Annotated in this window: 79 protein-coding genes and 1 pseudogene (1 of these 80 running past the window's edge); 54 read left to right on the top strand and 26 right to left on the bottom strand. The window is 51.9% G+C overall.

What is annotated here, in order from left to right; genetic code table 11:
• Nucleotides 1-20: the end of a DUF4432 family protein gene (locus tag GC101_RS10925; RefSeq protein ID WP_171717272.1), read on the top strand. It extends 1,207 nt beyond the left edge of the window; only the last 20 of its 1,227 coding nucleotides appear in the window; the start codon falls outside the window, past its left edge; the stop codon is at nt 18-20.
• Between the two features lie 708 nt (nt 21-728).
• On the opposite strand, the gene GC101_RS10920 is transcribed toward GC101_RS10925, so the two are convergent.
• Nucleotides 729-6,287: a CBM35 domain-containing protein gene (locus tag GC101_RS10920; RefSeq protein WP_171717271.1), complete on the bottom strand. Its 5,559-nt coding sequence runs from the start codon at nt 6,285-6,287 to the stop codon at nt 729-731.
• Nucleotides 6,288-6,665: 378 nt separating this feature from the next.
• Between GC101_RS10920 and GC101_RS10915 the strand changes: the two genes are divergently transcribed.
• Together GC101_RS10915 and GC101_RS10910 are read left to right on the top strand one after the other, a co-directional pair.
• The gene (locus GC101_RS10915) at nt 6,666-7,061 is read left to right on the top strand and encodes a stalk domain-containing protein (protein ID WP_171717270.1); all 396 of its coding nucleotides are present in this window, start codon (nt 6,666-6,668) and stop codon (nt 7,059-7,061) included.
• A gap of 440 nt (nt 7,062-7,501) precedes the next feature.
• Entirely contained in the window at nt 7,502-8,101 is a 600-nt protein-coding gene (locus tag GC101_RS10910) for a hypothetical protein (protein WP_171717269.1), read from the top strand.
• Nucleotides 8,102-8,182: 81 nt separating this feature from the next.
• Here the strand turns inward: GC101_RS10910 and GC101_RS10905 are convergent, their stop codons facing one another.
• The 3 genes from GC101_RS10905 to GC101_RS10895 all read right to left on the bottom strand — a co-directional run bounded on the left by GC101_RS10905 (nt 8,183) and on the right by GC101_RS10895 (nt 9,594).
• A complete protein-coding gene (locus tag GC101_RS10905; protein ID WP_171717268.1) occupies nt 8,183-8,785 on the bottom strand; it encodes a lysozyme in 603 nt (200 codons plus the stop codon).
• A 148-nt stretch (nt 8,786-8,933) separates the two neighbouring features.
• Nucleotides 8,934-9,131, bottom strand: coding sequence for a helix-turn-helix domain-containing protein (locus GC101_RS36900; protein ID WP_171717267.1), 198 nt, complete (start codon nt 9,129-9,131; stop codon nt 8,934-8,936).
• A 67-nt stretch (nt 9,132-9,198) separates the two neighbouring features.
• Nucleotides 9,199-9,594 carry a sigma-70 family RNA polymerase sigma factor gene (locus tag GC101_RS10895; protein ID WP_171717266.1) on the bottom strand — a complete coding sequence of 132 codons (396 nt, stop codon included), beginning with the start codon at nt 9,592-9,594 and terminating at the stop codon, nt 9,199-9,201.
• A gap of 659 nt (nt 9,595-10,253) precedes the next feature.
• Between GC101_RS10895 and GC101_RS10890 the strand changes: the two genes are divergently transcribed.
• Nucleotides 10,254-11,030 carry an NAD-dependent epimerase/dehydratase family protein gene (locus tag GC101_RS10890; RefSeq protein ID WP_171717265.1) on the top strand — a complete coding sequence of 259 codons (777 nt, stop codon included), beginning with the start codon at nt 10,254-10,256 and terminating at the stop codon, nt 11,028-11,030.
• A gap of 55 nt (nt 11,031-11,085) precedes the next feature.
• Here GC101_RS10890 and GC101_RS10885 read toward each other — a convergent pair whose 3' ends face one another.
• Entirely contained in the window at nt 11,086-11,676 is a 591-nt protein-coding gene (locus GC101_RS10885) for a hypothetical protein (RefSeq protein ID WP_246354281.1), read from the bottom strand.
• 419 nt (nt 11,677-12,095) lie between these two features.
• On the opposite strand from GC101_RS10885, the gene GC101_RS10880 reads away from it, so the two are divergent.
• The gene (locus tag GC101_RS10880) at nt 12,096-14,345 is read left to right on the top strand and encodes a glycoside hydrolase family 9 protein (RefSeq protein ID WP_171717264.1); all 2,250 of its coding nucleotides are present in this window, start codon (nt 12,096-12,098) and stop codon (nt 14,343-14,345) included.
• Nucleotides 14,346-14,464: 119 nt separating this feature from the next.
• Here GC101_RS10880 and GC101_RS10875 read toward each other — a convergent pair whose 3' ends face one another.
• Complete coding sequence (locus GC101_RS10875; RefSeq protein ID WP_171717263.1) at nt 14,465-16,744, bottom strand: helix-turn-helix domain-containing protein; 2,280 nt, start codon at nt 16,742-16,744, stop codon at nt 14,465-14,467.
• A gap of 313 nt (nt 16,745-17,057) precedes the next feature.
• Here GC101_RS10875 and GC101_RS10870 point away from each other — a divergent pair, with 313 nt between their 5' ends.
• The 9 genes from GC101_RS10870 to GC101_RS10830 all read left to right on the top strand — a co-directional run bounded on the left by GC101_RS10870 (nt 17,058) and on the right by GC101_RS10830 (nt 26,580).
• Entirely contained in the window at nt 17,058-17,951 is an 894-nt protein-coding gene (locus tag GC101_RS10870) for an ABC transporter permease (RefSeq protein WP_246354292.1), read from the top strand.
• 16 nt (nt 17,952-17,967) lie between these two features.
• A complete protein-coding gene (locus GC101_RS10865) occupies nt 17,968-18,834 on the top strand; it encodes a carbohydrate ABC transporter permease (protein WP_171717261.1) in 867 nt (288 codons plus the stop codon).
• Between the two features lie 39 nt (nt 18,835-18,873).
• Nucleotides 18,874-20,439: an extracellular solute-binding protein gene (locus GC101_RS10860; protein WP_246354280.1), complete on the top strand. Its 1,566-nt coding sequence runs from the start codon at nt 18,874-18,876 to the stop codon at nt 20,437-20,439.
• A gap of 48 nt (nt 20,440-20,487) precedes the next feature.
• Nucleotides 20,488-21,264, top strand: a complete 777-nt coding sequence (locus tag GC101_RS10855; protein ID WP_171717260.1) for a glucosamine-6-phosphate deaminase — start codon at nt 20,488-20,490, stop codon at nt 21,262-21,264.
• Nucleotides 21,261-22,511, top strand: a complete 1,251-nt coding sequence (locus GC101_RS10850) for an N-acetylglucosamine-6-phosphate deacetylase (protein WP_246354279.1) — start codon at nt 21,261-21,263, stop codon at nt 22,509-22,511. The genes GC101_RS10855 and GC101_RS10850 overlap by 4 nt, the downstream gene beginning before the upstream one ends.
• A 78-nt stretch (nt 22,512-22,589) precedes the next feature.
• Nucleotides 22,590-24,458 (top strand): glycoside hydrolase family 20 zincin-like fold domain-containing protein, encoded by a 1,869-nt coding sequence (locus GC101_RS10845; protein WP_171717259.1) that lies wholly within the window; start codon nt 22,590-22,592, stop codon nt 24,456-24,458.
• A gap of 259 nt (nt 24,459-24,717) precedes the next feature.
• Nucleotides 24,718-25,260, top strand: a complete 543-nt coding sequence (locus tag GC101_RS10840; protein ID WP_171717258.1) for a hypothetical protein — start codon at nt 24,718-24,720, stop codon at nt 25,258-25,260.
• 546 nt (nt 25,261-25,806) lie between these two features.
• Nucleotides 25,807-26,289, top strand: coding sequence for a fibronectin type III domain-containing protein (locus GC101_RS10835; protein WP_171717257.1), 483 nt, complete (start codon nt 25,807-25,809; stop codon nt 26,287-26,289).
• A 27-nt stretch (nt 26,290-26,316) separates the two neighbouring features.
• Nucleotides 26,317-26,580 carry a hypothetical protein gene (locus tag GC101_RS10830; RefSeq protein ID WP_425497141.1) on the top strand — a complete coding sequence of 88 codons (264 nt, stop codon included), beginning with the start codon at nt 26,317-26,319 and terminating at the stop codon, nt 26,578-26,580.
• Between the two features lie 54 nt (nt 26,581-26,634).
• Here GC101_RS10830 and GC101_RS10825 read toward each other — a convergent pair whose 3' ends face one another.
• From GC101_RS10825 to GC101_RS10815, 3 genes are all read right to left on the bottom strand, one after another.
• Complete coding sequence (locus GC101_RS10825; protein ID WP_171717256.1) at nt 26,635-26,985, bottom strand: hypothetical protein; 351 nt, start codon at nt 26,983-26,985, stop codon at nt 26,635-26,637.
• 232 nt (nt 26,986-27,217) lie between these two features.
• Complete coding sequence (locus GC101_RS10820; protein ID WP_171717255.1) at nt 27,218-27,889, bottom strand: SOS response-associated peptidase; 672 nt, start codon at nt 27,887-27,889, stop codon at nt 27,218-27,220.
• 102 nt (nt 27,890-27,991) lie between these two features.
• Nucleotides 27,992-28,633, bottom strand: a complete 642-nt coding sequence (locus tag GC101_RS10815) for a pectate lyase (protein ID WP_171717365.1) — start codon at nt 28,631-28,633, stop codon at nt 27,992-27,994.
• A 265-nt stretch (nt 28,634-28,898) separates the two neighbouring features.
• On the opposite strand from GC101_RS10815, the gene GC101_RS10810 reads away from it, so the two are divergent.
• Complete coding sequence (locus GC101_RS10810; protein ID WP_216626550.1) at nt 28,899-29,582, top strand: GDSL-type esterase/lipase family protein; 684 nt, start codon at nt 28,899-28,901, stop codon at nt 29,580-29,582.
• Between the two features lie 69 nt (nt 29,583-29,651).
• Here the strand turns inward: GC101_RS10810 and GC101_RS10805 are convergent, their stop codons facing one another.
• The 3 genes from GC101_RS10805 to GC101_RS10795 form a co-directional block, all read right to left on the bottom strand.
• Nucleotides 29,652-30,851 carry an MFS transporter gene (locus GC101_RS10805; protein WP_171717363.1) on the bottom strand — a complete coding sequence of 400 codons (1,200 nt, stop codon included), beginning with the start codon at nt 30,849-30,851 and terminating at the stop codon, nt 29,652-29,654.
• A gap of 94 nt (nt 30,852-30,945) precedes the next feature.
• Nucleotides 30,946-31,977, bottom strand: coding sequence for an ROK family protein (locus tag GC101_RS10800; RefSeq protein WP_171717254.1), 1,032 nt, complete (start codon nt 31,975-31,977; stop codon nt 30,946-30,948).
• 128 nt (nt 31,978-32,105) lie between these two features.
• Entirely contained in the window at nt 32,106-32,939 is an 834-nt protein-coding gene (locus GC101_RS10795; protein ID WP_171717253.1) for a helix-turn-helix transcriptional regulator, read from the bottom strand.
• A gap of 175 nt (nt 32,940-33,114) precedes the next feature.
• On the opposite strand from GC101_RS10795, the gene GC101_RS10790 reads away from it, so the two are divergent.
• From GC101_RS10790 to treR, 5 genes are all read left to right on the top strand, one after another.
• Complete coding sequence (locus GC101_RS10790; protein WP_171717252.1) at nt 33,115-33,774, top strand: ThuA domain-containing protein; 660 nt, start codon at nt 33,115-33,117, stop codon at nt 33,772-33,774.
• Nucleotides 33,775-33,797: 23 nt separating this feature from the next.
• Nucleotides 33,798-34,901, top strand: coding sequence for a Gfo/Idh/MocA family oxidoreductase (locus GC101_RS10785; RefSeq protein WP_171717251.1), 1,104 nt, complete (start codon nt 33,798-33,800; stop codon nt 34,899-34,901).
• 876 nt (nt 34,902-35,777) lie between these two features.
• On the top strand, nt 35,778-37,505 hold the full coding sequence (gene treC, locus GC101_RS10780; protein WP_171717250.1) for an alpha,alpha-phosphotrehalase: 1,728 nt from the start codon (nt 35,778-35,780) through the stop codon (nt 37,503-37,505).
• An 11-nt stretch (nt 37,506-37,516) separates the two neighbouring features.
• The gene (gene treP, locus GC101_RS10775; protein ID WP_171717249.1) at nt 37,517-39,511 is read left to right on the top strand and encodes a PTS system trehalose-specific EIIBC component; all 1,995 of its coding nucleotides are present in this window, start codon (nt 37,517-37,519) and stop codon (nt 39,509-39,511) included.
• Between the two features lie 72 nt (nt 39,512-39,583).
• Nucleotides 39,584-40,303 (top strand): trehalose operon repressor, encoded by a 720-nt coding sequence (gene treR / locus GC101_RS10770; protein WP_171717248.1) that lies wholly within the window; start codon nt 39,584-39,586, stop codon nt 40,301-40,303.
• A 2-nt stretch (nt 40,304-40,305) separates the two neighbouring features.
• Here the strand turns inward: treR and GC101_RS10765 are convergent, their stop codons facing one another.
• The 4 genes from GC101_RS10765 to GC101_RS10750 all read right to left on the bottom strand — a co-directional run bounded on the left by GC101_RS10765 (nt 40,306) and on the right by GC101_RS10750 (nt 44,183).
• Entirely contained in the window at nt 40,306-41,373 is a 1,068-nt protein-coding gene (locus tag GC101_RS10765; RefSeq protein WP_171717247.1) for a sensor histidine kinase, read from the bottom strand.
• Entirely contained in the window at nt 41,374-42,072 is a 699-nt protein-coding gene (locus GC101_RS10760; RefSeq protein ID WP_171717246.1) for a response regulator transcription factor, read from the bottom strand.
• A gap of 439 nt (nt 42,073-42,511) precedes the next feature.
• On the bottom strand, nt 42,512-43,267 hold the full coding sequence (locus GC101_RS10755) for an ABC transporter permease (protein ID WP_171717245.1): 756 nt from the start codon (nt 43,265-43,267) through the stop codon (nt 42,512-42,514).
• Nucleotides 43,245-44,183 carry an ATP-binding cassette domain-containing protein gene (locus GC101_RS10750; RefSeq protein WP_171717244.1) on the bottom strand — a complete coding sequence of 313 codons (939 nt, stop codon included), beginning with the start codon at nt 44,181-44,183 and terminating at the stop codon, nt 43,245-43,247. Before GC101_RS10750 ends, GC101_RS10755 begins: the two co-directional genes overlap by 23 nt.
• Before the next feature lie 331 nt (nt 44,184-44,514).
• Here GC101_RS10750 and GC101_RS10745 point away from each other — a divergent pair, with 331 nt between their 5' ends.
• From GC101_RS10745 to GC101_RS10680, 14 genes are all read left to right on the top strand, one after another.
• A complete protein-coding gene (locus GC101_RS10745) occupies nt 44,515-46,035 on the top strand; it encodes a glycoside hydrolase family 43 protein (RefSeq protein WP_171717243.1) in 1,521 nt (506 codons plus the stop codon).
• Complete coding sequence (locus GC101_RS10740) at nt 46,032-47,033, top strand: glycoside hydrolase family 43 protein (protein WP_171717242.1); 1,002 nt, start codon at nt 46,032-46,034, stop codon at nt 47,031-47,033. The genes GC101_RS10745 and GC101_RS10740 overlap by 4 nt, the downstream gene beginning before the upstream one ends.
• A 759-nt stretch (nt 47,034-47,792) precedes the next feature.
• A complete protein-coding gene (locus GC101_RS10735) occupies nt 47,793-52,826 on the top strand; it encodes an endo-beta-N-acetylglucosaminidase (RefSeq protein ID WP_171717241.1) in 5,034 nt (1,677 codons plus the stop codon).
• Nucleotides 52,827-53,028: 202 nt separating this feature from the next.
• Nucleotides 53,029-54,855, top strand: a complete 1,827-nt coding sequence (locus GC101_RS10730; protein WP_171717240.1) for a sensor histidine kinase — start codon at nt 53,029-53,031, stop codon at nt 54,853-54,855.
• Entirely contained in the window at nt 54,848-56,365 is a 1,518-nt protein-coding gene (locus GC101_RS10725) for a response regulator transcription factor (protein ID WP_171717239.1), read from the top strand. Before GC101_RS10730 ends, GC101_RS10725 begins: the two co-directional genes overlap by 8 nt.
• Before the next feature lie 195 nt (nt 56,366-56,560).
• The gene (locus tag GC101_RS10720; protein ID WP_042138937.1) at nt 56,561-58,066 is read left to right on the top strand and encodes an ABC transporter substrate-binding protein; all 1,506 of its coding nucleotides are present in this window, start codon (nt 56,561-56,563) and stop codon (nt 58,064-58,066) included.
• A 90-nt stretch (nt 58,067-58,156) separates the two neighbouring features.
• Nucleotides 58,157-59,083, top strand: coding sequence for an ABC transporter permease (locus tag GC101_RS10715; RefSeq protein WP_042138936.1), 927 nt, complete (start codon nt 58,157-58,159; stop codon nt 59,081-59,083).
• Nucleotides 59,084-59,112: 29 nt separating this feature from the next.
• Entirely contained in the window at nt 59,113-60,036 is a 924-nt protein-coding gene (locus GC101_RS10710; RefSeq protein WP_171717238.1) for a carbohydrate ABC transporter permease, read from the top strand.
• Between the two features lie 33 nt (nt 60,037-60,069).
• A complete protein-coding gene (locus GC101_RS10705) occupies nt 60,070-62,364 on the top strand; it encodes a glycoside hydrolase family 3 N-terminal domain-containing protein (RefSeq protein WP_171717362.1) in 2,295 nt (764 codons plus the stop codon).
• 17 nt (nt 62,365-62,381) lie between these two features.
• Nucleotides 62,382-65,588 carry an alpha-mannosidase gene (locus GC101_RS10700; protein WP_171717361.1) on the top strand — a complete coding sequence of 1,069 codons (3,207 nt, stop codon included), beginning with the start codon at nt 62,382-62,384 and terminating at the stop codon, nt 65,586-65,588.
• A 229-nt stretch (nt 65,589-65,817) separates the two neighbouring features.
• Complete coding sequence (locus GC101_RS10695) at nt 65,818-67,137, top strand: glycoside hydrolase family 125 protein (protein WP_171717237.1); 1,320 nt, start codon at nt 65,818-65,820, stop codon at nt 67,135-67,137.
• 83 nt (nt 67,138-67,220) lie between these two features.
• Nucleotides 67,221-68,219, top strand: a complete 999-nt coding sequence (locus GC101_RS10690; RefSeq protein WP_171717236.1) for a glycoside hydrolase family 130 protein — start codon at nt 67,221-67,223, stop codon at nt 68,217-68,219.
• Between the two features lie 5 nt (nt 68,220-68,224).
• Entirely contained in the window at nt 68,225-71,065 is a 2,841-nt protein-coding gene (locus GC101_RS10685; RefSeq protein WP_171717235.1) for an alpha-mannosidase, read from the top strand.
• 41 nt (nt 71,066-71,106) lie between these two features.
• Complete coding sequence (locus tag GC101_RS10680; protein WP_246354276.1) at nt 71,107-72,609, top strand: beta-N-acetylhexosaminidase; 1,503 nt, start codon at nt 71,107-71,109, stop codon at nt 72,607-72,609.
• Nucleotides 72,610-73,007: 398 nt separating this feature from the next.
• On the opposite strand, the gene GC101_RS10675 is transcribed toward GC101_RS10680, so the two are convergent.
• Nucleotides 73,008-73,589 carry an NAD(P)H oxidoreductase gene (locus GC101_RS10675; protein WP_171717359.1) on the bottom strand — a complete coding sequence of 194 codons (582 nt, stop codon included), beginning with the start codon at nt 73,587-73,589 and terminating at the stop codon, nt 73,008-73,010.
• Nucleotides 73,590-73,790: 201 nt separating this feature from the next.
• Between GC101_RS10675 and GC101_RS10670 the strand changes: the two genes are divergently transcribed.
• From GC101_RS10670 to GC101_RS10650, 5 genes are all read left to right on the top strand, one after another.
• A complete protein-coding gene (locus GC101_RS10670; protein ID WP_171717234.1) occupies nt 73,791-74,162 on the top strand; it encodes a winged helix-turn-helix transcriptional regulator in 372 nt (123 codons plus the stop codon).
• Between the two features lie 190 nt (nt 74,163-74,352).
• A complete protein-coding gene (locus GC101_RS10665; protein ID WP_171717233.1) occupies nt 74,353-75,057 on the top strand; it encodes a hypothetical protein in 705 nt (234 codons plus the stop codon).
• 23 nt (nt 75,058-75,080) lie between these two features.
• On the top strand, nt 75,081-75,797 hold the full coding sequence (locus tag GC101_RS35720; RefSeq protein WP_216626549.1) for a CD3324 family protein: 717 nt from the start codon (nt 75,081-75,083) through the stop codon (nt 75,795-75,797).
• 39 nt (nt 75,798-75,836) lie between these two features.
• Complete coding sequence (locus GC101_RS10655) at nt 75,837-76,763, top strand: phosphotransferase family protein (RefSeq protein WP_171717232.1); 927 nt, start codon at nt 75,837-75,839, stop codon at nt 76,761-76,763.
• 73 nt (nt 76,764-76,836) lie between these two features.
• Entirely contained in the window at nt 76,837-77,211 is a 375-nt protein-coding gene (locus GC101_RS10650; RefSeq protein ID WP_171717231.1) for a hypothetical protein, read from the top strand.
• A 4-nt stretch (nt 77,212-77,215) separates the two neighbouring features.
• On the opposite strand, the gene GC101_RS36495 is transcribed toward GC101_RS10650, so the two are convergent.
• Nucleotides 77,216-77,341 (bottom strand): hypothetical protein, encoded by a 126-nt coding sequence (locus GC101_RS36495; RefSeq protein ID WP_281365833.1) that lies wholly within the window; start codon nt 77,339-77,341, stop codon nt 77,216-77,218.
• 151 nt (nt 77,342-77,492) lie between these two features.
• Here GC101_RS36495 and GC101_RS10640 point away from each other — a divergent pair, with 151 nt between their 5' ends.
• The 9 genes from GC101_RS10640 (at nt 77,493) to GC101_RS10600 (ending at nt 88,161) form a co-directional block, all read left to right on the top strand.
• Nucleotides 77,493-78,092, top strand: coding sequence for a TetR family transcriptional regulator (locus tag GC101_RS10640; RefSeq protein WP_171717230.1), 600 nt, complete (start codon nt 77,493-77,495; stop codon nt 78,090-78,092).
• Nucleotides 78,074-79,528 (top strand): cardiolipin synthase, encoded by a 1,455-nt coding sequence (cls, locus tag GC101_RS10635; protein ID WP_076244590.1) that lies wholly within the window; start codon nt 78,074-78,076, stop codon nt 79,526-79,528. The genes GC101_RS10640 and cls overlap by 19 nt, the downstream gene beginning before the upstream one ends.
• A 373-nt stretch (nt 79,529-79,901) precedes the next feature.
• Nucleotides 79,902-80,351, top strand: a complete 450-nt coding sequence (locus GC101_RS10630; RefSeq protein WP_171717229.1) for a DUF1877 family protein — start codon at nt 79,902-79,904, stop codon at nt 80,349-80,351.
• A 315-nt stretch (nt 80,352-80,666) separates the two neighbouring features.
• The gene (locus GC101_RS36045) at nt 80,667-81,701 is read left to right on the top strand and encodes a helix-turn-helix domain-containing protein (protein ID WP_246354275.1); all 1,035 of its coding nucleotides are present in this window, start codon (nt 80,667-80,669) and stop codon (nt 81,699-81,701) included.
• A gap of 121 nt (nt 81,702-81,822) precedes the next feature.
• Nucleotides 81,823-82,425 (top strand): MptD family putative ECF transporter S component, encoded by a 603-nt coding sequence (locus GC101_RS10620; protein WP_171717228.1) that lies wholly within the window; start codon nt 81,823-81,825, stop codon nt 82,423-82,425.
• A complete protein-coding gene (locus GC101_RS10615) occupies nt 82,422-84,224 on the top strand; it encodes an ABC transporter ATP-binding protein (protein ID WP_171717227.1) in 1,803 nt (600 codons plus the stop codon). Before GC101_RS10620 ends, GC101_RS10615 begins: the two co-directional genes overlap by 4 nt.
• The gene (locus GC101_RS10610; protein WP_171717226.1) at nt 84,221-85,960 is read left to right on the top strand and encodes an ABC transporter ATP-binding protein; all 1,740 of its coding nucleotides are present in this window, start codon (nt 84,221-84,223) and stop codon (nt 85,958-85,960) included. The genes GC101_RS10615 and GC101_RS10610 overlap by 4 nt, the downstream gene beginning before the upstream one ends.
• 3 nt (nt 85,961-85,963) lie before the next feature.
• On the top strand, nt 85,964-86,635 hold the full coding sequence (locus tag GC101_RS10605) for an energy-coupling factor transporter transmembrane component T (protein ID WP_171717225.1): 672 nt from the start codon (nt 85,964-85,966) through the stop codon (nt 86,633-86,635).
• A gap of 14 nt (nt 86,636-86,649) precedes the next feature.
• Complete coding sequence (locus GC101_RS10600; RefSeq protein ID WP_171717224.1) at nt 86,650-88,161, top strand: ABC transporter ATP-binding protein; 1,512 nt, start codon at nt 86,650-86,652, stop codon at nt 88,159-88,161.
• 145 nt (nt 88,162-88,306) lie between these two features.
• Here GC101_RS10600 and GC101_RS10595 read toward each other — a convergent pair whose 3' ends face one another.
• The 7 genes and pseudogenes from GC101_RS10595 to GC101_RS10570 form a co-directional block, all read right to left on the bottom strand.
• The gene (locus tag GC101_RS10595; RefSeq protein ID WP_171717223.1) at nt 88,307-90,778 is read right to left on the bottom strand and encodes an MMPL family transporter; all 2,472 of its coding nucleotides are present in this window, start codon (nt 90,776-90,778) and stop codon (nt 88,307-88,309) included.
• A gap of 35 nt (nt 90,779-90,813) precedes the next feature.
• A complete protein-coding gene (locus tag GC101_RS10590) occupies nt 90,814-91,431 on the bottom strand; it encodes a TetR/AcrR family transcriptional regulator (RefSeq protein ID WP_171717222.1) in 618 nt (205 codons plus the stop codon).
• A gap of 709 nt (nt 91,432-92,140) precedes the next feature.
• On the bottom strand, nt 92,141-94,435 hold the full coding sequence (locus GC101_RS10585) for an alpha-galactosidase (RefSeq protein WP_171717221.1): 2,295 nt from the start codon (nt 94,433-94,435) through the stop codon (nt 92,141-92,143).
• A gap of 105 nt (nt 94,436-94,540) precedes the next feature.
• The gene (locus tag GC101_RS10580; RefSeq protein ID WP_171717220.1) at nt 94,541-95,527 is read right to left on the bottom strand and encodes a LacI family DNA-binding transcriptional regulator; all 987 of its coding nucleotides are present in this window, start codon (nt 95,525-95,527) and stop codon (nt 94,541-94,543) included.
• 511 nt (nt 95,528-96,038) lie between these two features.
• Nucleotides 96,039-96,270 (bottom strand): annotated as a pseudogene (locus tag GC101_RS36040) (hypothetical protein); the annotation flags it as partial.
• Nucleotides 96,264-97,895, bottom strand: coding sequence for a helix-turn-helix domain-containing protein (locus GC101_RS10575; protein WP_039310367.1), 1,632 nt, complete (start codon nt 97,893-97,895; stop codon nt 96,264-96,266). The gene GC101_RS10575 and the pseudogene GC101_RS36040, both read right to left, overlap by 7 nt.
• Before the next feature lie 545 nt (nt 97,896-98,440).
• Nucleotides 98,441-100,231, bottom strand: a complete 1,791-nt coding sequence (locus GC101_RS10570) for a sensor histidine kinase (RefSeq protein WP_171717219.1) — start codon at nt 100,229-100,231, stop codon at nt 98,441-98,443.
• A gap of 262 nt (nt 100,232-100,493) precedes the next feature.
• Here GC101_RS10570 and GC101_RS10565 point away from each other — a divergent pair, with 262 nt between their 5' ends.
• The 4 genes from GC101_RS10565 to GC101_RS10550 all read left to right on the top strand — a co-directional run bounded on the left by GC101_RS10565 (nt 100,494) and on the right by GC101_RS10550 (nt 110,638).
• Nucleotides 100,494-101,837, top strand: a complete 1,344-nt coding sequence (locus tag GC101_RS10565; protein WP_171717218.1) for an ABC transporter substrate-binding protein — start codon at nt 100,494-100,496, stop codon at nt 101,835-101,837.
• A gap of 200 nt (nt 101,838-102,037) precedes the next feature.
• Nucleotides 102,038-102,928 (top strand): carbohydrate ABC transporter permease, encoded by an 891-nt coding sequence (locus tag GC101_RS10560; RefSeq protein WP_231575186.1) that lies wholly within the window; start codon nt 102,038-102,040, stop codon nt 102,926-102,928.
• 15 nt (nt 102,929-102,943) lie between these two features.
• Nucleotides 102,944-103,783 (top strand): carbohydrate ABC transporter permease, encoded by an 840-nt coding sequence (locus GC101_RS10555; protein WP_081970085.1) that lies wholly within the window; start codon nt 102,944-102,946, stop codon nt 103,781-103,783.
• Nucleotides 103,784-103,933: 150 nt separating this feature from the next.
• Entirely contained in the window at nt 103,934-110,638 is a 6,705-nt protein-coding gene (locus GC101_RS10550; protein ID WP_171717217.1) for an immunoglobulin-like domain-containing protein, read from the top strand.
• A gap of 526 nt (nt 110,639-111,164) precedes the next feature.
• Here the strand turns inward: GC101_RS10550 and GC101_RS10545 are convergent.
• On the bottom strand, nt 111,165-112,001 hold the full coding sequence (locus tag GC101_RS10545) for a helix-turn-helix domain-containing protein (RefSeq protein WP_171717216.1): 837 nt from the start codon (nt 111,999-112,001) through the stop codon (nt 111,165-111,167).
• Between the two features lie 121 nt (nt 112,002-112,122).
• Here GC101_RS10545 and GC101_RS10540 point away from each other — a divergent pair, with 121 nt between their 5' ends.
• Both GC101_RS10540 and GC101_RS10535 read left to right on the top strand, forming a co-directional pair.
• Nucleotides 112,123-113,265: a DUF2264 domain-containing protein gene (locus GC101_RS10540; RefSeq protein WP_171717215.1), complete on the top strand. Its 1,143-nt coding sequence runs from the start codon at nt 112,123-112,125 to the stop codon at nt 113,263-113,265.
• Nucleotides 113,266-113,343: 78 nt separating this feature from the next.
• Entirely contained in the window at nt 113,344-115,158 is a 1,815-nt protein-coding gene (locus GC101_RS10535) for a heparinase II/III family protein (protein ID WP_171717214.1), read from the top strand.
• Nucleotides 115,159-115,343: the final 185 nt, after the last annotated feature.

The following is a 115,343-nucleotide window of genomic DNA, read 5'->3' as shown; positions in this document are numbered from 1 at the left end:
TCCGTAGCGCAGCAAAATAACTGATTTATACCCGGAGCATGGACTCCAGCTATATAAGGTAAACTTAAGAACGATGGCCAACTGATTGACACTTCCTGTGTAGATCAAGGATTCGGCCAGCACCGCAGGTTAGAATCTAAGTTCCTTCTACAATAGGTTTAAAAGGGATTACAAATAACCAGCCACCGGAAAGCTACCGGCGGCTGGTTATTTAACTTTCAGTATGTTCCTGGTTTTCGGTAGACAGCAAACTTTATTGCGGGCATCCCTCCAGCGTGCGTATACAACCTGAAATCTTGCACGAAATACAACATTTGTCTCCTTAAATCGGCGGTAATTAAAGATTGTTGTATGAAATACAACATTTCTCCTTCCTCGAGCGGCCTACCGGGGAAATTCTTGCATTTCGTACAACAATCCTCCCTAACAGCCCCGTATCCTGGCAGGCAAGTTGCAGAAAGTACAACATTTGTATCCTCGCCAGGTGGTCTTAAGCCATTGTTCGGTTGCGGTTGCTTCGGGAAAAGATTTCGTGCATACCGTTTGGGAAGTAGAAGTAGAAGTAGAAGTAGAAGTAGAAGTAGAAGTAGAAGTAGAAGTAGAAGTAGAAGTAGAAGTAGAAGTTTATAGTCATAGGATATATAAGAGGCGCTCCCCCAGGAACTGTATCCGGGGGGGCGCCTTATTTATGCCTTGCAGAACAGCTACACTCTGTTTCCGTGCTAGACTTATTTCAAATAATTCAGCAGGATCTGCGCAGCTTCTGCACGGGTGGCGGCAGCCTTCGGAGCGAAGGTACCGTCAGCCCGTCCGTTCACGAAGCCGAGTGAGGCCGCAGCGGCTACATGTTCTGCTGCCCAGCCGGAGATGTCCGCAGCATCCTTCATAGAAGTGATGTCTGCAGCGGCCGGGATTGCACCATGCTGGAGCTTATAAGCCCGCATCAGAATGACAGTCATCTCTTCGCGGCTGATCTCTGCATTCGGCTGGAAGGATACCGGACTCCGTCCGGTAATCAGCCCTGCCTGCACCATGCCGGAAAGAGCATCCCTGTACCAGGCATCTTGCGGAACATCAGCGAATGCGATGCTGCCAATGCTGGCGTCGTTCCCGCTGTTGCCACTGCCGTTATCGCTGTCGTTCCCGCTGGTGCCGCTGTCGCCGTTCCCGCTGTCTTTCCCGCTGGTGCCACTGCCGGCACCGTTCCCGATGCCGTTGCCACTATTGCTACCGCCGCTGCCCAGCTGCAGCGCACCGGCCATCAGCTGCACGAATTCAGCCCGGGTAATATTCCGGCCCGGCTGATAAGCCTGCTCCGAGATTCCCTTGATCAGATGTTTCGCAGACAGCTCACGCAAGGCTTCGAACGCCCAGTGTGTGACTGGAACATCGCTGAATTGCTTGGAATACTCCAGCAGCGCATACGTGCCGCTGCCCTCGAGAAGTCCCTTTAATCTGCCCGCTTCAGCTGCTCCGCCCAGATAAGTGAGTGTACCGTCACTGCTCACACGGTACAGGCCAAGCAGCCTCGAATCAAGCCCATCCGCTGGCCAGCTGACGCTCACCGGAACCGGATAATCCTCCAGATGGATCGCTGTCCCGTCAGCCTTTACCAGACTCAGGTCATAATCCATCAGCTTGCCTGCCAGCGCTACGCCAGCTTCTGTCTTCAGCTTCGCAGCTTCCAGTGTCTTATGCTGCGCCTTCAGCACAATCTTAGCGCCGCTGCTCCCGGCAGCAGGCACGGCTTCCGCCAGCTGCTTCAGCAGCTCCGGCGTCAGTACCAGCTCTATTCCGTCTCCCTGTACACGCAGGGAATGGGTTCCCAGCAGTGTCCCGGCATTCACCGGAAGCTCAACCGTAGCCGCTTGCCCTACCTGGACTGTAACTACCCCGTTCACCGCAGGACTGCTCAGCTGAGCAGCTGTTATGACTGCAGCCGAAGGTCCCGGCGTTGCGGTAGGCTGTGGTGTTGCCGCAGGCTTCGCCGTAGATGAAGGCGGACTTGTTGCTGTCACCGGCGGGTCCGTTGGTGTCGCCGGAGGATCTGTTGGTGTTACCGGCTGACGGTTGACAGTCAGCTCAATCGTCTCTGTATCGACCGCATCCATATAAGCATACTCCCCGATCATACGGGTGTTCATAACCTCAACCTTGTATGCCCCTGCATCAGATATAGCAGCCTTATCCAGTGTCAGACTGCTCCCGGCCGCACCATCCAGCACAAGATCGTTCTTCAGCCAGCGGTAGCTCAGCTCTCCATACACAGAATTGGCTACAACGTTAAAGGTAACTGAATCCCCTTCCTTTACCGGATTTACACTTGCCGTAAACGACTGGACCACCGGTATTTCATGTGCCGGATAGACCTTGAGCACCAGCTCCGTTCCGGTGATACGTTCCGGATTCATCTCGGCTTTGCCGGTCAGCACCACACGGTACTGCGTTCCGTCATCTTCCATTCCCGGCGTGAAGCGGTATACTGCACCGGTAACACTCGTTAGCGGCAGCCAATCCCCGCTGTCCGGACGTTTTACTTCCCAACCGATAGACGCTACGTCACCTGTTGCATCAACGAGCAGCGTCAAAGGTTCGCCCTCAACGGCGTCCATGGCAGAAGGTAAATCTACCGCAAAGGCAGGGGGAATCCACTCTACTGCAGCCGGGAGCACTTGCAATATATATTCCTGCTCGCCGGTTAAGCCGCTATCGTCTGCCACAACCGCCTTATACCGGTAGCCGCTCATCGCTTCTGTCAACGCCGCCAGCGTCAGGCTGTCGCCCGAACCGACCGGCTCACCATAATCATAGCCATCGCCCTTGTCGAGGTACCAGGTGAAGGACAGGGTTCCTTCTCCTTTACCGGCGGCGCGGAGTACTCCAGCTGAACCCGCCCGCATCAAGCCTTCACTGACAATCTGCACCTCCGGCGCCTTTTGATTCCATTTGGCCGTCAGCGTCATTACTCCCGGCACGGTCTGATTAGCAAAATCCCATTTCTCGGATTCGTTATACCAGCCCTCCAGCACATAACCTTTATTCATTACGGCCGGAGCCGTTAACTGCTCGCCGTATGCAGCCTGAACGACTGTCTGTCCCGGACTTCCGCCATTCGCGTCAAAAGTAATATCATAGCGCCCGTTCAGCTCGGTCAGAGCGCTGATTTCACTATTGCTGAGGTTACGGACTTCAATTTTCATCCGCTGATTATCCTTCGCCTGATCATCCGCAACTCTCACTGCTGCACCGTCACTCTTGGACGCTCCTTCTACAGTGATTACTTTATTATTGCTTTTGTTAATGATCTTGTAGTAATCTCCGTCTTTCTCCAGCTTCCACTGCTGCGTATCCGGTATCGTTCCGGAAGCTTTCGTATTCTGACACAGCTGCTGGATTGCTGAACCGGGAAGAATGTCGAGCACATGGCCGCTTTGGACCGACTGAATCTGGTAATAGCCTGTGCCGAGATCCAGGAATCTCCACAGCTGATTATTACCGTCACCGTTAGACCACTGGTTAATCACCGCCAGCGGATCACTGGAGACTCTGTCCACATCCAATGCTTTTCCGCTGTGCTTGGGCTGGATTTTGACCATTTTCTCCGGAATGATCTTGCCCGCAATCGAGCTCATAAATCCGCCGCTCGTCTTATCAATCGTGAGACTGTCGACATTGAATCTGCCGGTATCTCCTTGTTCGCGGATGAATTCAATTGTATTCTTGCCGGCTTTGAGATTCACGGACTCCGTACTGTTAGCCCAGATATCCCAATTCGCTGTCGGGGTTAAGGACACTTGCTTGATTCTCTGTCCGTTAACCGTCATCGACATGGTAATATTCGAGCTTTGTACCCCGGAATACCGCAAAGTCGACGTATAGTCAGCTGTATTAGGGACGTTTACTTCAAACTTCAGCGTGTCCCCGGTCTGCTCGAATCCGCCTACGAACCCGTTGCCTTCATACCATAAATGATCCCTGACAACCTTGAGGCTTCCTTGCCGGGTGGCATCCTCGGCCTGATATCTCCACGGAGTACGCTTGTTAAGGTGAATACTGTCCATACTTAGAATGCCGGAGTTTCCTGTTTCATTCTTATAAGTAATTGTGTTCTTACCCGCCTTCAGACTTAACGTGTCAAGCTGCTCCTTCCAGACGGTAAGTCCGCCGGTAGAGGGGAGGGTAATATTCTTAATCTTCGTGCCGTTCAAATACAGGCCATAGGTTGTGCCTGCAGCCTCTTTGGCATATCTCAGCTTCACATCATAAGAGGCTGCATTCTCCACATTTACCGCAAACTCCACGGACGAACCCGCTTTGGACAGCCCGGTGACATAACCTGTTCCCAGATTGCCGTCTTTGGCGTAAACCACTGCAGCATCGTTCCCGCCAGTCAGCTTGGCATCTTCTGCTCCATAATGCCAGGTAGTGGCTTCTGTTACGGTTATAAAGTCCAGATTGACGTTGCCGGTATCGCCTTCGTCATATTTATAAGTGATCGTATTTTCCCCTTCTTGAAGGAAAACATTATCATAGCGGTCGGCCCAGCTGTCCCAGCTTTTTAGGCTGAAGAAATCGACCTGCTTAAGCTTTTGCCCGTTCACATACATAGTCAGCGTCCGGTCATCGTTGAATCCCAGGCTGTAGCCCAGCTTAACCGAATAGCTGCCGGCAGCAGCGGCATTTACCTTGAAGGAAACTGCAGAGCTGGAAGTCCAGAGTCCTCCGGCAAATCCCGTTCCGCTGTAACCCGGATGATCTGCGTCGGCCTTTGCATTTCCGGACAGCACGGCATTTTCTGCTTCATACAAGGTGCTGCGCTTGATAATCATGGCATCCAGAGCCAAAGCACTCTTGCCGGACAGGCGGATTGTGTTGCTTCCGGCGTTAAGCGGAAGGTTATAAACCGATTTCAGATCGAAATTCGCCTCAAATCCGGCATTCGAAGGGAAGGAAAGATCGCGGTTTGCTCCCCCATTAACGCCTAATTTCATGGTAACCGGATTCGCCGTGTTATTGTTGTATCTGAAATCCAGCGAGTAGGTCCCGCCAGCAGTAGTGTTTACTGTAAACTCTATATAGTCATTAGTGCTGCTGTTATTGTATTTTTGGTATACGCCGCCCGAAGCATAAGCCGTTCCTCCGGGGATTCTCGCTACTCCCGACAGCTTTGCCTCCTCGGCTTCATAGATTTCGCTTCTCTCTTCTCCGGAAGGTCTGTTCAGGACTGTGCCGGGGTTGGAAGGAATGCCAAGATTGATGAAATCATTATCATCCCAGTGAATCCGCTGCGCTCTTATGCCTCTGTTCCCGCCGCCTTGCCCATGGGTCGGTATGCCGTGATACAGAATCCAATCCTCGCTGTCGTCTTCGGACTTCAGGAACAGGGGAGAGCCGGGGCCATACGAGCTGTTCTCATCCGATCTTTTCATCACAGGCTCAGGGTATTTGACCCATGAATCCGCATTCATCACATCTGAGGATGCATCCGCAACGGATACGCCAACCGCATAGTTATCATTCATGAAGCTGCTGGCCGAGTAGGCAAAATAGATTTTACCGTTTCTCTCGACTACCGCAGCGCCTTCGTTGATATTATCGTTTTTCTTTTCCCAATCATATTCCGGTTTGGCCACCGTGCCTTCCGGCCCCTCCAGGGTCCACGGGTTCTTCATTTTGACAATCGTCGGACTCTCATCGAATTTCGTATTCTCCGGATTCTGCGGGTCCGTGAAATAATAGTATTTGGTATAGGTGAAGTAGGGTTCCCCTTTAATCGTAACCACGCCGCAGGCCAAACCGTAGCCTTCCGTGTTCAGCAGTCCCTGCTTGACCGTAACCTGCCCGTCGCTGTCTTCATTGGCGGATTCGCCCTTCAGCTCCCAGGTTCCTTCGAAAGGATCGGGTGATGCGTTCTCCAGAACGTAGGAGCTTGGATGTCCATATCCGAAGCTGTCCTCCGGGCCGGAAGAGAAATACAGATACCACTTGCCGTCCAGCCGGTAGACATATGGACCCCACACATAGCCGAAGTTATCGGGCTTCTTCCAGACCACTTTGCTTTTGGCCGTAGATACGCCGAGAATGGTTTCATGCCTCTTCAAAGTGATGTTATTATCGCCTGAAGATGCAGAATAGTAATAACCGTCAGCAGCCCTGGCCACGGTAGGATCAGCACCGCCCATAAGCGGGTTAACGTAATTAGAGGTTACATCGGCGTAAGAGATGCCTGACAGCAGTAATGAAAGTATCAACACCAGGGGGAGCAGCTTTGAGCTTTTTTTCCTCATATGAATCTCCTTTTCTAAGCAATTTCTGATCATTTTGACAAAAGTTATGTTCACTTGCCCTCCTCCGCAAAGATATGACCCTGCTTTTCTTGAAACCGCTTACCATTAATTGCAGCGCTACGCTTCCATTATAAATTAAGAGCGGAACTGTTTTTCCGCATCATGTTTTGCGATATTTTGAGCGATTGGCCGAGCCGGAGAGGGGGCGGGGAGAGCAGCCCGGTGTTCTTGCTATATTTTTAGCTTTCTTATGTTATTTTTACGCTGTATAATTACGCAACAAATGTTTACATTCTTTGTATAATCATAGTGGGAAAAATTGAGAGAAAAACGAAGTAGACTGGAAGCCAGATTCGGATAAAAAAAGTGTTGGCTAAAGTGAAAAAAGCTCTTGCAGGAATGATGGTTGTAGTTGGGTTAGCGGTTTCTTCCGTTTCTTCTTCACCTGCCCATGCGGCAGCGGATAAGCTGCAAATTAAGATTGACGGTGTTGTAATTTCCTACGATACGGGCGCCGAGGTCAAAAACAATCATACGATGGTTCCTCTGCGTGTAATCAGCGAGAATCTGGGAGTCAAGGTCGCCGGGACTAACTCTGAAATTATTCTTACCAAGAACAAGACTCAGGTGAAATTGAAACCGGACAGCGGTACCGTGACGATTTTTCATTCAGAAGCCTTTGGCTGCCAGGTTGATTTCAAAAGTCCGACAATTACCGTCAATACTGCTGCCAAGAATGGTTTCCTGCAAATTATCAGTAATACAATTGTATAGGTAATCATCAGCATGGAGGTCCAGTCATGAGTGAGATTGCAGAAACGGACCTCTTTGGGCTACCGCATGATCACTCCGGGAACAACAGCCCATACAATTAGCGGTCTGTTGTTCGGGTTAGGCATGATTGTTAATTATATCGAGTCAATCTGTTCTTGTATTGAGGTTATGGGATTAACGCAATAATTGTTGTTTCTAATTTAGATAACATAAAGTTAACCTTTTGCATAAATAATGTTATTTTTATGTCATTCATTGCTTCAAATGCTCTGATATAATTTCTGCTAGGTAGGCAAAAAAGGGAATATAGTGTTCAAAAGTGAGCTTGTGTAGTAACAACTTAACCGAAAAAAATACCGTGAGTACATGGTGATATAAAAACGATGGAACTGGGAGACTTTAATCCATACGGGGGATTAATTCAGTTAGGGGGATGAGATATGAAAAAAACATTAATGGCTTGTATGATGATAATGTTGATGCTGGCATCGGCTTGCGGAAATGTTGAAACGACATCAAATCCAAATACTTCTAGTGAACCTAAAGCTGAAACGGAAGAGTCTATTATTCCAAAAAACACATCCGAATATTGTACTGATGACCGTATAAATTTGGATAGTGAAACTGAAAAATATTTCTATGGAACTTGGAAAGTTGAGAAGCATTTAGGATTTGCCAATTCATATAATGATGCTTCTGAATATCCAACAGGGCAAAAATTTATCGGGGATGAACTTGTAATCGAAAAAGACTTTTTTTCATCAAAAGGACTAAAAAAGTATAAGAAATATCAATATGAACTAAAAAATCCAGTATATCAGATTACAGAAGCATGCTATAACTCGGACTCTTTTTATAGATCGTACAAAATACTTATCCCAGACTTAAATATAAATGATGAAGTAAAAGTCATAGATATAAGTAACCCTTCTACAAAACTTAGAATACCTGTAAGTGTAACTTTTTTTATTGTTAATAACGATAGGGTTATCTTGTTATCAGAGGCAACTATTTTTGAGCTTAAAAAAATTACTGATTAAATGAATTAAGATTATATTTTCCAAACAAGAAAGGTCAGCCTTTAGGCTGACCTTTCTTGTTTATGCCCTAAAACAATTAAACTATAGTGTATATACTGGATACTTGTGAGTATACTTCATGCCTGTACAAAATAAAGTTGCTTCATCATTTCTTCGTCTTTGTAAATTTCTATCGTATGAAAATGCTTTGCTGACCAATCTTGAACAAGTATCAATTTCATTTGTTGAAAGTGGGCCATTAAAAGATGGATATATTTGCTGATATGCAAGCATAGCTTGAACATCACCGGTTGCTAGCACCCCGGAACCTCCATTAAAAGTGAATGAAACAAGTGCATCAAACTGAGATTGTGAAAATGTATGACCATTAGGGGGTACTAAATTATTTACAGCCTTTATAGCTTTTGCAGTATCCTCAGTAAAAAAAGTATTTGCCTTAGACTGAGAAATTGGTGATGTATAACCGAGGCTCAAAGAGCTTGATAGAGCATCAGCTTGTGCTTGGGTAAGAAGGGAATCATTTGCATTACCTGTTGTATTTTTAGTATATGTTTTAGTATTTGTTATCAAATGACCCCATCCAACAGTTGGAAACCCATAAAGATCTCCATAAAATTTCAAGGAAAATCCCTCATACGATTTGATAATGTTTGTTCCACTGGTGCCTAAAGAAAAATTCGACATATTAATCACTCCTGAAATTAAGATTAGGAGAAGAGCAATAGGAGGAATCATAGACAGAGCGCCATTCCCAAGTTTTCTGCAATGCCGTATTGTCTTCACAGTATATAAAGAGAAATGAGTTTCTTTTTTTACAACCACTCTCCATATTTTATTTCAATTCACTAATATTAAAAGTTTGTATAACCTCTATCATTTTGACATAGAGTTCCTGTTTTAAATCATCCCGATAATCGGCGGGTACTTGTCGCAAGGAGGCTTTGATCTTTGGTGTGAAAGATTCTAAGACCTGTAATGTTGCCTCCTGATCGTGGTATTCCTGAGCTTGAACTAAAAGTTGGGCCAACATAAAATCACCGCTTTACGTTTTTTTGTATTTCATTCTTCAAGCCGTCAATGTTACTCTCCCTCATAATTCATTCCCCTTCCGTTATCAAGCTGCGCAGTTTAGATAGAGCTTTTAAGCGGTGTTTCGAGACATTTTGTTGGGATACTCCCATTAATCCGGCTATTTCCTTGTCATTTAGTGCTTGTACGTAAGCAAAAGATAAAATCTGTTGTTGTTGTGCTGAGAGAGATTCATAAGCTTGATAAAGTGAGTGATCCGTAATGTGATCTTTTAAATTTGGTGGCACAGATTCTGAATCATGAACAGTAAGTAAGACAGATTCCAGGTTTTCATCGTTGTCCAAAGTCAGCGGGAATCGGCTGTCCTTCATTCGTCTCTTTCTGTCATAATTGATAGAGTTATAAAGAATAAGATTGGCCATATACTTGATAAAACGACGATTTACCTCATCTTCCTTATTCAATATAAGCCCCCCCTTCTTTATGGAGAGATTGCTGCTATGCTGCGCTCCCATCAAGCAGCCATACATATAGGCAGCACCATAAAAAAAGAATCGGCATACGGATACGCCAGTTCTTGAAATAGTCTGCACTTGGTGACAGCGGCGCTGGTACTCCGCCAACAAAGAAAAAATAAGCGAAATTGATAAGATATTTTCTTAATTTTAGTTCTCATAAAAAAAGTACAGTTAAATCAGATCGATTCAACAGTACAAGGTTTTTGAACTATGCCATCTAGATTACGCTCTCTACGCCAACGGAAATCCCTGCAACTGTTAAAATAGTAGTAAACGGATCTAACGGCATTTTTGTCTGCGAACCATAGCTTATTATTGTTGCCATCTATCATCACTCCATTTCAAAGGTATTCGATATTATATTGTGAACGGCAATGATAGAGTGGACTAAGCTCCTGATGATTATATACATTTAATCGCTATTGCTGTTCTTGCAGGCGGCCGGCGAATTCATTTTTGTATATTCATTAAGAAACGACTGTTATCATAACTTTGTAAGGGGATAAGCAGGATGACTTCCGGAAAATTCAAGCCGTTTGTAATCTTTTCCACTCCAGCGGTTAATAATGCTTAGGACTAGCAGGCTGGAAAGGGGCTTGGGATGAATGAAACGCAAACTTTTACTGACCGGAGCGGCTGGAAGGATCGGCAACGCACTCTTCACAGGGCTGAAGGAAGACAGCAAATATGAAGTAACCGGCGCAGATATACAGGCAGACGAAGAGCAGGGGATCGCCCAACTGGACATTAATGATGAAGCACGGCTGGCTGAGCTTACTAAGGATGTCGATACGGTGCTCCACTTTGCCTGGATTAAGGATGAAGACGATTTCCTAGGTAAGGTGCTTCAGGGGAATGTAGCGGGTGCGTATAAATTGTTTGAGGCGGCGGTGCAGAATGGGGTGAGGCGCATTATATTCGCCAGCTCCAATCATGCGACCGGTTATTATAAGTCGGATGAGACAACGGGACCGTCAGACCCTTACCGGCCGGACAGCTTCTATGGATTAAGCAAATGTTATATCGAGCTGCTCGGCCGCCTCTATTCGGATCAGGGCAAGATTTCTTCACTGAATATCCGGATTGGCAACTTCCCCGGGGATGACCGTCCCCATTCGGAGCGGGCAGGGCATATCTGGATCTCGGAGCGTGATTTGCTGCAGCTGGTCAACTGCTGTATTCAGGCGGATGAGGAACTGCAATATTTGAATCTGTACGGGACCTCGGCGAATAGTGACAACTATTATACCATTGGTTATCTGGAGGAGCTGATCGGATACAAGCCCCAGGATGATGCGGCGGAGCTGCTCGAACAGGCGAAGGCGGAGGGCCGGGAAATACGCAAGGATGAAACCGAATATCAGGGCGGGCAGCAGGAGTAAGAAGCAGCGCAATCCGCGATTTCTGTTACCTGTATATAAAGAAGGCATGCGAAGATTATTTTTCGCGTGCTTTTTTTGTGCAAGCCATATACATACCTATACATACAAAGAAAAGGCTGAAACCCATCCCGAGCAAAGCACTGCTGTCCAGGGCTCTGGGGGAGTGCTGCATAGTCAGCAGAGTGTATTGAGTGACTACGATGGAGACTAAGGCATCGGTGAAGCTGAATATTTTGAGTGTGGATACAATGGGACCCTTCAAATTCCGGTTGGCCGTCATACCGTAAACCGCCATCCCAAGCTTGGTGAATGAAACGGCAGCGACGAGATAGACAAGGTTTCCGCTGAAAATAAGGGCATCCCCGAGGACATACATCCGCAGGGAAACAAGCAGATAACTGATGCCGAGCAGGCAAAGGAACAGGCCGCTGCGCCTGTATATGTTGTGCTCCAGCTGGAGCCTCTCGCCGGGTTGTTCGATTTGTTTGACGGCTGCGAACTTGTGGAGCGCCTGACCTCTTGCCGCACTGAGAATCAAATAATAAATGGCGTTGGTGATCAACCAGCCGGAAAGGAGGTACACGCCAAGAATCAGCTTGCCTGCGCCAATTACTGCATTAACAGCAAGCGATACAGTATTGACCATGGCGGTGCGCTCCTGATAATCCCCCCGGTAACGGTCAAGTAGCTCCCTGATGTGAATCCCTCCTTTCATCCCGCTTCATACGGTCTATAGCATTCTACAATCCGGATGTTAATAAATTGTTAAAGCTCTGGGCGAAGGGGGCAGCCGCATTTCCTTGGAAGCATCGGACACTGACCATATACACTTTGCCATTTATGTATTCATTTTCTTCGCTATCCGTAAAAATGACGATATAAAATAACATATGAGGATTTAATTCCCATGATATGACTGGTTATAATGCAGGTACACCGCTCCAAGGCACAGCGGTTTACAGCCTGACATTTAAATGATTTCATGGAGGTGATTGGGTGAGGCGGGCGGCTTCATATAAGTTACAGCACCTTGCACTTGAAAAATGAAAGGGCGTGTACAAAGATATGAATTCACCGATTTCGGTTCAAGCTAGTGTAAGCGGCATATTTATAAGGGTTAACCAGGTTGGATACAGTCCGGCTGCGGGTAAAATAGCCATCGTATTATCAAGCACGGGCTTGAGTGGAGTCAGATATGATGTGTTTAATTCAAACAACACCTCGGTATTGAACGGAACCATTACCACAGCCAGTAAAGGGAGCTGGGGTGACGCGGGTGGTGCAAATTGTGCTTACTCCTATGCTATAGATTTCAGTGCACTAACTACTGCCGGAAGCGGATATTATATAAAAATCAACGCCTATACGTCCCCAGTCTTCGCTATAAGCAATTCGGTTTACAGCAGTCTGGCCGATCTGTCCATGCAGTTCTTCAAAGTGCAGCGGTGTGGAAATACCAGTCCGCAGGATCATGGCGTATGCCATATGACGGGAACGAACTCATCCATTGACGGAAAGCCGGATGGTGCTTCCGGCACCAAGGACTTTACCGGGGGCTGGCATGATGCCTCGGATTATATCAAATTTCTGAGCACCATCGGACATGTTACGGATGTGATGCTAACGACTTATATCCACCATCCGGAAGCTTTTCCTGCTCCCGGAGGCGCGGCCGGAGCATTGACGGAAGCGAAGGTAGGTCTTGATTTCATTCTCAAGCTATGGGATAACACCAACCAGATTCTGTATATGGAAGTAGCCGACGGCCTGGACCATGATGTCGAGAATGATGATCTGGATTCCCGCAGCAAAACCTGGCCGCAAAATGACAATACGATCTATGGCGCGGCGCGTCCGGTGCATCCATGCCCTGCCGGTACAGGCGCAAACTTGGCCGGAAAAGCTGCAGCTGCCTTAGCGCTAGGAGCTAAAATATGGGGGGATTCTGCCGGACCGGTCTATAATACTGCATTAGCTGCCGGCTATTTGACTGCAGCCCAGCAGATCTACACCTGGGGTAAGACAAGGACGGGAATTGCTGGGGATGCGGACGAATTCTACGTGGATACGGACTATAAAGACGATATGGCCTGGGCGGCTGCCGAACTCTACCGGGCCACAGGTACCGCCGCCTATTTAACAGAAGCGAAATCGTTCTGTGACAGTGCGGGAGAATGGTACAACAAAAGTAACACAAGCCTCAACTGGTCCAGAGCCTATCACTGGGCAAACTATGAGGTTGCCTCCCTTGATCCGGCTTATAAGAATACTGCCGCAGGCCGGATGAATAATCATCTGAACCTGAAAAAGAATTATGCTGACGGGCAATTCTGGAATACCAGCAGTGAACCCAAATGGGGTACGTATGAAGCCATGAGCAATAATGCGGTAGAAGCCTTGATGTATCAGGAATTAACCGGAAATACCACATATGCGGTTCTGGCCCAGCAGCAGATTGATTTCATGCTGGGAAGGAATCCGTGGGGCGTTAGTAAGTTAAATGGTGCGGGTACAACCTGGTTTAAAAATCCCCGCCACCGTGTAACCACATTGAACCGTGTGAATAACCCGAATTATCAGCTCCGCGGAGCCTGGAGCGAGGGGTTTGAGACCAGCAGCCAGTACGCTGTAGACCAGCAGGACCCGCTGCTTACCGGGCAGGAAGATCCGGGTATCGTGCAGTTCAATGACAACCGGATGATCTGGCATGATAACCGCAGAGATTATGCTACCAATGAGGTTACCATATCAGGCAATGCAGCGGGTATGGCGATGGTCGCCTTCATGGGAGGAGGCGCATCCTCAGGTGCACCAACCGACTATATTACAAATGGAGATGCCTATGTAAGAGACGGCACCTATGCGGCAACCAACTATGGAACAGCAGCAACAGTCGATGTAAAGGGAGATGCGGATGAGGGCTATAACCGGAAAGGGTTTGTAAGATTCGATCTTACCGGTCGTACTGGATCACCCGTTGCTTCTGCTCTCTTGAAGATGTACTGTAATGCCGTATCTGCGTCAACGCCTGTGAAGGTATACGGACTTACCGGCAGTGATGAATGGATAGAGTCGGGAACAGGAGGCATCACCTGGAACAATCAGCCGGGCAGTACAGGTGCAGTGCTGGTTGGAACAATTAATGTATCTACAGCCGGCTGGTACACTATCGATGCAGCGGGTTATGTGAATAGCCAGCTCGGCGGCGATAAGAAAATGACCTTCAAGCTGCAGGTTGAGAACAATAACGGCGCAACGATAAGCTTCAACAGCAAAGAAAACACAGCCAATAAACCGGTTCTGACTGTGAGTTAGGCAGGTGATTAAATAGGAACCAAAGGGAATCCAGACTGGAACGGAAGGCTGCTGAGCTTCAATCAGCAGCCTTTTCTTTGCGTGCGTATGGAACATCGAGGCAGAGGAAGCGGACCGCCTCAAGGCCCGTCGCCCGCAGCGGGCAGTCCTCCGCTGGCATAGCTTTTGCGGTATTCGCCGGGAGTAAGGCCGGAGGCGCGTTTGAACATACGGATGAAGGAATTGACATTCAGGTAGCCGACCTGGAGTGCGATCTCCTGAATGCGCAGGTCGAGGTTCATCAGCAGCTCCTTTGCATGCCCGATCCGCAGGTTGTTCAGATAGTCGCTGAAATTGATGCCTTGCTTCTCCTTGAAGAAGGTAGACAGATAACCCGGACTCAGATTCAGCTTGTCTGCAACAAGATTCAGATTGATATTCTCTCCGTAATGCTTATCCAGATAGTCCAGCACATAGGCAAGGACGGGGTCCCTGGTCTCGGATTTCGCCCGCATGGCGGCAAGAATCGGCCGGACCAGGGCGTGAAGCCATTCCTTATAATGCCGGGTGGAATAGAAGCTCTCGAAGTTCTCCTTAAGAGCTGGCTGAATCAGTACAGCCTCCTGCAACCCCAGCTTCATTACCGTCTTGCCCGCCTGCTCCACCGCTCCCGCGGCAAAGGCCCGGAAATCTTCGGCCGCAGCGTCCTTCTGGTTCAGCTGCTCCAGCTGTCTGGCCAGCCATCCCAGCACCGCTTCCTCATTGCCTGACAGCAGAAGGCCCGACAGCTCCTCCCCGTGGGTTACCTTGACATGAAAGGAACGGGCCGATGAAGCGCGCGGCTCCACGATAATCTGGGTTTCTTCGTTCAGCCTGCGTTCTTTAAGCAGTGAGGAAAGAATCCCGTAAGCACCGGTAATCGGAGTTTCTCCGGAGTAGACAGGACTTACCGCGATGGTCAAATAAAAGGCCGGCTCCACCTCCAGCAGCTCCTTCAGAGTCTGGAGCGTCTGAAGAACAGCGCTCTGCGGTCCGCATTGGAACAGCAGCAGCAGGAGCTGGTTCTGCTCCGGCTGCACAGCCACTATATCCCCTTCGCTGCCCAGGAACAGGTGCTGGATCAGCTGCCACAGCATCAGGGTATCCTTCTCCGGGCTCTGGGACGGCTGCTTGAAGCTGAGCTTGAACAGCACGGCTGCATACGGCCGGTCTTCCGCTTGGGCATCCTCCAGATCCAGCAGATTGGGATTCAGGGGGATGTTCTTAATTTTATGGGAGTAGGCGTACTGGCGCACCAGCGAATTTTTATGCTCCAGATCGGTCTGAATGAATTGGTTGGTCTCCAGAATACGGCTCATGCGGTCCCCGATGATGGCGAATTCCTTCACGCTGCTCAAAGTACCAGCGCCTGTACCCGATTTACGCTCCAGCGCTGCAATCAGCCGCTGCAGCGGCCGGTTAAGACGGTAACTGAAGAACAGCGAAGACAGAATACTGGTGAGCACGGCGGCAGTCAGCAGGGCGGCCAGCAGCAGCTGCATCTGGCGCATTCCGGAAGCGACTGCAGCGGCTGGTGTAACCTGGACATAAGTGAATCCGGTCTGCCCGCCTTTTTGATAGAAATAATATTGGTCTCCGACCTGCTCATGGTAGCTGATGCTCCCGGAGATGTCGCCTAATACCGGCCGGTCTGCCGAGGTGGAGAACAGCATGACGCCGTCTGCATCCAGAATATAGAACGGACTTGCGCTCCCATCCCCGTAAGCCGTTTGCAGTTCGCGTGCATTCAGCATGACAATGCCATAGACCTCCTTGTAGGGCAGAACCTGGGTGACCAGCGGCAGCAGCGACCCGAGCGGACGCGAGGAATTCATCGTACTCTCTATAAAATTAGCTGCAGGCAGGACCTTCATGTACTGATTGCCCATCGTCTGCAGGCTCCAATAATCCGGCGGATATTCCTTGCTGGCATAATATTTGGAGAACATATCGTTCATACTGCTGGTGCCATCCTTTTCAAGAACATAATCCGCTTCTTTGAAATAGAGAATGAAGTTCTCAATATGCAGGAACGGGTTGGAGTAGACGGTCGCCAGATCCGATTTGACCTCACTGACCACATCATAACGCCTGTTCTCGCGGACCTGGCTCAAGAGGCCCAGGTTAGCCGTCCATGAATTCGATTGGTTAAGGGTTAGAATGATGTTCTGTGTCAGCCGGAAATGATTCTCGTAGCTCAGGGCGGTCTGCTTGAGACCCAGCTCATTCTGGCGGACCATCTCCTGATAGACCTTCTTGCTCAGATATAGATGAGAGAAAAGATTGAAAGAAGCCAGCAGCAGGATAACGCTGAGAAAGCTCAGCATTAGCTTCACGAACAAGGCGTTGAAAGCAAATTTAAAGTCCGTTCTTCTGCGCATGATGTTCCCCCTTGCCATGGACATTCTTTTTATACCATCATAGCTCCCGAAAGCTCACACGGACAATATGCACTTTCTTCTTTTTATACGCCGATTCCAAGAAAACCGCTAATCGGGCGATATGTAATATAACATGCTGATAGCGCTATCACCGATTTTATCCCTATAATTCAACCATAACTCCCGGCTTGAAAGGGGAAATAAGCTAACATCACTACAGTATTTAGGGGGAATGCGTATGGGGCAAGCAAATGCACTGCCGAAGACAACCGCCGGGAGAAATCGGAACCGGCCGCAGCTGAGGGAACGGGTGATGAAGACCTGGAGAAGAAACAAATTATTATGGCTGCTGTTTCTTCCCTGTCTGCTGTATTATTTGATTTTCAAGTATCTGCCGATGTTCGGGCTGGTGATCACGTTTAAGGATTACAATCTGTTCAAGGGAATCTGGGCCAGCAACTGGGTGGGCTTCAAATACTACCGGATGTTTCTGGAAAACCCGGATTTCCTGCTGCTGATGAAGAATACCTTTCTACTTGGATTATACCGGCTGGTATTCGGCTTTCCTGCCCCGATCCTGCTCGCGATTCTGCTGAATGAGGTAAGGAAAGCATCCTTCAAACGCCTCGTGCAGACGGTAAGCTATCTTCCGCATTTCATCTCCAATGTCATTGTTGCCAGTATGGTGATTATGTTTCTCTCGCCAACGGGAGGGCTGATCAATAATCTGCTCGGCGGCCTTGGCATCGGGCCTGTTAACTTCATGAACGAGCCGGGATTCTTCCGTATCATTTATGTACTCTCGGAAATCTGGCAGCATATCGGCTGGGAGACCATCATCTATCTGGCTGCGCTAACCGCCATTGATCCCCAGCTGTACGAAGCGGCAGAAATGGACGGAGCAGGCAGACTGCGGCGGATCTGGCATATTACGCTGCCGGGTATCTCTCCCGCGATTGTCATTACACTCATTCTGAATATCGGGCAGGTGCTGGAGATAGGCTTCGAGAAGGTCTTCTTGATGCAGAATCCGGCGATTTACGAAACTGCGGATATTATCAGCACTTATGTATACAGAGTCGGTATGCAGCAAGGTAATTTCAGCTATGGTGCTTCCATAGACCTGTTCATGGGGATTATCAGTCTGGTCTTCATCTATAGTGCCAACTGGATCAGCCGCCGCATAAGTGAAACCAGTCTATGGTAGAAAAGAGGTGCTTATTATGAAATTCCGGATTAACCTGTTCAGTATAATCAATGGGATTGCGCTGCTGATGGTTGTGGTCGCTACGCTGTATCCGTTTGTACACATGCTGGCGGTGTCGCTCAGCAGTGATTCTAATGTCATCCAGAATAAAGTGTCCATCTGGCCCAAGGGCTTTAACCTTGACATGTATAAAGTGGTACTGGAGGACTCCAAGATCTGGGTAGCTTACAAGAACACGATCGTCTACACCTTTACGGGTACACTGATCTCCCTGCTCATTACCTCCACGGGAGCTTACGCCTTGTCGCGGAGCGATATGGCGCTGCGCAAAAGCCTGACCATGCTGATTGTGGTCACTATGTTCTTCGGCGGCGGGATGATTCCCACCTTCCTTGTGGTCCGCTCTCTGAATCTGGTCGACACCGTGTGGGGGATGGTGCTGCCGGGTGCGGTGAGCACCTGGAATCTGATTCTGATGCGCACATTCTTCGCGGGCATTCCGAAGGAGCTGGAGGAGTCGGGGCGCATGGACGGATTGAATGACATCGGTATCTTTGCCCGTATCATCGTGCCCTTGTCCAAAGCTTCATTTGCGACGATTGCGCTCTTCTATGCGGTGAGCATGTGGAATAATTTCCTCGGCCCGCTCTTGTATCTGCGCTCCTCGGAGCTGTTCCCGCTGCAGGTGCTGCTGCGCAATATGGTCCTTGCCGGCACCTCCAGCTCAGGAGATGTAACCGGTATTGGGGGGGATAATCAGATTGTTGAAGAATCGCTGAAATATGCGACGATTATGGTATCAACGCTTCCGATTCTAGCCGTGTATCCGTTTATCCAGAAGTATTTCGTCCAAGGCGCAATGATTGGAGCCGTCAAAGGCTGACAATGAACTGTACAATTCATGGGAATGGGAGTGGCTTATATGAGAAAATGGATGACTGCAAGTCTGCTTACCGTGATGGCATCGCTGCTTCTGTCCGGCTGCAGCGGCAACAATAATAATGCAGCCGCGCCGGAAGCTGCTGTGCAGGAGGGCAGTGAAGGTTCGGGAAGTCCGTCTGCATTGCCGGTCAAGACCTTCACGGCGTTGCTGGACAACAATGCTACGTTTCCTTATTCGGAGTCCTGGCCGGTCTGGAGCTGGCTTAAGGAGAAGACCGGTGTCACCCTGGAGGTGCAGACACCTTCCGGGGAGCTTGAAGAGAGCCTCAATCTGGCGATTGCCTCCAAAAACCTGCCGGACATCCTATATATGCCGAACCGTAAGGAATCGAACAAATTCGGCCAGCAAGGTGCTCTGGTGGATATCAAGGAGTATATGGACAAGATGCCGAACCTGAGCAAGTGGATCCAGCAGTATCCCGATGAAGCTAAGGCGGCGTTGTCTGCAGACGGGAAGATGTATATGTTCCCGAACCAGGGCTTCGGAGAGACGAACCGCTTAGTCTGGATGTACCGGAAGGATGTTTTTGACAAGGAAGGCTTGAAGGCGCCAACGACCTATGAAGAACTGCATGAAGCTCTTCAGGTGCTGAAGGCGAAATACCCGGATAGCTTTCCGCTCTCCATCCGTTACGGGCAGAACCCCGATGAGCTGAATGCCAGCATGACGATAAACTTCGGGACCAGTGAGGGCGCTTATTATAATTTTGATACCAGTGAGTGGCATTACGGGCCAACGGAGCCCGCTTATAAGGAAATGCTCGGCATGTGGAAAAGCTTCTATGATGAAGGGCTGATTCCTCCGGATTTCCTCTCGCTGCAGACAAAGCAGTGGCAGGATATGGTATCTACCAGCAAGTCTTTTGTCACCGTCGATTATATCAGCCGGATTGATTTCTTCAACAATGCGATGCAGAAAGACAACCCTGAATTCAACATGCAGTTCCTGGCTCCACCCGCAGGTCTGGCGGACGGCAAGCAGCTCAATCCTTATTTTCACTATCTGGAGAGCGGTCTGACTGTGGCTTCGACCTCGAAGCAGATTGACGACATCATGGCCTATATGGATTTCTTCTACACAGAGGAAGGACGTACACTTGCCAGCTGGGGCAAGGAGGGGGAGACCTATACCAAAGAAGGCGATACGATCAAGTTCAAGCCGGAATACAGCGATGTGACCGAAATGCGCAAGCAGACCGGGCTGCAGACCAGCGGCACGTATACCTGGATCGACTTCGACGCCCATCTGTCGCTGTTCTCCGATAACCTGAAGCATGCTTATGAAGAAGCGGCCAAGTATGACCCGTCCGCCATGCAGCCCCGCCCGGCCTTCACCGAGCAGGAGAATGAAGTGATCTCGCTTACCGGGGAAGCGATCAACAAGCACCGGGATGAGAGCTTCGCCAAATTCGTCACCGGCTCCAGAAATCTGTCCGAATGGGAGAAGTATGTGGAGGAAATGAACAATCTGGGCGTGGATAAGCTGGTAGGCGTGTATAAGGAAGCTTACGACCGTATGCAGAACGTGCAGCTGAGTGGGGAATGAGGAATGGGATATACGGGCGGGCTGGAGGGAAAGGAAGTGCAGTGCGGTATGGACGATAGAGAAGGGCTGCTTGCGGTAAAAGCAGCGGAGCGGATGTCCATCCATATCTACAGCAGCCGCAGCCTCATGGGCGCCGCTGCGGCGGTGCAGGCTGGAGAATATATGCGCAGGCTGCTGGAAGAGAAGGACAGGCGTGTACGGATGGTATTTGCTGCCGCGCCTTCGCAAAGCGAGCTGTACGAGGGGCTGGTACGGGAGCAGGGGATTGACTGGTCCCGGGTCGACGCCTTTCATATGGATGAATATATCGGACTGGACAGCGCGGCGCCGCAGAGCTTCGGAACGTATCTGACCGCCAGGCTGTTCAGCCGGGTGAAGCCCGGCAGGGTGGAGCTGCTGGACGGAATGGCAGATGTAGAGCTGGAATGCGCGAGGTATTCGGAGCTGCTGCGCGAAGCTCCTATCGACATCGTCTGCCTCGGGATTGGAGAGAACGGCCATATTGCCTTCAATGATCCGCCCGTGGCCGATTTCAATGATCCGGTTCTGGTCAAGGCTGTGCTGCTTGAGGAGGCTTGCCGCCGCCAGCAGGTGAACGACGGCTGCTTCTCCAGGCTGGAGGAGGTGCCGGCCCATGCCCTGACGCTGACCATTCCCGCACTGATGGCAGCCGGGCAACTGGTCGGCATTGTGCCCGGCGCGTCCAAGCGGAGAGCCCTTCAGGCAGCGCTCCAAGATCCGGTCAGTACCGCCTGCCCAGCCACGATATTGCGTTCCCATCCGGACATGGTCTTGTTCACTGACCGGGAGGCCCTCGGCTTATGACGGCTATGCCGGAAGGACTGGAGAGTATAGTTGGGAGGCATTACAGCACAGGTAAGCTGATTGAATTGACAGTTGCGGGAGGAAGAATTGCCGCGGTGAACGGGCTTGCGGAAGATATAGGGTCAGAGGTTAAGGGTGGTGCTGAATCAGGTACAGGGATAGGGATAGGTGTAGGGACATTGTCTGATGCTGGGGGTGGTATTCCCTGGCTCGCGCCGGGACTGGTTGATCTGCAGGTGAACGGCAGCTTCGGCATAGACTTCAATACACTGCCGCTGCGTATGGAGGATGTATCGGGGATTACGCGCCTGCTTCAGGCGGGGGGAGTGACCAGCTATTGTCCGACGCTGATTACCAACAGCAGCGCAGCCATAGGTGAGGCTGCCGCAGCCTTCGCGGCAGCGGTGCGGTCTGATCCGGCTGCCGCCGCAGGAATTGCGGGCATCCATCTGGAAGGCCCATTCCTCTCGCCGGAGGACGGGCCGCGCGGTGCGCATCCGGCGGAGCATATCTGCCCGCCGGACTGGGAGGCCTTCGTCCGCTGGCAGGATGCAGCGGAAGGGCTGATCCGGATCATCACAATTTCGCCGGAATGGCCGGAGGCGCCTTCGTTCATTACCAGGTGCAGCGATGCGGGTGTTATCGTCTCCATCGGCCACACTGCGGCTTCGCCTGCCCAGATTCGCGAGGCCATTGCCGCCGGAGCGCGCATGTCGACACATCTGGGCAATGGTACCCATCTGAGTCTGCCGCGCCATCCCAATTATCTGCTGGAGCAACTTGCGGCAGATGAGCTCTGGGGCTGCATGATCGCTGACGGCTTCCATCTGCCGCCTTCGCTGCTGAAGCTTATTCTGCGGATGAAGTGCGAACAGGCGATTCTGGTCAGCGATGCGGTCTCGCTCAGCGGCATGCCGCCGGGACATTACCGGCTCCATATCGGCGGTGAAGTTGTGCTGACGGAGGAAGGCCGCCTGCATTTGGCGGGGAATCCCGGGCTGCTTGCGGGCTCGGCCATGCAGCTGGCCGAGCAGGTGGCCGGGTTGGCATGTTCAGGCCTCGCCGGGCTGGATGAGGCCTGGAACTGCGCCTCGCTGCATCCGGCGGGGCTACTGGGCCTGCCCCAGGCGGCAGGCCTTGCTCCCGGAGCGCCTGCCGATATCGTGAGCTTCCGCCGGGACGGAGCACGGCTGAAGCTGTTGGACTGCTGGAAGAACGGAGTGAAGAGCAGGTGCAGCGTAGAATGAAGCTGCTGGAATGCTGGAAGAACGAAGTGAAGTACAGGTGCAAAGTAAGGATAAAGCTGCAAGATAAGGAGGGGAGCCATGTATAATTTACTGCCAGAACCGCACCAGTTGAAGCTTGAGGACGGAAGCACTTTTCAGATCAAAGACGGAGTATGGCTGAGTCTGATGATGGAGCAGGAGGAGCCAAGGCTGGAGCGGCATTGCCGCCGTGCTTTTCCCGGGGCGAAGCTGGCCTGCTCCACAGAGGGCAGCGGCTATACTCTGCTGCTGCACAGCGCGGCGGGAACGTCTGCTGGTGAGCGTCTGCAGAAAGGTGCGTTAAGAGGGGGCGGCGGTGAGAACGGCGTGGCGGGAGCTGGGCTAGTTGGAGTGCCGGAAGCGGAGCTTTCCCTGCTGGAAGGCCGGAAGGAGAGTTACCTGCTGGAGGTGTCTGAGCATCGCGTCCACATCCGGGCAACGGATGCCACCGGGCTGTATTACGGGCTCCAGACCTTGCTGCAGCTGCGGAATCCGCAGGGGGAGATCGCCGCAGTCACCATTATGGACTGGCCGGATACCCGTTTGCGTGCGATGAACTATGACCTCCGCCAGACCTTCTCGAAGCCGGAGCTGCTGATCCGTTATTTGGCTGATTTCTCCAGCTACAAGATCAATGCGGTCCTGATCGAATACGAAGACAAGTTTCCGTTCCGGAAGTATCCGGAGCTGACGCACCCGCAGCATGCGCTGAATCCGGTGCAGCTGGAGGCGCTGCACGACGCTGCGAAGGAGCATTTTATCGAGATTATTCCGCTTCAGCAGAGCTTCGGGCATCTGGAATATGTGCTTCGGCACGACCGTTGGCGGCATCTCCGGGAGACCGAGTCTTCCACCGGAGAAATCTGCCCTTCCCGTCCGGAATCCTATCAGCTCATTACGGATTTGCTGGAGGAGATGATTGAGGCTCATCCGGACTCCCCTTATATTCATCTAGGCTGCGATGAAGTGTATAGCTTGTGTGAGTGTGCGCAATGCCGGGAAGCCTTCGGCGGAATCCGGGAGCGGGCGTTCATCGCCTTTCTGAACCGGCTGATTGAATTCACTTCAAGCCGGGGCAGAACGCCGGTATTCTGGCATGACATGCTGGATAAATGCCCGCCTGAGGAACTGGCGAAGCTGGACCCGCGCAGTGTAGCGATGATCTGGATCTATAACGGCCGCAACATTGAAGCGGAGGTCTCAGGGCTTGCGGACAAATTCCGAGCTCTCGGCATTGAAGTGTTGGGTGCACCGGCGGTCCGCAGCTTCGACTCGGCAGAGCATCAGAATTATCCCGTGCTGGATAACCGGACGGATAATCTGCGGCAGTGGGCTGAAGCAGCAGGTCGTCTCCACCTTGATTGCGTGGTGGCTACGAACTGGACCGGCCCGTTCAGTCTGGGAGTCCCTTACGGAATCTTTGAAACGACCTGGTACCCCATGCTGCTTCATGCTGAGCTGGCCTGGAACCGGAAGGCGGATACGGAGACTTTTATCGACCGCTTCCTGGAGCGGTTCCACGGCATTCCTGCCGGGAAGGCGCGTGAGCTTCAGGGAAAGTACAGGCTGGAGGATTATTATAATCTGATCTGGAAGCTGGTTGATGAAGTCCGGCTCAACAAAGATGTTGCCGGACTGATTGCGGTGATGCATGATTTTGAAGATGCTACAGACCGTTCGCGGGCTATCCATAAATACGTCTACCGCTGGGAGATGTATCCGGGGGATGAGGCGGAATGGCAGTCCCTGCTGAACAGTTATCAGCATAACCGCCGTGGTCGAGAGGCGGTCCGCCCGCGCATGACAGCAGCGTTGGAACAGTATCAGTCTCCCGATATGGCCGCTCATTTTGTAAGCTCGCGTTTCTTCCTGCATGATTATCTGGAGCGGACCTTATACCATGAGATGGGGCTTCATTTGGATCATTGAGCAACCAGTTGATAGAACTCTTCAAGCAGAGTCAACAGGACAAGTCTCCTAGTTAACAGCGGGGGCTTGTTTTTTTTGCATGGAATGATGACTTTAGAAGGTGGAGGAGGCTCAGCTGAATGAACTCAAAGGTCACCCATTTGATATGACATTTAGTTTCAGCACCACGGATCTGCGGTATCCCTTCATCGGGTCGGATGGGCTTTTTTCGTATTTCTCTCTATGGTAAACTTTAGGTAAATTATCTAGGGGGCTGGACATGAGAAAGAGTATACTGGCATTATTATTTCTGTTCTGTTTGACTGCTTGTGGATCTTCAAATGGAGGACTCACCACGAAAGACTTAGCCATAAAAAAGGTGGATGATGATAAAGCAGTTGTTCAATATGGAATGAGTCGTGTGGATGCGGAAAAACTGCTTGGTGAAGGCGAAGATATAAAAATCGGCAATTCATTCGCTTACAGCTCCGGAGTAAGGATTATGTACCGTGAGGATAAAGTGGCGGGTATTAATTTGACTGAAGAATCGGAGGATATGTATGAGACGGTCGGCGGTTTGAAAATCGGAATGTCCAAAGAGGATGTTAAAAAAATTTATGGGGATCAATATCTGGCGGATCTTGAGAAAAATTTGGATTATGCTTACGATTCAGACAGCAAACAGTTTGTAAAAGAATCTGAGTGGGCTAAAAATATTGAAGATAACACAAAAATTCATCTCATTTCAGTTATGTTTGATGGTAACGGAAATGTACGTAGTATTCTGTTAACAGATAAGCAAATGGCCATGACGTATAGATGAATTGATGATGGTGTGTTCCCCTGCTGGCATTCAGCGGGGGATTCACTTGCGAATATATATAATATTCCAAGTGATTTATGGTTCTGGATGGTACCGAGGAGATCCGTACTCTATTCGCCAACTCATGGATTATGGCGGAGTAGTAAGGGGATACACGTCGCATTTATAATAGCCGCTGCCCGTTTTGTTCGGCAATTTGAATTTAGAGCATACATAAAGTAGCCCATCGACCTAAGCGGGGCGGAGGGCTTTTTTTCATAAATTACATCCACATATTTCCTCAATAACCCTTAAGTGTCATTAATTGTTTTGGTGTCGTTTTTTTCCTTTCAGTCAAGTACATACGCAGCATCGGTTGGACAAACGTCACCGAGTCCTGATACTTCATGGCAGCGGATCGAAGATACAAATTCTGCGTTCGTCTATGAAGGTCCTTCATGGGGAACCTATACTAACAATCCTTTATCATCTGGTTTAACACAAAAGTATACTCTGAGTCCTGCTTTACACACAGTTAAGTTTAGTTTTGTGGGAAAAAACATTCGAATGATCGGTTATAGAGGACTTGATAGACAATCATCTATCAACATTAAAATTGATGATGTTCAATATAGCTATTCAGCAAACGGATCAGCACAAGCGGTTACACTTCTTTTTGAAAAAATGGGTTTAGAAAATAAATTGCATTCAGTAGAGGTAAGTGTAGTGAATTCTGGTACCTATTCGATTTTTGATTTTGATGCCGTTGATATCGATAAGGATGGATATGTAATTGTTTCAACGATAGTTGCACCTAAAGATTTAAAAGCAGTAGGTAGTGAATCTAATGTAAATCTAAGTTGGATGGCGAGCTCTAATGCTACCAGTTATAATGTTAAACGAAGCATAACTGCCGGAGGACCGTATGAAACAATAGCCACTAATGTAACTGGCACAGTTTATACTGACACTTCTGTAATTAGTAATACTACTTATTATTATGTGGTTACGGCATTAAACGCAAATGGACAAAGTACATACTCAAATTAAGCATCTGCAAAACCTCAAGGTGTATTAGTGCCTGATCCAGAACCATCTGGTGATCGTGCCATTCTAACTGTCACGCTAACGAATAGGCTTGAGAAAGAATTTGATCTCTCTATCGAAGAAGTGAATGCTTTCTTGGATTGGTATGATGCCCGTGATGCCGGAGCAGGACCGGCGAAATTTGCAATTGATAAACACAACAATAACAAAGGTCCGTTCAGTAGCCGTAAAGAATATGTGATCTTCGATAAGATACTCACCTTCAGTATTGACGAATATTCTGCTAAAGAATAATTTGATAATTAAAAACAAACCCGCCGGGCTTATACCTGACGGGTTTGTTTTTAATTATTCAACTATGAAGGTATAGTACATTTCAACATCGTTAGGAAGATTACAGGTTACAACAGCGACGCCGGGTTGCACACCTACCCATTCATATACACCGTCCTGAATAACATAACCAAGACTGCCAGTATAGTTAAAAAGGACATTGAAATTCCATCCGGAAACCATGATCCTTTCCCCAACTTTTAACCTTATTACTGCTTCTCCATGAATTGACTGAGGGGATACTTGAGAAATACTTGGAGCAAAGGTAGTATTTACTGGAGTTGATGCAACTGCGGCAAAACTTGTCGATCCCAAGGTGAAACATGCAGAAATAGTGAAAAGTCCTACAAGTGATTTCTTTTTCATTATTAGACAATCCTCCCGAATTATAATTATATTACATGGATAATGTTAATATTAATGGTTATAAATGTATATGAGTATTAAGAATGAGTTTATATGAGAGGATATGTAGATAAATAGATATATTAGTCGAAAGTGGTTGAAAAGGATACTTATGGAATGTATTAATTAGGACTATTATTAAATTCTAAACGTAGACAAACCCGTCAGGTATGTGATCTGACGGGTTCGTTTGTCATCCTATATCCTCAAGCAACTCCTTAGAATTATTACGTACATTCCCCACAGCCGAAGGGACTTTATAAGCCCGCATTTTCGCTGCATCGTAAGGCTTCAGCAGTTTTAATAAGGACTCGACATCGTCATTGTCTCTCCCCAGCCAGTCGGCCTCATCTTCAGGACGCAAGATCACCGGCATGCGGTCATGAATATCCTCCATCAGACTGTTCGGAGTAGTGGTGATGATGGTGCAGGTACTCAGTTTCTTTCCCTCCGGATCTTCCCAAGTGTCATACAATCCGGCGAAGGAGAAGAGGCTGCCATCACTCATGAGGATCCGGTAGGGCTGCTTGCTGGTCCCGTCCTTTTTCCACTCATAAAATCCATCAGCCGGAATGATACAGCGCTTGGTTTTAAGCAGTCGTTTAAAGGCGGGCTTTTCGGCTACTGTCTCCGCGCGTGCATTGATCATCTTACTGCCGATCTTCTCATCCTTGGCCCAAAACGGCACCAGTCCCCAACGCAGTTCCCCCAAGCGTTTCCCCGCGTCACTGGCAATTACCGCCGGAACATTATGCATGGGAGCTACATTATAATTGGGTTTCAGTGTAGCTAATTTGCTGTCATCGATTAAGTAGTGCGTAATTAGTTCTTCCAGGGTGACCGTAATGGTAAAGCGTCCACACATATAATCAACCTCCTCATCCAATTATAGCGCTTGGCTTCTATGGATAGAGGACGTAAGTGTTGGATTGATTATCCGGTTGTAGCTATGCCAGCTTACTTCACCTTAATATTGCGTGTTGCCCGACTGGCTGGTTTTACCTGAGGCAAAGCCCTTAAACAGGGTGGGTACATTGTGATAGCGGGTGTTGGTGATTTTTGCGGCGCTGCTGCTGCTGTCTGTACGGAAGATGGAATCTTTGACATTCGAGATGTCAGAGCTGTCCAGTGTGAAGTTCACGGCGTAGGAGGTTCCGCCGTTCTGGCGGGCCAGCTTGCCGATGTCGTCGGCTCTGAAGTTCTTAATGTTGATTGTGCCCGAAGCGTTTGCCTGGAACACTTTATCGTAAGCTTTATATGCACCTCCACCAGTAATATTGACTGTACCGGAGGCTTTCAGCGTCAATGCATCCTCGCCCACATCCTGCCAGGTTACATTAGAGATTGTAGCGTTTCCATAACAGTGCACCCCGTCTGCGCCGGGAGCACCGATAATTACATTTTTGAGTGTAGCATTCTTCTCCAGCCGGAAGATTGGCTTCTGGTTCTCTGCCTGGCTGCCATCTCCAAGTGTACTCGCATTGGCGACATAAGTCTGGCCATTGCCGTTAAAGGTCTCTCCTGCTGGAACAACAATCGTTGTACTGACAACAATTGGCGTTGCAGCGGATACCTTGGCCGGACTGGCAACATAGAACGAAGACAACATGACAACCGACAGGAGTAAGCCCACAACCTTTTTCAATAATATTCCGCCCTTCAACTGTAGAGTATAGATCCGGCGAACCGGTATCTTGCAGGTGTCCTGACCAGATGTGCACCTCTGCCCGCACCCGATATATAGGATATTCGGAACACGTGTGCATAGAACAAATTAGTTCTTCTGAGATCAATTACCATATTTCCGACACAATTTGGAGGGAGCTGCAAGCTCAGTTATAGTGTATAACAATAGTAGAATGGAGGAGATTACATTGAGGCAGGAAGAACTTATCCACGAGATTATGAACAATAATATGACAAGAGAGAAAGAAGAGAAAGTAAGAAAGTATAAGATTCTGAATACATATGCCAAGAAAGGACAGACCGTAATGGCCGGCTCCTCACTGATGGAGTATTTTCCGGTTAATGAATTACAGCAGACGCTGGAGAAGCAGACGAATATTTACAACCGCGGAATTGCGGGCTATGTAACCAGTGAGCTGTTAAATTCCCTGGAGGAATGTATTGTTGAGTTGGAGCCTTCTAAGCTGTTCATTAATATTGGCACCAATGACATCAGCTCAGCAGACGGCGAATATCAAGTCGGGAATCTGCTTGCGAATTATAATGAGATTCTCACGCAGATCGGAGCTAGGCTGCCGGAATGCAAGGTGTATGTCATGGCGTACTATCCGGTGAATGCTAAGGCTGATTTCAGCGGAGTGGATCAAGAGATGAAGGCGGGAATGTTCAGCACCAGAACAAATGCCGCGTTACGCGAAGCCAATGCCGAAGTGGAGAAGCTAGCAGCGCAGCATGGGTATGCGTTCATTAATGTGAATGAAGGGTTGACGGATGAGGAAGGGAATCTGAACGAAGAGTACACGATGGACGGGATTCATATGTATGCGAATGGTTACGCGGTGGTCCTTAATAATCTAAAAGAATATCTATAAGCGCCTGACACAATGTAAAGCAGCGGTCCTCCGGAGCAGGAGAGCCGCTGTTCAGTTATACCACTGCCCTCAGATCAGTTCCCCTCTCCGCTTCAAATACACATACAGCACAATTCCCGACACGGAGCAGACCGCAGCACATAACCCGATGAAGCCATAGCCCGCCTGCAGGCCGCGCAGCAGACCAAGCTCGCTTGAACGGCCATAGACCGTCTTAACGATTTCAATCACCCAGCCGATAATATAGTTCCCGATAACACTGCCGAGACCCATCAGCGTGACTACAAAAGTAATCGCAGTATCACTCCCGTTAGGATAGCGGCGGGCAATAAAGGCCATGACGGTAGGGTAGATGATCGCGATCCCTGCCCCGGACAAGGCGAACAGGAAAGCCAGGCTTTCCCCGCCGGCCAGCGCTACAAAGGTACAACCTGCCGAGAGCATTGAGAAAATAATCAGCGAGAGCACGAAGCCGATCCGGTCTGTCAGCGGTCCGATAACGAGTCTTCCCAGCGAGAACAGGAGGAAGAAGGCGGACAGCATGCCGGAGGCCTTGACGGTATCCCAGGCGTAAGCTTTTTCCAGAAAATTAACCAGCCAGCCGCCAACGGCGAGCTCGGAGACAACCCCGAAGGACAGGATCATCACCATCATCCAGAGCGCAGGATCGCGCATCAAGGTCTTGAAGGAAGTGCGGTCCTCATGCGGCAGATCATCCCCGGGAAAAGTACTGCGCAGCGCCGACACAATCGGCAGCAGGCAGAGCGACAGCATCACCAGATACATTCCGCGCCAGTCCAGCATATGTCCAAACACACTCAGCGACATAACCCCGGTGGCCAGCAGCGGCGCTACAGTCGAACTCAGTCCATAGAAGAAGTGGGATAAATTCATCATCATCCCCGTGTTTTTTACAAAAATACGTGCTCCCAGAATCGCCAGGCCAATCTCCAGCATCCCGTTGCCGATGTACATCAGGAAGTAGGAGGAAGCGAATAGAGGGTAGGTATGCGACAGGAAAATCAGTACTCCGGAGAGAACCATTGAACCGAATGAAATAATGCTGACCGCCTTGATGCCCCATTTGCGGACGAGAATAGCAGTGAACGAGCAGGCGATCAGGTAGCCCAGCGCATTCAGCGAGAGCAGTGTACCCAACTGTCCTTCATCCAGATTGAAAGCGAGCTGAATCCGCGGGATTGCGGGTCCTTTAATATTTTCTGAGATTCCGAAGACGACAAAGCCCAGAAAAATGGTTACGAGCTGCATAATATAGATAGTGTTACGTTTGCCAGCAGAATTGCGTGCTTGAGCCTTCAAAGTGATGCCTCCTGAATGATGATAAAATAATATAATATTTGGCTTACTTCCGTTCCACCAGCTGGAACCGGTAGGTCAGGCTTTCCATGGTTGTTGTAATCAGTCCTGCCATGTATTCCCGGCGGGTATCATTCTGGATGATCAGCTCAGGCATATGCTCGGGCGGAATAATCTCCTGGCACCCGCTGCGCAGATCCTCCAGCATCTCAGGCGATATATTGTCACCGGTGACGACGATCGTAGCAGGGTTAATAATGCTGATAATGGATACCAGTGCATGTATAGCCAGCTTGCCGGAATCTCCGCCCTTCTGCAGAAGCTGCAGCTGCTGCTCCCTCGGAATGCCATAAGGCAGGTAAGACACTTCTCCGCTGAAAAAGCTGTTCCCGTTAAGCAATCGTCCATTCACCATAAAGCCGGCCCCCGGGAAATGGTTCTTGGGAAAGGTCAGCACGGCAAAATGGCTCTCCGCATCCGGAAACAGCCGCTGATACAAGCCGTAAACCGTCAGATTCATATCGTTCTCGATAATAATCTCAACCTCTTCATAGCGCTCCTTCAGCAGAAGGCCAAGGGGCTGATCTGCGAGCGCCGGAACATCACAGATCCCAATCCGGTCCTGCTGGACTACACCGGGAATGCCGATGCCGACCGCCTGAACATTCGGGTGAACCTCAATAATCTGATCCAGCCAGTCCGTTAAGGTGTCTACGGTAATTTGCTCATGCACCTTGTCCGTTTGCTCCATAATCTCACCATTCAGATTCGCCAGCGCATAGCTAATGGATTGAATCCCGCCCTCCGAACGCACGATCATACAGATCATGAGGGAATAATTGGCGTTGAACTGATATTTCCGCGCCGGTCTGCCTCCGCTGGATTCCTCCCACCCAAGCTCCAGAATCTCCCCGGTCTGAACCAGTTCATTGAGAATGGTGCCGCAGGTGGCTACACTCAGCCGGGTCTGTCCGGCGATGGAGGCTTTGGTGCCTGTGCCGGATGTGCGGAGTATATTTTTAACCAGTTCCACGTTTATTTTCTTCACCAGCTGTGTGTTATGAGACGGATTTACCATAGCGCAACCTTCCTCCCGGATGATTATAATCCTATTATTAAAAGAGTTGTAATAAGTGTATTGTAGTGACTTCCCGGCAAATAAGCAAGCGATGATTAGCAGAACCGCACCGCAGCATTAACACATGATCAACGCAGTTCACTCGGTGTCCGCTGCTTGACCTGTTTAAATACACGGTTGAAGGTACGGATGTTGGAGAAACCGCATTCCAGCGCGATATCGAGTATGCTTGTGTCTGTATTCAGCAGCAGCCGTTCGGCCTGATTGACTCGGATACTATTGAGGTACGAAATGTAACTCATGCCCGAGATGCTTTTGAAGAAGCGGGAGAAATAGAACAGGCTCATGTTGGCGTGATTGGCGGCGTCGGCAAGGGTGATGGGATGCATGTAATTGACGTCAAGGTATTCCAGAACCTCCTGCATGATCTTCATATTCGTAATGCGCCGTTTATCCTTATGAGGATTGACTAATCCCAGCGGCATATGCCGCAGAATCAATGCGCACAGCTCGTGCAAAAGGCCGGTCATCAGCTGCTCATGATGCGGAGGCTTCAGAAGATGCTCCTGCAGCAGCTCCTGCATAATCGCGGACAGACGGCGGTTAATGAGCTCATCCTCCGGTGTGGACGGCCGGTTCTCCCGGAAAGGAGAGGTGAGCCGCAGATTCAGGGGCCAGCCTGCAGGGAAGCCGATCAGCGCCGGGTTAAAGATAACAAGAATAAGCTTCGATGTGTTGTCCTTGCTGTCATAGTAGTGAATATCTCCGCTGCTGCATACGGCCAGATCGCCTGCCTGAAGCACCCGTGTTTCAGAGTTGATCCCCATCCGGATCGAGCCTTCCAGTACATAGATGATCTCCAGATCGTTATGCCAGTGGGCCAGGAAATCTATATTGTGACTCACAAATGCAGTGAAGGGAAAAGCTGTTCCATACGTTCTGTTCTCGTGAAAAGCTCTCATGATATCTCCTGTTCTGATCTTCGCTATTTAAATCTAAACATAGCAAAAAATGACCATCCATACAAGCAAAATGGCGAGCATCCGCCACCGGTTTGGATTACAATTTCTTCAGGGTATAGACGTGCTATTCAATCCAAAACCAAATTTGATTTCAGGATAAAAAGGAGAACTTGATATGGCGAAGAAGGCATTGATTGTAAAAGGCGGATGGGATGGTCATGAACCGAATGAGGTTGCGGCGATTTTTGCCGGTATTCTGGAGGCTGAAGGGTTCGAGGTAGAGGTGTCGGATACGCTGGACAGCTTCAACAACGCTGAGGCGCTTAAGGAATTGAGCCTGATTGTGCCGGTATGGACAATGGGTGAAATTGCGGGTGAACAGGTGGCGGCGGTGCTGGCGGCTGTGGCTTCCGGGGTAGGCATTGCCGGTTGTCACGGCGGGATGTGCGATTCCTTCCGTAACAATACAGAATGGCAATTTTTGACCGGGTCACAGTGGGTGGCGCATCCCTTCAACGACGGGGTGGATTATGATGTGAACATCGTAAGATCCGGCTCCAGCCCGATTGTGGAAGGCATCCCGGATTTCAAGGTGAAGTCCGAGCAGTATTATCTGCATGTAGATCCGGCGGTAGATGTACTGGCTACTACGACTTTTGTGCTGAGCGAAGGCGACCATTCAGCGAACGGTGTGATCACCATGCCGGTTGTTTATACGAAACGCTGGGGCCAGGGCAAGGTATTCTATAATTCGCTTGGACATCATGCGGATGTCTTCGATATTCCGGAAGCCAAGGAACTGATGCGTAAAGGCTTCATCTGGGCAGCAAAATAAACCGAGACAAGGTGGGACTCATTGTGCGTAAAGTGAAGGTAGGCATCGTCGGCTGCGGGAATATCAGCGGCATTTATTTTGAGAATTTGACCGGAACCTTTGTGAATACGGAGGTCTACGCCTGTGCCGATCTGGACCCTGAGCGGGCCGCGCAGGCAGCGGAGAAATATGGAGTTCCTCATGTATGGACGACAGAGGAATTGCTGGCTTCGGAAGAAATAGAGATTGTCGTGAATCTGACAACGCCTAACTTCCACTTCGATGTGTGTAAGCAGGCTCTGCTGGCCGGCAAGCATGTGTACGTGGAGAAGCCGCTGTCACTGACGCTAGAGAATGGAACCGAGCTTGTTAAGCTGGCAAAAGAAAAGAATCTGTTCGTCGGCTGCGCGCCGGACACCTTCCTCGGAGGCGGCCTGCAAACCTGCGCCAAGCTGATTGCGGACGGCTATATCGGAGAGCCGGTTGCCGCAACCGCCTTTATGCTCTGCCATGGTCACGAGAGCTGGCATCCGGACCCTGAGTTCTACTATCAGGCGGGCGGCGGCCCGATGTTTGATATGGGGCCGTATTATCTTACGGCGCTGGTATCCTTGCTCGGCCCGGCAAAGACGGTATGCGGGATCACCAAAACCTCATTCGCCACGCGGACGATCACCAGTGAGAAGAAGTTCGGCAAGGTGGTTGATGTCGAAGTCCCTACACATGTGGCCGGAACCATCGAGTTCGCGAGCGGTGCCGTGGCTACGATGATTACGAGCTTCGATGTCTGGCACAGCACGCTGCCGCGGATCGAAATCTACGGCTCGCTCGGCACACTGATCGTACCCGACCCGAATACCTTCGGCGGTCCGGTCCTGCTGCGCCCGGCGCACAGCACGGAATTCCAGGAGATTCCGCTGATCTACAATTATGCCGGGAACAGCCGCGGCATTGGCGTAGCGGATATGGCCCGCTGCATCGGGACAGGAGACACCCCGCGGGCGAACGGAGAGCTGGCGAATCATGTGCTCGAGATCATGCATGCGTTCCACACCAGCTCGGACACTAAGCGCTATGCGGAGCTGTCCACCAGCTGCGAGCAGCCGAAGCTGCTGCCGCTGGGTTTGGTTAAGGGTTATTTGGAGTAGTTAAGGTAGCTTATATAGTCAAAAAAACGGCGATCTGTCCCCGGGTTATGGGGATGGATCGCCGTTTTCGTGCGTGGCTCAGCTCCCCTGGTTCGTACCTTGTCGCGCCAGCAGACTGACTAACCCGCCCCGTACCTTGTCGCGCCAGTAGTTTGACTAACCTGCTCTGTACCTTGTCGCGCCAGCCGTCTGACTAACCTGCCCTGTACCTTATCGCGCGCGCCTCCAATGCTGACCAATCGAAATAAGTGGAAAAACGACGTTTAATATCTCATCCAATACTAAAAATAGGATAATAAGTGGAAAAAGTACAATTAATTCTGCCGAATATGCCTTTCACTAGAGAAATGGAATAATTAGATGCTCTTTATCCACTTATTGTTTATAGTCTGTTTGATTATTGGAATTTAGATGTACATTTTCCACTTAATTAATATTGGACTAGAGACAAAGTTATCAAAATGAGCCACAACTGCGATACATGTACAATTTCCCGCTGCAGATTGCTCACGCACCCTTGCTTTAACCCAATATTACTGTTACTTATGCATAACGAGAGACTCTCTGGAGTGATGCGGTCAATTCGTGTTAAAGATACTATTCAGTAACTATCACCGCTATTAGTGCTGTTCCCGCCACAATTTCATTATTATCGCAATCACGGCTATTGCCGCTACATTCCCCCTTATACCTTTGCCCCTGTCTTAATATCATTTATCTATACTACGCAAACATCTGTCTTACGCACACCGCACACCGCACACCGCACACCGCTAACGGATTAGCCCTATTGACAACCTGTATATACAGGTTTAAACTGTGTGAAGTGTTTGACCTTGTATATACAAGTTTAATGATTGAAATACAGCAATTCTTTTGGAGGTGCTTAATTTGACCCAGTCCCGGTATTCAGAATGGTGGCGCCGGTCCACAGTGTATCAGGTGTACCCGAAGAGCTTCAAGGACACGACAGGCAATGGAACAGGAGATATAAGAGGCCTTACTGAGAAATTGGATTATTTGCAGGAGCTTGGGATTGATATCGTCTGGCTGCAGCCGGTCTATGTCTCGCCCCAATATGATAACGGTTACGATGTTGCGGATTATCAGAATATTAACCCTGATTTTGGCACGATGGAGGATTTCGATGAGCTGATAGAGGAGCTGCACCGGCGCGGCATGAAGCTGATGACCGATATCGTGGTCAATCATACCTCGACGGAGCATGAATGGTTCAAACAGTCGATTTCAGGCAAGGACAACCCGTACCGTAATTATTATATCTGGAAAGACCCGGCACCAGGCGGCGGCCTGCCGAATAACTGGCAATCGAAGTTCGGGGGGCCTGCCTGGCAGTTCGATGAAGCTTCAGGACAATATTATCTTACCTTGTTCGACAAGACTCAGGCCGATCTGAATTGGGAGAATGCAGAGGTCCGCAGAGCGGTTAGCGATATGATGCTGTTCTGGGCACGCAAGGGTGTGGACGGGTTCCGGATGGATGTCATTAATTTGATCTCCAAAGACCAGCAGTTCCCTAATGATGACGGGAGTGTACCGCCGGGGGATGGACGGAAGTTCTATACAGATGGACCACGGGTTCATGAATACATCAAAGACATGTATGAAGAGGTATTCGGCCCGTTTGAGATGGTGACGGTCGGGGAGATGTCCTCCACTACCCTTGCACATTGTATCCGCTACTCGAACCCTGAAGAGCGGGAGTTCTCCATGACCTTCAATTTCCACCATCTGAAGGTGGATTATCCGGGCGGACGGAAGTGGGAGCTGATGCCCTATGATTTCGAGGCATTGAAACGGCTGTTCAGTGAGTGGCAGACCGGAATGCAGCAGGGCGGAGGCTGGAACGCTTTATTCTTCAACAATCATGATCAGCCGCGGGCGCTCTCCAGATTCACCGATGATGATGTCTACCGCGAAGAAAGTGCGAAACTCCTGGCTACAACGCTGCATGGACTTCAAGGAACACCATATGTCTATCAGGGCGAGGAGATCGGCATGCCGAATCCGAAGTGGAAGAGCATCGAAGAATTCCGCGATATTGAGTCCCTGAACATGTACCGCATTCTGCAGGAACAGGGCAAGAGTCCGGAAGCGGCCCTCAGCATCCTGCAGGAACGTTCGCGCGACAATTCCCGTACGCCGATGCAGTGGGATGACAGTCCGAATGCCGGATTCACCAGCGGTACGCCCTGGCTTAAGGTCGACGAGCGGTACCCGGACATTAATGTGCAAAAAGAACTGGAGCGGCCGGATTCGATCCTCCATCATTACCGCAAGCTGATTGCTCTGCGCAAAGAGCATGCCGTATTTATCGACGGTGTATTCCGCAGATTGGATGAAGGTCATCCCGAGGTGTTCGCTTATGCCCGGACAGGGATAGGGGAGACACTTGTTGTGGTCTCGAACTTCAGCAGTAAGGAGATTAGCTTCCGGTTCGCGGACAAGCATTGGGCAGACTTAAGCCAAGCGGATACGGACAAGCTTTTAACCGGTAATACAGCCGATGAACCTGCATTAACCCAAGAGCTTCAACTGAGTCCTTATGCTTCCTATATGTGGTTAACAACATCTAATACTTAAGGAGTGATGATATGGCTATTGACCGCAAGAATGTAGAGGATATTGTACGGGCGGTTGGGGGCAAGGAGAATATTGAGGTCGCGACACATTGCGTAACCCGGCTAAGATTCTCGCTCTATGACGAGAGCAAGGTGGATTCAGCAGCGCTGGACGCCAATGACCTTGTCAAAGGACAATTTTCCAGCCAAGGCCAGTTCCAGATCGTAATTGGTCCGGGAACCGTTGATAAAGTGTATGACGAAATGATTCAGCTGACCGGCGGTGCCCGTTCTTCCAAGGATGAGGTGAAATCGGCAGCGGCCCGTAAACAGAATCCTCTGCAGCGGGCGATCAAGACGCTGGCCGATATTTTTATTCCGATCCTTCCGGCCATCGTAACTGCAGGTTTGCTGCTCGGGATTAATAATATACTGACTGGACCGGGTATCTTCTTCAGCCAGTCGCTGGTTGATGTCTATCCGCAGTGGAAAGATATAGCGGCGATTATCAATACGATTGCCAGCACAGCCTTCACGTTCTTACCGGCCCTGATCGGCTGGGCGGCAGTGACCCGGTTCGGCGGCAGTCCGCTGCTCGGGATTGTGCTCGGACTTATTCTTGTTCATCCGGATTTATTAAGTGCCTACGGTTATGCCAGTGCTTCTACGGAAGGAACGGTTCCGACCTGGAATTTGTTCGGCTGGCATCTGGAGAAAATCGGTTATCAGGGACAGGTATTGCCGGTGCTGGTCTCGGCCTATATTCTGGCCGGCATTGAGAAGTTCCTGAACAAAAGAGTACATGACTCGATTAAACTGCTGGTTGTTGCGCCAGTGACTCTGCTGATTACAGGTTTCCTGGCGTTCACAATTATTGGACCGGTTACCTTCGGTATCGCCAATGCGATCACTTCCGGACTGGTCTATGTGTTCGATCATTTTGCGATTCTAGGCGGCTTAATCTATGGCGGATTCTATGCGCTGCTGGTCATCACAGGGATGCATCATACCTTCCTGGCGGTTGACGTTCAGCTTATCGGAAGTGAAGGCGGCACGTTCCTCTGGCCGATGCTCGCTCTCTCCAACATTGCACAGGGGGCAGCGGCACTGGCGATGATGTTCGTCATCAAAGAACAGAAGACGAAGGGACTTGCGGTAACGTCTTCGATCTCTGCCTTCCTCGGAGTCACGGAACCGGCGATCTTCGGGGTCAATATCCGCTACCGCTATCCGTTCATCTTCGGAATGATCGGCTCTGCACTGGGCGGGGTTCTGCTCACGATTAATCAGGTCCGCGCCTCTTCCATTGGCGTTGGCGGGGTTCCCGGCTTCTTGTCCATCTTCCCGAACCAGTGGGGCGTATTCTTCGTAGGTATGGCAATTGTGCTGATCGTGCCGTTTACGGCTACTGTGCTGTATGGCCGTGCCGTCGTCAGCCGTGCCGGGAAGAGTTCAGTTGCAGCCGCAGGCGCAACAGCAGCCGGAACAACAACGGTCAGCCCTCCGGCCGTACAAGATGAACTCAGCAGCCGCCAGTCCGTTCAAGGCTCACAGGAGCCGGTGAACATTCTGGAGCTGGCTGCACCGCTCAGCGGCACGGCAGTACCGCTTGCGCAGGTACCCGATCCTGCTTTTGCCGAGGGGCAGATGGGTCAGGGGGTTGCGATTGAACCCTCCGAAGGGAAAGTATATGCACCGTTTGATGCGACAGTCGCCCATGTAATCAAGAGCAAACATGCGCTTATTCTGGAGCATGCCAGCGGCGTGCAGGTACTTATCCACGTAGGGATTAATACGGTGTCGCTCAAGGGCAGCGGGTTCACCCAGCTTAAGAATATTGGCGATAAGGTGAAGGCCGGCGAGCTTCTGCTGGAATTCGATATGGATGCTATCCGTGCAGCCGGTTACCCGGTGATTACCCCAATCATCATTCCTGCGGGGCAGGAGATGGTGGAGAAGATTGAGGAGAAGACGGGACCGGCGACGGCAAAGCAGACCAGTATTTTGACTATTCATCTTAAGGGTTGATCCGGCCCGCCCCCGAATTGAATCCATGCGTCCAGAGCCACGGCGTGATACAATATAGGGCGGTGATCTATAATGAGAGAAAATATATATTTGCAAATCTATAATGAATACAGTAGCCAGATCCATTCCGGCCAGCTGCTGCCGGGGACCAAGCTGCCTTCTGAAAGTGAGCTGGCCGAGGCGTACTGCACTTCGCGGGAAACGGTGCGCAAAGCGCTGAATCTGCTGTTCCGCGAGGGCTATATTCACAAAATCAAAGGCAGAGGCTCGTTTGTGCTGGATATGACCCGGATGGATTTTCCCGTTACCGGCCTGATCTCGTTCAAGGAAATGGCAGGTACTCTCGGTGCTCCCTCACGGACACTGGTAGAGGAAACGGTGATGGAGCCGGCCGGCTCTGCGCTGGCCAGACAGCTGCAGGTTCCGGAGGATACCCCGGTATGGAAGGTGATCCGCGCCAGAGAGATTGAAGAAGAACGGATCATTCTGGACAAGGATTATTTCCGGGCGGATATTGTGCCGTTCTTAAGCGCAGAGATCGCGGCAGGCTCTATCTATGAATATCTGGAAGTGGAGCTGGGGCTGAAAATCAGTTATGCGAAGAAGCTGATATCCGTTGAGCCTGCAACGGAGGAGGATCACCGCCTGCTTGATCTGAAGAAATACACGCATATTGTCGTAGTGCGGAACTATGTGTATCTGGAGAATACGGTGCTGTTCCAATATACCGAATCCAGACACCGGCTGGATAAGTTTCAGTTCGTGGATTTTGCCAGACGGGTGCGGCGGTAATATTATGAAGTAAGCGGCAACGAAAAGAAAAACACATTGCCGGCACCCGGCAAGGTGTGAACTCCGATGTCACCGCCATGTGCTTCAATAATGTATTTGCAGATGGCAAGCCCCAGGCCGGCTCCCCCCCATTGGCTGGAGCGTGATTTATCTCCGCGGTAGAACCGCTCAAAAAGGTGGGGCAAGTGCTCGGGTGCGATTTCTGTACCGTTATCACTCACACTAACCTTCAGCCGCTTCCCGGTATGGGAAGCGGCTATAGTTATATGTGCCTCTTCACCTGCGTATTTGGTGGCATTGCCGACTAAGTTGTTAAATACCTGCGTGAGGCGGACCGCGTCTGCCCGCACCCTTCCAGCCGGAAAGGGACGGACCACAGTTAATCGGGCCCTGGCCTCAGTAAATTCATATTCCAGCGGCCGCACGATGGACTCCAGCATAAGATCGCATTCGATCTCTTCGTAGTTCATTTGCAGCTGCCCCGACTCCAGCTCCGAGAAGCGGAACAGATCCTCAATCAGATCGTTTAGCTTGTCTGTCTTGTCCCGGATGATTGATAAATAACGTTCGAATTTGACCTTATCCTGTGCGACGCCATCCTGCAGACCCTCCACATATCCCCTGATGGAGGAAAGAGGGGTCCGGAGATCATGAGAGATGCTCGCTATAAGTTCATTGCGTGCTTGTTCATAAGCATCCTGGTTCACCTTGGATTCCAGCAGACGGGTTCTCATCAGCTCGAACACGGCGCTGAACCTGCCCATTTCGTCATTGGCCCGGTATGTGATCGGGCAATCCATGTTGCCCTGCACAATCTGTTCAGCCGCAAGCGTAAGCTCCCGGAGAGGCAGTAGAATTTTGCGGGTTATCGTTCGGGTCATCCAAATTGTACAGCAGATCAGCGGGAGCACCAATAGGACCACAGGAATCATTTCATTATAAAATTTATCTGCGGATGAGCTGGTATTGCTCCCGGTGCCGACTGCTACAGAGCAAACGAGAAGTAGCGGAAGCAGGATAATGATAACCATCGAAGTAACCATTTGAAAGCGGAGGCCCGGCTTCTTCATTTACTTCCCCCCGTAAAATTTATAGCCTATACCCCGAACGGTAAGAATGTACCGGGGATTGGCCGGATCTAATTCGATTTTTTCCCGTATTTTTTTGACATGCACTGTTACCGTATTCAGATCCCCGTATTCGTGTATTCCCCAGGCACTCCCGAAGATCTGTTCACGGGTAAACACCTGATTGGGATGGATCGCGAGGAAGCGGAGTACCTCGAATTCCCGCGCTGAGAAATGAACGTTCTCCTTGCGTACCCGGACCTCATAGGCTTTGAGATCAAGCTCCAAGCCGGGATATACGACTGTACTTTGTTGCTTTGAAGGTAAGGTTAACCCGTTGAAACGCCTCAGCTGAGCCTTAACCCTAGCCACAATCTCACCTGGACTAAAGGGCTTCACCACATAATCATCCGCTCCCAGACCTAGCCCCAGGATTTTGTCGGAATCCCGTTTTTTTGCGCTGAGCATAATGATGGGAACATCGGACTCCGTACGTATCCTGCGGCATACCTCCATTCCATCAAGCAGCGGCAGCATAATATCAAGGACTACCAGCTGCGGATGAAACTGTCCGAAAGCCCGGAGCGCTTCTTCACCGTCAGGGCAGATGATCACCTCATACCGCTCTATCTCCAAATAATCCTTGATCAGCTCGGCGATCTCCAGCTCATCTTCGACAATCATAATCCGTTCACTTGCCATAGTAAGGACACACCCGTTTTTTGTAGGATATAGTTCTATATAAGAAGCACTATAGAAATTAACTAAAAGCAAAAGAAGCGGAGGGGAAATTTGGAACTGTAGGAGCGGTAGCGACCGCCTGAAAGCTTTCCGCAGGAAAGCACTCCGGAAGCATAAGCAGTCACCGGATTTCCACCGCGAACAGCAGTAATAATCAAGAAATCTGGAGACAACAGCGGCCGGAAGTCCAAATGTTCACCGCAGTGACGACTCAGCTTTAAGTGGAACTCTTTAGTGCATCTTATATAGTGACCATCATATATGATTTGGATATTTCCGTAAATCAGGACGTTTCAAAACCGATCATGGAGAATAAAATCAATGCTGCGCCAGCAACAATGATCAACAGATAGAGAATACGTTTTTTCATAGTCAGGTCTCCTTGGATTTAATTTATTGATTATTTAATTTCCATGTTCCGGAAGCTCATGATCCCCACCCAGGCAAATACGAGAATGGTTGCAATGGGAATCGAAATTAAGAGAGTAAGCTGATACGTTGTCGGCTGTGGGATGGTGATATCCATCACAAGCTTAAATACGGAATGCTCATAAAATTCTCTGTACACAGCCCATTTGCCGCTCAGCCACTCTGAGAGAGTGTCGAAGAAAAGCATTACCAGCAGCACCGCGCCAATCGTTATGCCGCTTATTGTTGTTGTGACAGCGAACACGGCAACCATGGAGGCAAAGGCTGCTGCATATAGTATCGTGAAGGCAAGTGTACGAAATAAATATAGGGCGGCAGGAATTTCCGGGAGGCTGCCGAAGCCATTCAGCAAACTGCCGGCTATCACACATATGACAGGGACGATTAAAGACAAAATGATGATTCCGATAGAATAGGCCGTCAGCTTGGCAGTATAAATCTGTCTGCGGCTGTACCCCGAAGCAACCGAGATTTTCATAATTCCAAGGCCATGCTCACCTGAGAGAAAGAAGCCTCCCACTACGGCTAACGAGATTTTAAGCACAAGCACATTCACTTGTATACCTTGGCTTAGCCCGGATATCCCGCTGAAAACCTTCTGATCTGAGCCCATATAATGGATAACTCCGGATAAGATGACCGCCACGAAGATAAAAGTGAAACAGAGAATCCGGAACGAGGGCTCTTTGTATAATTTGTACAGCTCAGACCGTAACAGATTTGCCATTTGCCGCCCCTCCAATCAGCTTGGTATAATACCGTTCCAGCTTTTCGCCCTTCGGCATGAACTGCTGGACTTCCAGACCTGCTGCAAACAGCTTAGCCGAGAGCGCACCGGGAGGGCCGAACGGTTCATATAAGCGGATGATACCGTCAGCATCTAGTTCATATTCCGTTGTCTGCCATTCTTCTTGTATAATTCCTATGGCTTTCTCTGGTGAGTCTACCTTGATGTGCAGGTATTGCCTGCACTTGGCCTGAAGCTCGCTTACAGACAACTGCTCCAGCATTCGCCCGTTATGAATAATCCCGTAATCCGTTGCCAGCAAATGCAGCTCACTCAGAATATGGCTGGATATCAGAATACTGATGCCCTTGTCCCTATTTAAATGAAGCAATAATTCTCTTAATTCAACAACCCCCACAGGATCGAGTCCATTGGTGGGTTCGTCAAGAATAAGCAGCTCAGGGTTGCCGAGCAGTGAAACCGCCAGACCCAGCCGCTGCTTCATACCCAAAGAGAAGTTGGCAGCGATTTTGCTGCCGGCCTGCTCCAGTCCTACCAGTGATAAGGTTTGGCGGATCTGCGTTTTGTCGCGGATACCCTTTTGCAGCCGGAATACCTCCAGGTTCTCTGCGGCTGATAGATGAGGGAAAAGGGCGGGTGTCTCAATAGTCGTGCCAATCCTTTTTCTCGCCTGCACAAGCTGTGCGCCTTCCTTATATCCGAATAATTCGATTTGGCCTGAGGTTGGCCTGGAAAGTCCTGCTGCTATCCGCATAAGGGTTGATTTCCCGGCGCCGTTCTGGCCTATGAACCCATAGATGCTGCCCCGGCGTATCGACAGGTCGACACGGTCCAGTGCAGGGTGATGCTTGTAATGCTTGGATAATTGGTGTGCCTGTAGCACATATTCGCTCATGCGTTCTCCCACCTCATTAGATTTCTATGTACTTAAAGTGTCTGCTGTCTTTCTCTCATTCTAGCGGCCCGTTATAAACGTTCACCCCGTCTAATCTGAACAGACCATAAAGATTTCATTAACATTTGATAAACATTCCGCAAAAAATGACCAATCCTTCAAGTAAAATGGCGAGCAGCGGCTCTTTGTTTAAATTACAATTTCAGTAGGATGGTAATTCTCATAATTTTCGGGGTAAGTCCTTTATTCTGCGTATGGGAAAAAATAATATCGGCTTGTAGAATGGTACTGTGGATTGTAAACGCTTGCGCACAATTTCAGGGAGGCTATTATGCACTCAATAAATGTCAGGAACCCCGTGATCTCCGGCTACTATCCAGATCCAAGTGTAGTCCGCGTAAATGATGATTACTATTTGATTAACAGCTCTTTTGAGTATTTTCCCGGCGTCCCTATCTTCCATAGCAAGGATCTGATTCACTGGACGCCGATAGGACATGTATTGACCCGGAAGTCCCAGGTGGACCTGCGGACAAGCGGCAGCTCTGACGGTATATATGCCGCTACGATACGCCATCATGCAGGCCGATTCTATATGATTACTACGGATGTGAGGGGGATCGGTAATTTCTTCGTGACAGCGGACAAGCCGGAAGGTCCCTGGTCAGAGCCGGTCCTGTTGCCTTATGGGGGAATTGATCCGTCCCTGTTCTTCGATGAGGATGGGCGCGCTTACGTGACTGTGCAGAATGGAGCCGGCTATGAATCCCATATTATCCAGTACGAGATTCATCCGGAATCCGGTGAAGTGCTGTCTGAGCCTGTGGAGATCTGGCGGGGGGATGAGGGTCCATGGGTAGAAGGGCCGCATCTGTATAAAATCAAAGGCGTCTACTACCTGATGACGGCATCGGGCGGCACCGCCCGGGATCACCGGGAGATCATTGCCCGCAGCAGCAACCCTTACGGGCCGTTTGAGAATAAGCCTGAACCTATACTGACCCACCGCGGGCTGAAGGAGCATCCGGTTCAATGCCTGGGCCATGCGGATCTGGTAGAGGATACGTCCGGGAAGTGGTGGGCCGTCTTTCTGGGCATGCGTCCGGTGGACGGCAAATACTCTCCGCTGGGCAGAGAGACCTTCCTGGCTCCGGTGACCTGGACGGAAGAAGGCTGGCCGTTGATTGACAACAATGAAGGAACCGTTGTCTCCGCTGAAGATTCCAGTCCGGATGACATTGCTCAGCGCATGGAGCTGAGCGGAGGCTTCGGCCCGGAATGGGCTTTTCTGCGCAGCTATGAGGAGGAACGGTATTCCTGGACAGAGCGCGATGGCAAGCTTGCCGTCCGGGGGAATACCTACACGCTGGATGATGAGGCGCCGGCTGTATTTGCCTGCATCCGCCAGAAGCATCACCGGATGGAGACGGGCGTAAGTCTGGATTTTGATCCCGTGAAGGATGGGGAATATGCCGGACTGGCCGCCCGCCTGAACAACCGGGGGTATATCTTCTGGGGACTCGCCAGCCGGAGTGGCAGACGGGTTATGGAGCTTACCGTCAAAGACGGGGATGAGAAGCAGATATATCATTACCCGGCGGGGAGCTCCGGAGGGGTACGGCTCCGCCTCCGTTCGGACGGAGAGGTCTATACCTGCTCGTATTCTGAGGATGGCATCTCCTGGCATGACGCAGAGCAGAAGGTACATGTATCTGTCCTGTCACCTGAGGTGAACGGCGGATTTACCGGTGTCTGCCTGGGACTTCACGCCTCGGGAGAGGGTGCGGATGCTGCGGCTCCGGGTTATTTTGCAGAATTCTATTACACAAATACAAAAGGAGATGTCTTATGACACATTTGCCGAAACCTAATGAACCGCTCGTTACCCACATCTATACTGCGGACCCGTCCGCCCATGTCTATGAAGGGAAAATCTACATTTATCCTTCCCATGACCTGGATCACGATGGACCGGATAATGATAACGGGGACCAGTATGCGATGGAAGACTATCATATTCTGTCACTGGATAGCTTTGATTCGCCGGTAGTGGATCACGGCCAGGCGCTCCATCTGGATCAGATCCCCTGGGCCTCCAAGCAGCTCTGGGCTCCGGATGCGGCCTATAAGAATAATACCTATTACCTGTTCTTCCCGGCCCGTGACCACGACGGAATATTCCGGATTGGTGTGGCTACCTCTGCTTCACCGGCAGGCCCGTTTGACCCGCAGCCCGATTACATCGCTGGCAGCTATAGTATTGATCCGGCTGTATTGGTGGATGACGATAACCAGGCTTATATCTATTTCGGCGGTCTTTGGGGAGGGCAGCTGGAGAAATGGCAGACTGGCACATTCGTGGCGGATGCGGAAGGGCCTGCTCTGGATGCGCTGGCGATTGGACCGCGCGTGGCTCTGCTGAGCGAGGATATGCTGTCTTTTCAAGAGCAGCCTGCAGAGATTTCGATTGTGGATGAAGAGGGCAACCCGATTCTTGCCGGGGATGAGCAGCGGAGATATTTCGAAGGACCCTGGGTCCACAAGTACAACGGGTATTATTATCTCTCTTACTCGACAGGAACACAGCACACGCTGGTGTATGCCGTCAGCCGGAATCCGCAGGGGCCATTTACCTTCAAGGGAGAAATTCTCTCTCCGGTCATTGGCTGGACCACCCATCATTCGATTGTTCAATTCGAGGACAAGTGGTATCTGTTCTATCACGACAGCTCGTTATCAGGCGGCGTGAACCATAAGCGCAGCGTGAAATATACCGAGCTTAAATATAATGAAGACGGAACAATTCAGAAGATTGATCCATACCCGGCCTCTGCTGAATCAGCGGAGTAATCCGCAGGCTCAGCAGCTTGCAGTACAGCAGCCTGTATGACAGCAGAACAAACGGCAGCTTCCCCGCGGAGGCTGCTTTTTTGCTGTATGTAGACTGAATAATCCGGCAATGTGAACCGCACGTTAGCACGTTAGAGTAAGCTCGGACAAGTTGCCGATTCACGTGATCGAGATAAGGAGGCTCTTCTGAATTCCAACACCGTGTCCGTGCCGGAAGCGCTGAGGCTCTTAAGTTCACATCGTATTCGACGTTAATGTTGTACGTAGTACAACTTCGATACCCGGATATCCGGGTATTTGGCAGGATTGTTGTACGAAATACAGCAATTATTCAGCTAAACCGTCTGGAGGCAGCGAAATGATGCTTTTTGTACAACAATTTTGGATTTTGTCCTGGATCGAGAGGGGAATGTTGTATTTGGTGCAGGATTATATAAAGTAAGATGCTCCTGCTTGCTTCTGCCCGAAGGGAATCTGGACAGTAAAAAGTAAGATGTAGCGTCAAATCAATCAGAGCATGTCTCAGGACTATTGGAGCTGTGCTCTATTTGGTTATGGGCTGTTGCAGACTTTCCTTTAATTTGGCCAGTGTATCTTTAATTTCGCTTCTACTTGGACCGGCAGCTCCTGCTATATATTAAATTTGGATAAAGAATAAAAGGGGGGTACAGCAGGATTTTTTATGAATGCGTTTCCAATAATACACCGTTTGAACTAGCAGTATCGAAGATCATCCCCATTACATGAGGAGAGTGGACAATGATATCTCATACCCAAACACGCAAACTTCGCAGACTGACTTCAACCGTAATAAGTGCGGCGCTACTTGCAGGCTTGCTGCCGCAGACCGCTCTGGCCGGAGATACCTGGCCGTTCAAAGGGGACAGCGCGCATGGAGCTAACCAGCCGAGTATACATGGCTACACCAGCAATCAAATCGCGGGTTGGAGTCCTGAGACCGATCCGGATGCGGAACTGCTTCGTTCCCGCGTGCCTTTACAGAAGCGGATTTCATCTTTCACGGCTACACAGGCCAATCCTAAGCTGAGTCCGGATGTCAAGATGATGAATGTCGCAGGCGATTATGGAAATGCCTTCATTGAAAATGCTCCTTATACCAACAAGTTTGCCCAATATCACTTCAATTTCTGGCAGTATGTTGATTATTATTCGTATTGGCATGGTACTGCAACGGCATATACGCCGCCGGAATATTACGATGATCTGGCCCAGTCCGACTGGCAGCAGAAGTGGTTTGAGTTCGGCATGCTGAATATTCCGAATCCAACCTATACGGATGCCGCACATAAGAATGGGGTCATGTCGCTGGCCGGTGTGTTTTTCTCCAACAATGACCGCGGACAGCAAACCTACAAACAAATGATTGTGAAGGATGAGAACGGTGACTTCCCGGTTGCCAGGAAAATGATTGAAATGGCAAATTACTTCGGCTTCGACGGCTATTTCCTTAATCAGGAAGAGGTGAGCCCGAATGTCGCTACAGCCGATATTCCCGATTACATGGCTTTCATGAAGGTGCTGCAACAAGGCGGGTTATATGTCCAGTGGTACGATTCATTAACTACGAACAACGGTTCCAATACCTTTACAAGAACCTTTAGTAATAACAATATTTCGATGCTGTATGATAAAACGGCAAAAGAGCCGGTTTCAAACTCCTTTTTCTTCGATTACGGAGTGAATAGCACCCATATTAATACAGCTATAGGCTATTTGGCTGGAATGAATGAGGATGAAGGGACAAATTACAATCTGTTTGATATTGGCTTTGCCGGACTTGAAGCAGGCCGTGACCGTTTCAAGAGCGTACAGGGAACAGCTCTGAAAGACAAGTTGACAGCAGGCGGAGCTCCGCGTTTGAGCATCGCTACGCTCGGAGCTGATTTCGTCCATGCCGGTCTTGACGAGGATATGGGACAAGCGTGGCCTGTCTCCAAACGCACCGACAATGATTACCAGTGGATGACCCATCTGCGGGAGCAGCTCTGGTGGTCAGGTCCGAATGTGAACCCCGGCAATACAACCGTTTCGCCCGCGAATACGGTGGCGGATGTCTATGCGGATAACCGCTACTGGCCGGGAATTTCTTCGGTCATTGCGGAACGCTCCGTGGTTCAGAATTCCAACTTCTATACGAATTTCAATACCGGGCATGGTATTTCTTATTATGTTAACGGGGAAAAGTCAAATGAGGAAGAATGGTCCAACATGAGCCTTCAGGATATTCCTGTAACGTGGCAATGGTGGCAGGATACCCTGGGCAACCGCTTGACGGTTGATTACGACTACGGTCCGGAATATACAATGACAGACAATTCACGCATGAGCTATAAGCAGATCGGCGGCTTCAACGGAGGCAGTTCACTGGTTGTGAACGGGGCGCTGGACAAGGAGAATTTCCTCCGCTTGTACAAGAGCGACCTGTCCGTACAGGCAACGTCCCAGCTGTCGATTGCTTATAACAAGACTTCAGCCGACGATGCTTCTGTCTTGAGTGCAGGCCTGATCTTCAAGGACAATCCGTCCAAGGTAGTCAGGGTACCTGTGGAGAACAGCGGTAAACAAACCATGGGCTGGGCAACGGCTGAGGTGGATCTGGGGGCTTACGCAGGTAAAGAAATCGCAGCCTTTGGCCTGGTGTTTACGCCGGGTGCAAGCACAATCGCCGATTATCAGGTAAACATCGGCCAAATCCGCATCTCTGACGGTTCAGCCGTGAAGCCGGCCGCGCCAACCCATCTGGTGGTTTCGCAGGCCTTGCCGAATACGAATGAAATGATTCTGAAGTGGGATCTGAACAGCGATTATTCCCAGGTGAAGCAATACAATGTATATGTGAACGACATCTTTATGGGCGGCAAATATGACGAGACGTTCTACATCAAACAGCTGCCAGCCAAATCCGGTATAATTAAAGTCATTCCTGTAGGAGCGGACGGAGTAGAAGGGGAAGCGGCCACAGTGTCCTTTAATTTGGACTCGGCGGTATCGGGTGCTGAGGCCGAAGCTAGCGAGAACGGCGATCTACTGGTCAAGTGGTCCGGTTCAGACGCTGCCGGGAACGTTAAGGTGACGGTGAAATCGGTAAACTGGATTACAACCGCAGAGCCTGTCTCCAGACAATTGATCCTGCCGCAAGGGACAACCTCGGCATTGTTCAGCGATATGCCAGTTAATGGGGACGAGTTCACTGTAACCATCCAGGCAGGCAACTCGGATATTGTAACCTATAATGGTACATTCATTGACAAGCTGTCGGAGCCTTATGCCGAAGCATGGTCCTGGAATGGAAATACACTGAGCCTGCCAATGCCGAACACACGGGACTGGAGGTACATGTACGTCTATGAAGACGGAGTTCCTAAGTCTTTTGCGGTAACCTATTTATCAGGGGCAGCAGCGCAAAAGCCGATGATTATCCGCGGCCGCACCACGAAGGCAAGCCTTAGCTTTACGTCGACCAAAGCAGTAACAGTGGTGATGGAGGATTACAGCGGGAACAAATCCCAGCCGCTGCAGCTGGATAAGCGGTACAACGTAACCTTTAACAGTAACGGCGGCCAGCCGAAAGCGAAGGTTGTCCAGGTTATGAACGGTGCGCTTGTAGCTGCACCGAATGTGGCGAGAGAAGGTTATGTGCTGGAAGGCTGGTATAACGGTAATGCGAGATGGCACTTTGCCTCTGACACGGTGAATGGTCCGCTTACGCTGCAGGCGAAATGGACCGCGCTGCCGCCGAATGTACAGGTGGTCAGTGAAGGCTCGTTCCGGGCAGGACAGGATGGAGTGCTTCGCGCTGTTGGTAAAGGTACCGGTACATTAGTCTATGCCTGGTATGCCGATCAGGGAGAAGGATACGGTGAAGTTATTGCCACTGGCGATACGCTGACACTTACAGATCTGACAGAAGAAATGAGCGGTTACCGCTATAAGGTCATTGTGACCGGCGAAGGCGGCTTGACCGCAGAGAAGGAATACAACCTGCAGGTCCTTCCGGCGGAAATCCAATGGATGACCCCGGCATTTGTAATGGATTTGCCATCGGTACTTGAGACTGTTGCCGGGGAGCCGATCGCGCTTGCCGTCGATACATCAGGAGATATTGCCTCCATTGAGTGGGAAATGAAGCGTGCTGCGGATGAGGAATGGCAGACGGTTCCGGGCGTTACCGGCGCGGTATACCGGTTCAATCCATTATTTGAAGAAGATGGAACGAATTATCGTGTTGTGCTGACCGGCAAAGAGGCCACAGACCCGGCGCGTATCGTTGGCTCACCACTGGCACTGAAGGTCTATCCGCAGCATGAAGCTCCGGCGATTGCTTCATTTACAGCGACAAGCCAATCAGTAATGGAAGGTAACGATGTGACCTTTACAGTTGTTGCCGATTCCGTATATGGTGAACTGGGCTACAGCTGGTTCAAAGATGATCTGGTTATAGAGGATGCTCTTGGCAGCAGCCTGACCCTTGCCAAGGCGCAACTTTCTGATACGGGCGTTTATAAGGCGCGTGTAGAGAATACCCGCATCGTTGGCGGCCGCCCTTATGTGGATACGGCGGATACAGAGGTTATTACTCTGAATGTAAACCGTCAGCCGGTGACGCCAACTAATCCCCCGTTGACGGCAACCAATCCTCCGGTGGCTGCTCTGCCAACGGCAACACCTGTACCGGCTGCAACACCGGCGCCTTCGGTCGCAGTGATATCAGCCGCACAGCTGGGCAGTCCGGCCGTAAACGGTGTAGTTACCGTGCAGGTACAGCAAGCGGTCACAATTGAGCTTCCGGTTAACGCCGGTGAGCTGCTGGGAACCAATACGCTCCGCGTAGAGGGAGACGGAACAGTTCTTGAACTGACACCGGACCTGCTGAAGCAGCTGGCCGAAGCCGTGCCTGCTGCCCAGGGCAACGGTGCAAAGATCGTGCTGCAAGCAGAATTCAAGGCACTTGCACAAGCTTTGCTGAAGACGGAAGCCGGTGTCTCGCTTAAGGGACAACTCCTGGACTATGATCTGAGCTTGTCCCTGGCAGATGGAACCGTTAAGCGTCCCGGCAATTACGCTTCTCCTGTTAGTATAAGCTGGCCAGCCGGTGAAGCACTTCATCCGAAGCTGCTTGGCTTGTACCGTGTAGGCAGTGACGGTACACTCACTTATCTGGGAGGATCTGCTGCGGCCGGCAGTCTTACAGCCGAACTTGACGGCAACGGCACTTACGCACTGCTGGAGTATACGAAGCAGTTCAACGATGTTCCGGTCACGCACTGGGCCTTCGAAGCCTTGCGTGAGCTGTCTGCGAAGCATCTGATCAAGGGAATATCGGAGCAGGCTTATCAGCCGGGCCGGAATATTACCCGGGCTGAATTCGTGCAGCTGATGGCCGGCACGCTGCAGCTAAGCGGCAGCGGCACTACTTCCTTCACTGATGTTCCGGCAGGCGCCTGGTATCAGCAGGCACTCTCCGGCATGGTCCAGGCCGGTCTGATTACCGGCCGTACGCCGGAGTCTTTCCAGCCGGCTGCAGCAATCAGCCGGGAAGAGATGGCCGTCATTCTGATGCGCGCTTACCGGCTGCAGCAGGGTTCAATCCCGGCCGCAACGGGCAGCCTGTCTATTAAGGATGCTGGAGACATCTCCGGCTGGGCAGCGGATCAGGTGGCTGAAGCCGCTGCGCTTGGCCTCGTGAAAGGGCGGGCTGACGGAACCTTCGCGCCCAAAGCTCCCGCCACCCGGGCAGAAGCTGCGCAGATGCTGCTGAATTATCTGAAATAAGCCTGGCGGGCGGTAAGGAAAGACCGCCGGCTCAAGCCATAAACAAGGCGCTCACCCCCTGAACAGTATTTAGGGGGGAGCGCTTCTTGTGTATCATAATGATAAGCGTAAGCTGACAAACTTGAAGCCAATGCTTCCGAAGTGAGTTTGTACGAAGTGGTTTCACGGAAGCGTAAGCTGACAAACTTGAAGGAGGTGGATTATGCGAAGTAATTCCCTGTACCGCAAGTATTTTAAAGATAATATGTTTATGCGCTTCACCCTTATTGTCTCCTGTATCTTCATTGCAACGATCATTGCCTTCTCGTATCTGGTGCTGATGCTGATCTCGGATTCTGCGGTGCAGCGGCAGATGGATATCCAGCGCAAGACGATGGAGAGCATCAGCAACTATGTGGAGAACAAATACCAGTCCGTCCAGGACATGATGCGTGATGTCTACCGGGACGGGAGTCTGGCGAGCAACACCACATTTCTGCTGGAGCATCCCTTCGGCGAATATGTCGAGCACCGGCTGGACCGCTATCTGCTCGGGGATCAGACTACCTCTAACGCCGTACAGTATTTCCAGAACAAGATCGACGATGATCCCGATATCCGCAGCCTGATGCTGTACAGTGCCAATCAGCAGGTGATGTACTATTATGACAACCGCAGGCAGTTTGAACGGATATCCACCAACGCGGCCCATTCCTTTGTCCCGGATTCGATGGTTCTGGATGAGGAGAGCCTGGTGTCCGTGCCGAATATTTGGGTGCTGAAGAGCATCGGCATGCAGAGAACCCCTATGTTCTCGGTGAAGATTCCCATTACCAATAAGTCATCGCTGCTCAATATCGGCCAGCTGCTGGTCTACTTCGATTCCGAATCGATCTGGCAGGCGATGAATAATTATAAGCAGGATTTCAAAGGCGAGATTCTTGTGCTCTCTGCCCAGAATGAAGTCATCTTTGACACTTCGGGTCAAGGGTACGGCCGGAAATATTTGCAGCTGCAAGGGGCGAACTCCGGGGAGGAAATCTCCATGGGCGGAATGCTGGTCACCAGCCTGACCCAGAGCCAGGCCGGCTACACGGTGGTCAGCCTGATCTCCAAGAAGGAGCTTGCCGAAACCTACAGCAGCGCACGCAATACTATTGTTACGATTGCCCTCGTCTGTATTCTGTTCGCCGTGCTGCTGCCGGCGATGTTTATTTCGAATTTTGCCAAACGGACGCACCGCATTATCCGCTTCACCCGCAAAGTGAAAAACGGGGATTTGAACACCCGGATTATAGACAACCGTGAGGATGAACTGGGCCAGATTGCCAAGAGCTTCAACAGCATGCTGGATGAACTGAACCAGTACATTGATCAGGTGTACAAAGCTGAAATCAAGCAGAAGCATACGGAAATCGCTACCCTGGAGGCAAGGGTGAATCCGCATTTTCTCTATAATACGCTGGAGGTTATACGGATGCGGGCTATTTCGAGCGGCGCGAAGGATGTGGGCGAGATGATCTACAGCCTGTCTGTGCTGTTCAAATCGTATGTCCGTCCGAAGGTGAAGTATACGTTCAAGGATGAGCTGGAAGCCTGCCGCATGTACCTGGAGCTGTTCCGGATCCGTTACAAGGACCGGTTCTCCTATACCATTGAATGCAGTAAAGAGCTGGAGCCTATTCCTGTACTCAAAATGTCCCTTCAGCCCGTGATCGAAAATTATATTCTGCACGGCATGCGCACCGGACAAACCGGCAACGTGATCAGCATCAGGGTCCATCCGGATGATCACAACAATATACGGGTTGTTGTCACGGACAACGGCCTGGGGATTGCCGGGGAGAAGCTGAACCAGCTCCGGCTGGGACTGGAGGATAACCGGGAATTGTCCGGATCAGAGTCGTTCGGGCTGCGGAGCATTCATGAGCGGTTAAGGCTGATGTACGGCAAACCGTACGGGGTTGAGCTGGCCAGTGAAGCAGGGGCCGGAACCGAGGTCACTATTACTTTTCCATATCCCGTCAAGGAGGAGACAGATCATGTATAAGGTGTTTATTGTCGATGATGAGCCGTTCATTCTTAGCGGCCTGCAGGATATATTGGACTGGGAGCAGCTGGGCCTTACGATTGTGGGACAAGCCGAGAACGGGCAGGAGGCGCTGGAGCAACTGCGGGAGGTGCCTGCAGATATTCTCATTACTGACATTTCCATGCCCGTGATGACCGGCCTGGAGCTGATCCGTGCGGTCCAGGAATTCCGTCCGGAGCTGAAGGTGGTTGTGCTGAGCGGATATGATGAATTCATCTATGTCAAAGAAGGCCTGGCACTGGGGATTGAGAATTATCTGCTCAAGCCGATCAATCTGGAGGAATTCCAGAGCACGCTGGAGGCGATTGCCGAGAAGCTGAATGTCTCCAGGCTGGATACAGAGTGGTCGGAGTATACGAACTCCGTACTGAAGGATAATGTGCTGCTCCGCTGGCTGCGGAAGCAGATTGACCCGGACGAACTGTCCGAACGGCTGAATCTCCTGGGCTTGTCAATCAGCAGCCGGTATGTGGAGGTTGCTCTGGTCCAGGCAGACCCGGAAACGGAAGCCTTCCGGAAGAATGCCGCCGCTCTCCTCGGTACCCGCGCTTCGTTCTTCATGTTCTGGGACTCGGACAATGATCTGGTGCTCATACATAATTTCGCGGACGAACGCAAAGGGAAGGAAGAGATGGCTTCCATTCTGGAGGAGATCACCGGCCTGGGCTCCCCCGGCCAGCGGCTGCGCGCTGCGGTTGGAGCCGTCATGGACGGGGTGCAGGCTGCTCCGGCCAGCTATGAGCAGGCGAAGCAGGCTCAGGAATTCCTGGAGATCTACCCGGAGCGCAGCCTGATCTATTATGAACAGCTGAAGGAGCGCAAGGAGGATATTGAAGCCGCTTTGCCGGAGGACTGGAGCGAGTATTCGAAATTAATTATGGCCAAGAATCTTCCGGCGCTGACCGAGCGGCTCGAATTGTATTTCTCTGCGAAATGTATGGAAGGGTTGACCCCTGAGCTGCTCCGGGAGATTTCCCTGGAGTGGATTCTGTATTTCCGCATGCTGATTAAGGAGATCCGCAGTGAAATGGAGCGGGAGCTTATTGCGCAGGGGCTGAACGAGATCCACAGGGCGAATTCGCTGCCGGGTCTGTCCGCCGCAGTCATGCAGACGGCCGGAAGCATCATCGAACTGCTGGACCGTGAGCTGAAGAGTCCGGTTGTGAACCAGGTGCTGAATTACATTGAGAAATCCTACAGTGAGGATCTGTCACTGAAGAAGCTGGGCTTCATGTTCAATATTCACCCCGTGTATCTGGGCCAGCTGTTTCACAAAATGACTGGTGATTCCTTTGCAGAATATTTGAACCGTTACCGGATTGAGAAAGCAAAAGAGCAGCTCCGCTCGACAAACAACAAGGTACATGAGATCGCACGCAGTGTCGGCTACTGGGAAATGGGCTATTTTTATAAACAATTTAAGAAATACGTTGGCATCTCACCGACAGAATTCAAGGGGCTGCTCTAAGCAGCTCCTTATTGATAGATATATGTTATGTTTTGGGGTTAATTTCTTTATTTCATACCTGAATATATATAGTTTCTCTTCTATTTGAAAATGCTTTCATCTTATAAAGTAAAGGTATAGCTCATGGAAACCTGCAGCCGGGAAGGCCCGGCAGGCCTGAATTTCCGGACGGCTAATTAAAAGGGGGTACGGCAAATGAGTAAGAAAAAGAAACACTTCTCCTTGTTGTTGACAACGCTTTTAACCGTTTCACTGGCGCTTAGCGCATGTGGGGGGGACAGTAAGAACAATGCAGGCGGGGAAGCGGCTTCAGGAGGCAACAAAGCTGCCGAGTCTACGGAGAAACCTGTAGAGCTGATCTGGTACACTATCGGGCCACCGCAGAAGGATATGGATAAGGTGCTCACAGAAGTCAATAAATACACGCTTGAAAAAATTAATGCAACACTCGATATCAAAATGCTCGACTTCGGGGACTATACGCAAAAAATGCAGGTCATGGCTGCTTCGGGCGAGCCTATGGACATCCTGTTCACCTCTTCCTGGGCCTTCGATTATGTGCAGAATGCACGCAAGGGCGCGTTCCTGCAGCTCGATGATCTGCTGAAGAACCAGGGCAAGGGAATTGTGGATACTATTGATCCGGCGTTCCTGGAAGGCTCCAAGGTGGACGGCCATAACTATGCCATTCCTGCCAATAAAGAGCTTCCGGCTCAAGAAGTCTTCCGCTTCAACAAAGAGCTGCTGGACAAATACAAGCTGGATCTGACCAGCGTGAAAACGATGGCCGATCTGGAGCCGCTGCTCAAAACCATCAAGGAAAACGAGCCTGGAGTGACCCCGTACGCTATGGTCAAGGACTTCATGCCGATTATGCCATTTGACTATGTAATCGAGAAGATGCCGATGGCTGTATATATGGACACCAAGGACTACAAGGTCATCAACATCCTTGAGACTCCTGAAATCAAGGAAGCGCTTAAGACCGTCCGCAAATTCTATCAGGCGGGTTACATCTCTCCTGAAGTAGCCACTACATCGTCGGTGGATGACTTGTACAAAGCCGGCAAATGGTTTACTGACCGTGCCTCCACCCAGCCGATGGCCGACAATCTGTGGTCAGTAAGCTACGGGTATCCGGTTGTGTCGACACCAGCCAGTCAGCCGTATATCTACAACTGGTCCGTCATGGGCTCCATGCAGGCCATCTCCGCCAACTCTGAGTATCCTGAGAAAGCCATGGAATTCCTGAACCTGCTGAATACAGACCCTGTATTGCGCAACATGATTGACTCCGGTATTGAAGGCGTCCATTACGAGAAAATCAGCGACAACATGATCAAGAATCTCCCGGATGCGAAGAACTACGATATGCCGACGTTCTCCCTGGGTAACATTATGATCAACTACCTGAATGAAGGCGACCCTGAGAACAAATGGGAAGAATTCAAGAAGTTCAATGATGCCGGTATCAATGCACCGCTGCTCGGCTTCAACTTCGATACTTCCAAGGTGACTAACGAAATCGCCGCCGTTCAGAACGTGAAGGAAGAATTCTGGGCACCGCTGATGACCGGATCTGTAGATTCGGAAGAATACCTGACCAAGGCCAATGAGAAATTAAAAGCCGCCGGTTTGGATAAAATCATCGCCGAAGCCCAATCACAGATCGACGCCTGGAAAGCAGCGAACAATAAGTAGCATTCAATTCAAGACCGGGCGGGTGATTAGACTTGGCCTGGTCTTTTTGTATCAACGGAAGAACTTTCCGGCATAGGAGGAACTAAGAGTATGGGGAAAATAGGGAAGTCCGCCAAAGATGTGTTGAAAAATAAAGTGCTGCTGTTTATGGTTCTCCCGGGCACGCTGTGGTTTTTATTCTTCTCCTACCTGCCGATGGTGGGTACGGTAATTGCATTTAAGGAGTACCGCTTCAGCCGGGATGGCTTCTGGGCCAGCATCATCAACAGCAAATGGGTCGGCTGGGATAATTTCAAGTTTCTGTTCAGCACCAATGATGCCTATCTGATCACACGCAATACTCTTTTATATAATATAGCCTTCATTGTCCTTGGCTTGATCCTGTCAGTGCTGCTGGCGGTGGTGCTGTCCGAGATTGCCAACAAGAAGCTTGCCAAGCTCTATCAAACAGGCATGTTCCTGCCATACTTTCTGTCCTGGGTCGTTGTGGGATACTTCGCGTTCAGCTTCCTTAGCTCGGAGCGGGGGCTGCTCAATGCAATGTTCGGCAGCAATATCTCCTGGTACTCGGAATCGAAATACTGGCCGTTCATTATTATATTCGTGTTTCTATGGAAGGCTGTCGGCTATAACAGCGTGGTCTATCTCGCCGCAATTATGGGTATAGACAAGTCCCTCTATGAAGCGGCCATGATCGACGGGGCGAGCAAATTCCAGCAGATCCGCGGTATTACGCTGCCAATGCTGAAGCCGATCATCACCATTATGACCTTGCTTGCTATAGGGAAGATATTTTATGCCGACTTCGGGCTGTTCTATCAGGTGCCGAGAGATTCGGGGACGCTCTACAGTGTGACCAACGTAATCGATACGTATGTGTACCGTGGACTCAAGACTACCGGCGAGATTGGAATGAGTACGGCTGCGGGCTTATATCAATCGGTGGTTGGGTTCGTTCTGGTGCTTACCTCCAATTACATCGTGCGTAAATTCGATAAGGACAGTGCATTATTCTAGGGAAAAAGAAGGAAAGTGAGGTCATCCAAATGTCTGCTAATGCTAATCCTGTGAAATCGCGCGATTTCCACCGGCTGTCGTCCGTGTGGAATATCATCTTCAACTGTATCGCCGGAGGCTTTGCCTTACTGTGTATCTTCCCGTTCCTGTTCGTAGTCCTCATCTCCTTCACGGACGAAGGGGCGCTTGCGCGGGACGGCTATCAGTTAATCCCGGCCAAATGGAGTCTGGAAGCCTACAAATATGTATTTGGCTCAGGGGACACGCTGCTCCGTTCCTATGGGGTGACCATTGCCGTAACGGTCATTGGCACGCTTGTCAGCCTGATCATTATTTCACTTTATGCCTATGCCATTTCACGTAAAAGCTTCAAATACCGCAATTTCTTCGCGTTTTTTGCGTTTTTCACCATGCTGTTTAACGGCGGGCTGGTTCCTACCTATATTGTGGTGACACAGATGCTGGGTCTGAAGGACACCATTTGGGCGCTGGTGCTGCCGCTGGCCGTCAATGCTTTTTACATTATGATCCTGCGGACCTTCTACATTACCAGCGTGCCGGATGCCCTGATTGAGTCGGCCAAAATTGACGGCGCCGGAGAGTTCCGCACCTTCCTGGGAATCGTGCTGCCGCTGTCCTTGCCGGGCCTCGCTACGATCGGGCTGTTCAGCACCCTGGGGTACTGGAATGACTGGTTCAATGCCCTGCTCTATATTGATAATCCGAATCTGGTGCCGCTGCAGTCGATGCTGATGCGGATTGAGACCAGTATGCAGTTCATAATGCAGAATTCGCAGAACAGTTCATTAAGTCTGGAAGCCCTCCGCAACATGCCGCAGGATACCTCGCGTATGGCGATGGTGGTATTGGCTACCGGGCCGATTATTTTTGCATATCCGTTCTTCCAGCGTTACTTCATCCAAGGTCTTACCGTGGGTGCCGTTAAAGAGTAGGAGTACAACAGGAGAAAGGGTGTGGGAGCCAAAATGTTATATAAAGACTCTGCGAAGCCCGTCAAGGAGCGGACTGAACATCTGCTGGGGCTGATGACGCCGGAAGAGAAGGTTGGCCAGCTCGTTCAGCTATTCGGGTGGCAGACCTATGATCATACAGAAGGAACGATAGAACTGACAGAAGACTTCAAACGCCAGATCCGCGAAGGCGGCATCGGCGCATTATATGGCACACTGCGGGCAGATCCCTGGACAGGGGTCACCCTGGAGAGCGGACTTGGGGCGCGGGCCGGAGCCGAAGCGGTGAATACCATCCAGCGTTATGTGCTGGAGCATTCCAGGCTGGGCATCCCCCTGCTGATCGGCGAAGAATGCTCGCATGGGCATATGGCGATCGGGGCGACGGTATTTCCGGTTCCCCTGCTGATTGGCAGCACTTGGAATGTCGATCTGTACCGGGAGATGTGCCGGGCAGTAGCTTTGGAGACCCGGGCTCAAGGCGGTGCAGTTACGTATTCGCCTGTGCTTGATGTGGTGCGTGATCCGCGCTGGGGCCGGACCGAGGAATGCTACGGGGAAGACCCGTACCTCATAGGCGAATTCGCTGTAGCTTCTGTGGAAGGACTCCAGGGCGACCGGCTTGACAGCGGGTCCAGTGTCGGGGCGACACTGAAGCATTTTGTCGCTTACGGCAGCTCGGAAGGCGGCAGGAATGCAGGTCCGGCGCATATCGGCAAGCGGGAGCTGCTGGAGGTCGATATGTACCCGTTCCGCAAAGCGGTGGAAGCCGGTGCAGTATCCATCATGCCAGCCTATAACGAGATTGACGGAGTGCCTTGCACAACCAATCAGGAGCTGCTGGAGGATATCCTGCGCGGCGAATGGGGCTTCAAGGGCATGGTCATTACCGATTGCGGCGCTATCGACATGCTGGCCTCGGGCCATGATACAGCGGACGGCGGGGAAGATGCGGCAGTGCAGGCGCTAAGCGCCGGTATTGATATGGAGATGTCGGGCGTCATGTTCGGAGGCTATCTGCTGGAGGCGCTCCGTTCCGGGCGGCTGGATGAGAAGCTGGTGGATCAAGCGGCTGCACGTGTGCTGGAGCTGAAGTTCCGGCTGGGCCTGTTCGAACAGCCGTTTGCCGATCCGGACCGGGCAGAGCAGGTGATCGGCAGCCCGGAACATGCGGAGCTGGCACGGAGCATTGCGGCAGAAGGAATTGTCCTGCTGAAGAATGATGGCATCCTCCCCTTGTCTGCGGGCACAGGAAAAGTGGCTGTCATCGGACCCAATGCGGATACCGGCTATAATCAGCTCGGGGATTACACCTCCCCGCAGCCGCGTGACCGGGTGGCGACGGTGCTGGCCGGAATACGGGCCAAGCTCTCCGCTGAGCCGGAGCGGGTACGTTATGCGCCCGGCTGCCGGATCAAAGACGGTTCCACCGAGGGGTTCGAATCTGCGCTCCAGGCAGCGGCTTGGGCGGATACGATCGTACTCGCACTGGGCGGGTCGAGCGCCAGAGACTTTGGCGAGGGCAGCATTGATCTGCGGACCGGAGCCTCGAAGGTAACAGGGAATGGACTTAGCGATATGGATTGCGGCGAAGGCATTGACCGGATGTCGCTTCATCTGTCCGGCGTTCAGCTGGAGCTGTTGAAGGAGCTGAAGACGCTCGGCAAGCCGGTGGTAGTCGTATATATCAACGGCCGTCCTATTGCCGAGCCCTGGATCGATGAGCAGGCGGATGCCATTCTGGAAGCCTGGTATCCCGGGCAGGAGGGCGGCCATGCCATTGCGGACATTCTGTTCGGCGATGTGAATCCGTCCGGCAGGCTGACCCTCTCGCTCCCGGTGGACGTAGGACAACTGCCCGTCTATTATCTGGGCAAACGTTCACGGGGTGTACGTTATCTTGAAGGGGATTCGCAGCCGCGTTATCCCTTCGGCTTCGGGCTCAGCTATACCGAATTCAGCTATAGCGGGCTGCAGGTAGAGCCTGCTGAAATCCAGGCGGACGGAAGTGCTGAAGTTACGGTGGAAGTGGAGAATACAGGCTTACGCGGAGGCGCGGAGGTCGTTCAGTTATATATTTCCGACCGGGTCAGTAAGGTGACCAGACCGGCCAAGGAACTCAAGGGCTTCCGGAAGATTTACCTGGAACCGGGAGAGAAGCAGACGGTCACTTTCAGGCTCAGTGCTGAACACTTGAGCTATATCGGGGCGGAGTACAAGCGGGTCGTTGAACCGGGGATCTTCCGGATCGGAGTAGGAAGGAACGTCAACGATACGCTCGATATAGAGCTTGCCGTCATGGAGGATTAGGGATGAAACGATTAGATATGGAACGAATAGACAGGTTTATCCGTGAATGTTCACAAGCGCAATGGCTGGAATATCGGGCGATTGAAGACTGGAAGGTCTTCTCCACAGCCTACCGGCAGCCGGGGCAGTATGACGAATTACAGCCGTATTCGGGCAGCGAAGCCTTCGGATTGTTCCCGAGCGTACAGGGAACGACTTATATGTTCCGCACGACGCTTGATATTCCGGCGGACTGGACGGGTGCGGACACAGGGATCATCTTCCACTCCGGCGGAGAAGGGCTGCTGCGTGTAGGCGGAGCTTCCCGGCAGGGGCTGGACCGCAATCATACCTTCGTTTCACTTGACCCTGTTGCCGACGGAAGAAACCCGGAGCTTGAGATCGAGCTCTACGATCCGATTCCCGAGCCGGATGATCCGCTGAACAAGCAGGCGGTGATTCAGCCGCCGGTCCGGTCTATAACCGCTGCGCTCGTCAGGGTTAACCTGCCGGTGCAGTCGCTGATGTATACCGTTACCGTGATCCGAGATTCGGCGCTGCTGCTGCCGGAGCAGGATTTCCGGCGTGTCCGTATCCTGGAGGCGCTGTATCAGGCGATGGATGCTTTTGTCCTTATGGGGCCTGAAGCAGCAAGGTACAGCGGCGGGATCAGAGCCATTGAGCAGGCGCTGACCGGGAAAGTCCGGGAAATCGGCGGCAACAGCGAAGGCTTCATTCATATGGTCGGGCAGTCGCATATCGATATTGCCTGGCTGTGGCCCACGAGGGAAACTGTTCGGAAGACCAGCCGGACCTTCTCGACGGTTCATGCACTGATGGAGGAATACCCGGAGTACCGCTACGCCCAGAGCCAGCCGCAGCTGTTCGCTTATCTGAAAGATAATGATCCTGAATTGTACGCGAAGGTGAAGGCGCGGATTCTTGAAGGGCGCTGGGAGCTTGTTGGCGGTATGTGGGTGGAGCCGGATCTGAATATTCCAAGCGGGGAATCCCTGATGCGGCAGATGCTGTACGGGCAGCGGTTCTATCAGGAGGAGTTCGGGCGGCAATCCGAGATTGAATGGCTGCCGGACACCTTCGGGTATTGCGCTTCCCTGCCGCAGATTCTGAAGCATGGCAAGGTCCGTTATTTCATGACGACCAAGCTGGGCTGGAATGATACGAATCTGTTTCCTTATGATTTGTTCCACTGGGTAGGCATCGACGGAACGGCACTTCTGTCTTATATGAACCACGGAGTGAATGAGAGTACGCTGCCGAAGGATATTCATGAGCACTGGCAGTCCTACCGTGAAAAAGCCGTGCACAGCGAACAAATGCTTCTCTACGGACACGGGGACGGGGGCGGCGGAGTGACCCGGGAGATGCTTGAATATCTCTCGCGCTCCGAGCTCATGGTGGGCCAGCCAGCCTCCGGCTACAGTACGGCGGCAGATTTCTTCGCAGGCATCGAGCAGGCGAAGCCTGAGCTGCCGGTCTGGCAGGGCGATCTCTATCTGGAGCTGCACCGGGGAACCTATACCACACATGCCCGGAACAAACGCAATAACCGCAAGGCCGAGATTCTGTACAGGGAAGCGGAACTATGGCAGACGCTGGCCGGACACCAGCTGCAGCCGCAGCAGCGGGAAGAGATCGGGCAGGACCTGCATGAGGGCTGGAAGCTGATTCTGCTTAACCAGTTCCATGATATTATTCCCGGCTCGTCGATTCCCGAGGTCTATCAGACCTCGGACAAGGAGTATCAGAGCATCTTCGCTCTTGGAGATAGCAGCCTAAAGTCGGTCATGGAGGCCGCCGTATCGGATATCGATACCCGTGGAGAGGGCCAGCCTTATGTCGTCCTGAACGGTCTGGGCTGGGCCCGGGATATAGTGGTTGAGCTCCCGGCTGCCGGAGACAGAGCGGATAACACTGCTGCTGCCGTATATGACCGGAACGGAATGCGGCTGGCCGCGGAGCCGGTTACAGCAGACGGGCCAGCTGCTCTCCGCGTGCGGGTGCCGGAGGTTCCGGCATTCGGGTACGTTACCGTGTGGCTGAGAGATGAGGAACAGCCAGCGTTGTGCGAAGATGGCGGAGTTGACGGTAACGGCGGGGTTGGCAGAGATAGCGGAGATGTGCCGACACCGATTGAAGCATCTAATGAAGCTTCGGTTGCAGCTTCGTTCGGCCAGGACTGGGAGACGGAATATTACCGGCTCCGGTTCAATGAACAGGGCGAGATCATCAGCCTGTACGATAAGGAAGCCGGGCGTGAGATTGTCAAGGCCGGAGAGCGGCTGAACCGGCTGCATTTCTTCCATGACCGCCCTATCCTATGGGATGCCTGGGATATAGACAGCCGGTATGAGGAGCAGCCTGCCGGAGAAGCTGTTCTGCTGGAGCAGAAGCTGCTGTCCTCAGGCCCCGTAAGCGATGTGCTGTACTTCCGCTGGAGCATCGGCCAATCCGAAATAGAGCAGGAGCTGATCCTGTATCACAGTGACCGGCGGATCGACTTTAAGACGAAGGTGCAATGGAATGAAGCCCATAAGCTGCTGAAGGTCGGCTTCCCGGTAGATGTAGTGACCAGCAAGGCGACCTATGAGATCCCGTTCGGCGCGCTGGAACGGTCAACGCACCGCAACACCAGCTGGGAGCAGGCGCAATATGAAGTCTGCGGGCACCGCTATGCCGATGTGTCTGAGCATGACTATGGTGTCAGCCTGCTGAATGACTGCAAATACGGCTATGACACGCAGGGCAGCACGATCCGTTTGTCGCTGCTGCGCGCGCCGCGCTGGCCGGATCATTCCGCGGATCTGGGCACACATGAATTCACTTATTCACTGTATCCGCATACCGGAGACTGGCGCGGGGCGCATACCCTCCGCAAAGCCGCTGAGCTGAATCACACTTCCTATGCGGTTGCCTGTGATTCAAGTGCAGGACAGCTGCCGCCTTCAGGCTCATTCCTCCCCTATGACGGGAAGCAGGTTATCCTGGATACAGTCAAATTGGCGGAAGATGGAAGCGGCAGTATTCTGCGGCTGTATGAATCCGCTGGCGGACGCGAGACCGTCAAGCTCGGCTGGCCGCTGCCGCATTCGGCGATATACCTGTCCAATGCACTGGAAGAAGAGACAGAGCTGCTGCCGGATGAGGCGGGAGAGCTGACGCTTACGTTCCATCCGTTTGAGATCAAGACTATTAAAATTGTTCATTCAGAATTAGCTGAATAAAAGATAATAACAAAAAGTGAGAAGGAACGGAGGGGGATTTTGGAACTGTAGGAGCGTTAGCGATCGCCTTTGTCACCGGATTTCCACCGCGAAAAGCGGGTTGAATCAAGAAATCTGGGGACAACAGCGGCCGGAAGTCCAAATATTCACCGCAGTGACGAGTTAACTTTAAGTTAGTACCTTAAAATCAGCTTCTACCCTATAGATTAAGCCGAAGGAGACTATCACCTTGGAACAATTCAGACTTCCCCAGATTCAGATGCCGGAGCTGCCGCTGCCGTCATCCATTCAGGCCGTATTGGCCGAGGCCGAAGAGAAGCTGGCCCACCGGCCCAAGCTGCAGCGCCTGTTCCGGAACTGCTTCCCGAACACGCTGGAGACTACTACCAAGCTGCTTGACGATGGAACCACGTTTGTTATTACGGGCGATATTCCGGCCTGCTGGCTGCGCGATTCGGTCGAGCAGGTGATTCATTATGTGCCTTTTGCCGCCAAAGATTCTGATCTGCAGCGAATGATCGGCGGGCTGATCAAGCGCCACACGCAGTACGTGCTGATTGATCCTTACGCCAACGCATTCAACGAAACGGCTAACGACTGGCACTGGAATGCCGGGGATGTGACGGAGATGTCGCCCTGGGTGTGGGAGCGCAAGTTCGAGATTGACTCGCTGTGCTTCGTGATCCGGCTGGCCCATGCCTATTGGGAGGAGACGAAGCGAACGGATATCTTCACGGCTGATTTCAAAAAAATGCTGCGCACCATTACCGATCTCTTCAAGCGGGAGCAGCATCACGCTGAACAATCCCCGTACCGCTTCACCCGGAATAACGGGATTATGGAGGATTCGATCCGGGGCGGCGGCCTCGGCATGCCGGTCAACTACACAGGGATGATCTGGTCCGGCTTCCGCTCCAGCGACGATGCCTGCGATTTCCATTACAACATTCCGGGGAATATGTTTGCCGTAGTGGCTCTGCGCCAGATGCAGGATTTCGCCGAGTGGGTGTTCCGCGATCTGGATTTCCTGGCCGAGCTGAAGGCGCTGGAGCAAGAGGTGGATCACGGCATCAAGCTGTATGGTATCTATCGCCACCCTGAATTCGGGCCGATCTATGCGTACGAAACAGACGGCTACGGCAATTACTGCCTGATGGATGACGCCGGAACACCGGGCCTGATGTCCATTCCGTACCTCGGGTATTTGAAGAATGACGATCCCATCTATCAGAATACTAGACGTTTTGCGCTGAGCAGCGAGAATCCGTTCTATTACGAAGGCCAAGCCGCCAAGGGCATCGGCAGTCCGCATACCCCTCCGGGTTATATCTGGCATATGGCGCTGTCCATGCAGGGAATCACGGCAAATAGTAAAGAAGAGAAGCTGGCGGTGATTGCCATGCTCGAAGCAACGGACGCGGATACCGGCTATATGCATGAAGGCTTCCTGGCCGACGATCCGTCGGTGTTCACCCGCAAGTGGTTCGCCTGGTCGAATAGCCTGTTCTCCCAGCTGGTCTGGCGGGCGCTGAAGGAAGGGATTCTCTAGGTCCGGCCTGCATGGATACAGAATACAGGAAGTCTAATTATGATTGTGTAAAGCACTTTTTCATATACAAAGGAGACCTGAGCATGAGTACAATTATTGGAGAAACATTGTCAAATATCCCTTGGCAGGAGAAACCGGCGGACAGCAATGCGCCTGTATGGAGATATTCCGCCAACCCTATCATTAAGCGGGATGCGATCCCGAACTCGAACAGTGTGTTTAATTCGGCGGTCATTCCCTTTGAGGGCGGCTTCGCCGGCGTGTTCCGTTGCGATTCCAAATCGGTCAGCATGGATATCTTTGCCGGGTTCAGCGAGGACGGGGTGAACTGGAAGATTAATCATGAGCCTATTGTCTTCCAGGGTGATGAGGAAATCATCAAGCGGGAATACCGCTACGATCCCCGGGTATGCAAGATCGATGACCGTTACTATATTTCCTGGTGCAACGGCTATCACGGGCCGACGATTGGACTGGCGTATACGTTTGATTTCAAGACGTTCCATCAGCTGGAGAATGCCTTCCTGCCGTATAACCGCAACGGCGTGCTGCTTCCGCGCAAGATCGGAGGCCATTATGCCATGCTCAGCCGTCCAAGCGATACCGGGCATACTCCGTTTGGCGATATCTTTTACAGCGAAAGCCCTGACCTTACCTTCTGGGGCAAGCACCGCTATGTGATGGGCACGGTGAACGGCGATGCCTCCGCCTGGCAGTCCAAGAAGATTGGCCCGGGTCCGATTCCGATTGAGACCGATAAGGGCTGGCTGCTGATCTACCACGGCGTAATCAACACCTGCAACGGGTTTGTCTACCGCATGGGCTGCGCGCTGCTCGATCTGGATCAGCCATGGAAGGTGAAAGCCCGCTCACGCAACTATATTCTCGGCCCTGAAACCTTGTACGAATGTGTGGGCGATGTGCCGAATGTGACCTTCCCTTGCGCGGCTTTGACGGATGCGGCTACAGGACGGATTGCCATCTACTACGGTTGTGCAGATACGGTTACGGGTCTGGCCTTCACCACCGTGGACGAATTGCTTAACTATATGGAGGAATATCCTCTGGAGACTGAGGTGTAACAGCCATGGACAAACAACAAACGGCGCATATCATCTCCCATACGCACTGGGACCGGGAATGGTATCTTCCTTATGAACGCCATCATCTCCGGCTGATCCGGCTGGTCGACAGCCTGCTGGACACGCTGGAGCAGAATCCGGGATTCCGGAGCTTCTTCTTCGACGGACAGACGATCATTATCGAAGATTATTTGCAGGTCCGCCCGGAGAACCGGGAACGGCTGGAACGCCATATCCGTGAAGGACGGATCTATATCGGGCCTTGGTATATCCTGCAGGATGCCTTCCTGACCAGTCCGGAAGCCAATGTGCGCAATCTGCAGATCGGGCATCAGGACGCGGGAGTCTACGGGGAGGTATCGAAGATCGGCTATTTCCCCGACACCTTCGGCCTGACCGGACAAATTCCGCAGCTCATGGTACAGGCCGGAATTACCAATGCCTTCTTCGGGCGCGGGGTGAAGCCGACAGGCTTCAACAATACGGTCTCTAGCGACGGCTATGAATCCTCGTTCTCGGAGCTGGTCTGGGAAGGGCCGGACGGGTCCAAGGTGCTGGGCATCCTGTTCGCCAATTGGTATTCGAACGGCAATGAGATCCCAGCCGGGGCGGAGGAGGCGAAGACCTTCTGGGAGCGCAAGCTGGCAGATGCGAGGCAGTATGCGGCCACGGATCAGCTGCTGTTCATGAACGGCTGCGATCATCAGCCGCTGCAGACCGATCTGCCGGAAGCGATCCGGACTGCAGAGCAGCTGTACCCGGAGATATCCTTCGTTCATTCGAACTTTGCCGATTATATTAAGGCTGTGCAGCACTCTCTTGCCGGCCGCAGCCTCTCCACGGTTAAGGGCGAGCTGAGAAGCCAGCGCACAGACGGCTGGGGGACGCTGGTTAATACAGCGTCCGCCCGGGTGTACCTGAAGCAGCTGAACCAGCGGGGCCAGGTGCTGCTGGAGAAGGTCGCCGAGCCGCTGGCTGTTATCGCCAAGCTGCACGGCGGGGAGTATCCGCAGCATTTGTTGACCTACGCGTGGAAGACGCTGCTGCAGAACCATCCGCATGATTCCATCTGCGGCTGCAGTGTGGACGAAGTGCACCGGGAGATGGTAACCCGGTTCGACAAGAGCCGTCACACAGCCGAAGGCATCGTGGCGGACAGCATGCAGGCGATCACTTCGGCGGTGGACACATCGGGCTTCGCCACGTATGGTGAAGCTGCCATTCCGCTCGTTGTGACGAATACAAGCGGCTGGAGCCGCACGGGTACAGTCAGCGTGGAGCTGGATGCGGCACGCCTGTATCTGCGCGAAGGCCACACGCTTGAAGAGAACGCCCGCCGGATGAAGGCGGTTGACCTGAGCGGGCGTGTCCTGGTGGATGAACAAGGCAACGAAGTGCCTTGTACGATTCAGGACCTGGGGCTGTCATTCGGCTATGATCTGCCGGATGACCGGTTCCGGCAGCCGTACAGCTGCCGCAAGGTGCAGCTGACCTTCGAAGCGGCGGATGTGCCAGCGCTGGGACTGCGCGCTTATGCCTGGGTCCGCCCGCTGGCAGGGGCTGCTGGTGGACGATCCGGCCAAGGCATAGCAGGGTCCGCCGCAGCGGGTGGTGCCGCAACGAACGGGGCGGAGCCTCCGGCAGGTGCCGGGGCCTCAGCGTCGCTTGTCCACGGCGGACGGATACTTGAGAACGAAACGCTCCGGGTTGAGGTTATGGCCGACGGCTCCTTCACGCTGGAACATAAGCCAAGCGGCAAAGTATACCGTGATCTTGGTGTCTATGAGAATACCGGGGACATCGGCAACGAATATATGTACAGACAGCCTGCGGGTGAAGTTCCGCTGACTACCCGGGGGCTGACGGCTGATATCAATATCATCGAAGATGCGCCATACCGGGCATCTATAGAGATCGTCCATGAATGGGAGATTCCGGCTTCCGCCGATGCCGTGCTGGAAGAAGAACAGCGTGCGCTAGTCTATTATCCGGAGCGGCAGGCGCAGCGCTCAACGGACAAGGTTCTGCTTAAGCTACGCACAGTGTTAAGGCTGGAACGCAGCGGCAAAGGCCTGGAAGTCAAGAGTTATATCCATAATACGGCGAAGGATCACCGTCTGCGGATGCTGTTCCCTGCAGATCTGGCCGCAGCTTCCCACCGTGTGGACTCGATGTTCGAGCTGGCGGAGCGGCCGAATGAACCGGCGCCGGAGTGGCTGAACCCGAGCAATGCGCAGCATCAGCAGAGCTTTGTGGATGTGGCGGAGGAGCATGCGGGGCTTACGGTCGCTAATCTCGGACTCCATGAATATGAAATTCTGCGTGACAGCCGCAATACTATCGCTGTTACTCTGCTCCGCTGTGTCGGGGAGATGGGCGACTGGGGCTGGTTCCCTACGCCGGAAGCCCAGTGCCAGGGGGAACATATGGCGGAGCTGCTGCTTATTCCGCATAGCGGGGACGCGGTAGCTTCTGGTGCCGCGGCAGCCGCCTACCAGTTCCAGATTCCCTGGACCTGCGCCCAGGCGGAGGTTCATACAGGAACCATTCCAGCCGTGTACTCGGCTGTCCGCTGGAGCGGCACGGCTGCCGCCTTCTCTTCGCTCAAGATGAACGAAGAGAGCGGGGATCTGCTGCTTCGCTGGTTCAATATGACCGGCCAGCCTTGTGAACTGAAGCTGGAGACAGACCTGCCGGCAACGGGCTTCTACACATCAAATGTGCTGGAAGCTAAGGTTGCGGATATTGCGGCTGAGACTGGGCTGCTGGAGCAAGGCGGAGCAAATGCGCTTCAGCTACAGCTGGGCGGACATGAAATACTAACCGTTGGCATGCGGCTTGACTGACAGAAGCAGAAGCAGAAGTAGAAGCAGGAGGTGACCCTCAGTTGGATAAGCTAAGCAGTGATCAGAGTCCGTTCCCGGGTGTGCAGCAGTATATGAATGCCTCTCAGGGGCAATGGAGACTGTCAGCACAATCCAGGGTTAGGATTGTAGACAATGTCAGATCAGAGGGAAACAGGGTTCTCAATGACACGATTTTCATTGTTCTCTCGGAATATGCAGACAGTCTGACTCCATCCGGCCATCTCCTGTCTGTACTTTATGGAGAGTGTGAGACACCGTCTTCCGGAGATGTTGTCATTGAATTGAACGACAGCGGAAGCACCGGAGCGGGTGATGGTATGGACAGTCGGGAAGGTTATGTCATTGAAATCGGCGAGTTTGTCCACATCACGGCCCCAAGCGAAACTGCTGTGATGTATGGATTGCGGACGGTGATACAGCTGCTGTTGGCTGACGGCTTCATGCCGTACGGTAGAATCACCGATTATCCTGTGATGCCGGAGCGGGCGCTGCATATTGACATCGGGCGGAAGTTCTATACCGCCGAATGGATCATGGACAGGATCAGGGAGATGTCCCGGCTTAGACTGAATACCCTGCAGCTGCATTTCTCCGAGAATGAAGGCTTCAGGCTGATGAGCGAGAGCCATCCTGAGGTAATGTCGGACGAATATTTAACCAAGCAGGAAATGAAGGCGATTATTCATACGGCCGCAAGATATCATATTGCTGTTATTCCTTCACTGGATTCGCCGGGCCATCTGGGACAAGCCCTGCGGACACATCCGGACTGGCTGCTTAAGAATTCATCGGGAGCCGTTGCCCCGGGCGCGCTGGATATTACAAATGCCGCTGCGCGGCAATTCGTGCTGGAGCTGATCGACGAGTACGCGGAGTTATTTGCCGGAAGCACTCATTTTCATATCGGTGGCGATGAATTTATCAACTTCGGGCAGTTCGGGGAATATCCACAGCTGGCAGAGTATGCGGAGAATGTACTGAACATCAGCGGCGGGACGGGTGTGGACACTTATATTGACTACCTTAACGGTGTGGCTGAACATCTGGAGTCCAAGGGATGGATCGTCCGCGCCTGGAACGATGGACTGTACCGTGGGGATCAGATCCAGAGAATAACGCCTAAATCCTCCATCCAAATTACGTATTGGACGAAATGGCATGAAATGATGGCCCCGGTTGAAGAGATCATTGCGCAGGGACATCAGGTGATTAATTTCAATGATGCCTACTTTTATTACGTATTGGGTGAGCATGCAGGCTATACGTATCCAACAGGTGAGAAAATCTGCAATTCATGGCATCCGGGGTTGTTCCCGCAGCGGTCCGGCGGAGCGAAGCAGGAATATCCCGCGGGTTCTTATCCGCAAGAGTTAATCGGCTGTTCCTTCTCCATCTGGAGCGACAAGCCGGAAGCGCAGACCGAAGCAGAAGTGGCAGTCGGAATCCGCGGGCCGCTTAGCGCTATGGCGGAGAGAGCGTGGCTGGGGAAGCAGAAGCTGGCCGGTTACGCGGAGTTCATCTGACGCGGTTAATAGTTAGAAATTCAATGCTGCCCCAGCAAGCCTTCAATAGGCTTGCTGGGGCAGCTTTTTTTACTATTGAGAAACTACACTGTGAAATTCCGTTGAGGATTCAAATCTGCGAGTGAAGCGGACTGAGAATCCGTTATATCGCTCAAAAACCTTCTTATCAGGATGAAGCGGACTGAGAATCGCTTATCTAGTTCATTCGGGCCTGAAATGGAGGGGGTTCGGCGATATAAGCGATTCTGAGTCCGTTTGACCACTGAATCCGTCTAATTAGCTCCAATAGCGGAATCTCAGTCCTCCCAGCTGGCTGTGGGGTTAGAGTTATAATGAGCACGCCAAGTTTTGGTTGAGAAAATGAATACCTGTAGGCTCTACCCTGTTCACCAACCGGGTCATTGTTCCTCCGCATAATTCAAGCCTAATTGATAGGCCTGGTTAAGCAGCAGCTCATAATGCCGGGGATTAGAATCTAAGGTTGTCTCGTATAGAAACTCAACCCTGGAATTGGAGATACCGCAATAATCTGCGATTCCTACATTGAGCAGGTGGGCAATTGTTTCATCATAGTTGCGCTTGCGCATCTGTTCCTGCGAAACGCCGGCCAGACCCATCCACAACACCTGCTGATGATGGAGCTGGTTCTTGCCGTAGGCAAATCCGTTGTTCCATACCCGGTCTATATAACCTTTCAGCATGGCCGGCAAATGCCACCACCAGACGGGGAAAATAAAGGCCAGGGCATCATGCTCCTTCAACCGCTTCATTTCCCGTTCCACCTCAGGTGAGAAGGATTGCTCCTCAAGGGACATGTCAGGCTCATCTACTCCTTGCAAAAGAGGATCAAAGCCAATCCCGTGCAAATCCAATATCTCATAGCTATGTCCGGCCTCTGTAAGACCTTGTGCAAAACGGCGGGCAGCCGCAAAGGTCAGGGAATCTTGTCTTGGATGCGAAACAACGATTAATACGTTCATCTGTATCGTCACTACCTTTCTGAGCAGCCAATTTGTAGCCATGTTCAGTGGCTGATGCTATTATAAACAGGAATAAAAGAGTCTGGAAGTACGCACTTTCATGTTCTATAGGATGAGAAAGGTACCATAGGAACATTGAAGTGCCCTGCATAAATAGTATATTTCCGGTATATACACAGCTTTTTGACGGAGGAATAAGCAATGACAGAACAGAGTGATAATAGCACTCCAAAGAAATATAAAGTCGGAGTAGAAGCGGCATTAGAAGTCATGGGCGGGAAATGGAAGCCTCTAATCATCTATCATTTGATGACAGGCTGCAAACGTACGTCCGAGCTGCGGCGGCTCATCCCCGGCATTACACAAAAAATGCTGACCACCCAGCTAAGAGGCCTGGAAAAGGATGAGATTATTGCCCGGAAAATATTTAAAGAAATCCCGCCTAGAGTGGAGTACGAGTTAACACCCTACGGCTGGGGATTAAAGCCTGCGCTGGATCTTTTATGTTACTGGGGAGAGGATCACCTGGATAAGGTTTATGGTGACAAATCCAAGGTCTTGGAAGAGTTTTAAGCTGTGTGAGGGGAGGACCGTCAGACCTGATAAGGGGATGGCGGTTTTTCTATTAGCTCGTGACCGGGCAGCCTATGCAAAGTTACCTTAAGGAATTCATTGCCTATCTCCCTGGAATTTCAGGGTGTATGATTCTGTTATCAGATGCGCAGCTGGTATATTCTAGTGTATGGGAAAAGGTGAGATGAACATGGGGAAAGACAATTTTCTTAAATCGCTGCTGTCTGACAAGGTAGATATGACACCGAAGGGGTTCGTGGCCGAGCAGCTAAGTGCGGCGGAGTTCGCGGAATGCCATGAGTTATTTTTTGACCAGTTGCTGGAGATTTCTTCATCTGATATTTCTGGCATAGCAGGCTACGGCTGGCTGGATGAGGAGGGCGAGACGGAATTTTCCACCTGCCGGGAGTTCCTGACCGAGACATTCTCGGAGAAGAGAGAGGGCTACTGGTTCAATTGGCGTGAGATGTTCGAGACTACCGTGCTGGACCGTGACTTTTTCGAGAAGTACTATAAGGAAATGGAAGACCGTATCCATTATTGCGAAGGCCAGCGCTACCTGGTTTATAATAATGCGTACTTCAAAAATATGATCACAGACGGCCGGGCAGTGCTTGGTTTCCCGGATTGGAGCAAATGCGGGATTTTCGATTGTCTGGCAGATATCGCTAATATGGATCTGAATAAGCCTTACTTCGAGATCCCGGAGCTGTTCAATGAATACTGCAAGTCAAGGGATATCATCATCCCGGATTTCAAGGAACGGTTCTTATGCATGGCGTATTACAGAGGAATCGATACCTTGCGCTGGCATGCCTCTATCGATGATGATTGCTCCTGCAAGTCCATAGTTAAATCCATAAGTGAGCTGAAGGACCGGATCTACGCTCTTTAGCCCTGCAGAAGGTGAATGAAGGTATGAAATATGAGCATGCCGGTGATGTGATCCCGGAGGAGTTATTAAGGGAAGTCCAGAAATATGCGGCAGGAAGGCTGCTGTATTTCCCGGCAGGGGATGAGAAGAAGACCTGGGGCGAGTCGACCGGATACAGAGAGCGGCTGCAAAAGCGTAATCTGATGATTTGCAACAAGTATGCGCATGGAGTGACGATTGCGGAAATTGCCGACGAGTATTATTTATCCCTGGATACGGTCAAGAAGATCATCTACTCGAAGAAAAACGACCGGCACTTAACGTATGCTCCGACTGTGGAGTCGGCTGTACGGTACATGGATGCCGGAATGATCGAAGAATGGATTCAGTGTTATTTGCTGCTCACCCGCAAGACCTTAACCGGGCTGGTTGAATCCGGGAAGCAGGAGAAGCAAGAGAAGCTGTACTTCGGAGTCGTTAAATTTCCGCTGCGGCTTATAGGGCGTGATGAGCTTACGGGCAGCAATAATGACCCGGCTCATGTACAAGATGAGGATGCAGCAGCATTCCCTCCGCTGGTGATCCAGTATACAGAAGGCAAATTTCATTGCCCTGTCCAACAGGAAATACTGGCTGCACTTAAGCAGCGCAAGGTTAATGCTTATCCGGCGGTCATCGGGATGAATGGCAGTGATGATTATCGGCGGTTCATGAAATTCTACGGAACTGTGCTCCATTACGTTAATGATATTGAAGGTTGAGGTTGAATTCACAAAAGATATGTGAGGACGGATGCCGCAATGACTGCATACGAGAAAGCAAGATTAGAAATTGGCAGGGTAGAAGATATATTGAAGCAGCATTTTGGCTCAAGTCCGGCCGGGGTAATGCCCGTAGAAGGGGGGAACCTGAGCAGCGTATTCTCCTTCAAATATGAAGGCCGGGGATGCATCATTAAGTTGAGTGACATGGACGGGGCCTACAATACAGAAGGTTATGTTGCGAATCTGCTGACCAGCCAGGGCATCCCGTTTGCCAAATGTCTTGGGCAGGGTAAATCGGGGACATTGAGCTATTCCATCTCTGAACGGATTCGTGGCGGCAATCTGATCGATTGTTCTGATCATGAGAAGCAGAGCCAGCTCCCTGAGCTTATCGAAATACTGACCCGGATGAATTACGCCGAGTTGGGCGATACAAGCGGCTACGGATGGATACAGCCCAGCGGAGCCGGCGCTTACCCGTCATGGCGGGAATATATCACTTCATTCTTCGCCGAGGATCAGAGCGGAACCTTTTGGGAAGGCTGGCACGGCTTATTTCAGTCAACATGTCTGGAAAAAGACGTATTCGAAGAATGCTACCACCGCCTGCTGGCGTATGCCAAATATAACGAGCCGCACCGCTATTTTATCCATGGGGACTTTCAGCCCTGGAATATCCTGTCCGATGGCCGGCAGATCACCGGAATCATCGACGGCAATTTTGCCTATGGGGATTTTCTGATCGATCTCGCTACGCTGAATGGGACCTTGGGAGAGCTTGATGTGGTTCAGGCTTATCAGGATTACCAGAACAGGGAGGGGATCATCATCCCGGACTTTCATGAACGGCTGACCGGTGCGCGGTATTTCAAAGGGCTGGATGCGCTCCGCTTTTATGCCAAAATGGGCTGGGATGATGCTTATCGTCAGCTGCGTGATGAGCTGCTTCAGCTGCCGGAGTGAGCGGGTGAGTGAATAATAACGGACATAAGCCTATCCAACGGATAGACTTATTGTCCTGAAAGCAGGCGGCCTATTGAAATTTAAAATTCTGATAATCAGCATCCTTACAATGGCGATATTAGTTGTTGCAGGGAATTACAGGTGGGAATACCGTGAATCAGACGAAGTATTCAGCTATAAATATGACAGATGGGCCAAACAATTATGGGCTGAATTCACTCCCGAAATAGGAAGCAACGATATTATTGATATACCGCTGGTCTACGGTGATAAGCTTACAACAAAGGAATTGGAACCCTATTTGATGAAAATGGGGGTGTCGGGTGAAATTGTTAAGCTATGGGTACACCGGACCCGTTTGTCGGATGCTTATACTGGCGTGCTGATAGCAAATATAGCTATGATTGTACTTATTAGTCTGAATATAATTATTAGAAAAAAGCGGTAAGACATTACCCTGTCAAGGGATGTCTTACCGCTTTTACTTTTACGGCTACCCTGAATCCGTTCTCCCCGAATTTTTTGGCTAACGACAGACCTAATCCGGGTCCTGCACCGACGATAACAATAGTTTTCATGGTTTAAACTCTCCCTTGTTGTGATATATTAAATTAACGCGTGTTGCTTTAATCAGAATATACCGCTGATCAGGCAGCGCAACAATCAACAAAACAGGTGCAGATGTTGCTATAGCAACAAGACGTACCTATTGTCGGGCGGGAGGATGCTATGGCGAATAAAGTAATGAATGTACGGGTGACGCATACGAAGGAGTCGTTGGCGGGTGCTTTTATCGAGCTGGTGTCCGTGAAGGATTTCGAGAAAATCACGATTGCCGATATCACCCAACGGGCTAAGGTGAACCGGGCTACCTTCTATGCACATTTTAATGACAAATACGAATTACTGGACTACATGATGGGGGACTCCGCATCGGCAGCTATCAGACAATACACTGCAGGGCAAGTGAAGGTTGATCCGGACAGCATCGGGCAGCTTGTTCTGGCCGTGTGCGATTTCTATGACCAGCCGGAGATGAGCTGCCGCAGCAGCTATGTAGCATTCGTCGTACCGCAGCTCAGAGATAAGATGTTAACTGCGCTCAAGGCTTATTTGCTGGACGGTCTGGACAGGCTCTATACGGCAGATGAGCGGAAAATAATGGCTTCTTTTGCTGCCCAGGCTATCCATGAAGGAGCTGTTCAATGGGTGGCCGGGGAGATCCGCATGGACAAAGAGGAAGTCGCCCGTAAGGTGGCATTATTAGTCACGGGAGGACTTGAGGCTTCCGCACGAGAGGGGGACAGGGCATGGAATTCGCAAGTATAACGACGCTTATTATTTCAAGCATCACATTCATAAATATCCTGCTGGCGCTGGGGTTCCTGTTCATTGAGCGGAGAGAGGCGGGGTATACCTGGGCCTGGCTGATGGTTCTGTTCTTCATTCCTATCCTGGGGTTCGTTCTGTATATCTTTTTCGGGCGGAATCTGAAGAAGAAGAATTTCTATCATTTGTTTATTGAAGAGCAGGAATTTGTCCAGGCCGAGACAGACCGGCAGCTGGCTTCGCTCCATGACGAAGTCCAGGAGATATCTCCCTGGCTGCAGAAATATACAGAGCTCATCACGATGAATATCAGATCGTCGCATGGTCTTTTATCCAGTGATAATGACATCGTTATCTACAGTGACGGGCATCAGAAATTCGACGCATTATTCGAGGATATCCGTTCTGCCCGGACAGAGATCAATATTCAGTATTACATCATTCAGCCGGATGCCCTGGGGAGGAAGCTGAGGGATGCATTAACCCGCAAAGCAGAGGAAGGCGTGAAGGTGCGGCTGCTCTACGATGAAGTCGGCTCCAAACGGATTGCACCCGGGTTCTTCAAAGAATTACGTGCAGCAGGAGGAGAGGTGGAGGTGTTCTTCCCGTCTCTGCTCAGACCGCTGAACTTCCGGATCAACAACCGGAATCACCGCAAGCTGTGCATAATTGATGGCATGACCGCCTATATCGGCGGGTTCAATGTCGGAGATGAATACCTCGGTCTGGATAAGAAATTCGGCTATTGGCGGGACACCCACCTCAGGATCACAGGGAATGCTGTTAATCATATTCAAGGCAGATTTATTCTGGACTGGCATCAGGCCGGGAAGCATAAGCGCGGGGATTACGAGGAATTCTCCTTTTACACAGGGGGACATACGGGGACAAGCCCGGTTCAGATCATCACCAGCGGTCCCAATTCGGAGACCGAGCATCTGAAGAATATGTACATCAAGCTTATTTTATCGGCCAGAAAAAGTGTATATATCCAGACGCCCTACTTCATTCCGGACACCAGCTTCATGGATGCCTGCAAAATCGCCCTGCTCTCAGGGGTAGATCTGCGCATCATGATCCCGAACAAACCTGACCACCCGTTCGTATATTGGGCTACTTGGGCTTATGCCGGCGATTTACTCAATTATGGAGCCAAAATCCTGCTCTATGAGAACGGCTTCCTGCACGCCAAGACCATTGTGGCAGACGGGGAAGTAGCATCTGTAGGGACGATGAATATCGACTCCCGCAGCTTCCGGTTGAACTTCGAAGTCAATGCTATTGTATATGACCGGCAGGTCGCCGCACAGCTTGAGGACCTGTTTCTGCAGGACAGCCTGTTAAGCTCTGAGCTTACGCCTGAGCGGTACAAGGAGCGTTCGCTTATGATTAAGCTGAAGGAAGGGATATCGCGGCTGCTGTCGCCTATTTTATAGAAGACGACTGAGGTTTGCAGTGACCCGGTTACAGTATACGCAGTATGCTTAATTGCACTTTGTACAACTAAAAGTTATGTTTTTCAACCGATTCTCCGTTTAGTTGTAATTCGTACAATTAAACTGCGATTACGGCCTGATTCTCACCCATTCGGGCAAATTTAGTTGTATAGACTACAGTTATAAGACTCAAGCCTGCCTTTTCGCTGTTTTTAATTGTACAGTATGCAACTATTTCCGAATTTCCACTTGGAACTGAATTCATCATTTGCGGCATTGTTTACTGAACTCACTTCTTTTAGTTCAGATGTTGTACTAGTGATATTAGGGATATTAGTGATATACCGTGCAGGAAACTTAGGAGGAGAAGCAGATGGGGATGCTTGGTCAATATGTAATGGTAGATGAGGATACCTTGGAGAGCATGATGGCGATGGATGGAGCGGAGCTGATGGGTACGCTGGAGAAACTTATCGAAGCCGGGAATGAATATTATGATATAGATAAACTATGGGAGGATCTCCATCTATCGCTAACCGGGGTTTCAGCCAGCGAACCGGTAGACGGGAATCCGCTAAGTGAAGCAGTCGTAGGAGTGCATGTGTTTGAGGTGGAGGAGGAAGACGGATTTTTTGCCTGTACGGAGCATGATGAGCTGGAAGGAATTATCCGGGCGATGCAACAACTGGATTTCGGCAGGCTGGAGCCGGGTTACGGAACAGAAGCACTGAGGCAGGAATTGAAGGGTGAATTTGAAGCACTTCTGGGCTTTTATGAGAAGGCGCTGGCAGCTGGAATGCATGTAATATTCAGTGTAGCTTGAGGAGTACGGCTGTATAGAAAATAAGGCTTGCGGACAATGTCTGCAGGTCTTCTTTTTTTGTCGTCTAGGCAATTATACGATGTTTCATTTGACCCCGAAGTAGGCGATGAGTCAAAAGTAACGTTGACTTTACTGAAGGCAAAAGATAAGATACAGAATATTAATCGTAATAATTACTAATAAAACGTTGTATGATTCCAGAGTGGAAATAGAATCTTCGTAAATAGCAGCTGCTAATACATCAACAGGATTATTCAGGCCAGCAGACCGGCAGAACCGCAGTACAAACCAGCAAGGTTTCCGGATATAATGAGAATGATTATCAATCAGCTCAATGATGCGTTGCATAGCTATATCGATAGATATGAAAGAGGTGAAGGCGGTATGAAGGCAGGGGAAGCAGAGTGGTATGACATTGAGAGCCTGCAGCCCAGGCATCATGCACTCGCGGAAGGACTGAATGGCTTGTATCGTCCGCAACCGGCGAAGAGCAGGCTGCAGATTCCGGAGCAGTTCGGCCAGGGCTACTGGGAGCGGATCGGAGTCAGTCCGGCGATTGAGATTACTGTGTGTGAAATGTGCTTCGGGGAGAACGTTGAGATGCGCAGCAGTGAGCCGGAGGGCTCGATGAAATGGAGCTATTGCCTGGGTGCGCCGATTGAGTGGCAGGTACGGAGATCGAACCGTGACTACCGTCTTAACCACGGGGAGCTGTCCGTATTCGGGCATCAGCCGGCGGATTGTGTGGGGATGTATCAGGCCGGACTACCGTATTACGGAATTACCGTCAAGGCAGACCCGGATTTATTCGAACCCGTGCGTAAGCTCAGCAGTCAGGCTGGCCGGCAGGAGCCTTTTCTGACACATACCGCTACTCCGCAGATGAAGCAGATCTTCGAGGAGATGCTCCGCTGCAGCTTTGAGGACAGTCTCAAGCGGATTTATCTCGAAGGGAAGGTGATGGAGCTGACCGCTGTATATATGCATGAAGCACTGGACAAGCCTGCGTTGAGTACAGCTCTGTCCAGAACTGACGTCGATTCACTCCTGAGAGCCAAAGAAATTCTGGATCATGATCTGCTGGCTGCCCCCGGCATCCAGGAGCTCTCTATGCGGGTGTGTCTTAATGAGTACAAGCTAAAAAAAGGCTTCAAGCAGCTTTTTGGCATGCCGGTGCATGCTTATATTATTGACAGCAGACTGAAGGCTGCGTATCGTCTGCTCGAAACCGGCTCATCCACCGTAACTGCGGCAGCATTGATGACAGGGTTCAGCAATCCCAGCTTTTTTGCCGAGAAGTTCCGCCAGAAGTACGGTTCCGTCCCCTCCCGCTACTTCGGAAGGGCCTAGCTGTATCAGTATAATCCGTTTCTGTATGCGAATCCTCCCGATTCGGGTGTCGGATAAAGCTATTTTATGCGATAGTAACAATTGATAATGATTATCAATTAACCGCAGGGAGAGATTAGAAATGAACAAAGCTACAAGACTTCAAACCAAGGATTACATATTGATTGGGATCTTCAGCATTCTGATTTATGCAGTCAATGCCATTGTCGGCTCCATATTGACGCCTGTAATAGGAGCAGCGGCGATGCCGCTGATTGCTGGATTTTGCCTCTTTTTCTCAGCGATTGTGTATCTGGTGATGGCGATGAAGGTGTCCAAAAGAGGGGCTCTGCTGGTGCAGAGCATTGTTAACGGACTGGTCTATACGCTGATGGGGGTTCCGCTGATGCTGGTATTCTTCGCACTGGCCGGGCTGTTCGGTGAAGCGGTTCTGTTCCGGGGAGCCGGAACCCAGTACAGACGGCTGACCAGACAATCGCTGGCGTACGCGGTCTACGGCTGCTTTTATGGCATGGGCACCTCGGTAACCATTTATGTCTACGGCAGCGGATATCTCTCGGGGATGTTTGATGCGGATACGCTGGATAGAATGTTGTATTTTGCTTACTCTCCGGCATGGATTGCTGCAAGCCTGCTGTTTGCCTTCGGCATGACGCTGCTCGGCAGCGGCTTCGCCTCCAGGCTGCTGAACAAGCATTTCATTAAAGCGGGTGTTATCCGATGAAAGGAAATTCCGAGGCGCTGGGACTGCTGAAGACTGTAGCCGGCAAAAAAGGGCTTCTGATTACAGCCAGCATCTTCTCCACACTCTCCAGCTTACTGCAGGTTGTTCCTTTTGCAGCGGTGTACCGCATCATTGAGGAGCTGCTGCTTCATGCGCGGGATACCGGCGGAATCAACAAGGATCTAATTGTGCAGTGCGGAATTATCGCTATGCTATCGCTGCTGGGCTCCTTAATTACCCTCTATATCGGAGGGATGTGTTCGCACATCGCTGCATTCAACATTCTCTATGAGCTTCGGGTACGGCTGTCCGACCATGTGGCCAAAGTGCCGATGGGTTATCATACCCGGACAGCTACCGGAGAGCTGAAGAAGATTATTGAGACCAGTGTAGAAAAGATAGAGAAGTTTATCGCCCACCAGCTGCCGGATCTCGTATCAGCAGTGATTGTCCCGCTGCTGCTGCTGGGGTACTTGTTCTGGCTGGATTATGTGATGGCGCTGGTGCTGCTGCTGCCGATCGGGGCAGGCTTCTGGCTGCAGGCCAGAGTGTTCGGGAGTGAGGGCGGACAGAAGGCGTACCGGGAATTCCAGTATGCCGTTGAAGAGATGAATGCAACAGGTGTGGAGTATGTGAGAGGAATGCCTGCCGTTAAGGTATTCGGCATTGCCGCAGATTCCTTCCTCACCTTCCGGGATGCAGTGACCCGGTACCGCGATATTTCACTGCGGATTACGAATTTGTGCAAGACTTCTTACAGCCTGTTTTTTGTACTTATCGGCTCGTTGTTTGTCTTCGCCATTCCTGCTGGTATCCTGCTGGCCAGTGGAGAAGCCGGCAACCAGTCGTTCGCTGTTACAATGATCCTGTTCCTGCTTATCAGCCCAAGCCTGTCAGCCCCGCTGCTGAAGCTGCTCTACCTGGGAGGAGGCATGAGAGAAATTGTGGAAGGCAACAAGCGGATTGAGGCGGTATTTGCCGAGCAGCCGGTAAAAGAACCGGAGTCGCCGCGATTGCCGTCCGGCTATGATATCGTCTTCGATGAAGTCTCTTTCGCCTATGAACAGAAGGACAGTATGAATTACAAGCCGATCCTGTCGGGGATCAGCTTCACGGCCCGCGCCGGCGCAATGACGGCGCTGGTGGGGCCGTCAGGGGGAGGCAAATCGACGATTGCCAGTCTGCTGCTGCGTTTCTGGGATGTGCAGCAGGGCCGGATCATGATCGGCGGCGTACCTGTTCAGGAGATAGGCACCGAGCAGCTGATGGATACGGTCTCCTTCGTATTCCAGGATGTGCACCTCTTCTACGACACGATCGAGGAGAATATCCGCATGGGGAATACGAGGGCGACAAAAGAAGAGGTTATCGCTGCTGCGAAGACAGCCTGCTGCCACGAATTTATCGTGCGCCTGGACTCAGGCTATGATACCAGAATCGGGGAAGGTGGTACGTATCTGTCGGGCGGGGAAGCCCAGCGGGTGGCCATCGCCCGCGCACTGCTCAAGAATGCCCCGATTCTTGTATTGGATGAAGCAACGGCCTATGCCGATGCCGAAAATGAGCGGAAGATTCAGCAGGGGCTGGCAGAGCTGGTCAAAGGCAAGACGGTGCTGATTATCGCCCACCGCCTGTCAACGATCCAGGGGGCTGAACAGATTCTTGTAGTGAAGCAAGGCCGAATTACCGAACGCGGAACCCATGAGGAGCTGCGGGCACGCAAGGGCTTGTATGAGCAGATGTGGCAGTCGCATATCTCTGCCGCCCAGTGGAGATTGGGGGAGGGGACCAAGAGATGAATCATTATTTCTATAATATCTCAGGCGGAAATACGCGCAGTCTGCTGCCTTCCGCACTAGCTGCCATTCTGGACGGTATCGCCAAGGTTGTACCTGCTGCGTTGCTGGCAGATATCTTCAACACGATCTATCTCTCCTTCGCGGCGCCGGAAGCCGGCCTGAACTTTGGCCGGATGTGGACCGTAAGCGTGATTCTGCTGATCTGGCTGGTTGTGGAGTATGCGGCCTATTCCTATCTGTACGACAAAACCTATAAAGCAGCCTACAGCTTGGCTGCTTCCGGCCGGTTAAGCCTGGCCGAGCATATCCGCCACCTGTCCCTGGGCTTCTTCGGACGGCGGGACCCTGGAGATATTACAAATCTGCTCTTAAGCGATTACGGACAGGTGGAGCAGACCATTTCACACAATGTGCCGCAGCTGATCAGTGCGGTGATGCTGCCGGTGCTTGCGCTGGCCGGCCTGCTCTTCGTGGACTGGCGGATGGCGCTGGCGATGTTCGCGGCCATGCCCTTCGGAGTTCTGCTGCTCTGGCTGACCGATTCCCTGCAGGCCCGTCTAAGCGAGAATCATGTGCGGGCCAAGAATGAGGCGGCCAGCCGCCTGCAGGAATACCTGTCGGGAATCCGCGAGATCAAAGCCCATAATATGGGCGGCAAGCGGTTTGAGCGGCTGCGCCTGTCCTTTGATGAACTGAAACGGGCATCCATCCGGCTGGAAGGCATAATGGGCCCGATGATTATGGGGGCGATGCTGCTCACCCGCTCCGGCCTCACGCTGATGATCGTGACCGGGAGCTATTCGCTGGCAGGGGGAGAGCTGACGCTGCCAGTCTTCCTGCTGTTCCTGCTGGTCGGGACCAAGATCTTCGAGCCGCTTACGGTTGTGCTGATGAATTACGGCGAGATACGTTATTCGGCCTACAGTGCACGGCGGATTATGGACGTCCGTCAGGAGCAGCCTCAGCAGGGAAGCGGAAGCATTCCTTCAGGTGCGCCGATTATATTTGATCATGTGACCTTCGGATATGATGCACAGAAGCCGGTGTTGAAGGATCTTACTTTTACGATTCAGCCGCATACAATTACGGCACTGGTAGGACCGTCAGGCAGCGGGAAAAGCACGGTTACCCGCCTGATATCCAGGTTCTGGGAGATTCAGGAAGGCATAATCTCGATCGGGAGTCAGCCGCTCAGCAGCGCCGGCCCGGAGCAGCTTCTGTCCGAAATATCGATGGTGTTCCAGGATGTATACCTGTTCCAGGACACGATCGGCAACAATATCCGGATCGGTAATATGAAGGCTACCCAGGCAGAGATCGAAGCTGCGGCCAAGCGGGCCTGCTGTCATGAGTTCATCTCCGCACTGCCCCAGGGTTACGACACACCTGTAGGTGAGGGGGGCTCTACCTTATCTGGAGGCGAGAAGCAGCGTGTATCCATTGCCCGTGCGCTGCTGAAGGATGCATCGATTGTGCTGCTGGATGAAGCGACGGCTTCACTGGACCCGGAGAACGAGACGGCGGTGCAGCAGGCGATCAATGAGCTGGTGGCGGACAAAACCGTCATTCTGATTGCCCACCGGCTGAAGACGATACGCAATGCAGACAAGATTATTGTTCTAGATCAGGGGGAACTGGTGGAAGAGGGGACCCATGAAGAGCTTCTGGCACATCACGGATTGTATGAGAAGCTATGGGATACCCAACAGGGAGCTGAAGGATGGAGAGTGAAATAGCTGATGCGTGTAGTGTTTGACCCGCGCACACAATTACTTGTAGTGCTGGTCACGAGCGTGGCTGTCTTTTGGGCCGGGATGGATAAGGTCTGGATGGTTACTCTCTTCATGGCTGCCTATCTGCTGGTTCAAGGTATATATGTCCCGGTGTTGAAATATCTGATTCTTGCTGCACTGCTGCTTGGGCTGCAGGAGCTGTTGAACCGGGGAGGAAGCGGAGCCTTAAGCTCACTGCGCTTCCTGAATTATCTGGGACTGCGGTTCATGCCGGTCATGATGGGTGCAGGCTCGCTGGGCAGGGTCCCCTCCGGCAAGCTGATATCCGCGCTGGCAACACTCCGCCTGCCCAGGGGGCTGCTTATTTCGTTAGCTGTCTGCTTCCGGTTCATGCCGGTGATCAGACTGGAGCATGAAGCGATCCAGGTCTCTGCCAGGTTGAGGGGAGTCTCCTTCACCTCACCTGTGAACTGGCTGCGTCCTTTGCGTACCTACGAATATACAATCATGCCGCTGCTCATGAGGAGTATGAAGATTTCAGATGAGCTGGCAGCCTCGGCAACGGTGAAGGGAATTGACGATCCCGGCCCCAAAACCAGTATTCACCGCATCGCTTTCGGCCTGCAGGATTACCTCGTGCTGGCTGCATATGCCTGCTTATTGGCTGCAGTATTCTAGGACGGGGGATAAGAATGGATATACAAACGATAATTGAACTTAAAAATGTATCTTTTCAATACAATGATTCCTATGAACAATTAAGCGGTGTGGATCTGAGCGTAGCCGAAGGCGAATGTGTAGTCATCACCGGGCCGTCCGGAAGCGGAAAAACGACATTAACCCGGATGCTGAACGGACTGATTCCCAATTTCTATGAAGGCAAGCTTACGGGTAGCGTCAGACTCAAGGGCAGAGATATTCATGAGATCGAGCCTTGGAGCTTCGGGAGGACCTCAGGCAGCGTATTCCAGGATTCCAGAAGCCAATTCTTCACTTCTGTGGTGGCAGACGAGATTGCCTTCAGCGGTGAGAACTATGGCCTGAATCCGTCGCTGATTCTTGAACGGGTATCCGCGCTGGCAGAGGAATTCCGCATCACAGAGCTGCTCTCCCGCGGGCTTCACGGGCTATCCAGCGGAGAGAAACAGAAGACGGCCTTCGCTTCTGCCCGCCTTACCGATCCGGAGCTATTCGTAATGGATGAGCCCTCAGCCAATCTGGATATGGCTGCGACCAGAGAGCTGGCAGGCATGCTGTCAGCCTTGAAGGCCAGGGGCAAAACCATCGTTATTGCCGAGCATCGGCTATATTACCTCCTTCCGCTGGCGGACCGGATTATCTACATGGACGGTGGACAGATTACCACAGAATGGACCAGGGCCGGACTGCTTGCCCTGACCTCCAGAGAATTGGACGCGTATGGTCTGCGTTCACTTGTAGTTTCTGAAGGCACAGATAACTTCACGGTCCGGCAGGCGGAACAGGTGAGGAGGAACCGGCAGCAGAACCCGGAGCATATCGCTGTACAGCATGCAAATATTGCGCCTGGAAGATTTAAGCGTGCGGTTCTGGAGGACCAGAGCTTTGTACTGAACAGAGGGGAAATCGCCGCGCTCACCGGACCAAATGGCGCAGGCAAAACCACGTTGGCCAGAACACTGTGCGGCCTGCTCAGGGAACAGGAAGGGGTCATCCGGATTAACGGGGAGCCATGCAAGGCTAACAAGCGTCTGCGCAAAATGTGGTTTGTGATGCAGGACAGCGATTACCAGCTGTTCTCAGACAGTGTGCGAAACGAGCTGCTGATGACCCATGAAGACGAGCCGGATGCGGCAAGGCAGGCGGAACGGTTATTGAAGGAGCTGGATTTGTGGGAATACCGTGAGCATCACCCGGCTTCGCTGTCCGGCGGGCAGAAGCAGCGCCTGACCTTTGCCGTTGGACTGATGAACCGGCCGGACATGATCATTCTGGACGAGCCCACCTCCGGACTGGATGGAAGAAATATGCGCCGTGTCATCAAACTGATCCGGGAAATGGCTGAATCCGGAGTGACTGTGCTCGTAATCACCCATGATTATGAGCTGGTCTGCGGCGCGTGTGACCGGCTGCTCCTCCTTGATGACGGGAAGCTGCAAGCGGATCTGGCGGTTAATTCCGCTACGGTACCTGAGGTAATCCGGCTGATGCAAGCGGGGAAATAAACAAAAGCAGCGCCTGCGGACAATGTCTGCAGGCGCTGCTTTTGTTATGGGCGGACGGCGTTGGTGCCGTCCGTTATTTTAAAGGGTAAGGAAGGGGCTCCGTAAAGCCTGAGTAATCATCAAAGCTAAGGCAAGGGGAGGGATTCTAGTGCTTCTGTCCGCTCTCTGCATTCAGCTTGGCGATCAGCTTATCGCCTTCAACATCGAGATTCGGCAGCAGGCGGTCCAGCCATTTCGGCAGCCACCAGGCTTTGTCGCCGAAGACGGCCATGACAGCCGGAACGAGCGTCATCCGGATGATGAAGGCATCGATCAGAATGCCGAAGGCGAGTGCGAAGCCGATCTGCTTAATCATCGCATCTGGGGCGAAGATGAAGCCGAAGAAGACGGAAACCATGATTACGCCTGCAGCAAGCACAACGCGGCTGGCGAGATCATAGCCGTGAACAATGCTGTCATTGCCGCGGCGGCCGTGGACATAAGCTTCACGCATAGAGCTGACCAGGAACACCTGATAATCCATAGCCAGACCGTACAGAATCCCGGTGACCAGAATCGGCATGAAGCTGAGCAGCGGTCCCCCTGTATCGAAGCCGAACAAGGAATGCAGCCATCCCCACTGATAGACAGCGGTGGTCACACCGAAGGTGGCAAGGATACTGAGAACAAAACCGATGGTTGCCTTGATCGGTACGATAATCGACCGGAAGACCAGCAGCAGGATGATCAGCGAGAGAATAACAATGATGCCGATGTAGACAGGGAAGGCATCAGACAGCTTGGAGGACATATCAATATTGATGGCGGTGAAGCCGGTCACACCAAGATTAATATTATTCCCTGAGGTTAGACTGGAAGACGGATCGCGCAGTTCCTGCACGAGATCTCTTGTAGCTGTATCTGTCGGACCCGTTTTCGGGATCAGGCTGATGATGGCAATATCGCCGGTGGCATTCACGCCCATCGGAGAGACCTGTGTAACGTTATCATGCATTTGCAGCTCTTGAGTCAGCTTGCCCAGCAGCTCCATCGAAATTTTGTCGGACGGGTTCTTCGGCTCTGCTACCAGCAGAAGCGGTCCGTTGAAGCCCTCGCCGAATCCCTTGGAAATAACATCATAGCTCTGGCGGGCCGGAGTATCCAGGTTCGCTGAGGCGCCCGAAGGAATGCCCAGCTCCATTTTGGTTACCGGAATCGCTGCTGTTCCAAGAACGAGTACAACGAGAATAATGATCACCCAGCGGTATTTCACTGTGGCATTTGCCCAGCGGTGCGAGAAGCCGTGCTGCGCTTTTTTAGCGGCAGCGGTGTTCTTCGTCCGGGCTTTGGCGGTGACGATCTTCTCACCGACCAGTCCGAGCAGTGCAGGCAACAGGGTCAGCGCCAGCAGAACGTTGATCAGAACGCTGGCTGCAGCTACAAGTGCCATGGTTGACAGGAAGCCGATGCCGATAACGAGCATGCCGCACAGGGCGATAATAACGGTCAGGCCGGCGAAGAATACGGCGCTGCCTGCGGTGCCGAGTGCCCGGCTGGCGGATTCGCCGGCACTTAGCTTCTCATCGAGAATCAGGCGGCGTTGCCGGTTAACAATGAACAAGGAGTAGTCGATACCTACAGCCAGACCGATCATCACGGCGAGAACCGGTGTAATGTCATTCATCTGGATCAGACTGCCGAGGGCAAACGCGCCTCCGACACTGATTCCGACGCCGAGGAGTGCAGTGATCAGCGGCAGACCGGCAGCAACGACCGAGCCCAGCGTCATGAACAGTACGACCGCAGCGACAACAACACCGACTGCTTCGGTCGAGCCGATGGCCGGGATACTCTTCAGGGAATCACTCGGAATCGCAGTGATCCCGGAGCCTGCCTGCTCGACTTCAGTCACGGTATCAATGATGTTATCAGGTACATCCGATGGAAGGGATGTCTGCTGAACCGTGAACTGGAACTGGAACAGGGCAATATTGCCGTCCGCAGACAGCATAACGCCGGGAACCGGAGCGCCGTCAGCCATCAGCGGACCGTAAGGAGCTGACTGTGCTGCAGCAGCGGAAGGATCGGCGGCGGCAGCTTGGCCCGCGGCAGCGGAAGGATCAGCAGCGGCGGCTTGGCCTGCAGCGGCGGAAGGATCGGCAGCAGCGGCCTGGCCAGCGGCAGCGGAAGGATCGGCGGCGGCAGCTTGGCCCGCGGCAGCGGAAGGATCAGCAGCGGCGGCCTGGCCAGCGGCAGCGGAAGGATCAGCGCCGGCGGCTTGAGCAGCAGCGGCAGCTTGTGCTGCCAGTTCCATTGGATTGATGACGTATTCCATATTGTAGACGTCATTGATAGCTTTCTGGAGCAGCGCTACACGCTCCGGCGTATCCAGACGTTCTCCGTCTGGTGCGGTGAAGGCGACGCTCGCCTGGCCGCCGGCGGCAGCAGGAAGCTCTTGGGTGAGCTTATCCAGCACTTTTTGTGATTCGGTGCCTTCAATTTTCATTTCGGAGCTGGACTGGATGCCATTGACCCCAAGCAGGGCGCCTATAACACCGAGCACGACGATCCACGCCGCGATGAAATACCAGGGCTTGGAATAAGCCGACTTACCTAAGCGGTATAGAAATGTTGACATGTAATGGTTTCTCCTCTTTATCTCTGAATTTATTTTTAGAAGCCGTTGCGTAAGTAAGCAAACATCGAATTCAAGTATTGATCAAACGATATGGCGCCTGGGCGGTCATCCTGCGTTTCGCCGGGCAGTAAGACGTTGAGCCGTCCGTCCATAATGGGCACGAATGCTCCATAGACGGCACCGGCAAGCAGGTGAGTATATCCGTCCGCATAACGTCCATTGGAGAACTGCTCGAGCACTTCCTGGGCAGCGACCTGCAAGCGGCGGAATATGCTGAGGATATATGGCTCCAGCGACGGATACTGCTTCGCGAGTGACACGAACTGCCGCAATTTGTGCAGAAACTCAGAAGTGAACTGCATTTTAAGCAAACCGTACAATACATCGAGCGGAGTAGAATCCGCTGTGAAGTCCGCGAATATCGTTTTCTCATCCTGATTGGTAACACTGCACATGAAATATTGCGCTACCGCTTCCTCCTTGCAGGAGAAGTAGTTGGCGAAGGTCCGCCGGGAATAGCCGGCCTTCTGGACAATATCGTCGACAATGAAACCATCCATACCTTGCTCGAGCGCAAGCTCGAAGGCAGCTACTGCCAAAGCGTAGGCGGTGGCTTCCTTTTTTTTGTCCCGCAGTGTCAGTTTGGGATTCAAGTTGTATGCTTCCTCCTTTCTTATGTATAGGATGAACGCTGAATTGTAATCTACAGTTTATATTATTGCTCAAAGAGCAAGATTGCACAATGTGCAATTAGTGTCTGAAGCGTGAACATTTAAAATTTAACTGAATAATTCAGTTTCCGTAGCTGGTGGTTGGTTGCCGCAGGAACCTTGCTGGCGTGGAGAATGGGAAATGTTGTACATATTACAACATTGATCCGCATATATCCGGCTGTTCAGGTAGATTGTTGTACGAAATGCAGGAATTATCCGGCTTAGTCGCATGGGAGGGCAGAAATATTGCAATTTGTACAACAATTTCAAATTATGGTTGAGATATCGAGGAAAATGTTGTATTTGGTGCAGGATTTTTAAAAGCAGGCGCTTCAACCGGGAATTTACTGCAACTGCAGTAGCATCAGCAACAGTAACATTAACAGTAACAGTAACAGTAACTGCAACAGCAAGCATCAACAGTAAGCAGCAATAGCAGCAACCGCAACCGCAACAGTAACAGCAACGGCAGTAACAACAGTCGCAGCAGCAAGCTGCAATAGCACAACAGCAACCGCATCATCATCAGCTGAAGCCAACTTTTCACTAAAGTAATAGCTATTCTTTATCTGTTATGTAGTCTAGCCGATCAATATAACAAAAAGGCTCCAGTCCCCGGGGAGACTGAAGCCTTCTCAATAGTTAAGGATTAACGCTGTACTGCTCTCAGGCGATAGGTGCAGCTCGCGTAATCGCCGCGCAGATCGGAAACGACCAGGCCGATACGCATCAGGCGGTCGCCGCCGAGAGGGGTGCCGTCAAAGGCCGTCTGGAATGGAGTGGAGCTCTGCCCATCAGCAGATACAGAAGCTTCCCCGCCGCCGTGGCCTTTTGCGGTAACATCGGCTGCGCCAGTCTCAATCACATAATCCAGCTCAGGATCGAGCCCCTTGAGCGTAAGACGCGAGATCGGTGCATTGGGCTTAGCCAGCACCCGGAAATAGGCAACAAAGGCTTCCGTCTTATCTTCACTGACGAACATCCAGGCTGTGTCGCCGTTACCTTCAAACGGACTCTGCAGACGGTACATATCTCCTTGCTGCACCAGCGTGCGGATCTCCTTGTACTGGGCAATCTGCCGGGCAGCCAGATCCTTCTCGGCTTCCGTGAACTTTGTAAGATCCATCTCGTAGCCGAAGTTGCCGCTCATCGCTACATCCCCGCGGGTGGCGAGGGAGGTGATGCGGTCAACCTGATGGTTCGGTACCGCCGACACGTGAGCCCCCATGCTACTGGCCGGATAGACAATACTAGTACCATATTGAATTGCCAGGCGTTCAATCGCATCGGTGTCGTCACTGGTCCAGGTCTGCGGCATGTAGAAAAGCATTCCCGGATCGAACCGGCCGCCGCCGCCGGAGCAGCTCTCGAACAGGATATCAGGGAAGCGCGAGGTCAGGCGCTCCAGCAGGTTATATAGGCCGAGCATATAGCGGTGGGCGGTTTCTTTTTGCCGCTCAGGGCTGGCGTTAGCAGAGGCAATCTCCGTCATGTTGCGGTTCATATCCCATTTGACATAGGTTATGGGTGCGCTGGAGAAGACTGCGCTGAGTGTCTCGTACAGATAATCGCATACTTCCGGGCGGGAGAGATCCAGAATGAGCTGGTTGCGGGCCTCAGTGCGGCGGCGTCCTTCGGCGTGCAGGCACCAGTCCGGATGCTTACGGTATAAATCGCTGTCCGGGGATACCATCTCCGGCTCAACCCAGAGACCAAACTGCAGACCTTCCTTGTTGACTCTGCCAGCGAGATCGGCCAGACCTTCCGGCAGCTTGCGGCGGTCTTCGAACCAGTCGCCCAGCGAGCTGTTGTCTTTGTCGCGCTTGCCGAACCAGCCGTCGTCAAGGACGAACAGTTCAATCCCGAGTGGGCCTGCTTCCTTGGCGATGGCAGCGATTTTGTCGGCGTCGAAATCGAAATAGGTCGCTTCCCAGTTATTGACGAGAATCGGACGGGCCTGGTCGCGGTGAACGCCGCGGCACAGCCGGGTCCGGTACAGCCGGTGATAGGTGCGTGACATACCGCCGAGTCCTTCGCTGGAATAGACGAGCACAGCCTCCGGGGTCTGGAACGATTGGCCCGGTTCCAGCAGCCAGGAGAAGTCGAACGGGTTAATCCCGATGCTTACCCGGGTTTGTCCGAACTGTTCAACCTCTGCAGTTGCGGCGAAGCTGCCGCTGTAGACCAGATTGAAGCCGAATACATCCCCCTGGTCTTCATCTGCACCCGGTCGGAGCAGGGCAAGAAACGGGTTGGTCTGGTGGCTGCTTGAGCCGCGGCGGCTCTCCAGCGACAAGGCTGCGCCCGGGGTAAGCGGACGGCGCTGAACATGGCGTTCTCTCGCCCATGCACCGCTCAGGTGCAGGGTATCGTAGGAGGAATCTGCGAAATCAACGGATGCGCTAAGCGCCTGTTCCAGCCGCAGCGGTGCCTTGCCGTTATGCTCAAAGCGGACAGAACGGGTAATTGCACTATGGCCGGCGAAGACGGTATAGATCAGCTTAACGGTCAGACCCGCATAATCATCCTTCAGTGTAAGCTCCAGTGTCTGGGCTTCGGCTTCATTCTCTACATAGACCGAAGGCAGCCCTTCAAGGGCCGGCTTGCCCGCTGTGATTGTGTAGCCGGCATATTGGAGTTCAGAGATCCGCGTGCCGTCAGCCAGCTGAACCTGATAGGCAGGCCGGCGGAAATCACTTGTTCCATACTGCGGATATTCCTGGGGCAGAGCATCCAGAGAGAGGGTAGGCTTCTGCAGCAGCGGGGTTGGGGAGAAGGATGCGCGCTCGCGCAGCTCAAGCGCCCCGGTCAGGCTGTTGTCATGGCGGAGCCGTGCACCCCAGTATACATGGGCAGGATAGCCGTCTACCAGTTGGATAATATAGCTGGTATCTTTGGACTGAAGGTGGAACAGGCCTAACGTTTCATCTGCGATAATGTTCATATTCATAACTCTCCTTGTCGGATGTAATGCGGTCCGGTGATCCGGTCCGTTATTGCAGCTGCAATATATAGTTTCTGCTTACATAGATTCAGCCTGCCAATTTAGTCAGGCGCTTCCACCGCTGGTCTCCCTGACGATCAGCTTCGTGCCGATAATCGTATGCGACGGCACTTCGCGTCCTTCGAACCGCTCGGCGAGCAGCTGGACGGCCGCTTTGCCCATCTGCTCGGGATAGGCGCGCACCGTTGTCAGCGGAGGCTGGACGTAGGCGGCCATCTCGATGTCATCGAAGCCGACAATGGCCATCTCTGCAGGCACCTGCACGCCGTGGTCGTGAAGGGCGCGGAGGGCGCCGACCGCCAGCGGGTCACTGGCTGCGAAGCAGGCTGTCGGCCGCTTGCCACCGGCCAGCAGCTCGTCCATCATCCGGTAACCGTCAGCACTGCTCCAGCTGCCCTTGCGGACCAGTCCCGGATCGTAACAGCCCCGGCTCTGCATCATACGGCTGAAGTGATGCGCCCGGCGCTCGCCTTCACCGCCGCCGCCGATGAAGGCAATATCCCGGTGGCCAAGGTCCAGCAGATGAGTAAGCGCCTGACCGACAGCCTGACGGAAATGCGTACGCACGGAGTCGTACTCCAGGCGTTCCTCGTACTGGTCAACTAGCACGGTCGTGCTTTTGTCGGCATGCAGTCTCTCGAATTCCTTGGGGTCGAAGCCGCCTACGACGATAAGTCCATCATCGGCCCGGAGCGGGGGCAGCGGGTTACGTCCGCGCAGCGTCTGGCCGAGCACAATCCCGAGCTCCTCGCAGCGCAGCTCAACCCCGCGGCGGATTGAGCCGTAATACGGATCTTCCCGTTCTTCTTCCGCCGAGCACCAGAGCAGAAGCGTAATGGCCTTGCTGCTCAGCTCGGTCTCCCGCTTCAGCTGCCTTAACCGGGAGGGCTTGTAGCCAAGCTGCTCTGCAACCGCGAATACCCGGCTCCGCGTATCGTCACTGACAGCCAGGGACAGGTCATTATTTAGCACTCTCGATACGGTGGCGGCGGATACGCCGGCCTCACGGGCGATGTCTTTAATCGTTGCCAAGCTGCTTCACGCCTTTTTAGTTAATATATTTACTAAAACTTCGCTTTTATCCTACCACCTGCGTCCTTTTCTTTCAAGTGGCTTTTTAGAGGCGCTTACATTGTGGAAGGCAGGGATAGGACCATAGCCCGGCTGTGGCCGTGTCATGCCCGTAGTTTCTGCTTAGAAGGAGGAAAAGTTGCGGCATACGTCAAATTATCCCGCAAAGTGGAGAACCGTATATTTATTGATTACTCAGGTATCTACCTGAGACCCCAAAACATATAAATTCTTTCAAAAAAGAAGGTGCCCGAGCACCGTATAACGGCGGCTTGGGACACCTTCTTATTCACGCAGGTTCGTAATCAGCAAATAGTGGGGGAGACTAATACATGTAATTCCTCGTTGAGCACTTTAAAGTAACATTGTGCCACACGCCGCAGCGCTGCGGACTGGAGAGCCCTTATCTGCGCGGATTCCGCTCTCTGGTGGGCTATACGGACTCAGATGCGCTTAACTAACCTGTTTCGCATCAATTGGAGCTCATACAAGCAATATAAGGGCTTCTGAGTCCGCAATAACCAGAAAATCCGGTTTTTCCGCCGAATAGCGTCCTCTCAGTCCGCAAGATTATTCTGTTATTCAACAGCTCTGGAAGCTCGTTATGAATATTGCTATTCCAATATTTCCAGGCTTGTCCGTTTTTGCTGGAGAACGGACAAGCCGTCTTCCTTGGGCAGTAAATTGCCGCTACCCCTCAATGACTACGCACATCCTCCGTACCTGATTCGATTTGCTGCATGTAGTCCCGGGGGGAGAGCCCGGTGACCTTCTTGAATACCTTGCTGAAGTAAAAGGCGCTCTCGTAGCCGAGCTTCTGCGAGATCTCGTAAATCCGGCCTTCCCCGCGGACCATCATTTCCTTGGCGGCGGTGATTTTGATCTCTGTGATATACTCTACATAGTTCACCTTGGCGACCTTCGAGAACAGATGGCTCAGATAGTTGGGACTGAAATTGAACACATCCGCCACCTGATTGAGCGACAGCTTGCTGCCGAGATTTCTTTTGATATATTCCTGGACATTCTTCACGACCTGCTCCTTATAGCTCTGTCTGCGGGTGGAAAGAATGTTCGAGCATCCGTCCCGGAACTGGATCAGCCAGCCGGCGATTTCTTCTATAGTATGCATCTGATAAATGGCCCGGTAGCCCTCCGGCTCATTCTCAAATATTTGCTCCACAATGTTCTCCCCGTCCGCTAGCAGGGAAGTGGCCATATACAGGATATTGCAGGCGGCATCGGTGGCGGGGACCAGCAGGTCGGACCGGCCGTCGAAGATTTCGATCATTCTGGAGATAATGGTGTACAAGGCCCGGGTATCCATCTCTTCAAAAGCCCGGCGGATCTCCGAACGTGATTCGGAGAAATCGAACAGCAGATGCTCCTGCGCCAGTGCCTCGCCCTCTGTGAAGAAGACGAAGGAGCGCTCTTTAACCGCGGCCGGCAGCGCCTTCCGGGCGGCGAGGTAGCTCTCCCGCAGCAGATACGGATCTTCGACGGCGAAGCCGATGGCCCCGATGATCGTCACATTGAAGTAGTTATGCAGCACAGAGGCCATGTCCCCAAGCAGCTTCTGGATGTCAGGCATCCAGAGCCGCGGATCGGTGCCCGGGACCGGCAGCGCCACGGCGAAATTGCGCAGATCCAGACTGGTTACATAACATGGGCTGACAGAAGAGAGCGTATCCTTAGCCATCTGTACAGTGCTGGAGCATAAGGCAACCAGCTTATCTCCGCGCGGCGGAACCGTATCCGGACCCAGAATGCGGCAGGTGCAGACGAGATAGGCAGCCCCTGGCAAATCCAGGTCCAGATCCTCTTTCTGCAAAAGATACTGGTTCTTGTTCTCGAACAGGTTGTTGAACAGGCGGATGAAGAATTTATCGCGCTGGGCCTGGATATTCCCGCGGTGGACCAGCTTCGGGTAGCTTTCCATCGCCTGGTAAGTCTCAAGTATGCCAATCGCTCTGCGGATGGATTCGGACAGCGCCTCCGGGGTCAGCTCCAGCTTAACCAGATAATCCGTGGCCTGCACTTCAATCGCTCCGCGGGCGTATTGGAATTCTTCATAGCTGGTCAGCATAATGAAGAGCGGCAGCCGGCCGTACTTTTTGCGTACCGAGCCGGCTACCTCGAGGCCGCTTTTAATCGGCATTTTGATATCGCTGATTACGATGTCCGGACGGAGCGTGTCAATCATCTCTTCTTCCTGTGCGCCGTTGTGGGCAATGCCGACAATTTCAATATTGAACTGGTCCCATTTCAGCATGGACTGCAGGCCGATACAGACCAGGGCTTCGTCATCTGCGATTAATAATTTGATCAATTTCATCACATCCTTGCTAAGTTTGCTAAATATAAGAGTTTATATATGTCATATGATAACTGGGACGTCAAAGCTGTTACTCCTTGATGTAAACACCAGAATGGAATGATAACAGTTGGATTTTCTCCACTTGCTGATGAGCGAGGGAGCCTTGCAATAACAGCAGTTGGATAAAAAGCACTTAAATGATCTCATTTCATTCAAAGTAGCTGAAACCTCAAGTAGTAGATGTCATTTTTCCACTTAATTGCCCCTAATCCTGCGAAATCGGACAATTAAGATGCATTTTTCCACTTGCTTGAGGGAATCGCTGGTTTCCGGCTCTTCAGTCAGCTCTTAGTCAGCCGCCAGCCCTTCAGTCAGCAGTCAGCTCCAGCCGCCAGCTCCAGCCGCCAGCTCCCTAATCTACAGCAGCTCCCCAGCTTCACAGCCAGGGCGGTTCTGCTTAAGCATAGCGGCACTTTTATATACAGTTACTGTTACTGGGCAACGTCGAGCGGATAAGGTATAGTCCTAAAAGGGACGGTAACGCAGTTTGTACTTAGCTACTCTCTCTGCAGGAAGGGCAGGAGCAGCTTCATGATGGTATATTGTCCAAGTTCACTCTCAATAGATAAGCCGTAATTCCCGCCAAAAGCCAGCTGCAAACGTTCATTCACGCTGCGCAGTCCGACATTCTCCAGCATTCCCTTGGATTCGTCCTCGGGAGTGGACAATATAGTAGAGATTTGCTCTTCCTTCATGCCGACACCATTGTCTTCAATGGTGACCAGGATATCGGCGAATCCGCTTTTGGAGACCGTGATGATAATATCGCCCCGGCCCTTGGGCTCTATGCCATGGAAGATCGCGTTCTCCACCAGCGGCTGAAGCGTGAAGCGCGGAATCAGGCCGGTGAGCAGCTCTTCATTCTCAATTTCTTTGACCATGGTGACCGTGCTGCCATAGCGGTATTTCTGGATCAGGAAATAGTCATCGAGCAGGCTCAGCTCATCCTTCAGCGGCATCAGCCGCCGATTGTCCTTGGCGATACTGCGGAGGAGTCTGGACAAGGAGGTCGTCATCTCCGCAATGCCTGTAGCATTCTGGATCGTGGCCATCCATTTGATCGAATTCAGGGTATTGTAGAGGAAATGCGGATTGATCTGGCTCTGCAGCATCCGGTATTCCAGCTCCTGCTTCTGCTTCTCGTCCGCGAGCCGGCTGTCCATGAGGGCCACGATATCCTGAGACAGGCGGTTAATGCCGCGTCCGACGTCGCCAAGCTCGCTTTTCCACTCAATATTGCGGTCAATCAGGAAATTACCCTGGGCAATCTTATCGATGCGCTTCTTGAGCTTCTCCACCGGAAGACTGATGGTACGGGTTAAATACAGTGTAATGATAGCGCTTAAGACAATAACCAGCAGGACGACACCAAGCATCACCAGAATCCAGATATTTGCCTTGGGCGCAAACTGGTCGTTCGATAAAGTCTGGGACAGTATGACTCCGCTGCGTACGGGATAAGATACCACAATATGGCTTTCTTTATCATCCGTAAGCTTCACCATGGACAGCTCGGTCTGCGGGCCGACAGGCTTGTCATTGGTATAGGCCACCGGTTCATAAGGTTCAGTAATGGCAGTGACCTGATCGCCGGTAAGCTGATAATGGTGATTGCCGAGCGTGAGCAGCAGCCGGGAATTCTTCGGCAGGGAGTATCCCTTCAGCTTGTCGGTGATAACAGAGGTATTGGCTAACATATATACCGTTCCAACCCGTATAGCCCCTTTGCCGTAAATCGGAAACACAAACGGGATTCCATTCGTGTTGGAGAGCGGGTCCTTGATGACCTGATCCCATTGCTCCTCGGCATCTGCATTAAGGCCGGCGATATGGCCGATATTGTGTATGGTAAGCGGAACGGAGGTGCCTGTGTTATCCACCTGCAGGAACTTTCCGTTGTTATCCGTAACAATCAGGCGGCGGGCATAGCTGTTCGAGCGGTTATTCAGGAATTCCTGCTGCATCGAGTTGAAGACATTAACAGCTTCCTTGGAGCTGGGGTTCTTGGACGCGAAATAATTCGTGATCAGGCTATTGGTGGACGAGTTGGTGCTGCAGGTCATGGCTAAGGCCGACAGATTAATCAGATCCTGTTCAATAATATGGGATACCAGCTGCAGATTGAACTCGGTCGCTTGAATGGTTGTTTTACGCTGATAATAAGTAATCAATTCATAGCTGAAAAAAGACAGCAGCGACGCGATCAGCAGGGCGAATACGGCCATGAGCAGAATAATGCGGCTTTTAATAGTAGATTTTCTTACCGTCGTGAACACTCCTTTGTACATTGTGAAAACATATTAAGCGTTTTCATCTACCTTATCATATTCCTGCGTTTCAATACAGGGCAAGGAGTATAAGCTGAGAATTTTACATGTTTCGGATAGGATATTACAGGTTTAACCCGGACGAGGGGGAGAAGAGCACAGAAAAGTGAATGATCTGTGTTTGATATTGCATCCCAATCCCGCCTGAAAAGGCTTACACTTTGAACTAAGGCCGGATAAGCCGGTCGCCGCTAGAACAATAGAAGGAAAAGGGGATATTTAAATGAACTTAAAAAGATTCTATGGCATGACCCTTGCCACAGCGCTCTCCGTGAGCATGCTGGCCGGATGTTCCGGGAACAACGCCAATAATGAAGCTGCTGCAACAACCGCACCTGCGGCGGGTAACGCTGCAAACGCTTCCGCTGAACCAAGCCAGGAGCCTGTGACTCTGAAATGGGCGCTGTGGGACTGGGAAGCAACCGCTTACTACAAACCGCTGATTGATGCCTATAAAGCTGCACATCCGAATGTAACGATTGAATATGTAGACCTTGGCTCCACGGACTATATGACCATGCTCAGCACACAGCTCTCCGGCGGTGCAGACCTGGACGTTCTTACCATTAAAGATATTCCCGGCTATTCGAACCTGGTGAAGCAGAATCATCTGGAGCCGCTGAAGAGCTACATGAGCACAAATTCCATTGATCCTTCCGTATACGGCGGTACAGTAGAGCAGATTGAAGTGGGCGGCGAGGTGTATGCGCTTCCTTTCCGCAGTGACTTCTGGGTGGTCTATTACAACAAAGCTTTGTTCGACAAAGCAGGCGTGGAATACCCGAGCAACGATATGACCTTCGACCAATATGATGAGCTGGCCCGCAAGATGACCTCCGGCAGCGGTTCCGAAAAAGTATACGGTGCCCACTACCACACTTGGCGGAGCGCGGTTCAACTGTTCGGTATTCTTGACGGCAAGAACACAGTGGTCGGCGGCAACTATGACTTCCTGAAGCCTACCTATGAACGGATTCTGAAAGAGCAGGAAGACGGCATCGTGATGGATTACGCTACATTGAAGACTTCCAGCACGCATTATTCCGGCGTATTCTACAACAACTCCGTTGCCATGATGAACATGGGCAGCTGGTTCATTGCCACCCAGATCGAGAAAGTGAAGAGCGGCGAATCCCAATCGACAGAATGGGGCATTGTGAAATACCCTCATCCTGACGGTGTAGAAGCCGGTACAACTCTGGGTACGATTACTTCCCTGGCTGTAAACCAGAAATCTAAGCACAAAGAAGCCGCACTGGAGTTCATGAACTTCGTAACCGGTGAAGAAGGCGCGAAGGTTATTGCATCTACCGGAACCATTCCGGCCATCAAGAACGATGAAGTTATCAATTCCATTACTTCCATCGACGGTTTCCCTGCAGACGAGAACAGTAAGGCTGCACTAAATACTGTTCAGACTTATCTGGAAATGCCTATACATGAAAAGAGTGCAGACATTGAGGTTATCCTGAATGAAGCCCACGATAACATCATGACGAAGAACGCTACGATTGATGAAGGCCTGAAGGATATGAACAAACGTGTAGGAGAGCTCTTGAACAATTAACCGTTCTGAGTAGGACGGTGGATATAAGGGCGGGCGAAGGCCCGCCCTCTATATGACAGAGGACAGCTTTGGGGTTCCCGCAAAGTACCTGAACAGGCATCGCAGTAATTCATACTTTGCGGGGATGTTATATAAGGTTTGGAGGAGAAACAATGCAGAACGAAACCATATTGCATACAAATAAGAGCCCAAAAAGACGTATGTCAAGAGGGGTTAAAGATAACCTGATTGCCTACAGCTTCATTGCGCCGAACTTTATCGGATTTGCCCTGTTTACACTGGTACCCATGATTTTTGCCTTTGTCCTTGCGTTTGTGAAATGGGACGGGGCCAATCCGATGAAGTTCATCGGGCTGGACAATTTCACCCGGCTGCTCAAAGATTCAACCTTCCACAAAGCCTTGTGGAACACCATTGTCTACACCATCGGAGTTGTACCGCTGACCATGATTGTGGCGCTGGCGCTGGCCATTCTGCTGAACCAGAAGATTATGGGCCGTAATTTCATGAGAACCGTGTTCTTCTTCCCGTATGTAGCATCCCTGGTAGCCGTTGCGGCGGTATGGAACTTCATTTTCAGTCCTACCATGGGTCCGATCAACAACATTCTGCATACCATTACCGGTATCCCGCTGGAGGATCTTCCCCGCTGGGCGGCAGATAAGCAGTGGGCCATGTTTACCGTAGTTCTTTTCACAGTGTGGAAAAATATGGGTTATTACATGGTCATCTATCTGGCAGGACTCCAGGGAATTAACCCTGAGCTGTACGAGGCTGCTGAGCTGGACGGCGCAGGCCCGTGGAGAAGATTCCGCAATGTCACCGTGCCACAGCTGGCACCTACAACCTTCTTTGTTCTGATGATTCTGGTCATTAACTCGTTCAAGGTCTACGATATCTTTATCAACCTATTTGCCGGCGCCGATAACCAGCTCAACGACTCTACGAGGGTTATGGTCTATCAAATCTACAATACGGCATTCCGTTCACTTGATTACGGATATGCCAGCGCAATGGCGATTGTACTCTTTCTGCTGGTACTTGGCATCACCATCGTCCAGTTCCGCGGCGAGAAGAAATACGGACAATAGGAGGATTCAAAAGATATGGTTGGAAAAAGTAAAGGACTTAGAATCAGCCTTATGGTTCTTGTGTATATTTTGTTGTTTGCGACCGTGCTGGCGATGCTGGTTCCGTATATATGGATGCTGTCCTCCTCGCTCAAGCTTAACAAGGATGTCTTCTCCTTCCCGATGCAGTGGATTCCGGCGAATCCGCGCTGGGAGAATTTCACGGATATCTGGACGCGGATTCCGCTCGGACGGTTTATTTTTAACACTGCGAAATTATCGATTATCGTAACGATTCTGCAATTGCTGACTTCAAGCTTCGCGGCCTATGCGTTCTCGAAGCTGCATTTCCGGGGCAAGAACTTTATCTTCCTGGGTTATATCGCGACAATTGCGATCCCTTGGCAGGCCTACATGGTACCGCAGTTCATCCTGATGCGTTACATGGGACTGAACAATACCCACCTGGCGATCATTCTGCTGCAGGCGTTCTCGGCATTCGGTGTGTTCATGATGCGCCAGTTCTATCAGGGAGTACCTGATGAATTGTGTGAAGCCGCCCGGATCGACGGACTCAGTGAATACGGCATCTGGGCAAGAATCATGCTGCCGCTGTCCAAGCCGGCGTTATCCACACTCACCATCTTCACCTTCGTTGCCACCTGGAATGACTTCCTGGGGCCAATGATTTATCTGACAGATACGAAGCTTAAGACCATTCAGATCGGTCTGCGGATGTTCATCTCGCAATATTCTGCGGAGTACGGGCTGATCATGGCAGCAAGCGTAGTTTCTATCATTCCGGTAGTGATTGTATTCCTGGCCCTGCAGAAGTACTTCGTGCAAGGTGTTGCAGCATCGGGGATTAAAGGCTAGAACAAGTAACGCGCCTGGCAGTTGCATCTTTTCGTGGCTGCCGGGTTTTTATAACCAATCATGGAGGTAAGGCAAAGGTCTGTCCAAGAAATTATTCTTCTAACAACGCAATGGATACGCTTACTTATTGAACAAGAGGAGGATGAATGAATGAACAGCACAACCCGTGTCAAGAAAAGGCTATTCTCAGTATTGATGTCAGGAGCACTTGTAGCCGGAATGTTTCCGGCACTAGGTATGCCGGCAGCATCTGCTGCTACTGTAAATACGGTCTATGCAGCGGCCTATATGGGGGCAAAGACAACGGCAGGTACGACTCTGCCGGCAAGCGTTGATGTTGGCGGCCAGACTGCGGCTGTGAACTGGAGCATCGGCGAAGACACCTTCGATGTGCCGTATGACACCGTAACCGTGAACGGAACCGCGAACGGCGGGCCGGTGGTGGCGAATGTGGAAGTGATTCCGCCGGCCGCCAGTCCGCTCGTCTACTTCGTGGACAGTGGCAGAGGCGGCGATTCCTTGGGGAATCCTCCTGGAGCTTCGCCCCTGTACGAAGCGGTCAAAATAATATCCGGCGGCAGCCTGCTTAACGGGTTACCGGATCAGAAATATGTCAGCGGAACAACGGATTGGGGCTTCGATGATACCGGCAATAAGGTAAAGAACTCCAAAGACGGAGGACTTGCCGATCCGGCGACGGAACCGTCCATATGGAAAGTAGGCCTGCGGGCAGATCCGTCCGGCAATCATATCGTTTATAAATTGAAAGCGCTTCAACCCGGTGCTTATACGCTCAGCAGTGGCTTCTATGACTGGTACGGCAGCCGCGACCGGGGAATACAGCCCCGGCTGGAGTATAAGAACAGCGCCGGAGAAGCCCGCACGATCCCGTTTACACAGTTCAATACCCAAACAACGCAGCTTATTTCCGGTGAATTCTCGATTCCCGCAGATATTGATGTTAGCATTCCTATGACCTTGACCTATGCTTCTGTATCCGGTGAGAAGCCGATCCTGAGCTGGTTCGCTGTTGCCGAAGGTGCGATCAAGCAAGAGCTTGATGATGCCCGGCAGACCGCAGCCTCTACGGTCAAAGTTCTGCTCGACGGCAACGATATTAAGGAAGACAATGTTAACGGCCTGACGTTCAAAGGCTTCGGCGTGCTGAGCGGCAACAGTACCAGCGCCTTGCTGATGGACTATAAGTCTGAGCAGCCAGAGGCTTATGCGCAGCTGCTGCAGGTCATGTTCGGCGGCGACCGTCCGCTGATCGACCATGTCAAGATTGAAATGGGAAATGACCGCAACAACTCTACAGGTCCCGACCCTTCGACGATGCGTACGGAGAATGAAGAGGCCAATGTTACCCGGCATCCCGGCTTCCAGCTTGCGGCCGATGCCAAGGCCATCAATCCTGCGGTTAAGGTAAGCTTCCTGCGCTGGAATGCTCCGGCCTGGGCCAATAATAACAACGACAAAATATATACCTGGTACAAAAATACGATTCTGGCCGCTTACCGTGAATACGGTTATATGGTCGATTACGTCAATCCCGATGTCAATGAGCATGCATCAGATTTGAACTGGATCAAGCAATACAGCGCCAAGGTTAAAGCGGATACTCTAGGCTTCGAGAGCACTGAGGAAGAGGCTCTGTATCACAACATCAAGCTCATTATCTCCGACGAGGTCGGAATCGGCACCTTCGGCGATGCTATGGTCAGCGATCTTTCGCTGCGGGAGGCGGTAACGGCCGCCGGATATCATTACAACACCGATGATGACAGCAAAGGCAACTTCAAACGGCTTGCCGAAGAATTCGACAAGGAAATCTGGAACAGTGAGGCGCAGGCAACCTTCAGCAACTCGGCATTCCGCCCGAACAACAATATGAAGGACCCGTCAGCGGCCGGAACGGGGATCGGCGGCACCGGCGGTCCGCTGGAGATGGGCAATACCATCATTAAAGGCTTCGTAAATTCCCGCCGGACACACTTCATCTACCAACCGGCGATCGGCTCTTTCTATGAAGGCGGACAGTATTCCTTCAAGGAGCTGGTCAGCGCGCGGGACCCGTGGTCGGGCTTCATACACTATGACGCAGGGCTGGTTATTCTCCAGCATTTCAACGGTTTTGCCAAGACGGGCTGGGAGAATGGGGATAATACAGCAGGAGTCTGGAGAGCGGTGCCCAAGGCCAGCTACACCGGAGCATCCGGCACGAACCCGGTCAGCGGACGGAACGGGACTCCGAGCTACATGACACTTGCTGCTCCGGGCAAGCAGGATTTCTCGACAGTCATCATCAATGACAGCGAGTATGAGAAGATCTACAAGCTTCAGGCGGTGAACATGGGCTATACAGGAAACCCTTCCCTAGAAGTATGGGAGACCCGTGCAGCTGATGAGGGTCAGGCTTTTAACAGCAATTATATGAAATATCTAGGCGATGCGGCTGCAGACGGCAGCGGTGTATACACGGTGAGAGTGAAGCCGTTCTCGATTGTAACTGTAAGCACGCTGGATAACCACGCCACAGCGGAGTCGCCAGCACCGCTTCCGGTTGAGGGAGAGCGTACAGTGCTGGATACCGATGCAACAGGTTCCGTGCAGAATACGGAAGACGGAATTCTGTATGCAGATGACTTCAATTACGGCAGCAAAACCGTTCCCGTCATTGGCAAAGACGGAGTGATTGCCGGCGAGCAGAGCTATGTCAGCTCCCGCGGCGGTGAGCAGAGCGTCATTCCGCGTTATACCCAGGACCTTAACGGTGCCTTCGAGGGGTATCGTATCGGCGATACGGATAATTATGTCCTGCGCCAGCAGCTGGACCAGATTACTACAGGCGTTGGCGGTGCCTGGAACGGCGGAGACCCGGTCACAGCAATCGGGGATAACCGCTGGACCAACTATAAGGTCAGTGCCGATGTGTCTTTTGAGCAGAACAGCACTTACAGCGGCAACAATTACGCAGCAGTCGGAGCCCGCTATCAGGGCGGGTCACAGACGCTAAACGGAACGCCATATGCGCTGAAGTTCTGGTTCGACGGCGGCTGGCAGCTGCTGTCCAGCGGTACTGTTGTCGCCAGCGGCAATGCCGCTACAGGCACCGGCGGTGTGAAGCTTGAGGGTTACGACACCGCACATGACGCATGGCATAACATTGCTCTTCAGGTTGCAGGTGATAGAATCACTGCCTATCTGGATCATGTTGAGCTTACAACCTATACCGACCCGAATCCGAAGCTGTCGGGACGCTTACAGCTGGCCAGCGGCTTCTATCATGTCCGCTTCGACAATCTGAAGGTGGAGAAGGTAGACGGCTATACTCCTTATTATTCAGAGCTGCTGGATAATCTGGAGATGCACGATCTGGCTGCGGTTCCGCAATCCAAGCTGGTTTACGAGGGTGCATGGGCCCATGAGAATGGCAAAGGGATGTATGTGTACCAGCGTTCCCTTTCCACCAGTCAGGCTGCGGGTGCGGTGCTGAAATACACGTTTACCGGCACCGGACTCGATATTCTGGGCCAGAACGACGGCTCAGCCAAGCTGGAAGCGAGCGTGGACGGCCGGACTGTAGTGCTCTCGGGCGCTGCTGCGGCATCGAAGGAGCTGTACCAGACCTTCATGCTCCGCGGGCTGGAATACGGAGAGCACACGGTCCAGATCAAGGTGCTGAGCGGGACATTAGCTGTGGATTCTGTGGGGGTTATCGCCGGCGGAGCTGCAGGTAACGTGAACACTGCTGCGCTTCAGCAGGCCGTGAAGGACGCGCAGGAAATCACCCGGCAGGATGAATTCCCAGAGAGTGACTGGAAGTTATTCTCAGATGCGCTAGGTGCAGCTGAGGCAGCACTGAATAATCCTGTGTTGTACAGATTGGATCAGGAAGGGGCCGCGCAGCTTGAAGCGCGTTTGACCTCTGCCTATATCGGGCTGATTGTAGGCGATGTGCGAGAACTTGCCGCTCCTCAGGATACAGCTGCTTATGCCGGGAAGAAGCCTAACCTGCCGGCCAAGCTGGAAGCAACGCGCGCTGACGGCAGCAAGGTGCAGGTGGCTGTGAAATGGAATGTAGACGCAGTCAGCTTCGACACTCCATATGAGCGGGTAGCTGTAACTGGTACTTTCGGAAATTTGAAGACAACAGCATATGTGGAAGTGGTACCTGCTGGCCTCGTATACTTCCTGGACCCTGGTGTCTCCGCTGACGGGGTAACACCGCCATTTACAACCATCAAGAATTTCGTCGGGGACAGCCTGCTGAATGACAAGGCGGATCAGTTGTCGACAGGGGAGACGGTCTGGGGACATACCAATATTACGGCAAACTACAGTCCAAAGGGACTTGGCGGAGCAGTAGTTGCTACAGACAAAGCCCAGACTGGGGTATACAGCTTGAATACGAAGAATACACCTCTGGTCTACAGGCTGCCTCTGAATGCAGGCAAATATACGATTACGTCCTATCATCTGGACTGGTGGAACAACAGCAGCCGGACGATGGATATTACACTGAGTTATGCTGATGCAGAAGGAAAAGCCGTATCTGAAAAGGTTCGTACCGGCCTGGTTGCAGGTCCTGCGGGTACCGCAGTCAATCATGACTTCACGCTGCCGGTGAACGGTACCGTGACCTATTCAGTGTACAATACGTTCAGTCAGGCTGCGGTAATCAGCTATGTAGCTGTAGCTAGAGACAAGGTCAGCGTTGCCAATGAGCAGGCAGTCAATGAGGCCAAGAGTATTATTGAAGGTGCAGCTTACAATGTAGGGAAGGAAACGGCAAACAGCGAAGAAGCTGTTCTGACCTGGCTGCAGCAGATCATCGGCGGTTTGCCCGGCTTCAGTGAAACCGGGGTTACCATGGGTGACATCATCCTGTCTCCGTTCCAGGAAGCAACAGACGACACGGATGGCAGCTTCACCTTCTCGGTTACGCTGAGCAAGGGAGAGGCGAAGGCGGATAGCTCGGCCAGCGGAGCAATTACGCTGCCGGTACCGGATACGGTTCTGCCGGTGATTACCCTGAATGGCGAGGCAACAGTTAATCTGCCGGTTGGCTCGGAATATACGGATGCCGGAGCTACGGCTGTTGATGATCAGGACGGCGATATAACTGGCCGTATCGTCACAACAGTGACCAGTGAAGTATATGGCCTGACAGAGCTGGATACGGCGGTAGAGGATATTTATACCTTCCATTATAATGTCAGTGATACCGCAGGGAATGCAGCGGAGGAAGTAAGAAGAACCGTAGTGGTTGCCATTAATCCGGATGTAACGAAGCCGGTGATAACCCTGCTTGGGGAAGCATCCGTTCAACTGGAGAATGGCGCAAGCTATACCGATGCCGGAGCTACTGCGGCAGATGACCGCGACGGAGACATTACGGAGCGCATCGCGGCGACGATTACGAAGGATGGGGAGTCAGTATTAACGCTGGATACATCGGCAGCTGGCACCTATTTGTACCATTATAATGTGACGGATACAGCAGGCAACGCCGCTGCCCAAGTGACCCGGACGGTGACTGTAGGCGAAGCAGAACAGCCGCCGGTGACACCAACACCTACGCCGACGCCGGAACCGGAGCCGACAACTGCACCAACGGCAACACCGGCCCCTACGGATGCGCCAGTGTCTACGGTAGCACCAACACCAGCGGCTACGCCGTCACCGGCGCCGCAGCCGCAGACCGAGAAGGTTCTTGCCCCTGGTGATTTCGCGGCTCCGGCTGGCGGGACAATTACGGTTCAGCTCAGTGATGCTACAGAATCCGTGCTGCTTCCGGCAGGATTGCCGGGAATTATAGGAGAGAATACCCTGCGTCTCGCCTGGAATACGGTTGCAGTCGATCTGACTCCGGAAGTGCTGAAGAGCATTCAGGAGAAGGTTGCGGGTGTAGGAGGACAACCGGAGGGGGCGAGAATTAAGCTTTCAGCCGTGAAAACTGCGAAGGCTGCTGCGGAGCAGCTGATGAACAATCCGGCTGTCAACAGTTCTGTTCAGCTATCGGCGGCAAGTGATGTAATCAGCTTCAGCCTGGAGGTAGTTGCTGCGGACGGCACGGCCGTGCCGGTAACCGCTTTTGACAAGCCGCTGACCCTTACATTCACTGTAGATCCTAATGCGAACCGCAGCTTGCTCGGCGTCTACTATATTGCTGCCAGCGGTGCCCTTGAATACATGGGCGGAACACTGGCTGACGGTAAATTTACCGCCGATGTACAGCATTTCAGCCAGTATGCCGTGCTGGAGTATGACAAGAGCTTCGCGGATGTCAGCAGCAGTAACTGGGCGAACAGTGTTATTAAGTCCATGGCTGCGAAGCATATTATCGAGGGCATTTCGGCTACAGCATTCAATCCGCAAGGTGAAGTAACCAGGGTGCAATTCGCCGCTATGATTACACGTGCGCTTGGCCTTAAGGCGGGAAGCACACCGGCATTTGCTGATGTGGATTCCAAGTCCTGGTATGCCGGAGCTGTTGCGGCTGTAAATGAAGCGGGGATCGTACTCGGACGCAGCAAGGATGCCTTCGCTCCGGATGAGCGCATTACCCGTGAGGAAATGGCGGTCATGATCGTCCGCGCTTATGAGTATTTGCAGGGAAGCCAGGCAAGTAATGCAAGCAATGCAAGCAATGCAAGCAATGCAAGCCAGGATATAGCTGCAGGAGCGTTCAGTGACTACTCCCTGATTCATGACTGGGCGAAGAACGCAGCCGGCATCGCCGGACAGGCGGGGCTGATCAAGGGCCGCGGCAATCAGCAATTCGCTCCGCAGGAGAGCATGACCCGGGCCGAGAGTGCGCAAGTCATCGCTAATCTGCTGGGACATTTGTAAGAGGTATTCAAAGAACCTGGCAGCTGCGAGAAGCGGGCTGTCAGGTTTTTATACGAATGTGAAATTTGCCCTCAATTTCTAGACACCCGTAGGATTAGAGGGATAAATCCATCAGATTCGGCCTGGTTGGCCGGAAATGAGGATATTAGAGGGATAAATCCCACTAAATCCACCGGAAGTGGGCAGAACGAGGAAATTAGAGGGATAAATCCCACTAAATCCACCGGAAGTGGGCAGAACGAGGAAATTAGAGGGATAAATCCCACTAAATCCACCGGAAGTAGGCAGGATGAGGATATTAGAGGGATAAATCCCACTAAATCCACCGGAAGTGGGCGGAACGAGGAAATGAAAGGGATAAATCCCACTAAATCCACCGGAAGTAGGCAGAACGGGGAAATCAGAGGGATAAATCCCACTAATTCCGCCAGAAGTGGGCAGAACGGGGAAATCAGAGGGATAAATCCCACTAATTCCGCCAGCCAGCGTACCCTTAGTTCAATAGAGTGCTCGTCATAAGGGGACCTCAGCTTTTTTTACCATATTTACCGGGGGGGATGCCTGTGATGTTCTTAAAGGTGCGGATGAAGTTGGCATAGTCATTGAAGCCGGACAGGTAGCAGGTATCGGATACGGAGTTTCCGGCGGCCAAGAGCTGCTTGGATAAGGCGATTTTTTTGAGCAGGACATAACGGTATATGGTTCCTCCGGTCTGCTGCTTGAAAAGGTGGCTCAGATAGTATTTATTGACGTTCAGTTCTCCGGCTATATGCTCCAGGGACAGATTGAGATGCAGGTGGTTGTCGATATAACTCATGGCTAATTGTATATGCGAAGAAATAATGCTGGGCACGGCGGAACGGGTCCGGCTGTACAGCTCATTGACGATTACCAGGATCTGAATCAGGTACGTCAGAGCCAGTACCTCGCTGCCGTATTGCTCACTCTCCAGTGCCGCAATCAGAAGTGAAGCTAGAGTCATATACTCGGTAAGCAGCGGTTCATCCATGCGGGCCAGATTATGCTCACCGGGCTGACGGTTCTGGAAACAGGCGAGCAGATTGGTAGTGGCTGTGCAGAAAGGATAGATAAGCGGCGCCTTGAAATGAATCGTCAACCGTTCGTAAGGCTCCGGGGACAAATTGATGATTTTGTGAATCTCGTGATTGTTGAACAGGAGCACATTGCCCCGCTCCAGCGGATAGCTGTATTGGTCGACGAATCCGTTCACACTCCCGCCGAGAAACAGGAAGATTTCGTAGTGGTCATGAATATGGAAATCCCTTGTCGGTGAGATTGGGGAATTGCCGATACCGGCCAGAATATCGCCGTTGAATGTTTGATGATAACGGGCATGTTTCATAGTCATTGCCCCTTTCAGATTGATCGCAACAAACGCAATAAAACATCATTATTCGCAAAGACATTGCAATAATACCACACTACACTAGAGAAGAAGAATACCTGAAAGGGTGGAATTGTTAATGAAGGGTAAGGAACAGCGAAAATACTGGCTGGATACGATGCTGCTGATCGGGGGACCGGTGCTGGAGGCTTTAGCGAAGCGGCAGCTGAAAGAGCAGCTGCCTACGGAGTTTCATAGTGACCGGAGCCAGTTTGCCCATCTGGAAGCTTTTGCGAGACTGGCCTGCGGGATGGCCCCGTGGCTGGAGCTTGAAGGACTTGAAGGAGAAGAAGAACAGCTTAGAGCCCGTTATGCCGCGCTGATGCTGGAAGCTATCGGTGCAGCTGTCGATCCGCAGTCGCCTGACTATATGGAGTTCAAGACGGAAGGCCAGCCGCTGGTGGATGCAGCCTTCCTGGCCCACGCGCTGGTACGTGCACCGAAAGCGATTACAGGCCGGCTGGATGAGCGGGTGAAGGGCCATTTAATTACAGCGCTGAAGCAGACGCGCCGGACGGCTCCAAGCGGCAGTAACTGGCTGCTGTTCAGTGCAATGGTGGAAGCGGCTTTGTATATATTGGGTGATGCCGACTATGACCGGATGCGTGTCGGATATGCGGTTCATATGTTCATGGACTGGTACAAGGGCGATGGTGTCTACGGGGATGGCAAGGATTTTCACTGGGATTATTACAACAGCTTCGTGATCCAGCCGATGCTGGTGGATGTCGTGGCTGTCTTTGAACAGGAATCGGCGCAATATGCTGCACTTAAGCCGGTGATTATGGAACGGGCACAGCGATATGCCTCAGTGCTTGAACGCAGCATTGCCCCGGATGGCACCTATCCGTTCCTCGGACGCTCGATCGTGTACCGCTTCGGTGCCTTTCAGCTGCTGTCGCAGGCGGCGCTGCAGCATTTCCTGGAGGAGGCACTGCCTCCGGCACAGGTACGCAGTGCTTTGACCGCCGTGATAGAGCGGATCATGAATGCTCCGGGTACGCTGGATGAGAACGGCTGGCTGCGGCCGGGGATCTACGGCTATCAGCCGGAGCTTGCGGAGAGCTACATCAATACGGGCAGCCTCTATTTATGCGCTGCCGTATTCCTTCCGCTGGGGCTGCTTCCATCCGATCCCTTTTGGTCGGGGGAAGAGCTGAAATGGACTGCGCTGAGAATAGCAGACGGTGAGAATGTCATGCGGGATCATGCGCTGGATTAGCGGGTGTTCAGCCGCTTTAACGATTATGAGGTGCGGCACTAATCAGGATGGAGTACCGATAAGGAGGAGGAAACGGGCATGAACAGACATGAACTTGCCGGTATTGTGCAGGACATGAAGCCGGTGGATTGGAGCTTGTATTATCCGCAGGGAGATTCCGCTGGGTTTTGGACCCGGGCGTTATCATCCGGCGTGTTACAGGCAGACATTAGCGAGATTCGCGCAGAGGCGGAAAGGCTGGACGGTCAGCCTATATCCGCGCTGACGTATACACTATTTTCTATTTTTGCGCGTACAGGCTCGAGACTGGAATATGAGCGGGTCTATTTCGAACGGAGAAGAAGACTGAATACTTATGCATTCCTAAGCCTGCTGGAGCCGGATAATACGGGGGCTCTGGAGAAGCTGGAGGATATCCTCTGGGTCATCTGCGATGAGTACACCTGGTGTCTTCCGGCCCATCTTCCCGCAGATCATGACGCTGCTGAGATCAGCCGGCATATTGACCTGTTCTCCTCCGAGACGGGATTCACCTTAAGTGAAGTATTACTGCTGCTGGGGGACCGGCTTCCGCTGCTGCTCCAGTCCCGGATACGGCATGAGGTAGAGCGCAGAATCTTCCGGCCTTTTCTTGAGCAGGGGCCATATTTCTGGGAGACATCACGCCATAACTGGGCGGCAGTCTGTGCGGGCTCCATCGGGGCAGCTGCGCTGCTGCTGGTGAAGGAACCGGCCATGCTGACGGATATTCTGCTGAAGACAGAGAGCAGCATGAGCTATTATCTGGAAGGCTTCGGGGACGACGGCGCTTGTCTGGAGGGGCTGGGCTACTGGAATTATGGTTTTGGCTATTTCACTTATTATAGCGATCTGCTCCGGGCAAGAACCGGAGGCAGGCTGGACTGGTTCAAGCAGGAGAAGGTATCGCAGATTGCCCGTTTCCAGCAAAAATGCTTCATCGACGAAAGTCATGTCGCCAATTTCTCGGATTCGGTGCCTCAGGTACGTGTGCATATGGGCTTGTCCCATTATCTGGCTGATGCCTATGCGGATGTCCTGCGGCCGCCGTCCGCTCTGCGCGCACCGTTCACTGAAGATCACTGCAGCCGCTTCGCACCGGCTTTGCGCAATCTGATCTGGACCAGAGCGGGCCGGGAAAATGAAGCCTGGGAGGCTGTCAGCTATTATCTTCCGGATGCCGCCTGGATTGTCTCGCGTCATGTGCCGGCAGCAGGCTCCTTCGGGTTCGCCGCTAAAGCCGGCCACAATGATGAGCCGCACAATCATAATGATCTGGGCCACTTCATTTTAAGCGGCCGGGGAGAGATCTATGCTTCCGATCTGGGCAGCGGAGAATATACCGCTGATTATTTCGGTGCCGGACGTTACAGCTATGACTGCAATGGATCACAGGGACATTCGGTGCCGATCATCAACGGCCAGTATCAGGGTGCCGGCCGGGAGTTCAGCACCGCCGTGCTGCATGCATCTGCGGCGGCGGAGAAGGATGAGCTGACACTGGAAATGGCACAGGCTTATCCGGTGTCAGGCTTGCAGTCCTTGGTGCGTTCGCTGGTCTGGCACAAAGAGGAGCTGCCACGTCTGGAATTGACAGACACCTACCGGTATGAGGGAGCTCCGGCGAGCTGGACGGAACGGTTTGTAACCTGGCGCAGACCCAAGCTTCTTCACCCGGGCAGCGTACTGCTGCCGGGCACTGCGGCGGGTCACGGTGTTGGGGTCACTTATGATCCGGAAGCAGTCCGGCCGGAGATTACCGCGCATGTGTACCGGGATCATTATGGCCAGGAGACACTGTGGCATAGTCTGGACTTCCATGTTCTTCAGCCAGGGGCGGAGGGAACATTAACATTCACTTTTCAATTTCTGTGAAGACTGAATCAGGCGGCCGGAATTCCAGGTATCCGCATCGGCCGCAGTTACCGTTTCTCTGCTGGGGCATATAACCCGTATAGAGGATGATTCCAACAAAGCGGTCGGTCCATCGCGGGTGCTCAGACGGAATCCGGCAAAATGTTGTATGAAATACAACTTAGGTGCTGCTATATCGAGATGTG

This window comes from Paenibacillus phytohabitans (assembly GCF_013141775.1).
Lineage (GTDB): Bacteria > Bacillota > Bacilli > Paenibacillales > Paenibacillaceae > Paenibacillus_AQ > Paenibacillus_AQ phytohabitans.
The sequence above is the reverse complement of the archived record's forward strand: the minus strand, read 5'-3'. Positions and strand labels throughout refer to the sequence as shown.

Excerpts from the sequence above, each read along its gene's own strand:
- GC101_RS10920 (WP_171717271.1), bottom strand. The coding sequence starts at position 6,287 with ATGAGGAAAAAAAGCTCAAAGCTGCTCCCCCTGGTGTTGATACTTTCA.
- GC101_RS10910 (WP_171717269.1), top strand. The coding sequence starts at position 7,502 with ATGAAAAAAACATTAATGGCTTGTATGATGATAATGTTGATGCTGGCA.
- GC101_RS10905 (WP_171717268.1), bottom strand. The coding sequence starts at position 8,785 with ATGTCGAATTTTTCTTTAGGCACCAGTGGAACAAACATTATCAAATCG.
- GC101_RS36900 (WP_171717267.1), bottom strand. The coding sequence starts at position 9,131 with ATGTTGGCCCAACTTTTAGTTCAAGCTCAGGAATACCACGATCAGGAG.
- GC101_RS10890 (WP_171717265.1), top strand. The coding sequence starts at position 10,254 with ATGAAACGCAAACTTTTACTGACCGGAGCGGCTGGAAGGATCGGCAAC.
- GC101_RS10885 (WP_246354281.1), bottom strand. The coding sequence starts at position 11,676 with ATGGTCAATACTGTATCGCTTGCTGTTAATGCAGTAATTGGCGCAGGC.
- GC101_RS10880 (WP_171717264.1), top strand. The coding sequence starts at position 12,096 with ATGAATTCACCGATTTCGGTTCAAGCTAGTGTAAGCGGCATATTTATA.
- GC101_RS10875 (WP_171717263.1), bottom strand. The coding sequence starts at position 16,744 with ATGCGCAGAAGAACGGACTTTAAATTTGCTTTCAACGCCTTGTTCGTG.
- GC101_RS10870 (WP_246354292.1), top strand. The coding sequence starts at position 17,058 with ATGAAGACCTGGAGAAGAAACAAATTATTATGGCTGCTGTTTCTTCCC.
- GC101_RS10865 (WP_171717261.1), top strand. The coding sequence starts at position 17,968 with ATGAAATTCCGGATTAACCTGTTCAGTATAATCAATGGGATTGCGCTG.
- GC101_RS10860 (WP_246354280.1), top strand. The coding sequence starts at position 18,874 with ATGAGAAAATGGATGACTGCAAGTCTGCTTACCGTGATGGCATCGCTG.
- GC101_RS10855 (WP_171717260.1), top strand. The coding sequence starts at position 20,488 with ATGGACGATAGAGAAGGGCTGCTTGCGGTAAAAGCAGCGGAGCGGATG.
- GC101_RS10850 (WP_246354279.1), top strand. The coding sequence starts at position 21,261 with ATGACGGCTATGCCGGAAGGACTGGAGAGTATAGTTGGGAGGCATTAC.
- GC101_RS10845 (WP_171717259.1), top strand. The coding sequence starts at position 22,590 with ATGTATAATTTACTGCCAGAACCGCACCAGTTGAAGCTTGAGGACGGA.
- GC101_RS10840 (WP_171717258.1), top strand. The coding sequence starts at position 24,718 with ATGAGAAAGAGTATACTGGCATTATTATTTCTGTTCTGTTTGACTGCT.
- GC101_RS10835 (WP_171717257.1), top strand. The coding sequence starts at position 25,807 with ATGATCGGTTATAGAGGACTTGATAGACAATCATCTATCAACATTAAA.
- GC101_RS10825 (WP_171717256.1), bottom strand. The coding sequence starts at position 26,985 with ATGAAAAAGAAATCACTTGTAGGACTTTTCACTATTTCTGCATGTTTC.
- GC101_RS10820 (WP_171717255.1), bottom strand. The coding sequence starts at position 27,889 with ATGTGTGGACGCTTTACCATTACGGTCACCCTGGAAGAACTAATTACG.
- GC101_RS10815 (WP_171717365.1), bottom strand. The coding sequence starts at position 28,633 with ATGTTGTCTTCGTTCTATGTTGCCAGTCCGGCCAAGGTATCCGCTGCA.
- GC101_RS10805 (WP_171717363.1), bottom strand. The coding sequence starts at position 30,851 with ATGCAGCTCGTAACCATTTTTCTGGGCTTTGTCGTCTTCGGAATCTCA.
- GC101_RS10800 (WP_171717254.1), bottom strand. The coding sequence starts at position 31,977 with ATGGTAAATCCGTCTCATAACACACAGCTGGTGAAGAAAATAAACGTG.
- GC101_RS10795 (WP_171717253.1), bottom strand. The coding sequence starts at position 32,939 with ATGAGAGCTTTTCACGAGAACAGAACGTATGGAACAGCTTTTCCCTTC.
- GC101_RS10790 (WP_171717252.1), top strand. The coding sequence starts at position 33,115 with ATGGCGAAGAAGGCATTGATTGTAAAAGGCGGATGGGATGGTCATGAA.
- treP (WP_171717249.1), top strand. The coding sequence starts at position 37,517 with ATGGCTATTGACCGCAAGAATGTAGAGGATATTGTACGGGCGGTTGGG.
- treR (WP_171717248.1), top strand. The coding sequence starts at position 39,584 with ATGAGAGAAAATATATATTTGCAAATCTATAATGAATACAGTAGCCAG.
- GC101_RS10765 (WP_171717247.1), bottom strand. The coding sequence starts at position 41,373 with ATGAAGAAGCCGGGCCTCCGCTTTCAAATGGTTACTTCGATGGTTATC.
- GC101_RS10760 (WP_171717246.1), bottom strand. The coding sequence starts at position 42,072 with ATGGCAAGTGAACGGATTATGATTGTCGAAGATGAGCTGGAGATCGCC.
- GC101_RS10755 (WP_171717245.1), bottom strand. The coding sequence starts at position 43,267 with ATGGCAAATCTGTTACGGTCTGAGCTGTACAAATTATACAAAGAGCCC.
- GC101_RS10750 (WP_171717244.1), bottom strand. The coding sequence starts at position 44,183 with ATGAGCGAATATGTGCTACAGGCACACCAATTATCCAAGCATTACAAG.
- GC101_RS10745 (WP_171717243.1), top strand. The coding sequence starts at position 44,515 with ATGCACTCAATAAATGTCAGGAACCCCGTGATCTCCGGCTACTATCCA.
- GC101_RS10740 (WP_171717242.1), top strand. The coding sequence starts at position 46,032 with ATGACACATTTGCCGAAACCTAATGAACCGCTCGTTACCCACATCTAT.
- GC101_RS10735 (WP_171717241.1), top strand. The coding sequence starts at position 47,793 with ATGATATCTCATACCCAAACACGCAAACTTCGCAGACTGACTTCAACC.
- GC101_RS10730 (WP_171717240.1), top strand. The coding sequence starts at position 53,029 with ATGCGAAGTAATTCCCTGTACCGCAAGTATTTTAAAGATAATATGTTT.
- GC101_RS10725 (WP_171717239.1), top strand. The coding sequence starts at position 54,848 with ATGTATAAGGTGTTTATTGTCGATGATGAGCCGTTCATTCTTAGCGGC.
- GC101_RS10720 (WP_042138937.1), top strand. The coding sequence starts at position 56,561 with ATGAGTAAGAAAAAGAAACACTTCTCCTTGTTGTTGACAACGCTTTTA.
- GC101_RS10715 (WP_042138936.1), top strand. The coding sequence starts at position 58,157 with ATGGGGAAAATAGGGAAGTCCGCCAAAGATGTGTTGAAAAATAAAGTG.
- GC101_RS10710 (WP_171717238.1), top strand. The coding sequence starts at position 59,113 with ATGTCTGCTAATGCTAATCCTGTGAAATCGCGCGATTTCCACCGGCTG.
- GC101_RS10705 (WP_171717362.1), top strand. The coding sequence starts at position 60,070 with ATGTTATATAAAGACTCTGCGAAGCCCGTCAAGGAGCGGACTGAACAT.
- GC101_RS10700 (WP_171717361.1), top strand. The coding sequence starts at position 62,382 with ATGGAACGAATAGACAGGTTTATCCGTGAATGTTCACAAGCGCAATGG.
- GC101_RS10690 (WP_171717236.1), top strand. The coding sequence starts at position 67,221 with ATGAGTACAATTATTGGAGAAACATTGTCAAATATCCCTTGGCAGGAG.
- GC101_RS10685 (WP_171717235.1), top strand. The coding sequence starts at position 68,225 with ATGGACAAACAACAAACGGCGCATATCATCTCCCATACGCACTGGGAC.
- GC101_RS10675 (WP_171717359.1), bottom strand. The coding sequence starts at position 73,589 with ATGAACGTATTAATCGTTGTTTCGCATCCAAGACAAGATTCCCTGACC.
- GC101_RS10670 (WP_171717234.1), top strand. The coding sequence starts at position 73,791 with ATGACAGAACAGAGTGATAATAGCACTCCAAAGAAATATAAAGTCGGA.
- GC101_RS10665 (WP_171717233.1), top strand. The coding sequence starts at position 74,353 with ATGGGGAAAGACAATTTTCTTAAATCGCTGCTGTCTGACAAGGTAGAT.
- GC101_RS35720 (WP_216626549.1), top strand. The coding sequence starts at position 75,081 with ATGAAATATGAGCATGCCGGTGATGTGATCCCGGAGGAGTTATTAAGG.
- GC101_RS10655 (WP_171717232.1), top strand. The coding sequence starts at position 75,837 with ATGACTGCATACGAGAAAGCAAGATTAGAAATTGGCAGGGTAGAAGAT.
- GC101_RS36495 (WP_281365833.1), bottom strand. The coding sequence starts at position 77,341 with ATGAAAACTATTGTTATCGTCGGTGCAGGACCCGGATTAGGTCTGTCG.
- GC101_RS10640 (WP_171717230.1), top strand. The coding sequence starts at position 77,493 with ATGGCGAATAAAGTAATGAATGTACGGGTGACGCATACGAAGGAGTCG.
- cls (WP_076244590.1), top strand. The coding sequence starts at position 78,074 with ATGGAATTCGCAAGTATAACGACGCTTATTATTTCAAGCATCACATTC.
- GC101_RS10630 (WP_171717229.1), top strand. The coding sequence starts at position 79,902 with ATGGGGATGCTTGGTCAATATGTAATGGTAGATGAGGATACCTTGGAG.
- GC101_RS36045 (WP_246354275.1), top strand. The coding sequence starts at position 80,667 with ATGATTATCAATCAGCTCAATGATGCGTTGCATAGCTATATCGATAGA.
- GC101_RS10620 (WP_171717228.1), top strand. The coding sequence starts at position 81,823 with ATGAACAAAGCTACAAGACTTCAAACCAAGGATTACATATTGATTGGG.
- GC101_RS10615 (WP_171717227.1), top strand. The coding sequence starts at position 82,422 with ATGAAAGGAAATTCCGAGGCGCTGGGACTGCTGAAGACTGTAGCCGGC.
- GC101_RS10610 (WP_171717226.1), top strand. The coding sequence starts at position 84,221 with ATGAATCATTATTTCTATAATATCTCAGGCGGAAATACGCGCAGTCTG.
- GC101_RS10605 (WP_171717225.1), top strand. The coding sequence starts at position 85,964 with ATGCGTGTAGTGTTTGACCCGCGCACACAATTACTTGTAGTGCTGGTC.
- GC101_RS10600 (WP_171717224.1), top strand. The coding sequence starts at position 86,650 with ATGGATATACAAACGATAATTGAACTTAAAAATGTATCTTTTCAATAC.
- GC101_RS10595 (WP_171717223.1), bottom strand. The coding sequence starts at position 90,778 with ATGTCAACATTTCTATACCGCTTAGGTAAGTCGGCTTATTCCAAGCCC.
- GC101_RS10585 (WP_171717221.1), bottom strand. The coding sequence starts at position 94,435 with ATGAACATTATCGCAGATGAAACGTTAGGCCTGTTCCACCTTCAGTCC.
- GC101_RS10570 (WP_171717219.1), bottom strand. The coding sequence starts at position 100,231 with ATGTACAAAGGAGTGTTCACGACGGTAAGAAAATCTACTATTAAAAGC.
- GC101_RS10565 (WP_171717218.1), top strand. The coding sequence starts at position 100,494 with ATGAACTTAAAAAGATTCTATGGCATGACCCTTGCCACAGCGCTCTCC.
- GC101_RS10560 (WP_231575186.1), top strand. The coding sequence starts at position 102,038 with ATGTCAAGAGGGGTTAAAGATAACCTGATTGCCTACAGCTTCATTGCG.
- GC101_RS10555 (WP_081970085.1), top strand. The coding sequence starts at position 102,944 with ATGGTTGGAAAAAGTAAAGGACTTAGAATCAGCCTTATGGTTCTTGTG.
- GC101_RS10550 (WP_171717217.1), top strand. The coding sequence starts at position 103,934 with ATGAACAGCACAACCCGTGTCAAGAAAAGGCTATTCTCAGTATTGATG.
- GC101_RS10545 (WP_171717216.1), bottom strand. The coding sequence starts at position 112,001 with ATGAAACATGCCCGTTATCATCAAACATTCAACGGCGATATTCTGGCC.
- GC101_RS10540 (WP_171717215.1), top strand. The coding sequence starts at position 112,123 with ATGAAGGGTAAGGAACAGCGAAAATACTGGCTGGATACGATGCTGCTG.
- GC101_RS10535 (WP_171717214.1), top strand. The coding sequence starts at position 113,344 with ATGAACAGACATGAACTTGCCGGTATTGTGCAGGACATGAAGCCGGTG.